General features: G+C 56.0%; 123 protein-coding genes, 8 tRNA genes and 1 pseudogene (1 of these 132 cut by a window edge). 86 read left to right on the forward strand and 46 right to left on the reverse strand.

Features of this window, described 5'->3' with window-relative positions; genetic code table 11:
• Positions 1-25: 25 nt before the first annotated feature.
• The 5 genes from ACJ8PN_RS04425 (at position 26) to ACJ8PN_RS04445 (ending at position 5,579) form a co-directional block, all read left to right on the forward strand.
• Positions 26-721, forward strand: coding sequence for a fimbrial biogenesis chaperone (locus ACJ8PN_RS04425; protein ID WP_442534634.1), 696 nt, complete (start codon positions 26-28; stop codon positions 719-721).
• Between the two features lie 14 nt (positions 722-735).
• Positions 736-3,231 (forward strand): fimbria/pilus outer membrane usher protein, encoded by a 2,496-nt coding sequence (locus ACJ8PN_RS04430; protein WP_171453730.1) that lies wholly within the window; start codon positions 736-738, stop codon positions 3,229-3,231.
• Positions 3,232-3,246: 15 nt separating this feature from the next.
• A complete protein-coding gene (locus ACJ8PN_RS04435; RefSeq protein ID WP_171453731.1) occupies positions 3,247-4,311 on the forward strand; it encodes a fimbrial protein in 1,065 nt (354 codons plus the stop codon).
• 136 nt (positions 4,312-4,447) lie between these two features.
• Entirely contained in the window at positions 4,448-4,972 is a 525-nt protein-coding gene (locus tag ACJ8PN_RS04440) for a hypothetical protein (protein ID WP_049866670.1), read from the forward strand.
• Between the two features lie 85 nt (positions 4,973-5,057).
• Complete coding sequence (locus ACJ8PN_RS04445) at positions 5,058-5,579, forward strand: response regulator transcription factor (protein WP_442534635.1); 522 nt, start codon at positions 5,058-5,060, stop codon at positions 5,577-5,579.
• 73 nt (positions 5,580-5,652) lie between these two features.
• Here the strand turns inward: ACJ8PN_RS04445 and ACJ8PN_RS04450 are convergent, their stop codons facing one another.
• The 4 genes from ACJ8PN_RS04450 to ACJ8PN_RS04465 all read right to left on the reverse strand — a co-directional run bounded on the left by ACJ8PN_RS04450 (position 5,653) and on the right by ACJ8PN_RS04465 (position 8,483).
• Entirely contained in the window at positions 5,653-6,453 is an 801-nt protein-coding gene (locus ACJ8PN_RS04450) for a DNA/RNA non-specific endonuclease (protein WP_015377376.1), read from the reverse strand.
• Between the two features lie 185 nt (positions 6,454-6,638).
• The gene (locus ACJ8PN_RS04455; protein ID WP_171453732.1) at positions 6,639-6,953 is read right to left on the reverse strand and encodes a hypothetical protein; all 315 of its coding nucleotides are present in this window, start codon (positions 6,951-6,953) and stop codon (positions 6,639-6,641) included.
• A gap of 235 nt (positions 6,954-7,188) precedes the next feature.
• Positions 7,189-7,788, reverse strand: coding sequence for an NAD(P)H:quinone oxidoreductase (gene wrbA, locus ACJ8PN_RS04460; RefSeq protein ID WP_049187536.1), 600 nt, complete (start codon positions 7,786-7,788; stop codon positions 7,189-7,191).
• Positions 7,789-7,865: 77 nt separating this feature from the next.
• The gene (locus ACJ8PN_RS04465) at positions 7,866-8,483 is read right to left on the reverse strand and encodes a LysE family translocator (protein WP_131164395.1); all 618 of its coding nucleotides are present in this window, start codon (positions 8,481-8,483) and stop codon (positions 7,866-7,868) included.
• A 68-nt stretch (positions 8,484-8,551) separates the two neighbouring features.
• Between ACJ8PN_RS04465 and ACJ8PN_RS04470 the strand changes: the two genes are divergently transcribed.
• Entirely contained in the window at positions 8,552-9,475 is a 924-nt protein-coding gene (locus ACJ8PN_RS04470; RefSeq protein WP_351106716.1) for a LysR family transcriptional regulator, read from the forward strand.
• Here the strand turns inward: ACJ8PN_RS04470 and ACJ8PN_RS04475 are convergent.
• The gene (locus tag ACJ8PN_RS04475) at positions 9,459-9,929 is read right to left on the reverse strand and encodes a helix-turn-helix domain-containing protein (protein ID WP_442534636.1); all 471 of its coding nucleotides are present in this window, start codon (positions 9,927-9,929) and stop codon (positions 9,459-9,461) included. The genes ACJ8PN_RS04470 and ACJ8PN_RS04475 overlap by 17 nt on opposite strands.
• Positions 9,930-10,046: 117 nt before the next feature.
• Positions 10,047-10,622: a helix-turn-helix domain-containing protein gene (locus tag ACJ8PN_RS04480; protein WP_015377381.1), complete on the reverse strand. Its 576-nt coding sequence runs from the start codon at positions 10,620-10,622 to the stop codon at positions 10,047-10,049.
• 67 nt (positions 10,623-10,689) lie between these two features.
• Here ACJ8PN_RS04480 and ACJ8PN_RS04485 point away from each other — a divergent pair, with 67 nt between their 5' ends.
• Positions 10,690-11,613: a DMT family transporter gene (locus ACJ8PN_RS04485; protein ID WP_351106720.1), complete on the forward strand. Its 924-nt coding sequence runs from the start codon at positions 10,690-10,692 to the stop codon at positions 11,611-11,613.
• A 48-nt stretch (positions 11,614-11,661) separates the two neighbouring features.
• On the opposite strand, the gene cycA is transcribed toward ACJ8PN_RS04485, so the two are convergent.
• On the reverse strand, positions 11,662-13,062 hold the full coding sequence (gene cycA, locus ACJ8PN_RS04490) for a D-serine/D-alanine/glycine transporter (protein WP_028128006.1): 1,401 nt from the start codon (positions 13,060-13,062) through the stop codon (positions 11,662-11,664).
• A gap of 349 nt (positions 13,063-13,411) precedes the next feature.
• Between cycA and ACJ8PN_RS04495 the strand changes: the two genes are divergently transcribed.
• Positions 13,412-13,487: transfer RNA gene (locus ACJ8PN_RS04495), tRNA-Lys, on the forward strand.
• 220 nt (positions 13,488-13,707) lie between these two features.
• Here ACJ8PN_RS04495 and ACJ8PN_RS04500 read toward each other — a convergent pair.
• On the reverse strand, positions 13,708-14,211 hold the full coding sequence (locus tag ACJ8PN_RS04500) for a DedA family protein (protein ID WP_171453737.1): 504 nt from the start codon (positions 14,209-14,211) through the stop codon (positions 13,708-13,710).
• Between the two features lie 74 nt (positions 14,212-14,285).
• A complete protein-coding gene (locus ACJ8PN_RS04505) occupies positions 14,286-15,524 on the reverse strand; it encodes an MFS transporter (protein ID WP_235958052.1) in 1,239 nt (412 codons plus the stop codon).
• A 451-nt stretch (positions 15,525-15,975) separates the two neighbouring features.
• Between ACJ8PN_RS04505 and ACJ8PN_RS04510 the strand changes: the two genes are divergently transcribed.
• Positions 15,976-16,278, forward strand: a complete 303-nt coding sequence (locus tag ACJ8PN_RS04510) for a putative quinol monooxygenase (RefSeq protein WP_046899217.1) — start codon at positions 15,976-15,978, stop codon at positions 16,276-16,278.
• Positions 16,279-16,389: 111 nt separating this feature from the next.
• Here ACJ8PN_RS04510 and ACJ8PN_RS04515 read toward each other — a convergent pair whose 3' ends face one another.
• The 7 genes from ACJ8PN_RS04515 to ACJ8PN_RS04545 all read right to left on the reverse strand — a co-directional run bounded on the left by ACJ8PN_RS04515 (position 16,390) and on the right by ACJ8PN_RS04545 (position 23,482).
• Positions 16,390-16,950 carry a hypothetical protein gene (locus ACJ8PN_RS04515; RefSeq protein WP_171453739.1) on the reverse strand — a complete coding sequence of 187 codons (561 nt, stop codon included), beginning with the start codon at positions 16,948-16,950 and terminating at the stop codon, positions 16,390-16,392.
• Positions 16,934-17,500, reverse strand: coding sequence for a GNAT family N-acetyltransferase (locus tag ACJ8PN_RS04520; RefSeq protein ID WP_171453740.1), 567 nt, complete (start codon positions 17,498-17,500; stop codon positions 16,934-16,936). Before ACJ8PN_RS04520 ends, ACJ8PN_RS04515 begins: the two co-directional genes overlap by 17 nt.
• Before the next feature lie 123 nt (positions 17,501-17,623).
• A complete protein-coding gene (locus ACJ8PN_RS04525) occupies positions 17,624-18,343 on the reverse strand; it encodes an enoyl-CoA hydratase-related protein (protein WP_351106726.1) in 720 nt (239 codons plus the stop codon).
• Positions 18,336-19,508 (reverse strand): MFS transporter, encoded by a 1,173-nt coding sequence (locus ACJ8PN_RS04530; RefSeq protein ID WP_351106729.1) that lies wholly within the window; start codon positions 19,506-19,508, stop codon positions 18,336-18,338. The genes ACJ8PN_RS04525 and ACJ8PN_RS04530 overlap by 8 nt, the downstream gene beginning before the upstream one ends.
• On the reverse strand, positions 19,505-20,716 hold the full coding sequence (hemA, locus tag ACJ8PN_RS04535; RefSeq protein WP_015377390.1) for a 5-aminolevulinate synthase: 1,212 nt from the start codon (positions 20,714-20,716) through the stop codon (positions 19,505-19,507). Before hemA ends, ACJ8PN_RS04530 begins: the two co-directional genes overlap by 4 nt.
• A gap of 15 nt (positions 20,717-20,731) precedes the next feature.
• Entirely contained in the window at positions 20,732-21,943 is a 1,212-nt protein-coding gene (locus ACJ8PN_RS04540; RefSeq protein ID WP_171455049.1) for an acetyl-CoA C-acyltransferase, read from the reverse strand.
• 9 nt (positions 21,944-21,952) lie between these two features.
• Positions 21,953-23,482 carry a 3-hydroxyacyl-CoA dehydrogenase NAD-binding domain-containing protein gene (locus ACJ8PN_RS04545; protein ID WP_044031504.1) on the reverse strand — a complete coding sequence of 510 codons (1,530 nt, stop codon included), beginning with the start codon at positions 23,480-23,482 and terminating at the stop codon, positions 21,953-21,955.
• Positions 23,483-23,817: 335 nt separating this feature from the next.
• On the opposite strand from ACJ8PN_RS04545, the gene ACJ8PN_RS04550 reads away from it, so the two are divergent.
• The 3 genes from ACJ8PN_RS04550 (at position 23,818) to ACJ8PN_RS04560 (ending at position 26,001) form a co-directional block, all read left to right on the forward strand.
• Entirely contained in the window at positions 23,818-24,534 is a 717-nt protein-coding gene (locus tag ACJ8PN_RS04550) for a LuxR family transcriptional regulator (RefSeq protein WP_411261487.1), read from the forward strand.
• Positions 24,535-24,714: 180 nt separating this feature from the next.
• Complete coding sequence (locus ACJ8PN_RS04555; protein ID WP_171453745.1) at positions 24,715-25,143, forward strand: universal stress protein; 429 nt, start codon at positions 24,715-24,717, stop codon at positions 25,141-25,143.
• A gap of 177 nt (positions 25,144-25,320) precedes the next feature.
• Positions 25,321-26,001 carry a hypothetical protein gene (locus tag ACJ8PN_RS04560; protein ID WP_004927990.1) on the forward strand — a complete coding sequence of 227 codons (681 nt, stop codon included), beginning with the start codon at positions 25,321-25,323 and terminating at the stop codon, positions 25,999-26,001.
• Positions 26,002-26,046: 45 nt separating this feature from the next.
• Here the strand turns inward: ACJ8PN_RS04560 and ACJ8PN_RS04565 are convergent, their stop codons facing one another.
• The 5 genes and pseudogenes from ACJ8PN_RS04565 to ACJ8PN_RS04585 form a co-directional block, all read right to left on the reverse strand.
• Positions 26,047-27,060, reverse strand: a complete 1,014-nt coding sequence (locus ACJ8PN_RS04565; RefSeq protein WP_171453746.1) for an Ldh family oxidoreductase — start codon at positions 27,058-27,060, stop codon at positions 26,047-26,049.
• Between the two features lie 19 nt (positions 27,061-27,079).
• Entirely contained in the window at positions 27,080-28,645 is a 1,566-nt protein-coding gene (locus tag ACJ8PN_RS04570; protein WP_171453747.1) for an APC family permease, read from the reverse strand.
• Between the two features lie 44 nt (positions 28,646-28,689).
• Positions 28,690-30,305, reverse strand: a pseudogene (locus ACJ8PN_RS04575) (aldehyde dehydrogenase (NADP(+))).
• Between the two features lie 54 nt (positions 30,306-30,359).
• The gene (locus ACJ8PN_RS04580) at positions 30,360-31,280 is read right to left on the reverse strand and encodes a dihydrodipicolinate synthase family protein (protein ID WP_171453749.1); all 921 of its coding nucleotides are present in this window, start codon (positions 31,278-31,280) and stop codon (positions 30,360-30,362) included.
• A 207-nt stretch (positions 31,281-31,487) separates the two neighbouring features.
• On the reverse strand, positions 31,488-32,342 hold the full coding sequence (locus ACJ8PN_RS04585; RefSeq protein WP_031300114.1) for an AraC family transcriptional regulator: 855 nt from the start codon (positions 32,340-32,342) through the stop codon (positions 31,488-31,490).
• 389 nt (positions 32,343-32,731) lie between these two features.
• On the opposite strand from ACJ8PN_RS04585, the gene ACJ8PN_RS04590 reads away from it, so the two are divergent.
• Genes ACJ8PN_RS04590 through ACJ8PN_RS04605 form a run of 4 tightly spaced genes read left to right on the forward strand, consistent with a single transcriptional unit; the run spans position 32,732 to position 36,321 of the window.
• Positions 32,732-33,679: a 4-hydroxyproline epimerase gene (locus tag ACJ8PN_RS04590; RefSeq protein ID WP_015377398.1), complete on the forward strand. Its 948-nt coding sequence runs from the start codon at positions 32,732-32,734 to the stop codon at positions 33,677-33,679.
• Positions 33,679-34,803, forward strand: coding sequence for an NAD(P)/FAD-dependent oxidoreductase (locus tag ACJ8PN_RS04595; protein WP_442534637.1), 1,125 nt, complete (start codon positions 33,679-33,681; stop codon positions 34,801-34,803). Before ACJ8PN_RS04590 ends, ACJ8PN_RS04595 begins: the two co-directional genes overlap by 1 nt.
• Entirely contained in the window at positions 34,800-35,060 is a 261-nt protein-coding gene (locus tag ACJ8PN_RS04600; RefSeq protein WP_004927966.1) for a (2Fe-2S)-binding protein, read from the forward strand. The genes ACJ8PN_RS04595 and ACJ8PN_RS04600 overlap by 4 nt, the downstream gene beginning before the upstream one ends.
• Complete coding sequence (locus ACJ8PN_RS04605; RefSeq protein WP_442534638.1) at positions 35,053-36,321, forward strand: FAD-dependent oxidoreductase; 1,269 nt, start codon at positions 35,053-35,055, stop codon at positions 36,319-36,321. Before ACJ8PN_RS04600 ends, ACJ8PN_RS04605 begins: the two co-directional genes overlap by 8 nt.
• Before the next feature lie 40 nt (positions 36,322-36,361).
• On the opposite strand, the gene ACJ8PN_RS04610 is transcribed toward ACJ8PN_RS04605, so the two are convergent.
• A complete protein-coding gene (locus ACJ8PN_RS04610) occupies positions 36,362-36,721 on the reverse strand; it encodes a hypothetical protein (protein WP_004927961.1) in 360 nt (119 codons plus the stop codon).
• A 544-nt stretch (positions 36,722-37,265) separates the two neighbouring features.
• Between ACJ8PN_RS04610 and ACJ8PN_RS04615 the strand changes: the two genes are divergently transcribed.
• Both ACJ8PN_RS04615 and ACJ8PN_RS04620 read left to right on the forward strand, forming a co-directional pair.
• Positions 37,266-37,580, forward strand: a complete 315-nt coding sequence (locus ACJ8PN_RS04615; protein ID WP_033633390.1) for a hypothetical protein — start codon at positions 37,266-37,268, stop codon at positions 37,578-37,580.
• 171 nt (positions 37,581-37,751) lie between these two features.
• Positions 37,752-38,183, forward strand: a complete 432-nt coding sequence (locus ACJ8PN_RS04620) for a hypothetical protein (protein WP_028128013.1) — start codon at positions 37,752-37,754, stop codon at positions 38,181-38,183.
• Positions 38,184-38,200: 17 nt separating this feature from the next.
• Here ACJ8PN_RS04620 and ACJ8PN_RS04625 read toward each other — a convergent pair whose 3' ends face one another.
• Both ACJ8PN_RS04625 and ACJ8PN_RS04630 read right to left on the reverse strand, forming a co-directional pair.
• Positions 38,201-38,542 carry a GlpM family protein gene (locus ACJ8PN_RS04625; RefSeq protein WP_016928244.1) on the reverse strand — a complete coding sequence of 114 codons (342 nt, stop codon included), beginning with the start codon at positions 38,540-38,542 and terminating at the stop codon, positions 38,201-38,203.
• A gap of 123 nt (positions 38,543-38,665) precedes the next feature.
• Positions 38,666-38,890 (reverse strand): DUF2594 family protein, encoded by a 225-nt coding sequence (locus tag ACJ8PN_RS04630; RefSeq protein ID WP_004927950.1) that lies wholly within the window; start codon positions 38,888-38,890, stop codon positions 38,666-38,668.
• A 704-nt stretch (positions 38,891-39,594) separates the two neighbouring features.
• Here ACJ8PN_RS04630 and uvrY point away from each other — a divergent pair.
• From uvrY to ACJ8PN_RS04660, 6 genes are all read left to right on the forward strand, one after another.
• On the forward strand, positions 39,595-40,251 hold the full coding sequence (uvrY, locus tag ACJ8PN_RS04635) for a UvrY/SirA/GacA family response regulator transcription factor (protein ID WP_004927947.1): 657 nt from the start codon (positions 39,595-39,597) through the stop codon (positions 40,249-40,251).
• Positions 40,244-42,076, forward strand: a complete 1,833-nt coding sequence (gene uvrC, locus ACJ8PN_RS04640) for an excinuclease ABC subunit UvrC (protein WP_004927940.1) — start codon at positions 40,244-40,246, stop codon at positions 42,074-42,076. Before uvrY ends, uvrC begins: the two co-directional genes overlap by 8 nt.
• Positions 42,077-42,134: 58 nt before the next feature.
• Positions 42,135-42,683, forward strand: a complete 549-nt coding sequence (gene pgsA / locus ACJ8PN_RS04645; protein WP_004927937.1) for a CDP-diacylglycerol--glycerol-3-phosphate 3-phosphatidyltransferase — start codon at positions 42,135-42,137, stop codon at positions 42,681-42,683.
• Positions 42,684-42,827: 144 nt separating this feature from the next.
• A tRNA-Gly gene (locus ACJ8PN_RS04650) sits at positions 42,828-42,903 on the forward strand.
• A 705-nt stretch (positions 42,904-43,608) separates the two neighbouring features.
• Positions 43,609-43,682 (forward strand) — tRNA-Cys (locus tag ACJ8PN_RS04655).
• Between the two features lie 10 nt (positions 43,683-43,692).
• Positions 43,693-43,778, forward strand: a tRNA-Leu gene (locus tag ACJ8PN_RS04660).
• Between the two features lie 144 nt (positions 43,779-43,922).
• Here ACJ8PN_RS04660 and ACJ8PN_RS04665 read toward each other — a convergent pair.
• The 7 genes from ACJ8PN_RS04665 to ACJ8PN_RS04695 form a co-directional block, all read right to left on the reverse strand.
• Positions 43,923-44,939 carry a tyrosine-type recombinase/integrase gene (locus tag ACJ8PN_RS04665; protein ID WP_442534639.1) on the reverse strand — a complete coding sequence of 339 codons (1,017 nt, stop codon included), beginning with the start codon at positions 44,937-44,939 and terminating at the stop codon, positions 43,923-43,925.
• Positions 44,940-45,164 carry a DUF4224 domain-containing protein gene (locus tag ACJ8PN_RS04670; protein ID WP_060424873.1) on the reverse strand — a complete coding sequence of 75 codons (225 nt, stop codon included), beginning with the start codon at positions 45,162-45,164 and terminating at the stop codon, positions 44,940-44,942. It lies immediately after the preceding gene.
• Between the two features lie 391 nt (positions 45,165-45,555).
• The gene (locus tag ACJ8PN_RS04675; RefSeq protein ID WP_060433343.1) at positions 45,556-46,056 is read right to left on the reverse strand and encodes a siphovirus Gp157 family protein; all 501 of its coding nucleotides are present in this window, start codon (positions 46,054-46,056) and stop codon (positions 45,556-45,558) included.
• Positions 46,053-48,248: a hypothetical protein gene (locus ACJ8PN_RS04680; protein WP_442534640.1), complete on the reverse strand. Its 2,196-nt coding sequence runs from the start codon at positions 48,246-48,248 to the stop codon at positions 46,053-46,055. Before ACJ8PN_RS04680 ends, ACJ8PN_RS04675 begins: the two co-directional genes overlap by 4 nt.
• A gap of 51 nt (positions 48,249-48,299) precedes the next feature.
• Positions 48,300-48,578 carry a hypothetical protein gene (locus ACJ8PN_RS04685; protein ID WP_442534641.1) on the reverse strand — a complete coding sequence of 93 codons (279 nt, stop codon included), beginning with the start codon at positions 48,576-48,578 and terminating at the stop codon, positions 48,300-48,302.
• A 10-nt stretch (positions 48,579-48,588) separates the two neighbouring features.
• Positions 48,589-48,906, reverse strand: a complete 318-nt coding sequence (locus ACJ8PN_RS04690) for a hypothetical protein (RefSeq protein WP_442534642.1) — start codon at positions 48,904-48,906, stop codon at positions 48,589-48,591.
• A gap of 862 nt (positions 48,907-49,768) precedes the next feature.
• The gene (locus ACJ8PN_RS04695) at positions 49,769-50,170 is read right to left on the reverse strand and encodes a helix-turn-helix domain-containing protein (protein ID WP_261456198.1); all 402 of its coding nucleotides are present in this window, start codon (positions 50,168-50,170) and stop codon (positions 49,769-49,771) included.
• 79 nt (positions 50,171-50,249) lie between these two features.
• Here ACJ8PN_RS04695 and ACJ8PN_RS04700 point away from each other — a divergent pair, with 79 nt between their 5' ends.
• The 48 genes from ACJ8PN_RS04700 (at position 50,250) to ACJ8PN_RS04935 (ending at position 86,032) form a co-directional block, all read left to right on the forward strand.
• A complete protein-coding gene (locus ACJ8PN_RS04700) occupies positions 50,250-50,453 on the forward strand; it encodes a Cro/CI family transcriptional regulator (RefSeq protein WP_261456199.1) in 204 nt (67 codons plus the stop codon).
• A 61-nt stretch (positions 50,454-50,514) separates the two neighbouring features.
• A complete protein-coding gene (locus ACJ8PN_RS04705; protein WP_060424914.1) occupies positions 50,515-50,967 on the forward strand; it encodes a toxin YdaT family protein in 453 nt (150 codons plus the stop codon).
• 25 nt (positions 50,968-50,992) lie between these two features.
• Positions 50,993-51,211 carry a hypothetical protein gene (locus tag ACJ8PN_RS04710; protein WP_060424860.1) on the forward strand — a complete coding sequence of 73 codons (219 nt, stop codon included), beginning with the start codon at positions 50,993-50,995 and terminating at the stop codon, positions 51,209-51,211.
• Between the two features lie 2 nt (positions 51,212-51,213).
• Positions 51,214-51,573: an HNH endonuclease gene (locus ACJ8PN_RS04715; protein WP_442534643.1), complete on the forward strand. Its 360-nt coding sequence runs from the start codon at positions 51,214-51,216 to the stop codon at positions 51,571-51,573.
• Positions 51,570-52,391 carry a replication protein RepO gene (locus tag ACJ8PN_RS04720; RefSeq protein WP_442534644.1) on the forward strand — a complete coding sequence of 274 codons (822 nt, stop codon included), beginning with the start codon at positions 51,570-51,572 and terminating at the stop codon, positions 52,389-52,391. The genes ACJ8PN_RS04715 and ACJ8PN_RS04720 overlap by 4 nt, the downstream gene beginning before the upstream one ends.
• A complete protein-coding gene (locus ACJ8PN_RS04725) occupies positions 52,381-53,796 on the forward strand; it encodes a DnaB-like helicase C-terminal domain-containing protein (RefSeq protein ID WP_442534645.1) in 1,416 nt (471 codons plus the stop codon). The genes ACJ8PN_RS04720 and ACJ8PN_RS04725 overlap by 11 nt, the downstream gene beginning before the upstream one ends.
• 42 nt (positions 53,797-53,838) lie before the next feature.
• Positions 53,839-54,330: a hypothetical protein gene (locus tag ACJ8PN_RS04730; RefSeq protein ID WP_442534646.1), complete on the forward strand. Its 492-nt coding sequence runs from the start codon at positions 53,839-53,841 to the stop codon at positions 54,328-54,330.
• Between the two features lie 3 nt (positions 54,331-54,333).
• Positions 54,334-54,579, forward strand: a complete 246-nt coding sequence (locus ACJ8PN_RS04735) for a hypothetical protein (protein WP_442534647.1) — start codon at positions 54,334-54,336, stop codon at positions 54,577-54,579.
• A 106-nt stretch (positions 54,580-54,685) separates the two neighbouring features.
• Positions 54,686-55,930: a phosphoadenosine phosphosulfate reductase domain-containing protein gene (locus ACJ8PN_RS04740; protein ID WP_442534648.1), complete on the forward strand. Its 1,245-nt coding sequence runs from the start codon at positions 54,686-54,688 to the stop codon at positions 55,928-55,930.
• A gap of 9 nt (positions 55,931-55,939) precedes the next feature.
• Positions 55,940-58,111, forward strand: a complete 2,172-nt coding sequence (locus tag ACJ8PN_RS04745) for a DNA cytosine methyltransferase (protein WP_442534649.1) — start codon at positions 55,940-55,942, stop codon at positions 58,109-58,111.
• Between the two features lie 242 nt (positions 58,112-58,353).
• Positions 58,354-58,545, forward strand: coding sequence for a hypothetical protein (locus ACJ8PN_RS04750; RefSeq protein ID WP_436331148.1), 192 nt, complete (start codon positions 58,354-58,356; stop codon positions 58,543-58,545).
• Between the two features lie 68 nt (positions 58,546-58,613).
• Positions 58,614-59,207 (forward strand): DUF1367 family protein, encoded by a 594-nt coding sequence (locus ACJ8PN_RS04755; RefSeq protein ID WP_310677627.1) that lies wholly within the window; start codon positions 58,614-58,616, stop codon positions 59,205-59,207.
• Positions 59,204-59,491, forward strand: coding sequence for a DUF1364 domain-containing protein (locus tag ACJ8PN_RS04760; RefSeq protein WP_442534650.1), 288 nt, complete (start codon positions 59,204-59,206; stop codon positions 59,489-59,491). Before ACJ8PN_RS04755 ends, ACJ8PN_RS04760 begins: the two co-directional genes overlap by 4 nt.
• Complete coding sequence (locus ACJ8PN_RS04765) at positions 59,488-60,324, forward strand: antitermination protein Q (protein ID WP_442534651.1); 837 nt, start codon at positions 59,488-59,490, stop codon at positions 60,322-60,324. The genes ACJ8PN_RS04760 and ACJ8PN_RS04765 overlap by 4 nt, the downstream gene beginning before the upstream one ends.
• 197 nt (positions 60,325-60,521) lie before the next feature.
• Positions 60,522-60,598: transfer RNA gene (locus tag ACJ8PN_RS04770), tRNA-Ile, on the forward strand.
• Between the two features lie 2 nt (positions 60,599-60,600).
• Positions 60,601-60,675 (forward strand) — tRNA-OTHER (locus ACJ8PN_RS04775).
• A 2-nt stretch (positions 60,676-60,677) separates the two neighbouring features.
• A tRNA-Gly gene (locus ACJ8PN_RS04780) sits at positions 60,678-60,752 on the forward strand.
• 228 nt (positions 60,753-60,980) lie between these two features.
• A complete protein-coding gene (locus ACJ8PN_RS04785; protein WP_048794968.1) occupies positions 60,981-61,358 on the forward strand; it encodes a putative holin in 378 nt (125 codons plus the stop codon).
• Positions 61,348-61,626, forward strand: a complete 279-nt coding sequence (locus ACJ8PN_RS04790; protein ID WP_442534495.1) for a phage holin family protein — start codon at positions 61,348-61,350, stop codon at positions 61,624-61,626. Before ACJ8PN_RS04785 ends, ACJ8PN_RS04790 begins: the two co-directional genes overlap by 11 nt.
• A gap of 5 nt (positions 61,627-61,631) precedes the next feature.
• A complete protein-coding gene (locus ACJ8PN_RS04795; RefSeq protein ID WP_442534652.1) occupies positions 61,632-62,018 on the forward strand; it encodes a M15 family metallopeptidase in 387 nt (128 codons plus the stop codon).
• Positions 62,015-62,401 carry a DUF2570 family protein gene (locus ACJ8PN_RS04800; protein WP_442534653.1) on the forward strand — a complete coding sequence of 129 codons (387 nt, stop codon included), beginning with the start codon at positions 62,015-62,017 and terminating at the stop codon, positions 62,399-62,401. Before ACJ8PN_RS04795 ends, ACJ8PN_RS04800 begins: the two co-directional genes overlap by 4 nt.
• A complete protein-coding gene (gene lysC, locus ACJ8PN_RS04805) occupies positions 62,322-62,558 on the forward strand; it encodes an Rz1-like lysis system protein LysC (RefSeq protein ID WP_442534654.1) in 237 nt (78 codons plus the stop codon). The genes ACJ8PN_RS04800 and lysC overlap by 80 nt, the downstream gene beginning before the upstream one ends.
• Positions 62,555-62,803: an Acb2/Tad1 domain-containing protein gene (locus ACJ8PN_RS04810; protein WP_055312916.1), complete on the forward strand. Its 249-nt coding sequence runs from the start codon at positions 62,555-62,557 to the stop codon at positions 62,801-62,803. Before lysC ends, ACJ8PN_RS04810 begins: the two co-directional genes overlap by 4 nt.
• 134 nt (positions 62,804-62,937) lie before the next feature.
• On the forward strand, positions 62,938-63,723 hold the full coding sequence (locus tag ACJ8PN_RS04815; RefSeq protein WP_442534655.1) for a hypothetical protein: 786 nt from the start codon (positions 62,938-62,940) through the stop codon (positions 63,721-63,723).
• Entirely contained in the window at positions 63,713-64,984 is a 1,272-nt protein-coding gene (locus ACJ8PN_RS04820; RefSeq protein ID WP_240285334.1) for a hypothetical protein, read from the forward strand. Before ACJ8PN_RS04815 ends, ACJ8PN_RS04820 begins: the two co-directional genes overlap by 11 nt.
• Positions 64,984-66,414: an anti-CBASS protein Acb1 family protein gene (locus tag ACJ8PN_RS04825; RefSeq protein ID WP_442534656.1), complete on the forward strand. Its 1,431-nt coding sequence runs from the start codon at positions 64,984-64,986 to the stop codon at positions 66,412-66,414. The genes ACJ8PN_RS04820 and ACJ8PN_RS04825 overlap by 1 nt, the downstream gene beginning before the upstream one ends.
• A complete protein-coding gene (locus ACJ8PN_RS04830) occupies positions 66,386-67,261 on the forward strand; it encodes a hypothetical protein (RefSeq protein WP_171884881.1) in 876 nt (291 codons plus the stop codon). The genes ACJ8PN_RS04825 and ACJ8PN_RS04830 overlap by 29 nt, the downstream gene beginning before the upstream one ends.
• Positions 67,262-68,815 carry an NUDIX hydrolase gene (locus ACJ8PN_RS04835; protein ID WP_442534657.1) on the forward strand — a complete coding sequence of 518 codons (1,554 nt, stop codon included), beginning with the start codon at positions 67,262-67,264 and terminating at the stop codon, positions 68,813-68,815.
• A gap of 20 nt (positions 68,816-68,835) precedes the next feature.
• Positions 68,836-69,714 (forward strand): hypothetical protein, encoded by an 879-nt coding sequence (locus ACJ8PN_RS04840; RefSeq protein WP_442534658.1) that lies wholly within the window; start codon positions 68,836-68,838, stop codon positions 69,712-69,714.
• 17 nt (positions 69,715-69,731) lie between these two features.
• Entirely contained in the window at positions 69,732-70,763 is a 1,032-nt protein-coding gene (locus ACJ8PN_RS04845) for a major capsid family protein (RefSeq protein ID WP_070914870.1), read from the forward strand.
• Between the two features lie 65 nt (positions 70,764-70,828).
• The gene (locus ACJ8PN_RS04850; RefSeq protein WP_070914871.1) at positions 70,829-71,314 is read left to right on the forward strand and encodes a hypothetical protein; all 486 of its coding nucleotides are present in this window, start codon (positions 70,829-70,831) and stop codon (positions 71,312-71,314) included.
• Positions 71,315-71,326: 12 nt separating this feature from the next.
• Positions 71,327-71,752, forward strand: a complete 426-nt coding sequence (locus tag ACJ8PN_RS04855) for a hypothetical protein (protein ID WP_070914872.1) — start codon at positions 71,327-71,329, stop codon at positions 71,750-71,752.
• The gene (locus ACJ8PN_RS04860) at positions 71,749-72,180 is read left to right on the forward strand and encodes a hypothetical protein (RefSeq protein ID WP_049233128.1); all 432 of its coding nucleotides are present in this window, start codon (positions 71,749-71,751) and stop codon (positions 72,178-72,180) included. Before ACJ8PN_RS04855 ends, ACJ8PN_RS04860 begins: the two co-directional genes overlap by 4 nt.
• A complete protein-coding gene (locus ACJ8PN_RS04865) occupies positions 72,164-73,099 on the forward strand; it encodes a hypothetical protein (protein WP_442534659.1) in 936 nt (311 codons plus the stop codon). The genes ACJ8PN_RS04860 and ACJ8PN_RS04865 overlap by 17 nt, the downstream gene beginning before the upstream one ends.
• A 4-nt stretch (positions 73,100-73,103) precedes the next feature.
• Positions 73,104-74,498, forward strand: a complete 1,395-nt coding sequence (locus ACJ8PN_RS04870; RefSeq protein ID WP_147839207.1) for a hypothetical protein — start codon at positions 73,104-73,106, stop codon at positions 74,496-74,498.
• A 3-nt stretch (positions 74,499-74,501) separates the two neighbouring features.
• Positions 74,502-74,939 (forward strand): hypothetical protein, encoded by a 438-nt coding sequence (locus tag ACJ8PN_RS04875; RefSeq protein ID WP_261464137.1) that lies wholly within the window; start codon positions 74,502-74,504, stop codon positions 74,937-74,939.
• Positions 74,939-75,526, forward strand: coding sequence for a hypothetical protein (locus tag ACJ8PN_RS04880; protein ID WP_080479047.1), 588 nt, complete (start codon positions 74,939-74,941; stop codon positions 75,524-75,526). The genes ACJ8PN_RS04875 and ACJ8PN_RS04880 overlap by 1 nt, the downstream gene beginning before the upstream one ends.
• 123 nt (positions 75,527-75,649) lie before the next feature.
• Positions 75,650-77,659, forward strand: coding sequence for a hypothetical protein (locus tag ACJ8PN_RS04885; RefSeq protein WP_342125337.1), 2,010 nt, complete (start codon positions 75,650-75,652; stop codon positions 77,657-77,659).
• The gene (locus ACJ8PN_RS04890) at positions 77,659-78,375 is read left to right on the forward strand and encodes a hypothetical protein (protein WP_048321458.1); all 717 of its coding nucleotides are present in this window, start codon (positions 77,659-77,661) and stop codon (positions 78,373-78,375) included. Before ACJ8PN_RS04885 ends, ACJ8PN_RS04890 begins: the two co-directional genes overlap by 1 nt.
• Positions 78,372-78,647: a hypothetical protein gene (locus ACJ8PN_RS04895; RefSeq protein ID WP_048321459.1), complete on the forward strand. Its 276-nt coding sequence runs from the start codon at positions 78,372-78,374 to the stop codon at positions 78,645-78,647. The genes ACJ8PN_RS04890 and ACJ8PN_RS04895 overlap by 4 nt, the downstream gene beginning before the upstream one ends.
• The gene (locus ACJ8PN_RS04900) at positions 78,647-79,690 is read left to right on the forward strand and encodes a hypothetical protein (protein ID WP_147839211.1); all 1,044 of its coding nucleotides are present in this window, start codon (positions 78,647-78,649) and stop codon (positions 79,688-79,690) included. Before ACJ8PN_RS04895 ends, ACJ8PN_RS04900 begins: the two co-directional genes overlap by 1 nt.
• A complete protein-coding gene (locus ACJ8PN_RS04905) occupies positions 79,687-80,403 on the forward strand; it encodes a hypothetical protein (protein ID WP_442534660.1) in 717 nt (238 codons plus the stop codon). Before ACJ8PN_RS04900 ends, ACJ8PN_RS04905 begins: the two co-directional genes overlap by 4 nt.
• Positions 80,400-80,732 carry a hypothetical protein gene (locus ACJ8PN_RS04910; RefSeq protein WP_049235278.1) on the forward strand — a complete coding sequence of 111 codons (333 nt, stop codon included), beginning with the start codon at positions 80,400-80,402 and terminating at the stop codon, positions 80,730-80,732. Before ACJ8PN_RS04905 ends, ACJ8PN_RS04910 begins: the two co-directional genes overlap by 4 nt.
• On the forward strand, positions 80,729-81,955 hold the full coding sequence (locus ACJ8PN_RS04915; protein ID WP_274851216.1) for a baseplate J/gp47 family protein: 1,227 nt from the start codon (positions 80,729-80,731) through the stop codon (positions 81,953-81,955). Before ACJ8PN_RS04910 ends, ACJ8PN_RS04915 begins: the two co-directional genes overlap by 4 nt.
• Entirely contained in the window at positions 81,939-82,565 is a 627-nt protein-coding gene (locus ACJ8PN_RS04920) for a hypothetical protein (protein WP_048321463.1), read from the forward strand. Before ACJ8PN_RS04915 ends, ACJ8PN_RS04920 begins: the two co-directional genes overlap by 17 nt.
• Complete coding sequence (locus ACJ8PN_RS04925; protein ID WP_442534661.1) at positions 82,562-84,628, forward strand: tail fiber protein; 2,067 nt, start codon at positions 82,562-82,564, stop codon at positions 84,626-84,628. The genes ACJ8PN_RS04920 and ACJ8PN_RS04925 overlap by 4 nt, the downstream gene beginning before the upstream one ends.
• Positions 84,628-85,257, forward strand: coding sequence for a tail fiber assembly protein (locus ACJ8PN_RS04930; RefSeq protein ID WP_442534662.1), 630 nt, complete (start codon positions 84,628-84,630; stop codon positions 85,255-85,257). Before ACJ8PN_RS04925 ends, ACJ8PN_RS04930 begins: the two co-directional genes overlap by 1 nt.
• A gap of 79 nt (positions 85,258-85,336) precedes the next feature.
• Positions 85,337-86,032, forward strand: coding sequence for a lysozyme inhibitor LprI family protein (locus ACJ8PN_RS04935; RefSeq protein WP_442534663.1), 696 nt, complete (start codon positions 85,337-85,339; stop codon positions 86,030-86,032).
• Positions 86,033-86,081: 49 nt separating this feature from the next.
• Here the strand turns inward: ACJ8PN_RS04935 and ACJ8PN_RS04940 are convergent, their stop codons facing one another.
• Complete coding sequence (locus ACJ8PN_RS04940; protein WP_442534664.1) at positions 86,082-86,408, reverse strand: Arc family DNA-binding protein; 327 nt, start codon at positions 86,406-86,408, stop codon at positions 86,082-86,084.
• 103 nt (positions 86,409-86,511) lie between these two features.
• Here ACJ8PN_RS04940 and ACJ8PN_RS04945 point away from each other — a divergent pair, with 103 nt between their 5' ends.
• The 5 genes from ACJ8PN_RS04945 (at position 86,512) to ACJ8PN_RS04965 (ending at position 88,596) form a co-directional block, all read left to right on the forward strand.
• On the forward strand, positions 86,512-86,679 hold the full coding sequence (locus ACJ8PN_RS04945; RefSeq protein WP_442534665.1) for an Arc family DNA-binding protein: 168 nt from the start codon (positions 86,512-86,514) through the stop codon (positions 86,677-86,679).
• Positions 86,666-86,944: a hypothetical protein gene (locus tag ACJ8PN_RS04950; RefSeq protein ID WP_442534666.1), complete on the forward strand. Its 279-nt coding sequence runs from the start codon at positions 86,666-86,668 to the stop codon at positions 86,942-86,944. The genes ACJ8PN_RS04945 and ACJ8PN_RS04950 overlap by 14 nt, the downstream gene beginning before the upstream one ends.
• Positions 86,937-87,635 (forward strand): phage antirepressor KilAC domain-containing protein, encoded by a 699-nt coding sequence (locus ACJ8PN_RS04955; protein WP_442534667.1) that lies wholly within the window; start codon positions 86,937-86,939, stop codon positions 87,633-87,635. The genes ACJ8PN_RS04950 and ACJ8PN_RS04955 overlap by 8 nt, the downstream gene beginning before the upstream one ends.
• Positions 87,636-88,118: 483 nt before the next feature.
• The gene (locus ACJ8PN_RS04960; protein WP_437189069.1) at positions 88,119-88,349 is read left to right on the forward strand and encodes a hypothetical protein; all 231 of its coding nucleotides are present in this window, start codon (positions 88,119-88,121) and stop codon (positions 88,347-88,349) included.
• Positions 88,282-88,596: a hypothetical protein gene (locus tag ACJ8PN_RS04965; RefSeq protein WP_228009665.1), complete on the forward strand. Its 315-nt coding sequence runs from the start codon at positions 88,282-88,284 to the stop codon at positions 88,594-88,596. The genes ACJ8PN_RS04960 and ACJ8PN_RS04965 overlap by 68 nt, the downstream gene beginning before the upstream one ends.
• Before the next feature lie 109 nt (positions 88,597-88,705).
• Here the strand turns inward: ACJ8PN_RS04965 and ACJ8PN_RS04970 are convergent, their stop codons facing one another.
• The 3 genes from ACJ8PN_RS04970 to ACJ8PN_RS04980 form a co-directional block, all read right to left on the reverse strand.
• Positions 88,706-88,927, reverse strand: a complete 222-nt coding sequence (locus ACJ8PN_RS04970) for a hypothetical protein (RefSeq protein WP_437189068.1) — start codon at positions 88,925-88,927, stop codon at positions 88,706-88,708.
• Between the two features lie 262 nt (positions 88,928-89,189).
• Positions 89,190-90,305, reverse strand: coding sequence for an acyltransferase family protein (locus ACJ8PN_RS04975; RefSeq protein WP_411261495.1), 1,116 nt, complete (start codon positions 90,303-90,305; stop codon positions 89,190-89,192).
• A 130-nt stretch (positions 90,306-90,435) separates the two neighbouring features.
• The gene (locus ACJ8PN_RS04980) at positions 90,436-91,260 is read right to left on the reverse strand and encodes a phytanoyl-CoA dioxygenase family protein (RefSeq protein ID WP_442534668.1); all 825 of its coding nucleotides are present in this window, start codon (positions 91,258-91,260) and stop codon (positions 90,436-90,438) included.
• Positions 91,261-91,483: 223 nt separating this feature from the next.
• Here ACJ8PN_RS04980 and ACJ8PN_RS04985 point away from each other — a divergent pair, with 223 nt between their 5' ends.
• Positions 91,484-91,855, forward strand: a complete 372-nt coding sequence (locus ACJ8PN_RS04985; protein WP_442534669.1) for a S24 family peptidase — start codon at positions 91,484-91,486, stop codon at positions 91,853-91,855.
• Positions 91,856-92,160: 305 nt separating this feature from the next.
• Here the strand turns inward: ACJ8PN_RS04985 and ACJ8PN_RS04990 are convergent, their stop codons facing one another.
• Positions 92,161-93,501, reverse strand: coding sequence for an anaerobic C4-dicarboxylate transporter (locus ACJ8PN_RS04990; protein WP_004927934.1), 1,341 nt, complete (start codon positions 93,499-93,501; stop codon positions 92,161-92,163).
• 236 nt (positions 93,502-93,737) lie between these two features.
• Here ACJ8PN_RS04990 and ACJ8PN_RS04995 point away from each other — a divergent pair, with 236 nt between their 5' ends.
• The 3 genes from ACJ8PN_RS04995 (at position 93,738) to ACJ8PN_RS05005 (ending at position 95,131) form a co-directional block, all read left to right on the forward strand.
• A complete protein-coding gene (locus ACJ8PN_RS04995; RefSeq protein WP_351106762.1) occupies positions 93,738-94,187 on the forward strand; it encodes a PaaI family thioesterase in 450 nt (149 codons plus the stop codon).
• A 145-nt stretch (positions 94,188-94,332) separates the two neighbouring features.
• Complete coding sequence (locus tag ACJ8PN_RS05000; protein WP_351106765.1) at positions 94,333-94,614, forward strand: hypothetical protein; 282 nt, start codon at positions 94,333-94,335, stop codon at positions 94,612-94,614.
• A complete protein-coding gene (locus ACJ8PN_RS05005; protein ID WP_004927924.1) occupies positions 94,580-95,131 on the forward strand; it encodes a hypothetical protein in 552 nt (183 codons plus the stop codon). Before ACJ8PN_RS05000 ends, ACJ8PN_RS05005 begins: the two co-directional genes overlap by 35 nt.
• A 57-nt stretch (positions 95,132-95,188) precedes the next feature.
• On the opposite strand, the gene ACJ8PN_RS05010 is transcribed toward ACJ8PN_RS05005, so the two are convergent.
• The 6 genes from ACJ8PN_RS05010 to ACJ8PN_RS05035 form a co-directional block, all read right to left on the reverse strand.
• Positions 95,189-95,458: a hypothetical protein gene (locus ACJ8PN_RS05010; RefSeq protein ID WP_033633383.1), complete on the reverse strand. Its 270-nt coding sequence runs from the start codon at positions 95,456-95,458 to the stop codon at positions 95,189-95,191.
• Positions 95,459-95,554: 96 nt separating this feature from the next.
• Positions 95,555-95,692: a hypothetical protein gene (locus ACJ8PN_RS05015; protein WP_162138956.1), complete on the reverse strand. Its 138-nt coding sequence runs from the start codon at positions 95,690-95,692 to the stop codon at positions 95,555-95,557.
• A gap of 135 nt (positions 95,693-95,827) precedes the next feature.
• Positions 95,828-97,330: a glycine betaine/L-proline transporter ProP gene (gene proP, locus ACJ8PN_RS05020; RefSeq protein WP_015377406.1), complete on the reverse strand. Its 1,503-nt coding sequence runs from the start codon at positions 97,328-97,330 to the stop codon at positions 95,828-95,830.
• 414 nt (positions 97,331-97,744) lie between these two features.
• A complete protein-coding gene (locus ACJ8PN_RS05025; protein ID WP_411261500.1) occupies positions 97,745-99,112 on the reverse strand; it encodes a TolC family protein in 1,368 nt (455 codons plus the stop codon).
• 3 nt (positions 99,113-99,115) lie between these two features.
• Positions 99,116-101,053 (reverse strand): MacB family efflux pump subunit, encoded by a 1,938-nt coding sequence (locus ACJ8PN_RS05030; protein ID WP_442534670.1) that lies wholly within the window; start codon positions 101,051-101,053, stop codon positions 99,116-99,118.
• Complete coding sequence (locus ACJ8PN_RS05035; RefSeq protein ID WP_171453755.1) at positions 101,050-102,255, reverse strand: efflux RND transporter periplasmic adaptor subunit; 1,206 nt, start codon at positions 102,253-102,255, stop codon at positions 101,050-101,052. The genes ACJ8PN_RS05030 and ACJ8PN_RS05035 overlap by 4 nt, the downstream gene beginning before the upstream one ends.
• Before the next feature lie 216 nt (positions 102,256-102,471).
• Here ACJ8PN_RS05035 and cho point away from each other — a divergent pair, with 216 nt between their 5' ends.
• The 5 genes from cho (at position 102,472) to ACJ8PN_RS05060 (ending at position 104,843) form a co-directional block, all read left to right on the forward strand.
• Positions 102,472-103,320, forward strand: a complete 849-nt coding sequence (cho, locus tag ACJ8PN_RS05040; protein WP_171453756.1) for an excinuclease Cho — start codon at positions 102,472-102,474, stop codon at positions 103,318-103,320.
• Positions 103,321-103,432: 112 nt separating this feature from the next.
• Positions 103,433-103,529: transfer RNA gene (locus ACJ8PN_RS05045), tRNA-OTHER, on the forward strand.
• A 186-nt stretch (positions 103,530-103,715) separates the two neighbouring features.
• On the forward strand, positions 103,716-104,015 hold the full coding sequence (locus tag ACJ8PN_RS05050; RefSeq protein ID WP_442534671.1) for a sigma-S stabilization anti-adapter protein IraP: 300 nt from the start codon (positions 103,716-103,718) through the stop codon (positions 104,013-104,015).
• A 123-nt stretch (positions 104,016-104,138) separates the two neighbouring features.
• On the forward strand, positions 104,139-104,642 hold the full coding sequence (locus ACJ8PN_RS05055; RefSeq protein ID WP_016928229.1) for a YlaC family protein: 504 nt from the start codon (positions 104,139-104,141) through the stop codon (positions 104,640-104,642).
• Positions 104,643-104,711: 69 nt separating this feature from the next.
• Positions 104,712-104,843 carry a hypothetical protein gene (locus tag ACJ8PN_RS05060; protein ID WP_015377413.1) on the forward strand — a complete coding sequence of 44 codons (132 nt, stop codon included), beginning with the start codon at positions 104,712-104,714 and terminating at the stop codon, positions 104,841-104,843.
• A gap of 62 nt (positions 104,844-104,905) precedes the next feature.
• Here the strand turns inward: ACJ8PN_RS05060 and ACJ8PN_RS05065 are convergent, their stop codons facing one another.
• From ACJ8PN_RS05065 to ACJ8PN_RS05080, 4 genes are all read right to left on the reverse strand, one after another.
• On the reverse strand, positions 104,906-105,034 hold the full coding sequence (locus ACJ8PN_RS05065) for a hypothetical protein (RefSeq protein WP_016928228.1): 129 nt from the start codon (positions 105,032-105,034) through the stop codon (positions 104,906-104,908).
• A 247-nt stretch (positions 105,035-105,281) separates the two neighbouring features.
• Positions 105,282-107,003, reverse strand: coding sequence for a potassium/proton antiporter (locus ACJ8PN_RS05070; protein WP_123894579.1), 1,722 nt, complete (start codon positions 107,001-107,003; stop codon positions 105,282-105,284).
• A gap of 280 nt (positions 107,004-107,283) precedes the next feature.
• Positions 107,284-107,508: a hypothetical protein gene (locus ACJ8PN_RS05075; protein WP_004927891.1), complete on the reverse strand. Its 225-nt coding sequence runs from the start codon at positions 107,506-107,508 to the stop codon at positions 107,284-107,286.
• A 302-nt stretch (positions 107,509-107,810) separates the two neighbouring features.
• On the reverse strand, positions 107,811-108,500 hold the 3' portion of the coding sequence (locus ACJ8PN_RS05080) for an acyltransferase family protein (protein ID WP_171453757.1). The gene runs 327 nt beyond the window's last position; only the last 690 of its 1,017 coding nucleotides appear in the window; the start codon falls outside the window, past its right edge — the gene reads right to left on this strand; its stop codon occupies positions 107,811-107,813.

Genomic DNA, 108,500 nt, shown 5'->3' on the forward strand with positions numbered 1-108,500 from the left:
CAAAGGCCTGGCTTCTGGGGTGACTATGAAACAGTGCTTAATCTTTGCTGGATTGTTTCTCAGCAGCTTTTGCGCCGATGCCAATATTGTAATTAATGGAACGCGCGTTATTTATCCGGAAAAAAACAAGGATGTTATCGTTCAGTTAGTCAACAATGGTGACGATCCGGCACTGGTGCAGGCATGGATTGATGACGGTGATATAAACTCGACGCCTGAAATGGCAAACGTGCCGTTCTTGTTATCCCCGCCGGTTGTGAAAGTTGCCGGAAATAATGGCCAGCAATTACGCATACAAAAAATGAGCGCGGCGCTTCCTGGCGATCGTGAGTCGGTATTTTATTTGAATGTGCTGGATATCCCGCCTACGCCGGAGAATTTGCAGGGCGTCAATACGCTGCAATTAGCCATCAAATCACGCATCAAGCTATTTTATCGTCCGGCAGGGCTAACCGGCAGTGTCAATAACATCACCGACTTCATTGAACTCCAGGCGGCGGGGAAGGGATTTAAGATTATCAACAAAGGCCCTTACTATTTTACGTTGGCCAATGTTGATCAGAAAGGCAAAAAGAATCTGTTGGTCGACTCAGTGATGATCGGGCCGTATTCCAGCCTCTTTGCCCCGACCAAAGTTGGCGTGAGCCGGAATATCCCCTACACCCTGCTCTATATCGACGACCTGGGGGCTTATAAATCTAAAGCCATTACAGCCCGCTAACGTGAAGAACGGCCATGAAGCTTAAACTAAAATTGCTTTCGATACTGACCGCATCTGTATTCATACCGTTAAATAAAGCATCGGCGATGAAATTCGACACTTCTCTATTGGCCGGTGCGTCCAGCGAATCCGATCTGTCGCGTTTTTACCTCAATAATGACATGCCGGCAGGCACGCAAACGGTCGACGTGTATGTCAACCAGAGTTGGAAAGGGCGGTTCTCGTTGCAGTTCGGCGAACATAAAGGCGATATTCGCATCGCCCATCGTGACGCCGCCCTGTTGGGCATCGATATGAGTAGTTTGCCCATCGGGGTGGACAAGGGGCCGATCCCCGTCCAAACGTTGGTGCAAGGAGGAAGGGCGGACTTCGATGTGGGGACGTTGAGCCTTAAGCTGACGGTGCCCCAGTCGCGAGTGATTCGCGCAGAGGCCGGCTATGTTGACGCCAAATTTTGGGATCGCGGCGTGCCTGCGTTGCTGCTGGCCTATAACGCCACCTATTACCACGTGCAGTCGTTGCAGGGCGACAAGGCGTCAAACGACGATTTCTATACCGGTTTGGAATCGGGGGTCAATCTGGCGGGTTGGCAATTCAGAGACAGCAGCAATTTCCGCAGCAGTTCGCGGCAAGGCAGCGATTGGCAAAATAATACCCGCTATGTGCAGCGTGGCTTCGCCACCATAAAATCGAACCTGACGATGGGCGATTTCTATTCGCCGGGTGATTTGTTCGACTCGATTCGGGTGCGGGGCGGCGCTTTAGCCTCGGATATCAACATGCGGCCCAATTCGCAGCAGGGCTTTTCGCCGATAGTACGGGGCGTGGCGCAGAGCAATGCCCTGGTGAAAGTATTGCAAAACGGCAACCTCATCTATCAGGAGAACGTGCCGCCGGGCGCCTTTACGCTGGACAATATATTGCCGACCGGTTCTGCGGGTGATCTGTTGGTCGTGGTCAGGGAAGCCGACGGGCGGGAACAATCCTTTACCGTGCCGTTTTCCGCCGTTCCCAACATGTTGAAGCAGGGCGTCAGCAAATATGGCCTGGTTGCCGGTAAGGTCAATCAGGCGGATACCGACTATGCGCCCGCTTTCGTGCAGGGCACGCTGCAGTACGGCTTCAATAATCTGGTCACCGGTTACGCCGGTACGATCCTCAGCGAGGACTATCGCGCCTGGCTGCTGGGCAGTGGCTGGAATCTGCCGTTCGGCGCGGTATCCGTCGATGTGACTCAGGCCTCGACGCATTTGCAGGATCGCAATGAGAATGGGCAAAGTTTTCGGATCGCCTACAGCAAGTTTTTGGACGCTACCGCAACCAACTTCACGCTGGCGGCATACCGTTATTCGACCAAAGGTTATTACAGTTTCAACGATGCCATCTACACCCATCAAGGCTACCGCGAGCGTGACAAGCGCTTTCACGATTATTGGAACGATCGGGATGACGATGAGCTTGCCCCGCTGGATTTGAATACCTGGGACGCCGTTCGCGCCGCTCGTCCGCGCAATACCTTCAATTTGAACCTGAATCAGAGGCTCGCAGACGGGTGGGGCACGCTCTATTTCTCCGGCACCCAGCGCGACTATTGGTCGGATACGAATAAAAGCCGGGAATACCAGCTCGGGTATTCAAACGCCTTCGCGCGTGTCAGTTACAACATTTCCGCGAGTCGCGTGAGAAATTCCGATCGCAAAGAAGAGACGCGGTTTTATCTCTCTCTGAGCGTGCCGTTGTCGATGTTCGACAACAATGCCTATCTCAGCACCAGCTTATCCGCCACCGATTCGCACTATCAGCAAAGCTCGCTGAGCCTGAGCGGCAATGCGCTGGAATCAAACCGTCTGAGTTATGCGCTTGCCGGCAGCAATCAAAGCGGCGGCAACAGCATGGCGAGCGTGAATGCCGCCTATCGCGCCAACGCGACGACCGTTGGCGGCTCCTACAGTGTATCATCAGACTATCGACAGTTGGGCATGAGCGCCCGCGGCAGCCTGGTGGCGATCCCTTGGCATTTGCTGGCGTCCAACGAAATGGGCAACACCATGATGGTGGTGGACGCGCCCAAGGCCAAAGGGCTGATGGTGAACGGCGACGAGAGCATCGTCACTAACGACGAAGGGCTGGCTTTGGTGCCTTACGCCACGCCTTACCGGCAAAACTCCGTGACATTGTCGGATACCGGCAACAGTTCCGGCGCCGAGATTGTCGGCAATATCGCCAACAGCGTGCCCTATGCCGGCGCCGTCAACTATTTGAGATTCGAAACCGATCGGCGTCGGCCCTATACGCTGCGCGCTTTTAAGCGCGGCAATAAGCCCCTGCCATTTGGTGCGGAGGTGGCGGATCAAAGCGGGCATGCCATTGGCTTCGTCGGGCAGGCCAGCGTCCTGTATCTGCGGGTGGAGCAGCAGCCAACGTCGCTGGAGGTCAGGCTGAATGACGGTGTCTGCAAGATTGAACGCCCGAAAATCTCGATGGACAGCGCAGCCAACACATGTCGATAAAAGGATAATTACACCATGCTCAGGATACTCGCACTGACCCTGTCCCTGTTGTTCAGCGGTTACAGTTACGCTTCATGCTACGGCAACGGCATCCAATATGCGCCGCCTATCTACGTCGATTTGTCGGATAAGCTCAGCGATAAAACACCGGTCTGGGAAGGCAGTTTTTATACGCAATACAGCGGTTCATTCAGTTGTTCAACCTCGAGCAGCGAATTCGGCTATACGCGCATCCTGTCAACCGACAGCACAAAGGCGACCATTCTGGGATTCAACAACGGTAAATATTGGATACGCGCGGAAATAACCAACGACATCGCCAACAAAAAACTTAGCGGTTGGGGATCGCACTCCGCTTCGGAATTGAATCAGCCGATGAATATTCGTTTCAGTCTGGTCAGCAAGACGGGAACATCGATACCCGGCGACACGGTTAGCCTTAAGGACGTGATGTTCGTGACCGATCTGAGCGGGATGTCCTTGCTGGAGATCATTTTGTGGCCCGCCAAGCAGTTGGTGAAGATTTTGACCTGGCTGCTCAACGGTTTCAATTGGCCCTACGATCAGCGCGACATGTACGGGCAGCCGATGACCATCAAGTATGCGCCCAAGATGACGACCTGCACTTTCGACAATGCCGGCCTGGCGGTAAAGTTGCCGACGCTGGGGATATCGCAGATTACTCAGGGGGCGCAAAATGGCCTGACGCCCTTTACGCTGAATTTCAGCTGCCAGAATCGGCAAAGCGGCGGCACGGCCGATCGGGATATCAATATGTTTTTATCCAGCAATAATCTGTTGTCTTCGGATAATACGGTTTTGATTGATAAAAGCGCTGAGGCGGCAAAAGGCATTGGCATCCGGCTGGTCAAGACGGCTTCGCCGAATAATCCCGTCACGCTGTCGCTTTCCAGCGTGACGCCAGGCGCGGCGACTTCATTATTTCACGTGGGAACCGGCAATGCCTTGGGTGCGCAATTTTCCATCGGCATGGCGGCCTATTATTATCCTTACAGCCCCACCGCAATGAGCAGCGGGGGAATTAACACATCGGCTACGCTTAACATTATATATAAATAATTCTTTTGTTATTTTTAATAATAAAAAACAGGTTGCCACATATAAGAAAAATCTTAACATGGTAATTGGTGGCGAATATTATTTGCTTGAATAATATTGGTGTTTAATCCGGATCTCTATGTTGAGGATGAATTGTATGACGGAACAAATCCAGATCGGTGTCAAAGTGGAAAAATCGCTAAAAGATGAGGTTGACGTCATTCTTCGCGGTTTGGATATTAAGCCGACGACGGCGATAAATGGGCTTTATCAATATATCTCGCAGCATGGAGAGCTCCCTTTTGTCATATCAACCAGCGTGAAAACACCGAAGGATATCGCCGGCGGGTTGTTCAAGAACCTGTTTTCCTTACAAAGCACGCTCAGCGTTTTCCTGGATAAAGTGCAAATGAAGCGGTGTGTCAGCAGGGAGGAAGTATTGATTGTGCTCGATATATTGCGCGATTTTATCGTTGGTTTTCGCCAAAGCGCGCAATATCTCGGCGCTTCGCCTTTCGGTCGACGCGTAGTTTGGAAGGATGCCGTATGCGCCGTCGAGAGTATTCATGAAATTCTAGATAATAACGTGAAATACAGTGAAGATGGCATTATGAATTTGGATGAAAAATATCTTTCATCGCTGTCCGCATTGCTGATCTCATTATGTTCTTCACTTAAGTAAGTCGAACCAATAAAGTTAATTGACATGACTGTCATGGGGGCGTTGTTAAAAACGCGCCCATGACAAATAGCAATGGGGTGATCCTGTGCGAGTGGCTATATTTTCTGATGATTACTATTTATTCTATGGCATATCGCAGATCTTAATGTCGTTGGAGGGCGTTGAAGTTATGGGACTGCATTCATCTGCACGCCGTGGATTACATGCCATGTATTGTCATGCAGAAGTGGTCATCGTCTCTTTCTCGTCTATCTGTCGGGTTATGAATTTCTTATCGCATATTATCGACAGGCCTGACAATACGATCGTCTTAACCGGCGTGGAAACGCCGCGACTGGCGAATTTTAACTGTCTGAAAAAAAACATCGGTCTTACGACGTTCGTTGAGGCAATAAAAATGTTCACCGCGAGCTGCAAAGGGCAGAGCCTGTCGCCGCGCGAGCTTTCGGTGTTGGGCATGCTGCTGGCGGGAAAACCGAATACCGGCGTCGCTAAGGCGTTGGGCATTTCCGAGAAAACCGTCAGCCAGCATAAAATGAACGCCATGCGTAAATTGGAAATCGAACGTTTTCACCAATTTATTGTTGCGGCGGATGAGCGAGTGTAAGCGTGATGCCGTTGGCGGAGTGAGCGCCGTCTGATGCCCGAGTAAAATAAACCCGCCGAAGCGGGTTTTTCCGTCAGTTTTTGCAGCCCATCAACTCCGGCAGAACGCCCGGTTTGCTCTTCAGCGAAGCCTGCACATCGTCCGGCAGACCGGCCCAGATGATCAGGCCGGTGCGTTTCTCGATCTCGTCCACCGTCACGCGGAATTGGCAGAAATCGGCGCCCTTCGGCGTGTTCTGATCGAACAGGAAGGCGGCATAGTGGTTCACCGCCGGGCTGTTGTTGATGAAAATCACCTTCCAGTAGGCGCTGGGGATGGTGTGCGCTTTCTGGGTGCCCGGCAGTTTGCCCATATCGCGCTCATACAGCGGCCCGGTCACGGTATAGACCGAGGAGATATCGGCGCGATCGATCAGCTTGCGTTCCTGATCTTCCAGCCGCGCCCAGGCGCCTTGGTTCAGGTCGGACTTTTGCGGCGTGATGTTGGACAGGTAGTTCAGCGATTCCCAGTCGGAAACGCCGGCCAACGAGGCTAGCGGCGCCTGATGACCGCGATCGACCTTCAGCGCGGCGTTGGCGCCGGTGTAATCGGCGGGCGCCAGGGTGTCCGCCGGATTGAGCGCCGGATCGGTTTTCCAGTTGCGCGTCTTGCCGCTGGCCGGCGTGTCTTTGGTGATGTGATAGGCCACCCAGTTGGCGAACTTGGTGGTGCTGTTGTTGTTCAACGTATAAGCATGACGCACGATAGACACGTTGCTGCTGCCGCCGGTCGGGCAGCCGACCGCGCAGTTGTCGATGGATTCGAGCGTGTCGGCCGACGCCTGCGCGGCGAACAGCAGGGCGGCCAAGGCCAACATCTTGTTGTTAAAGCGCATATTCATATCCTCAATAAGTTAAAAAATACTGTATATATTTACAGTGAATTAAACTTATCGCAGTGAAACGAATACAACAATGCAACATATTCATGTTGTGAATGTGTCAGTCATGGTACAGCCAAGCCGTACGTGAAATGCGCAGAAATGAAAACGGCGTCCAACAGACGCCGTTTCAGAGGGGGTTATTCCAGCAGGTCGCTGACCGTGCGGCGAACGTAGTGCGTCATCTGCGCCAGATCGCCCGGTGACACCGGGCCGCCGCCGGCGCGCACCACCTGCTGTTCGATCTGGGCGATCTCTTGCTCGACCTTGTTGGCGATCTGCACTTTGACTATCTTGTCCACCGAAGACAGCAGCACCTTCAAGACGACTTTCAGCGCGATGTTTTCGCAGAACGAGTCGTAGTGATGAACCGGCGGCGGCGGGGCCGGAGCCGGCTCGGGCGCGCGCGGAGCCAGAACCTTGAAGCTGTCTACATTTTCAATAATAAGATCCATGTCTCTTATTAGTTCATCAAAATCTTTAGACACTGACTTATTCCCTTCGCTGTGCGCAAAAAACAGAACGCCCGTCCTCGGGCAGAAAGCGGATGAGCGACGGGCAGAACGAATTCGGGCCTGGCCTTCAGACGCTGAATGGCCGGGGGAGAGGCATTCTAACCTTGCGGCGGGTCGGCAACAAGATGGGGCCGTGCGAATGCGCGGCCCTTTGGATCACGAGGCTGGAGGGCGCTTAACTTTTCAGCTTGGCGGTGATTTTGGCCACGTGTTCGCCCTGATAACGGGCAATGGTCAGCTCTTCGTTGCTCGGCTGCCGCGAACCGTCGGCGCCGGCGATGGTGGTGGCGCCATACGGGGTGCCGCCGCGCACCTGTGAAACGTCAAACAGCTCCTGCGTCGCATAGCCGATCGGCACGATGATGAAACCGTGGTGTGCCAGCGTGGTCCAGGTCGAACTGATGGTCTGTTCCTGGCCACCGCCGGTGCCGGTGGAGGAGAAGACGCTGCCTACCTTGCCGTACAGCGCGCCGGAAGCCCACAGGCCGCCGGTCTGATCGAGGAAGGTGCGCATTTGCCCGGCCATATTGCCGAAGCGGGTCGGCGTACCGAAGATGATGCCGTCATAGTTCGCCAGCTCTTGCGGGGTGGCGACCGGCGCCTGTTGATGCTGTTTGCCCCCGGCCTTGGCGAAGGCCTCCGGCGTCATGGTTTCCGGCACGCGTTTAATCGTCACGTCTACGTTATCGACCCGATTCGCCCCTTCGGCCACCGCCTGCGCCAGGCGTTCGATGTGGCCGTACATTGAGTAATAAAGCACCAACAGTTTCGTCATGTTCCGTACTCCCGCTCAGATGATTAACAAAACCCCTGATAAGCATAGAAGCGAATGACGAACTTGGCGTTACGGCGTTACTTGATGCCGGCGATCGCCAGCAAGGCGCCAAAGGCGATCAGCAGCCCGCCAAAGGTACGATCGATGCCGCGGCGCAAACGCAAAAAGCGCGCATTGACGCCCGGTGCGGAAAATAGCAGCGCGACGGCGGCAAACCAGAAGATATGGACGGCGGCGATAAAAAGACCATAGCCGATTTGCACGCCGAGCGGGGTGTGCGGAGAAACCACCTGCATGAACAGGCTGACGATGAAGATGGTGGTTTTCGGGTTTAACGCGTTGGTGAAAAAACCGGTTTTCAAGGCGGCGAAATCGCTGATGGCGGCCGGCGCTGTTGTGGGGGCTGCGTCATGGTGCGCCGCGTTGCGCAGTAGCGTAACACCGAGGTAGATCAGGTAGGCGGCGCCGATGGCTTTAAGCAGGTTAAACAGCCAGGGCGACTGTTGAATCAACACGCCGACGCCAATCAGCGTATAGCTGACATGGACCAGCACCCCGGCGCCAATGCCGCAGGCGGTCAAGACGCCGGCGCGGCGCGAAAGCAACAGGCTATTGCGCGAGACCATGGCAAAGTCCGGCCCCGGGCTTATCACGGCGAGTAAAGTAATGGTGACGACAGCGATGAGTTCAGTCATAGTTATCCTTGCGGTGTTTATCAATAGAGTGACTGATTTATAAGAGTAATTTTCCTCGGTGACAAACGATGAATAGTGACAGTATCGGTGAGAAAAACTCACGCAAAACCGGCAGGCCGTTGCCGTTGGGCGGGCTGCGTTGCTTCGAGGCCGCCGCGCGGCTGGAAAGTTTTACGCAGGCGGCGCAGGGGCTGAATTTGACGCACGGCGCCGTCAGCCGGGCGGTGCGGGCGCTGGAAGAGGAACTGGGCGTGGCGTTGTTTGAGCGCCGCCATCGGCGGGTACTGCTCACGGCGGCGGGGCGCAAGCTGTTTCAGGCGACGCAGCAGGCCTTCGGCATTCTGGATCATACCGCGCTGGAACTGCGCCAGCAGGCGCTCGATGCGCCGCTGGTCTTGTCCTGTGAACCGACCTTGTTGATGCGTTGGCTGATCCCGCGTCTGCCGGCTTTTCAGCAGGCGCACCCGGATATCAACTTACAGCTGGTGGCCGGTGGTGGGCCGTTTTCGTTCCATGACGGCATTACGGCGGCGATCCGGCGCAATGACTTCGATTGGGGAAAGCAGGTGCATAGCCTGGCGCTGTTCAGTGAAAAGGTTGGGCCGGTGTGCCAACCCGAGGCGTTGGCAAGGATGACGATCGCCGAGGGCGGCCTGCGGAGTTTGCGGCCCGGCACTAAACTGCTGCATTCCGCCACCCGGCCGGATGCCTGGCGGCACTGGGCGCAGCAGCAGGGGATGACGTTGGCAGGGCATTCGGAGCAGCGCTTTGATCATTTCTATTTCAGCCTGCAGGCGGCGGTCGCCGGTCTTGGCATCGCGATCGGCCCGTGGTTGCAAGTGCGAGACGATCTGGCCGCCGGTTTGTTGAGTGCGCCGTTCGGTTTTACGCCCGACGGCAGCGGCTATTACCTGCTGTCGCCGCAGGCGATCGTGCCGGGCAGCGCGTTGGCCCGGCTGGCCGAGTGGCTAACGCTCACGGCAGACGCCTGAGTTTTTGCGCCAGCCGCTGTTCCTGCCAGCGGCTGAAGACGTTGCGCAGCAGCAGAGTGCGCACCGCCCGCATGACCAGCGCGAGGCTCATGCCGCCGATCGCCCACAGCGACCAGAGATAGTGCGGGTGGGTAAACCAATTAATGGCGAACAACATTACGCCAATCACGGCGAAACGCACCGCCATGCTCAGCAGTTTGCCTTCTGCCGCGACCTGGCGACGAAGGCGCTGCTCTTCATTTACCTCACTTGGTGTTTCCGCCTGCGGCGGTGAGGTGAGATCGCGGACCTGCACGCCCAGCGCGGCGGCGATTGCGGTCAAGGTTTCCAGGCTGGCCTGTTCGCCGTTTTCAATCCGCTGTATGGTGCGGGTGCTGAGGCCGGCGATGGTCGCCAGCTGCTCCTGCGACCAGCCTTTTTCCAGACGTAACGGCCTGATGCGGTACTTTTGCATAATGCACTCCCGAGTTCGCTGTCACTGTCATCCAGTGTAGGAGGCGCGGGGTGGCGGCGCCACGACAGCGGCACGACAGCGACACGACATCCGCCGCCGGCGCGGGCTGGCGGGCAGTCAGAAGGCGACGTTGCGGATAAAGCGCAGCGGGAGATCGCCGTGGTTGGCGTAAGCGTAACGTTGATCGCTGTTGAAGGTTTGCGCAGCGCCGGCGCTGAGCGTCAGCGTGCCTTGTTCCAGTTCCAACGTCAGGGTGCCGGCAATCACGTAGATCATTTCACTCCAGCCTTCGGCGTCCGGCGCCGAGTCATAGCGCTCGCCCGGCATCAGCGTCCATTCCCACAGCTCGGCCCGTTGGCGTGCCGGCACGCTGGCGGCGAACAGCGCCTGGCTGCCCGGCTGTGCGCCTTGCCAGGCCAACTCTCCCACCAGGTGGCTGCCGCGCGCTTCCGGCGCCTGAATCAGATCGGTAAAGGAAATCGCCAGGGCGGCGGCGATCTTGTCGAGCACCGCCAGGCTGACGTTGCGATCGCCGGCCTCGATGCCCGCCAGCATGCGGCGGCTGACGCCGGAAAGCTCGGCCAGCGCCATCTGGCTCAGGCCCGCCTGTTGGCGGTAGCCGCGCAGATTGCTGCTCAGGTACTGCAGCACTTTGGGGGGATCGGTTTTCGCGTTATGCGCCGTATTGCTCATCGCCGGACTTTATCTCATACTGGCAGGATCTGTGCATTATATTGCACTCAGCAGGAAGGGCAAGCCGGTGTCAGCAGCAAAAAAATCCTTTATTTCCGCCGTGGTTCCGCAGATCAGGCTGCCGGAAGCGGTGTTGATTTTCATCACTATGATCTGGGGCGGCACCTTTTTGGCGGTGCACCATGCGATGCAAGTCAGCGGGCCGTTCTTTTTTGTCGGCCTGCGTTTCGCCACCGCCACGCTGGCGTTGACGCTGTTTTCGCTGCGCGTGCTGCGCGGCCTGACCCTGTATGAACTGAAGGCGGGCGTGCTGATCGGGCTGGCGATCATGTTCGGCTACAGCATGCAAACCGTCGGCCTGCAGACCATCACCAGCAGCCAATCGGCGTTCATCACCGCCATGTACGTGCCGATCGTGCCGCTGTTGCAATGGCTGGTGCTGGGGCGGTTCCCCGGCATCATGTCGTGGATCGGTATTCTGCTGGCCTTTACCGGCCTGATGCTGCTGGCGGCGCCGAGCAGCACCGACATGACGCTGAGCCTCGGCGAAATTCTGACGCTGGCCGGCACGCTGGGCATGGCGGCAGAGATCATCCTCATCGGCGCTTTCGCCGGCAAGGTGAATATCCGCCGGGTGACCATCGTGCAGCTGGCGACCGCCTCGCTGGCCTCGTTTTTGATGATGGCGCCGACCGGCGAGTCGCCGCCGCCGTATTCGGATTACCTGCTGTACAGCGCCATAGGGCTGGGGCTGGCCAGCGCGTTGATTCAGCTGACCATGAACTGGGCGCAGCGCAGCGTTTCACCCACGCGCGCTACGGTGATCTACGCCGGTGAACCGGTCTGGGCGGGCATCGTCGGGCGGCTCGCCGGTGAGCGTTTACCGGGCGTGGCGCTATTGGGGGGCGCCTTGATCGTGATTGGGGTGGTGGTCAGCGAGCTGCGCGTACGGCGCAAGGGGAAAGCGGCGGTGGCGACGGAAGCGGATTAGCGCAGAGGCGTAAAAAGAAAGGGGCGGAGAGATCCGCCCCTTTTTGCATCACGCGGTTTTCTTCTTGCGCAGGAACACGTAAGACAGGCCGAGCACGATGAACCACAGCGGGGTGACGATCAGCGCCTGGCGGGTGTCTTCGCGCAGCGACAGCAGCACCAGCACGAACACGAAGAACGCCATGCACACCCAGCACATCAGTTTGCCGGCAGGCATTTTGTAGATCGATTTCTGGTGCAGCGCCGGGCGCCGTTTACGGTAGACCAGGTACGAGCACAGAATGATGGTCCAGACGAACATGAACAGAATCGCCGATACGGTGGTCACCAGAGTGAAGACCGTCATCACGTTCGGGATCAGGTAAATCAGCACCACGCCGCCCAGCAGGCAGATGCAGGAGAAGGTGAGGCCGTTGGCCGGTACCGCGCGTTTGGACAGGTTAGCGAACGATTTCGGCGCGTCGCCTTCCTGCGCCAGCCCGAACAGCATGCGGCTGGTGGAGAACACGCCGCTGTTGGCGGAAGAGGCGGCGGAGGTCAGCACCACGAAGTTGATTACGCTGGCCGCGGCCGGCAGGCCGATCAGCACGAACAGCTCAACGAACGGGCTCTTGTCAGGCACCACGGAGTTCCACGGCGTTACCGACATGATGACGATCAGGGCGAACACGTAGAACATGATGATGCGGATCGGAATCGAGTTGATGGCGCGCGGCAGCGACTTCTCCGGATCCTTGGTTTCCGCGGCGGTGGTGCCCACCAGCTCAATGCCGACGAAGGCGAATACCGCGATCTGGAAGCCGGCGAAGAAGCCGCTGATGCCTTTCGGGAACATGCCGCCGTCATTCCACAGATGGGTGAATGAGGCCACGGTGCCGGTCGGCGACTGGAACTGCATGGCGATCATCACCAGCCCGGCGACAATCAGCCCAACGATGGCGACGATTTTAATCATCGCAAACCAAAACTCCATTTCGCCGAACATTTTCACCGTCGCCAGATTAAGGCCGAGCAGCAACAGCACGCACAGCAGTGAAGCGATCCACTGCGACAGCTCGGGGAACCAGAACTGGGCGTAAGCGGTGATCGCCACGACGTCGGCGATACCGGTGACCACCCAGCAGAACCAGTAGGTCCAGCCGGTGAAGAAGCCGGCCCACGGGCCGAGCAGATCCGCGGCGAAATCGCTGAACGATTTGTATTCCAGGTTGGACAGCAGCAGCTCGCCCATGGCGCGCATCACGAAGAACAGCATAAAGCCGATGATCATGTACACGAAGATGATCGAAGGGCCTGCCAGGCTGATGGTTTTACCGGAGCCCATAAACAGACCGGTGCCGATGGCGCCGCCGATGGCGATCAGTTGAATATGTCGGTTAGTGAGGTTTCGCCGTAGATGATCTTCTGAGGCGGGCGTCGCGTCAGTCGCTATTTTAGAGTGATCTACCATCTGATGATGTCCTGTTTTACCTGTCATTAGTGAAGTCGCGAGCTCTGAAGTGGCTCTTTTTTATACATTTATCCGGTTGGCCCGGCTTTAGTAAGGTAGTGCAATAACGCCACCTTTGTGCAACATGTTTACAACATTTATACGCGGGATAAAAGTCGATCAATCTTTACACGGAGGAGGCAAATCGGACGTTCAGGGAGCGGAAGATTACTCTTCAAAAGAGGGGATTAACAGACCTTATGCGGCTTATCTCGTTGATTAAACAAAGGGTTGCAAAATTCGCATGAGAAAAAGTAATGAGTGTAAGCGTTTGACAGCGCCGCCGACGAGGAGGACAATTTACCGCGTTGGGTCGTTAGCTCAGTCGGTAGAGCAGTTGACTCTTAATCAATGGGTCACAGGTTCGAACCCTGTACGACCCACCAACCAAATCAGCGTGTTACGCTCAGGCTTTTCTCTGCTTGTTTCCTCATTGCGCCGTTTTAAGCGCGCATTCTGCAAAAAAATTCGCATTTTTCGACTGATGTTCAGAAAGGTGATCTGGCGCAAACTGCAATGTTGCACCGGACTTTATACGGCAAGGAAGGCTGTGCGCTGGCGCAACGTCGGCGTCGGGGCGGGCCATTTGCCCAAGAATCTTTCAGGTCAGGAAACGGGGAATAAATGCGCCGCCGACATCAAAAGCAGCGCCCAGACGCCAGCCGAGAGCGCGGTGGTGGCATAGACGTGCCGCGCCGGCAGTTGCAGCATGCCGGCCATCAGCGGCACGGTGTAACGCATCACCGCCAGAAAACGCGAGGCGAACAGCAGCGGTAGCCCGCGTTTTTGCAAGGCGCTTTGCGCTTTGCGCAGCGGAGCGTGAAAGCGCACCGGCAGCCGGCGGCCAAGATCTCGGCGGCATAGCAGCGCGCCGAAGTGGAAAGACAGGATTGAGCCCAACGCCGCGCCGAGGGCGATGGCCGCCCAAACTGCGCCGAAGGGCAGCGCGTGCTTGCCCGCCACGATGCCCATCAGCAGCGTCACCGAGGCGGGCGGCAGGGCGGAAGACACCACGATCACCGATTTTCCCAGCGCGAACAGGAAAATCAGCAGCAGCAACATCTCCGGTTCCGGACTGTATTTGGCGATAATGTGCGTCAATTCATCCATTTAACACCTGCGGGCGAGAGGGCTGAGTGCCAGTGTCCCATCCGCAGGTTCAATAAGGGTTAAATAACGCGCCGCTATCCGGCGATCTCCGCGTCTTGCTTGCTCACGTCGGTGCGCCGGTTTCTGAGCGCCCACAACAGCGTGGCGCACAGCAGCGAAAAGGCGGCCAGCACCAACGGCCCGGCATGCGGGCTGTGAAAACGCTGTTCCGCCTCAGTGCGGATCAGCGGGGCTAAAAAGCTGAATGCGGCGCCAAGCGTGGTGCAAAAACCGATGCCGGCCGCCAGCGCCGGGCCGGTGAGCACCTGGGCGGGAAACGTCCAGAAAATCGGCTGCACCGCCAGGAAACTGACTGCGCAGCAGCTCAGGGCGACGATGGCGAGCAGAGGGCCGGCATAGGAAGACACCACCAACCCCAGCGCCGCCGCGACCATGCACCCGACGGCGATCGGTAATCTTCTGGCGGTGTTTCTGTCGGCATAGCGCGGCAGGAAATAGACGCCCAGCGCGGAGAACGCCCAGGGGATGGCGGCCACCAGCGAGGCCTTGAAGCCGAGATGGGTGCCCATCAGCGAGGCGACCTGCGACGGCAGGAAAAACATCAGGCCGTAGACGCCAATCTGCAGGGTGCCGTAGATCAACGCCAGATGCCAAACGGTGCCGCTGCTCATCGCCGCTTTGACGCTGCTGGTTTCGGTCTGCTGCTGTTCATCGGCCAATTGTGCCACCAGCGCCGTGCGTTCTTCCTCGGTCAGAAAGCGAGCCTGCCGTGGGCTATCGTCGAGATAGAAAAAGGCGAAGACGCCGAGGGCGACGGCCGGCAATCCTTCCAGCACGAACATCCAGAACCAGCCGGGTTTACCCAACACGCCGTGCATCTCCAGCAATGCCCCCGACAGCGGTGAACCGAGCGTTAGCGCCGCCGGCACGCCGAGCACGAAAATGCCAATGACCGAGGCGCGCACCTTATTGGGAAAATAGATCGACGCCAGCAGCAGGATGCCGGGGTAAAAGCCGGCTTCGGCGATCCCCAGCAGAAACCGCAGGACGATAAATTGCTGTTCATTGGTCACCAGCCCGGTGCAGGCCGACAGCGCCCCCCACAGCGCGGTGGTGGCGCTGAGCCAGCGTTTGGCGCCCCAGCGATTCATCAGCAGGTTGGCCGGGATGCCGAACAGCGCATAGGCGGCAAAAAATATCCCGGCACCCAGGGCAAAGGCGGATTGCGACAGCGCGATATCGATGGCCATTGCGTCCTTGGCAAAGCCGACGTTAACCCTGTCGATAAAGGCGATGAAGTACATGGCGAACATCAAGGGCACCAGTCTGCGCCAGGTTTTGCGAATGGCGGCGTTGAGCGCAGGAGCGGCATAGGTGGCGTGATTCACTGGCGGTAACCTCTCTTCTGAGAATGACAAGCGTCGGTCATAAGGACCGTCCTGGCGCCGTTGCCCGCAACACGACGGTAACAGCGAACTTTTTTCGCAAACCTCAAAGGTCTAATGGTCAGGCCTTTGGGGGTGAAAAAAATGCCGCGTATCGGGTCGGCAGATTGATGCAGACATCACCATGGTGAATGGTGTGTTGCTTTTTTGTTAATCAGACGTTCACACAGGGCCAGGGCGCGTTCAAGCGCTTTGATCGAGATCTGTGTGCGCTATCACCGAATTGGCAACCCGGTGTTAGAGCTGGAGTGTGGCGCTTTCATCTCGCGAGGGAGGGCGATAAGGTGAAGCTCGGCACAAAAGAACGCAGGAGCGCAACATGCTGAAGGTCATTGCTGAAGATTTCATTCACCCGGAACACATTGACACCGTTATGCCGTGGTATCGCGAGCTGGTGGAGAAAACGCGGCAGGAGCCGCTGTGCATCAGTTATGAACTGTGCATTGACCAGCAGGATCCCGGGCATTTTATTTTTATCGAAAGCTGGCCGGATCGCGCGGCTCTCGAAGTGCATTGCCAGACCGAGCATTTCACCCGGCTGGTGCCGCAGATCAATCAGTATCAGCGCAAGCCTTGCGCCTTCCTGTTTATGCAGGCGTTCCCTGAAACAGGCGATAAATAGGCGAAAAAATCCCCGCAGGGGGCGGGGTTAATGGCTTCTCAACACTATCTTGTTGTGATTAAAAAATAGGCTGGTAATGATTTTCATTCCCTAGGAATGCTCTTAAATTAATCAATCCGGTGAATGATTCGCCGTCTGCTTTTCGCTGGCGGTTTTAATGGCGCGCAGCATGCGGCGTCTTATCAACCCACTGACCAGGCGAATCGCATACCAGTAGGGGGTAAACCGCCGCCGGCTGGCGCTGTCGGGGCAGAAGATGCGCGTTTCCGTTACCAGGCGGCAGCGCCCACCCTCCAGCGGGCTCGCGGCATACCCCAGCGCCAGTTTGGCGACGCCAGGCTGAGCGAAGGCCTGAAAGTCCGCCCCGTCAGCGACCTTCACCAAACCGTATTCAGCCTGCCAAAACCGGCCGATCAGGCCATAGACCAACGCGGTTTCATCCTGCTCAAGCAGGCAAAAGTTATGCAGGCCAAACGGCGGCGGGCTGGGTTTATCGCGTGGTATCAGGCGCGCGGGCAATTCGCGTAGCGCTATCATGCTGCGGAAAAAGCGATCGTGCCTGGGATCATAAGCGGCCACGGCCTCCAGGATCCGCGCCTGCGGTGCGGCGATGGCGATCGCATGCCGCTCCGAGAACTGGTATTGCCCAAGGTATTTATTCAGTAGCGTCATGCTTTGCATTCTCCCGCCATTCGCTTTGCAGCAGGGCGAAACCGAATTCGTCGCCCCATGCGCCTTTGAAAAACACGTTTTGCCGCCAACAGGCCTCACGGCGAAAGCCCAGCTTACTGAACAGCGCGGCGGCGCGAAGATTACGCGCGTCCACCACGGCGGTAATGCGGTGCTTCGCCAGCGGCCCGAACAGCAGGGCGATGATGGCGCTTAGCGCCTCGCGCGCTTGTCCTTGCCGCTGATGAACCGGATCGAAGGTCACGCCCAGTTCAGCCTGACGCCCTTCATCGAAAAAATGTACCGCGACATCGCCCAGCAACGCGCCGTCCTCGCGGCGCTCGACCGCCAGTTGAAACCAGCTGTCGTCACGGTTGAATTCGAGCCGCTGTTGCTGTGCGAAAAAGGCCTGTGCCTCGGCGGCGCTGTAGTCGCTCCAGCTTTGATAGCGCGCCACGTCAGGGTGGCTGCGGTAGGCGGTAAAGTGGGGCAGATCGTCGGCGGTGAACGGGCGCAGGATCAGTCTGGGGGTCTGTAGAGGCAAATGGCGCATTGTTTTTCCTTATCAGCGCATTAGGGCTACCGGCAGTGTAGCCCAGCGCCGACAGGCAGGCTGTGTAAAATGAGCGGTGGAGGACAAACGGGAAATGCCGGTTCAGGCGAACCGGCAGGGGCATTATCGGCGGGCGGCAGCCTGACGCAAGCGCTCGACCGGGCCTTGTTGAAAATCGAATGAGGGGGCTTCTTGCCGCGCCAACCCCTGACGCACGATGGCCTTAACCGCCTGGCTGGCGGCAAGATCTTTTCCGGCGATCTGTTCGGCGATATGCAACGCTTCTTCCCGGGCCGAACTTGCGCTGATGCGGGAAATGGCGCCGTGTGACAACGCTTCCTGTGCGCCGACGGTTCTGCCGGTCAGCAGCCAGTCGAGCGCGACATAGGGGGAAATACGCGCCGGCAAGCGCGCGCACCCGCCTTGTGCGGCGACTAACCCGAGCCCGGTTTCGGGGAAGCTGAAGCGTGCGTTCTGGCCGGCGACGATCAGATCGCACGCCAGGGCCAGCTCAAATCCGCCCCCGTACGCGATGCCGTCAACGGCGGCGATGATCACCTTGGCGATCTGTGCATGGATCAGCCCGCCAAACCCCTCCGGCGTGACGATGGGCAGTTCACCCTGATGAAAGGCGTTGATATCCATGCCGGCGGAAAATACCGCCGGTTGACCGGCCAGGACGATCGCTCGCACTGAGTCATCGTTATCTGCCTGCCGCAGGTAGGTGCGGATCAGCTCGGCCATCTGCAGGTTGATGGCGTTCTTTTTTTCCGGCCGATTGAGGGTGATGACCGCAACCTGCGCGCCATAACGTTCGTAAAGCACCGGCGGTGATTCACTCATCGCTGGCCTCCCCGCGGAAAAAGATCAGCGTCAGCAATAGGGCGATGGCGCCGAGCGGCAGCGAAAACAGCGGCAGGTAATAGGCCGGCAGCGCATAGAGCGCCAGGCCGCCCAGCATGCCGCCCGCCGCGATGCCGGCGTACAGCACCGAGCTGTTGAGCGATACGGTCAGCGCGCCAAAGCGTTTCGATAGCGACAACAGGTGATGCTGGATCGGCACCAGATACATCCAGCCGGTAATACCCCAGACCAGAAAGATGGCCAGCACCCACCAGGGGGAAGTGACATAGAAGGCCAGCAGAAACAGGGACAGCGTCTGGATCGCCACGGAAAACAGCAGCACGAACTTGCTGCCGAGGGCATCGGTTAACGCGCCGGAGGCAAAATTGCCGATCACCGCGCCAATGCCGAATACCAGCAGCGCGAGGGGCAGGATCGCCTGCGGGCCGAACTGGGTGTTTTTCAGCAACACGCTGACGTAGCTATAGACGATGTGTTCCGAGCAAACGGCAAAAAAGGTGATCAGTAGCGTGGTCAGCACCGCCTTTTGCCGCAGCGGGGCGAGCCGCTCTTTCAGCGAATGCTTGCCCGGTGGCGCAATGGCCCGCAGCGCCAGCGACAGGCCCAGCAGCGCAATGGCCCCCAGCAGGGCGATGAACAGGAAGATTTCACGCCAGCCGATCAGTTTGGCAAGAAAGGTGCCGAACGGAATACCGAGCGCAATAGCCAACGTCATACCCCCATAGACGATGGAAATGGCCAGGCCGCGGCGTTTTTCCGCCACCAGCCCTACCGCGGCGGCGGCGGCCTGCGGCGTGTAACAGGCCGCCCCCAATGCTGCCAGCACTCTGCCGAACGAGATCTGCAGGTAGCTGGTGGCCCAGGCGCAGGCCAGGTTGCCGGCGATGAACAGCACCAGCGCCAACTGCAGGATATGCTTGCGGTTGACGTTGCCCAGCAGCCAGGCGGTGAGAGGGGCGAACAGCATATAAGCCAGCGCGAATACCGATATCAACTGCCCCGCTTGCGCGGGGCTGACGGCAAAGGTATCGGAAATGTCGCTGAGCACGCCGGCGACGATAAAGGCGTCGGTGCCGATGGCGAAGGTGCCGGTCGCCATCAGACAGAGCGTGATCAGATGGCCGTTATAATCCGCAAACTTCATCCCGCCCTCCGCAGATCGTTCGCCGCCCAGACTCGTCCCAGCGCCGCCAGGAAGGTCTCCACGTCGGCATGGGAGTGCGCCGAGGTCGGCGTCACCCGCAGCCGCTCGCTGCCTGCGGGCACCGTCGGTGCATTGACCGGTTGCACGTAAATATCGTGTTCATCGAGCAGCACTTTACTGATGTGTTTGTTGCGGTGCGGATCGCCGACCAGCAGCGGCAGGATATGGCTGTCCGCCGACACCAGCGGGATGCCGGCGGCGCGCAGACCGGTCTTCAGGTGATCGACGATCGCCAGCAGGTGCTTGCGTTGGGTGTCGTGCTCGAGGTTGTATTTAAAGCTGGCCAGCGCGGCGGCCACCACCGGCGCCGGCGACGAGGTGCTGAAGACGAATGCCGGCGCCCAGCTGCGCACGGCTTCCACCACCGAACGGGGCGCGGCGATATAGCCACCCGCCGCACCGTAAGACTTGCCGAACCCGCCCTGGATAATGGTGATTTTATCCAACAGGCCCAGCTGTTCGGCGTAGCCCAGCCCCCGTTCGCCATAGACGCCGGCGGAGTGGATCTCGTCGAGATAGGTCAACGCCTGATACTGCTCTGCCAGCGCCACGATCTGCGCCAGGGGGGCGAAGTCACCGTCCATGGAATACAGCGACTCGAAAGCGATCAGCTTTGGCCGCGCCGGATCGGCGGCCTGCAGCAGCTCGGCGAGGTGTGCCACATCGTTGTGGCGGAAGATTTTTTTCTCCGCTTTGCTGTAGCGGATACCGTAAATCATCGAGGCGTGATTCAGCTCGTCGGAGAACACGATCAGATCGGGAATGGCGTCGCACAGGGTGGATAAGGTGGCGTCGTTGGCGCCGAAACCGGTGGTGAACAGCAGCGCCGATTCTTTGCCATAGGCGCTGGCCAGCAGCGTTTCCAGCTCGCTGTGGTAGACCGAAGTGCCGGAAATGCTGCGGGCGCCGCAGGTGCCCAGCCCGACCCGATTAACCGCATCGGTGGTGGCCAGCAGCACTTTGGGGTGGTGGCTCATCGCCAGATAGTCGTTCGAGCACCAGACGTTGAGACGGCGCTCACCGTGATGGCCGTGGCTGGTGGCCCAGGGTTTGTCCTGCACGCCGCGTTCAAGGTTGAGGAACTCGCGAAAACGCCCCTGCTTTTTGGTTTCCGCCAGCTTTTCTTCAAGAATGTTCAGTACGCTCATCGTATGTTCCTTGTGTTAAACGGCTTTAAGGTTTAATGACAGCCCCTGACCGACGCCGACGCACATCGTCACCAATGCGTTGTTCGCCTGTTGGTCGCGTAATTCCAGCGCTGCCGACAGCACCAGGCGCGCGCCGGACATCCCCAGCGGATGACCGAGTGCGATGGCGCCGCCGTTTGGGTTGACCCGCGCGTCGTTGGCGCCGATACGCCAGTGTTTCAGCGCCGCCAGAACCTGTGAGGCGAACGCTTCGTTAATCTCGATGATGTCGAAGTCGTTCAAGGTGAAGCCGCCGCGCTGCAGCAAGCGCTCGGTGGAGGCGATCGGCCCCAGCCCCATCAGCGCCGGTTCAACGCCGGCGGCCGCGCTGTCGCCGATCTCCGCCAGCGGTTGCCACCCCTGGCGCTTCACGTAGCGACCGGAAGCCAATAGCAGCGCGGCGGCGCCGTCGTTGATGCCGGAAGCGTTGCCCGCCGTGACCGAACCGCCGGCGGAGAACGCCGGTTTCAGCGCCTGTAGCTGTTGCAGCGTGCTGAGCCGGGGAAATTCATCCTGCGCGAATGTGCGGGTCGTTTTACGATCGGCCGGCACGTCCACGGGCGTGATTTCCCGCGCCAGCCGGCCGCTGTCGATCGCCTGGCGGGCCTTCTGCTGCGAGGCCAGCGCGAACAGGTCCTGTTCCTCGCGTGAGATATGTTGCCGTTGGGCTACGTTTTCCGCCGTGATGCCCAGCGGATCGCTGCCGTAGCGCTCCGCCAGGCGCGGGTTAACAAAGCGCCACCCCAGCGTGGTGTCGTACAGCTTCACGCCTTTGTCGAACGGCGTTTCGCCTTTGCTCAGCACATAGGGCGCGCGGCTCATGCTTTCCACACCGCCGGCCAGAATCAGTTCGCTGAGGCCGCTGCGGATTTTCGCCGCGGCGTAGATCACCGCATCCAACCCGGAGGCGCAAAGGCGGTTGAGGGTGATGGCAGGCACCGACGGATCCAACCCGGAAAGCAGAGCCGCCATGCGGGCGACGTTGCGGTTGTCTTCGCCGGACTGGTTGGCGCAGCCCAGGACCACTTCATCCAGATCTGCTTCCGCCGCCGGATGGCGCTGCAGCAGGCCGCGAATGATCGTCGCCGCCATGTCGTCGGGGCGGGTATGCGCCAGGCTGCCGCCATAGGCGCCGATCGCCGTGCGCGTGCCGTCGATCAGATAAACGCCGTCATCTTTAATACTCATCATGGATCCTTAAGGCGTGGTCGTCAGCGCCGGTTGCGCGGCGTGCAGAAGGGTGTAATGCGGCGCATAGCGCGCCGCGTGCAGCAGCTGCGCCAGATTGCTCAGCGTCGTCCTGACGTTTTTCTCCCCCAGTTTGCCGAGCCAGTCGAAAATGCCGCCGGCGTAGTTAACGCCCGCGACGGCGGCGACATCGATGTCTTCCCGGCTGCAGACGCCGCTTTCCACCATGATCACCGACTCATTGATCAGGCTGCTGAGGACGCGGGCGACGATAAGCGCCGGAGAGTCCTTGATAAATTCAACCTGCGGGATTGCCGTGTGCAGCAGGCGTAAAAACAGCGCCTTATTGGCAGCAGAAGCGTGGCGGCTGTGCGCCGCCACCAGATACGTGGTGTCGGCGTAGTTCAGGGCGACATCGACCACAAAGGCATCCGCTGCCGTCTGCTCGGCCAGTTGGCTCGCCGTACGGCCATCGGTGATGCTGACGGTGAAAGCGTCATTGATCTGGACGGCCGCTCCCAGCCCCGGTAATGCCGGCCGTTGTTCCACGCGCAGCTGTGGCCACTGAAGCGCGGCTCGCTGCTGCAACAGGGTAAAAAAAGGGTGCTCGCCGTAAACGCGCAGCGTCTCGACGTCTGCATTGTTGGCGGCCGTCACCGGCGGGGCGGTTTCTTCGGCGGCAAAATAGGAGCGGCCGTTCTTTTTCCCCAGCAGACCGGCATCGACCAGTGAACGCTGCAGATGACCAGGGGTATAGCGCGGGTCGTATTGCATGTCCTGCCAGATTTGCCGGCTGACCTGATAGTTGATGTCTTGGCCGATAAAATCGGTCAGCTCGAGCGGCCCCATGCGGAAACGCCCGCCAGCCTTGAGGGCGCGGTCGATCTGCGCCGCGCGCGCCACATGTTCTTCCAACAGGCGGAACCCTTCCAGGTAGTAGGGGCGGGCCATGCGATTGACGATGAACCCCGGCGTGGCCTGGCAGACGACATCGCGTTTCCCCAACGCCGCCACCAGTTGGCGGCAGCGTTCCGTGGTGGCGTGCGCGGTAAAGTAGGCCGGAATGATTTCAATCAGCTTCATCAGCGGCGCGGGGTTGAAAAAATGCAAACCGATAAAGCGTTCGCTGTGCGTTACCGCAGTTGCCAGCTTGTTAAGCGACAGTGAGGAGGTATTGGTGGCGATCAGCGTGTCGGGCTTGACCACTGCGGCGATGGCCGCCAGCACCTCAAGTTTGGTTTGTTCTTGCTCGGCGATGGTTTCTATCACCAGCTCGCTGTCGGCGATGGCCTCAAACACGGAAGTGAACATCAGATTGGCCAGCACCGCGTCTTTATCCTGCAGCGCGATCTTGCCCTGTTCGACTTTCTTATTCAGGTCTTGCGCGATATATTCGCGAGCTTGATTGAGGGTATTGCCGTTGCGATTATAAAGCATCGTGGGAATGCCTTTTTGCGCGAAAAGATAAGCGATGCCTCTGCCCATCGTTCCCGCGCCGATAATCGCAGCCGATTGAATTGCCGCATTACTTTCTGCCATAGAAAATCCCCGTCACTGTATGCCATGCGAAATTCGCAAATGCTTATTATCTCTTTGGATTTACGGCGGCACTGGGTGCCTGTCTGGAAAGTAATTGGTGGTGTCCTGGCTGTCTAACGGTAGAAATGACAGGTTTACGTGTCGAGGAGATTATGCTATTCGCGTAGTTTTCCTGTTCGGCGCAATAAAAAGGCTTATTTTTAGGGGAATAGCTGTTTTCGTTATAGCGTTGGTATTTTTTATTATATGAAACGGCTACTGGCGCCGGTAGGCGATATTCTATAGTGAATCTGACCTATCGATAAATCGGCATCGCTATCTGGAGAACCTGCGTTATGGATACCCGCACTCAACGGCTCATGGCGGAGGTGATTGGCAGCCTGGCCGATCGCGAATGCTTTCTGACGCAGCTGGGGCCCTGCGCCGAGGCGTTGGGGTTTGATTATTTCTCCTACATCGTGTTTTCCTGTTATCCGGCCAGCAGCCCCAAGATGCTGATCGAAGGGAATATTTCAACGAACTATCTCGAGGATTATCGGCGGCAGCGGGTATATTTGCAGGATCCGGTTATTGAGCGTGCTCACCATTCCACGCTGCAGTTTCAGTGGGACGAAAGCTTTTATCATGAGCGGCCGACGCTTTGGCGGCGTATGGCGCAATTCGGCTTGTGTGCCGGTTGGTCGCAGTCGGTCAAGGATTGCTATGGCAGGTTGGGGATCCTGACGTTTGCCGGTAAAGCGCTACCTGAGCAAACGCCGCAAGCGCGTGCGGCAAATGAACCTTTTTTCCTTTGGCTGGCGCAAACAGCCCATAAAACGCTGCGGGAGGCCTTGATATCGGTGAATGATGACGCGATAAAAGATGTGTTGACGCTGCGCGAAAAAGACATTTTACGCTGGAGCAGCGAAGGGAAAACGGCGGAAGAGATCGCGTTGTTGATGGGGGTGAGCGAGCGCACGATCAATTTCCACATCGGCAACTCGATTAAAAAGCTTTCTGTCGCCAATAAGACCGCCGCTACCGCCAAAGCGGTTTATTTACAGCTAATTTAATCTCGAGTAATAAATAATTAATCGCCTATCCGTTATCGGTGTAATGTTTATATTTTGTTAAATTAAAAACTATCCTTGTCAGTATTTACCCCTCGATCACAAAAGCGTGATAAAGCGATTCACCGCGCCCGTGCGCGGCAGTATTCTGTTGGCACCCGGTTTACATAGAAAGGACGTGATATGTACAAGACTATTTTAGTGCCGATCGATATTGAAGAGGATCTGTTGACCGAGCATGCGCTGAAGCATGTGGAATATTTGGCGAAAATGTCCGGCGCTAAAGTGCATTTCTTCCATGCGCTGCCGGATGCCTCGGCTTTTGTTACTGCCTATTCGTTCGGCCTCAAGGAGTTTGAGAATCAGGCGGAGGTGAGGGCGGTGGATAGACTGAAGAAAATCATGTCGGAAATCGATCTGCCGTTGGATCGCCTCAATTACACCGTCAGCTTCGGTTCTGCACGCGATCAGGTGTTGGAACTGGCGGAAGAGATCGACGCCGATCTGATCATCATCGGTTCGCGTCGCCCGAGCGTGAAAACCTATCTGCTGGGGTCCAACGCCGCCGCTATCGTTCGCCATGCCAATATTTCGGTGATGGTGGTCAGATAATTCATCTTAAACTCACCGTTTTCGGGCACGTTCTGCGGTTACCGGCCGGCTGCAGAGCGTGCTTTGCGTTTTATTGCTATCCCAGTCTGAACTGCTACGATTTTAGCTGACGTTTTTATGCCAACCTGGCCACCGGCCTTGCGCATATTTTTCATTTCAGCCAGAAGAGGGGCAGCTATGCCATTAGAAGTCGATGGGATTATCAGAGGCGATCGGGGCAGTGAACCGAGCCGTTGGCAACATGCGTCAACCAAACCGCTTATCACGCTGACCTGGCATCACACCATTCCCTGGAACTGTTTGCGTAATGTCTGGAATGGTTTGGTGGCGGGGCAGCATTGGAACGCGCTGGACGAGTTTATGAATCTGATCGGTGTGCCAAACCGCGCCGCGGTGCTCAAACAGATCCAGAATAAAAACCTGCAGGATCGCGATGGATTACACACTCTGGTGACCTGGCAAGGATGGAATATCGTCGAGGGGCCAGGTAATGAGTATCGTGCGCAGGGGGACGATCCCGGTGAAAACTTCGACGGTTGGTCGGGTAAGGGGATGAGCACTAATCAGCAAGCGACGCTGCAGCAGGTCAACGTGTTGTATCAGGTGATGGCGCCGCTGGGAAGCCGTGCGCTGGACGCCGCCAGACAGGCGCCGCCCATTACTGCGGAAGAAGCAGACGTCTTGCAACGGACGATTAAACAGACCCGCCCAACGTTGCGAGGAAAGGAACCGATCCGGTGGCAAGAAGACATGTGGCATCAGGTGCAGCCGGGTAAAGAGGCGAAACACTTTGCACGCTGGGACACCAAACCGGTGTGGCGCAAGCGCCTGCACAGCGACATGGCTCAGGCTGGATAAGCCTCTCCCCGCGCCGGGTTGCCGGCGCGGGGCATTAATCCAGCGTTAATCGCACAGCGCCACTATTTCGTCGTACAACGCCTTGGGGATTTCCACGCCGTATTGCTCGCTCTGGCGCCGTTGCCGATAACGGCGTTCGCCGGGGATGCGGGCGCCTTGCGCCTGCATATCGGCAAACATCGCCTCCGCTCCGGCGAAATATTTCGCCTTATCCGCACCGAGAAAACGCTCGGGATCCAACGCGATGACCAGCTCACCACCGTAAGGTGACGAACCGGTGCCATCGTCATAGGCCAGCGATTCCTTGCTGGTCATATCGCCGATCAGCGGCCCTGCCAGCAATTCAACCATTGCCGCCAGCGCCGAGCCCTTATGCCCGCCGAAGGTCAGCATCGCGCCCTCCAACACGCTGGCGGCATCGGTGGACGGATTGCCCGCCTTATCAATGCCCCAGCCTTCAGGCAGCGGGGTGCCGGCGCGGCGGTGTAATTCGATTTCGCCGCGCGCTGCCGCACTGGTGGCCATGTCGAACAAAAACGGCGGCCGATCCGGACGCGGCCAGCCGAAGGCGATGGGATTGGTGCCGAAAAGCGGTCGCGAACCGCCGGCCGGCGTCACCCAGGCGTGGCTGGGCGTGCAGGCCAGGGCCACCAACCCCTGCTCGGTCAGCGGTTCGATATCGGCCCACAGCGCGGAGAAATGCACGCAGCGGTTGATCGCCAGCGCGGCGACACCGTTGGTGCGCACTTTCTCGATAAAGGTCGGCAGAGCGGTGCGGTAGGCCAGCAGGGAAAACGCACCGCCGGCGTCGGCGCGCAAGATGGCCGGCGCCTGGTCGAGCAATCTGGGCATCGCATCGGCAGAAACCTTGCCTGCCCGCAGCGATCGCACGCAGCCCAACAGCCGGTACAGTCCGTGAGAAGCGCAGCCGTCGCGTTCGCCCTGGGTGACATTTTGCGCCACCGCCTCGGCATGCGCCTGATTGAAACCGTTGCTGCGCAGCGTACGCAACGCCAGTTGATAAGCCTGTTCCAGCGACAGCACATGCATGGATGTCATTTCGATGTCCTCCCTGGGTTCATTCTTCTTCATCGCCGATAAAATTGGCCTGGGGTAAACAGGTATAGGCGCCCCAGTAGTAAATCGCCAGCGCAATCACCGCCATGGTGAGGGTGTCCCATGGATGAGCAATAGCGCCGATACCGCCGAAGCTGCTGAGGTAGGAAAGTCCGATCACCAGCGCATAGAAGACGATCAGCCACAGCGAGGACCAAATTTGCTGTCGGAGACTAACGGCGTGGGTCGGCACCTGATTCTTGAACAGGATGTAGATGAAGAACATCAGAATCTGCAAGCCGAGCAGCCAGGAGACGGTGGCCCAGCCGGACCAGAAGACGATCAGCGCCGAAATGATAAACGACAGCGGGCCGAGCACGCAGAAACCGCGGACCCGGAACGGACGCGGCATATCGGGCGCATTGCGCCGCAGCCCGGCGGCGGTGACCGGGGCGATGGCGTAGCTCAGCACCAGTGCGGCGGACACCACGCCGATCAGTTTTTCCCAGGATGGGAACGGCAGCGTCCAGAATACCGAGAGAGCGAAGGTCAGCCACAGCGCCGGGCGAGGAATACCTGACTCGCCATCCACCCGGGTGAACAGTTTGAAGAAGGTGCCGGCGCGCGCCCAACCGTAGATCACGCGAGGCGTGGCGTTCATATAGATATTACCGGTGCCGCTCGGCGAAACGATCGCGTCGCTGACCACCAGAAACGCCAGCCATCCCATGCCCAGCGTGATGGCGATGTCGCGGAACGGCAGGGAGAACTGTTGGCTGATACCGGCCCAGCCGCCGCTCAGCATCTCGCTGGGGATACTGCCGAGAAACGCTATCTGCAGCAGCACATAGATGATGGTGGACAGCACCACCGACAGGATCAGCGCGATGGGAATGGTGCGCTGCGGCCGTTGCACCTCGCTGGCGACCGAAATGATCGGCGTCAGGCCGAGGTAGGCGAAGATGATGCCGCCGGCGGAAATGGCGGCCTCAACGCCGGCGGAACCGAAGGGAGCAAAGCCCTGGCTGTACAGGTTTTCCGGTTTGAAAAAGCTGAACAACACCACGATCACCAACAGCGGCACCAGAAACTTTAGCACGCTGATCAGGTTATTGGATTTGGCGAAGGTTTTGACGCTGTAATAGTTGAGCGCGAAGAAAAAGCACAGCAGCGCCAGCTGCACCAGCCAGCCGATCGCGGTTGGATCGCCGGAACCCGGCTGACTGAGGAACGGGAACCAGGCGGCGGCGTACTGGCGGGCGGCGACGACTTCGATGGCGATCAGGCTGGAGAAGGCGATTAGCGTGATAAACCCCAGCAGATAACCCATCAGTTCGCCGTGCGAGAATACCGGATAGCGAATGATGCCGCCGGCGCGCGGCAGGGCGGCGCCCAGCTCGCAGTAGACGATGCCGAGCAGCAGCACCGCCAGGCCGCCGATCAGCCAGGAATAGATGCCGGCCGGGCCCGCGATGGAGGAGACATGGCTGGCGGCGAACAGCCAACCGGAGCCAAAGATGGCGCCCAGACCGATGAACGTCAGGTCGGTGAGCGTAAGCTGCTTCTTGAATTTGCCTTGGGTTGTCATGGTATTACCCTTTTGTTATTGAGTGGCAGGCAGATGCGGCCGGGCTAATTTGGGGCAGGTGAAACCAGGGGGGCTCGGGTGTAAACGCCGTTCACCAGCCGCAGCAGGTTGAGCGGGTTGGCGTCCTGCAGCGCCGCCGGCAACAGCGCCGCAGGGGTGTTTTGCAAACAGACCGGCCGCAGGAAACGCTCGATGGCCAGCGTGCCTACCGAGGTGCCGCGTGCGTCGCTGGTCGCCGGGTAAGGGCCGCCGTGCACCATGGCGTCGCACACTTCCACCCCGGTCGGATACCCGTTGAACAGCACCCGACCGGCTTTGCGCGCCAACAGTGTCGTCAGACCGGCGGCCACATCGAGATCGTCGTCGTCCGCCAGCAGCGTGGCGGTCAACTGGCCTTGCAATGCCGCCAGCGCCGCATGCAGCTGCGCTTCGTTATCCACCGCCACCAGGATGCTGACCGGGCCGAAGACCTCTTGTTGCAGCAGCGGGTCAGCCTGCAGCAACAGCGCCTCTTCCGCCTGATAAAGCTGCGCCGCCGCCCGAAGCGTGGGCGTTTCGCTTCGGCCTGCGAGACGCCGCATGCCTGGATGGGCATCGAGGGCCGCCGCCCGTGACGGTAGTGCTCCAGCGTGCCGGCATTCAGCATCGGCTGCGGCTCGGCGGCGTTGACCAGGGCGCTCATCGTTTCGGTTAACCGATCGAAGGCGGCGCCGCGCAGCGCGACTATCACGCCGGGCTTGGTGCAGAACTGACCGCAGCCGAGTGTGAAGGAAGAGACCAGTTCCTGCGCAATGCGCTGCCCGCGCCGCGCCAACGCCTTGGGCAGGATCACTACCGGATTGATGCTCGACATTTCTGCGAAGACCGGGATAGGTTGAGGGCGTTGCATTGCCAGATCGAAGAGCGCCCGGCCGCCTTGCAGCGAGCCGGTGAATCCCACTGCCTGAATCGCCGGATGTTGTACCAAATCAGCCCCCACGCGATTGCCGAAGATCATGTTGAAGACGCCGGCGGGCATCCTTGTGCGTTCCCGAGCGCGCTCGATCGCCTGAGCGGTCAGCTCGGCGGTGATCATATGGCCGCTGTGCGCCTTGAACACGACCGGGCAGCCGGCGGCGAGCGCGGCGGCGGTATCACCGCCCGCGGTGGAAAACGCCAGCGGGAAGTTGCTGGCGCCGAAGACCGCCACCGGGCCGAGCGCCGTGCGGTATTGACGCAGATCGGGGCGCGGCAGGGGGGAACGCTGCGGCAGCGCGCAGTCGATACGCACGCCCTCGACGTCGCCGCGCCGCAGCAGCGTGGCGAACAGCCGCATCTGGCCACTGGTTCTGGCGCGTTCGCCGCTCAACCGCGCAGACGGCAAGGCCGTTTCCTGTATGGCGAAGGTGAAGAAAACATCATCCAATGCGTCTAACTCTTCGGCGATGGCGTCGAGAAAGTTCGCGCGTTGGTCTGCACTGAGCTGTGAATAGGGCGCAAAGGCTGCTGCGGCGGCTTCTGCGGCGGCGGCGGTTTCTGCCGCCGTGGCCTGGTGGAAGCGGTAGCCGGTTGGCTGACCGTCGTCGGCGCGCAGGCTACACAGCGACGTTTCCCCTTCGGCGCGGCGTTGGCCGCCGATAAATTGTTTGCCGCTGATAGCGGCGTAGCGATCGTTGGGCATCGGTTCCCCCGGTAGATAAAGCATGACGCCCGGCATGGCCGGGCGATGAAGGCGTCACAGGCCGACGTTCGGCAGCGCAGGGCGGGTGGCCAGCGCTTTATCGATCACGGCGTTGATCTCGGTGAGCGTTTCTCCCTGCAGCGCCAGGCGCGGAGGGCGAGTGACAGCGCTGCCGCGGCCGACCCGCTGTTCGCAGAGTTTGATGCACTGCACCAGATCGGGGCGGGCATCGAGGTGCAGCAGCGGCATGAACCAGCTGTATAGCGCCAACGCTTCCTCATGGCGTTTTTCCTTCGCCAGCCGGAACAGGGTTTCCCCTTCGCGCGGGAAGGCATTGGACATGCCGGAGATCCAGCCTTGCGCGCCGACGGCGATGCTTTCCAGCACCACATCGTCCAATCCGGCGAACAGCACGAAGCGATCGCCGACTTCATTGCGCAGGTCAATAAAGCGGCGGGTATCGCCCGACGAGTCTTTGAAGCACACGATGTTCTCGCAGTCGACCAGCGAGGTCAGAATGTCGGGCGTGACGTCATTTTTGTAAATGGGAGGGTTGTTGTAGACCATTATCGGCAGATCGGTCGCGCCAGCGACGCTGCGGAAGTGCGCGGCGGTTTCGTGCGGTTTGGCGGAGTAGACCAGTGCCGGCATCACCATAATCCCGTCGACGCCGGCCTTTTGCGCTTCACGCGCCATGTTCTGCGCGAAGGCGGTGGTGAACTCGGCGATGCCGGCGATCACCGGCACTTTACCGTCGGCGGCGTCTTTCGCCACTTCGATCACCGCCAGCTTTTCCTGCACTGTCATCGAGGTATTTTCACCGACGGTGCCGCACACCACCAGACCGGAGACGCCGTCGCGCACCAGGTTTTTGATCACCGTATGGGTGGCGTCGAGATCCAGAGAGAAATCGTTGCGAAATTGGGTTGTCACCGCCGGGAATACGCCGCTCCAGCTTAGGGTTTTATGGCTCATCGTGTTTGTCCTGTCGTCCGAAAGTGTTAATGAAAAGTGAATCTTTGGTAAGGTTCACCGACAGATTGACCGGTATTGCGCAGGGAGGCTTGACGCTTTTCGCCGATTGCCGCGACGAAATTGGCACAATAGCGGCGGAAAGAGGGCGTGAAAAATCGGGCGTCGGTACGCCGTGAGAAGAGAGGGTTAACGGGGTAAATCAGCGCGTTAAGCGGAAAGCGTCAGGCGAAAATCGCGCGGCGTGGAGCCGGTCATCGCTTTGAACTGACGGCTGAAGGCGCTGTGATCGGTATAGCCGCACTGCAGCGCGATGTCCGTGATCGGCAGATCGCCGGCCAGGAGTTCCGTGGCCTTTTCCAGCCGCACTTTGTGGATCATCTGGCGCGGGGTGAGGTGGAAGATACGTTTGCAGTAGCGTTCGATCTGCGCCACCGATAACCCGGTCAGCGCCGTCAGCTCTTCAAGCGCGATCGGTCTGGCGTAGTGGCGGCGGATATGCACGTCGATCGCCGCCAGCCGCTGGTAGGCCGGGTGATTAGCTCTGGCCTCCTGCAGATCGTGAGAAATACCCGCCATACCGATGATTTTTCCCTGCGCGTCATACAGCGCCAGCTTTTGCGTCAGGCACCAGCCGGTTTCTCGGCCGTTGTACAGGTGCATTTCCAGCTGATCCTGGATCAGCACGCCGTGGCGCAATACCCGCAGATCCTGCTCGGTATAGCCGGATCCGAGCTGAGCGGGAAAAACGTCGGCGGAGGTTTTGCCCAGCAGCGGCGTGACGGTTTTGAAACCGCAGCGCCTGGCCAGCGTCAGGTTGGCCAGCAGGTAGCGAGCCTGGGCGTCTTTGATAAAGAACACCACGTTGGGGATCGCGTTCAGCAACGGCGCGATCAGCGCCAGCGTATTCAGCAGATCGCGCAGGTTGTTCGGGCGCTGCTGCGCCAGCCCGTCGCACAGGCGCGACAGATGTTCGACGGCAAAAACGTCCTCCTGCTCCGGCAGCCCCACAAGCGAAGGCGGCGAGAGAGAAACCGGAGGCGGGTAGTCTGAAGTGGAACGCATAACAGTCCCTTTTCGGTCGTTAGCCGGAAAAACAGGCGAGCCAGGCTGGCGCTTTCGCATCAATATTAACTTTTTTGTAACGAAGCAAGCGCTATTTCCGGCGGGCTGCCAAATATGCGGATTGCCGCATACTTTTGCCGGAAGGTGTTTGGCGATTGCTTGAAAACTGCGGCGTTTCTCGCTACGCAAGGGTTTAGCATGAAAATAACGACATGATAAATAAGTCATTATTATGACAACCGTTAAACTCATACCCGCGACGCGTCAGGCCTGACGTTTGTCACTGTGCTGATTTCTTCATTCGCTGCGCCGAAACGCATCAAGCCGTCATGCTCACATTCGTTCAGGCTAATGCCATTGGTAACATCTCATTAACCCAGGAGACGCCGATGGCACTTTCTGCGCATATCACCGCTTTGCGGGCGATCGATTCTCATACCGGTGGAGAGCCGACCCGCCTGATCGTGGAAGGTTTTCCCGATCTCGGCGAGGGTAGCATGGCGGAACGGCGGGCGCGTTTCGCACAACATTATGACGATTGGCGCTGCGCGGTGATGCTCGAACCGCGTGGCAATGACGTGCTGGTGGGGGCGTTGCTGTGCCGCCCCTGCTCGCCACAGGCCACCGCCGGGGTGATCTTCTTTAACAACAGCGGCTATCTGGGCATGTGCGGGCACGGCACTATCGGGCTGATCGCCTCGCTGGCTCATCTGGGGCGCATCCACGCCGGGCGCCACCTGATCGAGACCCCGGTCGGCCCGGTAAGCGCCACGCTGCATGATGACGGCAGCGTCACGGTGGAGAACGTGGCGGCTTATCGCTATCGCCGCCAGGTGCGGCTTGAGGTTGCCGGTCACGGGCCGGTGACGGGTGACATCGCCTGGGGGGGCAACTGGTTCTTCCTGATCGGCGAGTCACCGTTGCCCATCGATAAACACAATCTGGAGGCCTTGACCGCGTTCACCTGGGCGGTGCGGCAAACGTTGGAACAGGCGGGCATCCGCGGTGAAGACGGCGGAGCGATAGACCATATCGAACTGTTCGGTGACGATCCGCAGGCCGACAGCCGCAGCTTCGTGCTGTGCCCCGGCAAAGCCTATGATCGTTCTCCGTGCGGTACAGGCACCAGCGCCAAACTGGCGTGTCTGGCGGCGGACGGCAAACTGCCGCCGGACACGCAGTGGCGGCAGGCCAGCGTGATCGGCAGTGAATTCCAGGCCTATTATCGTTGGAACGGCGATCGCATTGCCCCCTTTATTCGCGGGCAGGCCTATGTGTGCGCCGATAGTCAACTGCTGCTCGACGAACGCGATCCCTTCGTCTGGGGGATACGCTGATGGGCGCCGAGCGGGGAGCCGATGTCATCGTGGTCGGTGCCGGTATCATCGGCGCCGCTTGCGCCTGGCGGCTGGCGCGGGAAGGGTATCGTGTCTCGGTGGTGGACGATCGCCGCGCCGGCGCCACCGCCGCCGGTATGGGGCATCTGGTTTGCATGGACGATAATCCTGCCGAGCTGACGTTGAGCGCTTATTCGCTGCGGTTGTGGCGCGAAGTGACGGGGCGCATGCCGGAAGCCTGCGCCTGGCGTGGCTGCGGTACGCTGTGGTTGGCGGATCAAGCGGATGAAATGGCCATCGCCGAGCAAAAGCGGGCGCGGCTGGCGGAGCAGGGCGTGGCCGCGGAACTGCTGACGGCAGAGCAGATCGCCGTCATGGAGCCGATGCTGCGGCACGGCCTGGCCGGCGGACTGCGGGTGCCGGGCGACGGCATTCTGTATGCGCCGCTCGCGGCTCGCTGGCTGTTGGCCGACGGTGGTGCGGCAATTGACGTGGTGCATGGTGAAGCGACAGCGTTGGAAGAGGAAGCCGTGCGGCTGGCGGACGGCAGGCGTCTGGCCGCGCCGGTGGTGGTCCTGGCCTGCGGCCTTAGGGCCAATAGCCTATTACCACCGACTTTGCTTCACGCCAAGAAGGGCCAGCTGGCGATCACCGATCGCTACCCGCCGCGGGTGCGGCATCAACTGGTGGAGCTGGGGTATGGCGCCAGCGCGCATGCCGGTAACGGCACGTCGGTGGCTTTCAATGTGCAGGCGCGGCCCACCGGACAATGGCTGATCGGCTCTTCCCGCCAGTTCGACGCCGTCGATTCGGCGTTGGACATGCCGCTGTTGGCGGCAATGCTTACGCGTGCGCAGCATTTCTTGCCCGCACTGGCGCAGATGAACATCATTCGCTGCTGGACCGGGTTGCGCGCCGCCTCTGCCGACGGGCTGCCGCTGTTGGGCGTGCATCCGCGGCATTCCTGGCTGTGGCTGGCGCTGGGGCATGAGGGATTGGGCGTCACGACTGCGTTCGGCAGCGCTGCGCTGATCACTGCACAGATTGGCCGGCAAACGCCGGAGATTGACGATTCCCCGTATTTGGCTGCGCGGGCGTTTGCCGCCGAGGAGTTGCCTGTATGAATGAAAGACAAAATACGATCGCGTTGAGCATCGATGGAGAACACCGGCGGGTGCCGGTTGGTCTCAGCGTTGCTGCGGCGCTCAGCCTGTGCGGCGACGATCGTTGTCGGTTATCTGTTTCACACCAACCGCGTGCTCCCTTTTGTGGCATGGGAGTTTGTCAGGAGTGCCGGGTGACCATTAACGGCCTGCGTCGCCTGGCGTGCCAAACGCTGTGCCAAGCCGGCATGCGTATAGAGAGGAACGATGATGAGTAACTTCAGTTGTGAGGTGCTGATCGTCGGTGCCGGGCCGGCCGGCATGGCGGCTGCGCTGGCCGCTGCGGAAAGTGGTGGCCAGGTGCGAATGATTGATGATAATCCGCATCCCGGCGGGCAAATCTGGCGCGACGGGATGCAGGTGGCTTTACCTGAAACGGCGAACCGCTATCGGCAGGCGGTGGCGACGCGGGAAAATATTGCGCTGCAGTCTGGCTGCAAGCTGGTGGCGCAGTGTGGTGCTAACCGATTGGCATATGAAGACGCCGAGGGCTGCGGCGTGATTCGCTATCAAAAGCTGATTTTATGCAATGGCGCGCGTGAATTGTTGTTGCCGTTTCCCGGTTGGACGTTGCCGGGGGTGACCGGCGCCGGTGGTCTACAGGCGCAAATCAAGCAGGGGTTGGCGATCCGCGGCGAGCGAGTGGTGATCGCCGGCAGTGGTCCGCTGCTGTTGGCGGTGGCCGACAGCGTGAAACAGGCCGGCGGAGAGGTGGTCATGTTGGCGGAGCAGGCGCCGCTTTGGCGGTTGGCGGCGTTTGCCGGCGGCCTGTGGCGCTGGCCGGCCAAGCTGCGTCAGGCGTTTTCTCTGATGCCGCATCGTTACCGTGCCGGTAGCCGGGTGCAGGCGGCGTTGGGGCAAACACGTTTAACCTCGGTGCGTGTCAATAACGGCGGGCAGGAAAGAACGATCGCCTGTGACAGGTTGGCCTGCGGTTTTGGTCTGGTGGCGAACATTGAGCTGGCGATGCTGTTGGGGTGTCGGATAGAACATGACGCCGTAGCGGTGAATCATTGGCAGCAAACCAGCCAGGTGCAAATTTTTGCTGCCGGGGAGTGTACCGGCATCGGCGGCAGTGAATTGGCGCTCACTGAAGGCGCCATTGCCGGCTATGCTGCCACCGGGCAGCGGGAAAAGGCAGAGCGCCTGGCGGCGCAGCGGCGGCGGTGGCGGCGTTTCGCCACTGCGGCGGCAAGTGCCTTCGCACTCGATGAGCGCTTGAATTCGCTGGCCAATCCGCAAACGTTACTGTGCCGCTGCGAAGACGTTACGTTGGAACAGGTACGCCATCAGCCGGATTGGAACACGGCTAAGATGAGCAGCCGCTGTGGTATGGGTGCATGCCAGGGTAAAGTCTGCGCAACGGCGGCGAGGCAGCTTTTGGGCTGGCCTTTGCCGTCGCCGCGTGTGCCTTTAACACCGGTCAGGACGGAAACGCTGGTTGCGCTGGGGCTGAACCGATGTGATGACGATGGTTGAATGGGTTAGCGGCATCTCGCCCCAGGCAAACGCCGCCACATTACCATTGCGGCCAATAGTAGGTTTTCTCCCGCCAGCCTTTGCCGTACATACAGGCTTCGATGGTGGCGTCTCGGGCGGACTGATTGCGATCGGTCTGCACTGTTTTAATCGACGGCTCCTTGTCGTAGCGGTATCCCGATGGACAGTCTTTCTTATTCTTCTCGCAAGGAATGTATTTGTTTTCGTAGCTGAACTCCACGTCCCGCACCACGTCCGGGGGGAAGCGATCGTATCCACGGCTGCGGCATTCGGCATATTCGGCATTCCGGGTACTCTCAACCGCGCCAGGCCTTTCCCATTGGGTGCAGGCGGTCAACATCAATAACGGCAAAACAATCAAACAACGGCAATTCTTCATGGTGTCCCTAACTCTTTCTCTATCCTGAGGCTCGCAGCCTGGGAATGTTCCTAACTGACGAGGTAGGAAAGTGTAATAAACTGGCGGAATAATTGGAAATGATAATGGTTATTGTTTAGGTGTGATTGAGGAAGTGCCGCGTTGAGAGAGGATGTGGCGCATTGAGGGCAGTCTGTAAGGAGCCGCGACCTCACGGCGAGGGCTGGTCGATGTGGTATTAATTTTATTCATTCTCTTTATGCCGCAATGATCCGATCGCAATTGCATCGTTTTGATAAGGAAAATAATATGCAAGCTAAGTATTTTCTTATCCGGTATGACTATTATTTTTATTTAGGATATTTACCCATGCCAAGGATTTAATGCTCAGTATTAATACCTTATTTTTTTATTTCTGTTTTTTTATTGGGGTTTTATTTTCAGGTTTTTTCTGTGGAAGAATTTTTAGTTACAGGGAATTCATTTGCATTTTAAATTTGGATTTTTTAAATTCATTTTAGAGGAAGGATAACCGTACGCGACAGAGTCAAAAAAGGAGTTTATTTTGTCTGGGATAAAGAAAACGCCTGAAAGTCATGACGGTTTACCTTCACCATCAGAGGATTATGATACTTTTAAGCACCTCTCCGATGTTGGCGCCGTGTTGGGATATGGGCGAACCCGCTTTTATCAGTGGTGCCGTGGGCGCGGATTTCTAACCCCGATGAACGTTCCGTCCCATGAAATGATCAGCCTGGGATATATGGTGGCGGTGTTATCAGAGACCGGTCATACCCGGGTTTATGTCACGCAGGATGGTTTCAGTTACGTCAGTGGTGCTTTTGCAGCAGATATCCAACGTGGCATGATCAAGTTTTAAATCTGCAAGAATCGCCTTTATTTCAATGGCTTTAATGCAGAATCTTCTTATCCCTGCAGGTTCGTGAGAGTAGTGGGAAGTTATCCGATTTTTTCGTCTCTGCGGTATGAAGGCTACTGGAGACAGCTATTCTCTTGCTACGATAAGCATTATTTTCTTCAGGAGCCAAGGATGAAGCATTACGCCGCGTTGTTATTTGCCTCTGCACTGCTGACGGGGTGTGCGACTCAAGCCGTACCGCCGCAACAGGCTGAGTTGCCCCCCCCAAGCCGTCTGATGCTCTATCAGAATATCCCGGATACGCCTTACGCTACGGTGGTCGTGGTGCGCGACAGCGGAATGCTGGCGGGCAGCTGCCGCACTGGCGTCTATGTGAATGGGGAGTTTGCCGCTTCACTCGAGGCAAAAGAAAAAGCAGAGTTTCGCGTGCCGCCAGGCAATATTTCGGTCAGTATCGGGCAAGATATGATCGAGAACTCTCTATGTATTTGGCGTGAAACCAGCGGCAGCGTGCCGATGACGCTGCGCGCCGGTGAAAGCCGCTATCTGCGCATCGCCGGCGATCGGCAGCGAGGCTTCGTGTTGCAGGCAGGGCGGCCGTAACAGCCCAGGCAAGGGCGTTAATGCCCTTGCCACCATCCCCACAGCGTAATTAATAGCCACGCCGCCGCAATCCAGCACAATACCGCCGCACCCAGCGCTAACGACAGCCGCAGACTGTTAATCAGGAAATACAGCGAAATCAAATATACCAGGTAGGGCAATACCGCCCACATGCCGAAAATCAGCGTTGTTTTCAGTGCCGCAATTGAACGTTCGCTGCCGACAATGTAATGCGCAATGAGGGCGAAAGTGGGAAAGAGCGGGACTAAACCGGCGATATAATAGTTGCGCGTTTTGGCCAACAGGCCGATTAGAACCACGACCAGCGCGCCGATCAGCGCTTTGACAAGGATGCCCATAACGGTCTCGGGTGTGGGGGAGAAAGTCAACACACTGCCCGAAAGCACGTGCAAGATCAATGGGGTGTGGCGTAGCGTGGTGAAAAGCAGACCCACAAGAAGTGCGGGTCTGGGGCGCAACGCTTACTGACGGTAAGCGTGCTTGATTTGCTGAATGCTGTTCTTGAAGATTTCTGCCTGAGTCGGATCTTCAATCTGCGCGATGAAACGTTCCATGTTGATGATGACTTTCCCGGCGTCGGCCTGGCCGATCGACTTCAAGATCAGCGTCAGCGTAGCTTTGAGGCAGGCAACCTCGGTCGCCAAGATTTCCGGGTTTGCAGACGTAGTGAAATCAACGTTGCTCATTTTCTCTCCTGATTTTTTGAGGCCGTAGCCTGATACAAGCTGCTTTGGCGCACCGCGCGCGGGCTAAAAAGTAGCCCCGGGCGCGGTGGCGAATTTAACTGGGCGCGGAGTATAGCATAGCATGAGTCTGTCATCTGCACCGGGCTTGCTCAGGTCTCGCGGGTGGGCAACGTTCGCTCATTACCTGTCTGAATCATCTACTCTCGGCAAGTTATTTCGAGGTGGTTAACAAGTATTTTTCCGGTACGTTATTGTTGAACAATCGGGGTTATTATAATTATTGGGGGCGGAGGCGCCGATTTTACCGGCGTTTGCCGGGAATAATAGTTTCGACCGAGGGTTGCCGGACCCACGTTGGCCGCAGATTTTGTTACGCCTTTAAATATCAAATGATTACAAACAGCCAACAGCCGTGTTAATATTATTCATGTCGTGATTGCTTACACAGATTTCTCCCTCGCGGCATGATTGTCGCGCTATCCTGTGTCAGACACAGCGCGACGAAATTATTTTCGTCGCCCGACCTTTTCCGACGTGACGATTTATCGGCGGCATAGACGGCTAAAATTGAAAAATCAGCTCTGCTCCGCAAAGTTATTCGGAAGTATGTATTAATCTGTGTTCATTCTTGTCTGAAAAACAAGTAATATCTCTGGCGAAAACAGAGGCCGATTGCGTTACTCCCTTTTTTTGGAGATTTTTCCTTGATTAGCGTTCTTCTTGTTGATGACCACGAACTGGTGCGCGCAGGGATACGACGCATTCTTGAAGATATCAAAGGTATAAAAGTTGTCGGTGAGGCTCAGTGCGGTGAAGACGCCGTAAAATGGTGCCGTGGCAACGCTGTCGATATCGTGCTGATGGACATGAATATGCCGGGCATTGGCGGGCTGGAAGCCACGCGCAAGATTGTGCGTTATGCACCCGACGTCAAAGTCATCATGTTGACCATCCATACTGAAAACCCTTTGCCCGCGAAGGTGATGCAGGCGGGTGCCGCCGGTTACCTGAGCAAGGGCGCCGCGCCGCAGGAAGTGATTAACGCCTTGCGTTCCGTGCATGCGGGGCAGCGCTATATCGCGTCTGATATCGCACAGCAGATGGCCCTGAGTCAGTTGGAACCGCAGGCTGAAACGCCGTTCAGCTGCTTGTCTGAACGCGAGTTACAGATCATGTTGATGATCACCAAAGGCAAAAAAGTGAATGAGATCTCGGAGCAACTGAGTCTCAGCCCGAAAACGGTGAACAGCTACCGTTACCGCATGTTCAGCAAACTGAATATCAGCGGCGACGTCGAATTGACTCACCTGGCCATCCGACATGGATTGTTCAATGCGGAGACGTTGTTAAGCAGTGAATGACCGTTTTGATGCCAAAGCCTTCCTGAGTACCGTCACCAGCCAGCCCGGCGTCTACCGTATGTATGACGCCACGGGTACGGTGATCTACGTCGGTAAAGCCAAAGACCTGAAAAAGCGTCTCGCCAGCTATTTTCGGCAGCAGGTCAGCAGCCGTAAAACCGAGACGCTGGTTAAAAATATCGCGCAAATAGACGTAACGGTTACCCACACCGAGACAGAAGCGCTGCTGTTGGAACATAACTACATTAAATTGTACCAACCGCGATATAATGTTCTTTTGCGAGACGATAAATCTTACCCGCTGATTTTTCTCAGTGCGGATACCCATCCCCGTTTGGCGGTGCATCGCGGCGCCAAACACGCCAAAGGCGAATATTTCGGGCCTTTCCCCAACTCTTACGCCGTGCGCGAGACGCTGGCGCTGCTGCAGAAGCTGTTCCCAATCCGCCAGTGCGAAAACAGCGTGTATCGCAACCGTTCGCGTCCGTGCCTGCAGTATCAGATCGGCCGCTGTCTGGGGCCTTGTGTTGCCGGGCTGGTGAGCGAAGAAGAGTACCGGCAGCAGGTGGACTACGTGCGGCTGTTTCTTTCTGGCAAAGATCAGCAGGTATTGCACCAGCTGATTGAGCGTATGGAAGAAGCCAGCAAACTGCTTAATTTCGAAGAGGCGGCGCGCATTCGCGATCAAATTCAGGCCGTGCGCCGCGTCACCGAACGGCAGTTCGTGTCGGGCGACAGCGACGATCTGGACGTGATCGGCGTGGCGTTCGATGCCGGTATGGCGTGCCTGCACGTGCTGTTCATCCGTCAGGGCAAGGTGCTGGGCAGCCGCAGCTATTTCCCTAAGGTGCCGGGCGGCACGGATATGGGCGAGGTGGTGCAGACCTTTGTCGGCCAGTTCTATCTGCAAGGCAGCCAGGCGCGTACGCTGCCCGGCGAGATCCTGCTGGATTTCAGCCTGCCGGAAAAAGACCTGCTTGCGGAATCGCTCTCCGAGTTGGCGGGGCGCAAGATCCAAATTCAAAGCAAACCGCGCGGCGATCGCGCCCGTTATCTGAAACTGGCGCGCACCAACGCGGCAACGGCGTTGACCACCAAGCTGTCGCAACAGTCGACGATCCATCAGCGGTTGGCGGAGTTGGCCAAAGTGCTGAACCTGACGGAAATCAACCGTATGGAGTGCTTCGATATCAGCCATACCATGGGTGAGCAGACCGTGGCTTCGTGCGTGGTGTTCGACGGAAACGGCCCCGTGCGAGCGGAGTATCGGCGTTACAATATCAGCGGCATCACTCCTGGCGATGACTACGCGGCGATGACGCAGGTGCTGAAGCGCCGTTACGGCAAAGCGTTGGAAGAGAAAAAGATCCCGGATGTCATCTTCATCGACGGCGGTAAAGGGCAGCTCGGCATGGCGATCGACGTATTCAAATCGCTGAATGTTACCTGGGACAAGAATAAGCCGCTGCTGATCGGCATCGCCAAAGGCGCCGACCGCAAGGCAGGGTTAGAAACGTTGTTCTTCGTGCCGGAAGGTGAAGGGATTTCTCTGCCGCCGGATTCGCCGGCGCTGCATGTGATCCAACACATCCGCGACGATTCGCACAATCATGCCATTACCGGTCACCGGCAGAGAAGGGCGAAAGTCAGGAATACCAGCGCATTGGAGCTGATTGAAGGCGTAGGGCCGAAACGGCGCCAGGTGCTGTTGAAGTATATGGGCGGACTGCAACCTTTGTTGAACGCCAGCGTGGAGGAAATTGCAAAAGTGCCGGGTATTTCACAAGCATTGGCAGAAAAGATCTACAATGCATTGAAACACTGAGGGCAATGTAGCAACATACTCTTAATTTCCACTCTAGCCAGATAGTTACCGTAGCATTATGCAATTGAATATACCGACTTGGCTTACCCTGTTTCGCGTAGTTCTGATCCCATTCTTTGTGCTGGCGTTTTATTTGCCGTTCAACTGGGCTCCGATGGTTTGCGCCGTTATCTTTGTGTTTGCCGCCGTCACCGACTGGTTTGACGGCTTCCTGGCACGTCGCTGGAAACAAACGACGCGCTTTGGGGCGTTTTTGGATCCGGTCGCGGACAAAGTGATGGTGGCGGTGGCGCTGGTGCTGGTGGCTGAGCACTACCACAGCTGGTGGATCACGCTGCCGGCGGCCACCATGATCGCCCGTGAAATCATCATTTCGTCGCTGCGCGAGTGGATGGCGGAAATTGGCAAACGCAGCAGCGTGGCGGTGTCCTGGATCGGCAAAGTGAAAACCATGGCGCAGATGATGTCGCTGGTGGGCTTGCTGTGGCGGCCGGATCGTTCCGTAGAGTATGTGGCGATTGGCTTGTTGTATATCGCGGCGGTGCTGACTTTCTGGTCTATGTTCCAATATTTGAACGCGGCGCGCAACGATTTGCTGGAACCGTGATCGATACGCTGCAAAAATCGGCAAACGATCGTGGTGTGCCAACAATTTTATTGACTCATCACGTCAGGTAAGTAGAATGCATCGCATCAGACGACAACGATGAATTGCCGAAAGATAGCAAAGAAATCAGTCAGTTCTGGTAATGCGGGAATAGCTCAGTTGGTAGAGCGCAACCTTGCCAAGGTTGAGGTCGCGAGTTCGAGCCTCGTTTCCCGCTCCAAACATTAGCCTGTTGAATCTTCGTGATTCGGCAGGTAAGAAAAAGGGGCTTCGGCCCCTTTTCGTTTTCTATTCCTTTGCCGTCCGGCGAAATCTTTCTTCATCTTCCTGCATCGACTATTTTCCCTATATCTCCTGCCATTTCATACCGCAGGATGCCTCCTGAAAACAGGCACATTTGATTGGACATCGTGTCGATGCTCTTGGGGTATTGATGCCGACCCATCGTGCGGCGTACAACCCGATGTGAGTCTCCAGCTCTGCAGTTGCGTTGGTCGTTCAGGGCGGCGGCATTGAAGATTGTGCGATGTCTCCATGATGATGCTTTGCCCGGTACCCCAATAAGCAAATGAAAAGCCGGGGAGGGCACGGGTAAGCGATTCCTGTCGAGAAAAAAGATCCGATTTGCCCGTGAATCCCTAAGCCGATGCATATAAAATCAACATTCCGCTTGCCTTTCCGTTGGCATTGTGAACAGTGCGCCCACAAAATAAGCAGTTGAAAGCGTTAGAGAACTTTTTGCTATTTCGGGGGGTTGCCAAGGTGTGGGGTTTAGTCCATAATGCAGTCCATCGATTCGGCGGTAACGAAATAAATTACTTAAGAATCAGATGATTAAGATGAGCGATTGCAACATCGCGATCGAAAAGAACAAAACGAAGTGGGTGAATCACCGGCTTTGGCCTGAAAAGGCAAACAGAATAAAGGCGCGTTAACAAAGCGGTTATGTAGCGGATTGCAAATCCGTCCAGTCCGGTTCGACTCCGGAACGCGCCTCCAACTTTCCCGAGCCCGGGTGGTGAAATCGGTAGACACAAGGGATTTAAAATCCCTCGGCTTATGGCTGTGCGGGTTCAAGTCCCGCCCCGGGTACCAGGGAATAAAAATACCGAATAATCAAAGCAATAAGTAGTAATGTCGTAGACCGCCGAGAGGCGGTTTTTTTGTGCTTTAAATCACCATTCAGAACATCTTCAGAAGATGCTTTCAGAAGATAAATCCCGAAAGCAGCATACTTATTCATCCTTTCTGATTGCCAACCACTGGCACTATCTTCACTTTGCGATCGTAAATTGCCGTCTGGCTCGCGTTTTTGTGTCCTGAGATCGCCTGTTTATCCGTCAGAGAACCGTCCAGATCAGAAATACCTTTCGCCTTCAGGTCGTGGTATGTGAAGTCGAAATCCATATCGGGATTTGCGGCAATTGCCGCCAGCTTTGCATTGCGCCATTGGGTATTAAATCCATCGCGCGTGTAGCGGTTGCCGTTACGCTGGTGGATCACGTACACGCTGGAAATTCCGTCTTTGATTGGCAACGTGTCGGCCAACGTTATCGCGGAACGTAGTCGGTCTGACCAGGCTTTGATCTGCTTGGCGCCGGTCTTGCCCTGGCGGATAAAGATCCCAGGCTCTAGGATCTGCGAACGACTTAACGCAAGCACGTCAGCCTGCCGGGCGCAGCACAGATAGGCGATCTCCATTGCAACTTTCACAGTATCAGGGGCGACCGCATAGACCGCATCGTATTCGGCGTCGGTGATATAGCGCTCGCGAGACTTCTCCTTAAATTGCCTCACCCCTTTACAGGGATTTCCTTTCACATATCCGCGCTCGTAGCTCCAACCGAATACCCGCGACATGAAGGTTTTTTCGCGGTTAGCCTGGGTTTTACTTTTAAGCCCTCGCTTATCCATGTATTTTCTTATGTGCTCCGGCTTTATGTTGTTCGGATCCATCTTCCCAAATACAGGCATTACCTTTTTTGCATATTTCTGATAATCCTTCTGGGAGTCGAAGGCTAAATCGGTAAATTCAGCAGAGCTTAGGAACCTATCGGCCAAAGTTTTGAACGTTACCTTATCCTCTTTTTGACTGGTGAATTTTTCGTATGCCACCCAGACGGCGGACTGCGTCGCATCAAGAGGGCAGAGCCTTATAGTCCTGCCGTCCGGGTGCTTGAATTCATAGGCGGACCGGCCGCGCGATACTCTAGACGGCATCCAGTTATCCGCGGGGTTTTTGCGCTTGCCGGCCATTTACATCGCCTCGAAGTCTGGTTCTTCCGCCACAGGTTTCGGCGGTTCGTTACGGTATTTTACGGGGTTAAGGAAATGCCCCCATGTTGTTTTTGGGTGACCGTCAGGGCGTTCAATAAAAAATATCCCGGCCCGGCGGAGAGCGTCACACTGTTTAGACTTATAATGGTGACCGGTCAACTCAATCATCTCTTCTTTCGTGATTATGTCGTGATCGTTTCGCATGGTCTTTCCTCGGTTCAATCATCCGGGCGATTGCCTCGTCGGTCACACGACACGCCAGGATAATATCTTGGTCACTGAGCTGCGTTTTCCTTACGCTGGCCGACAGTCGGCCGATTTTGAGATCGAAGTCAGAAAGTAGGCGTGCGCCTGGTTGCCATCGCTGCATTGTGGTTGCCTTGTTGTGAGGTGTCCCACAATGCTAGCGATGGTGACGGCCTATTTCTGATTAGCCTTAATCAACTTTGGCGGCGGCCTGCTGCTGATCTTCACATCTGGCGGTAGGTCGTAGATAACCTCACACCGTCGATCCGTCATGATGGTTCCTACGCGACCATCGGGCAGTGTGATATAGGCGGGGATGCCGCGCCGTTGTGAACGATTTAGCATCTGGTTACCTCACCTGCAGCGATGGCTCGCCGATTTCTATATGCGCGCCTTTGACTTCCACGCCGTTTTCGATTGCCTCCTTGATGGCTTTCTTGTCCGGCGCCACCACCGTTTGCACCGTCACCAGTTCATCCGGTAGCAGGTCGGCGTTGTCGACCACCACGCTGGCGGAGCCTTTGCGCGCCGTGAACGTATTTGCGGTGGTTTTAATGGAGCCCTGGCCGCTGGCCAGCAGGCACGCCAGCACATACTTACGGATCGACTTGGCGCGGTTCTCGAATGACTTTTTACGGTCGGTCAGGCGTTTGATTTCCGCCGCCAGCGTGTCGGCTTGCCCCTCAATATTGCGAACGTGGATAAAAGCGGCGTCCAGTTTGTCGCCGAGTGCGCCTTCGATGCCTTCCAGCGTGTCGGCGATCATTTCCGGCGTCAGATCATCGGAGGTTTCGATCAGCTCCTGAAACTTTGCGTAATCAGCTGCTAATGCAATGGCGTTAATACTCATGATGCTTTCTCCTCGGTCAGTGCGGCGATGCGTTCATCTTTCAGTGCGGTGAGGCGGCGCAGGCGGCCGGCCAGGTATTGGGCAAACTCTTTATCGCCTTTGCCATCGGCGGCCTTGCGATGGGCTTCAATCTCACGGGCGACAGAACCGTGAACCTTGGTTGCTTCATTCGCCGTAACCGCGCCTTTGAGGGTCTCGGCCACTTTCGCCAGATGCTCGTCCAGCTCTTCGCGCATACGGGTTACACCCTCGGCTTTCTCGCTGGCGTTCTTGAGCGCGAATTCCGCGTCGTTCTCCTGGCGGTAGGTCAGATCGTCGTACAGGCCGAGGAAGATATCGGCGGAGAATCCGAGCTGAGACAGCGCTTTTTTAGTGGCATCGGTGAGGGACTTTTTCGGCGCTTCGCCGTCGCTCAAGTACCGGCCGCCCTGCGCTGCGTAGATGTAAGGCGTGCAGCCATAAGAGAGCACTTCGCCAGTCTTTCCGCCGTGCTTGTACCACAGGCGGATTTTCACGGTGTGGTTTACCTCACACAGATAACCGCCGGCGCCGTTTGAAATTATGGACTTGATAAAGCTCCCATCGGCTTGTTTAACGCTCTGCATGAGCGGTGCGCCATTGTCGAAACGCTCTTCGATGATTTCCACACCCCAGCCAGTGCCCTGTGGCCCGAATACTTTGGTGGCCTGCATCACCATGTAGGTGCCGTTGATTGATGTGCCGCCGCCGTTATTGCTGAATTCCTTGGTAAACTTGGCGTCGGTCTTATAAACGCGGTTCCAAATACCGAGGTTGTCGCCATCCTCTGCCGATTGCTCAGCGATAACTTGCTCAACCTGCGCGGCGCGCTGCTGGAAATCATCGGCTTTAAGCTGCTGCGCCAGCGCTTCGGCTCGGTCGGCGTTTTCTTCCACCTGCTGCAGTTGCGGGGATTTCTCCGTCGGTGCGTTGGCGTAAACGCCATAGCCCATCTGATCCAGTTGCTGCTTGGCCTGCGCCGCCGCGGTGTCGGTAACTTGCTGCTGCGCCACTTCCGTTTTTTCACCCTGATTTGAGGCGGCAGATTGCGCCGTGTCTGGATCCGCATGCTGCTGCTCACCGCTGCCGATCAGGCCTTCGATAGAGAAGCGGCCGCCGCCAAGGTTGGCCACCTCGACCGGCTTCTCGTCGCCCTTGCCATAGTTCGCCAGTTCGGCGCATGCAGGGTGACCAGCAAGACGGGATTTCACAAAGTGCAGGCGTTCTGCGTCGTCGCTGATCAGCTTAAGGTTTTTCAGACCGTCGGAAATGATGCCGTGGCGTACATCGGTTTCGACGTTGAGAATGCCGACGATCACACGCAGTGATTTGTCCCAAGCGCGCCAGGCATTATCGCGGTTGGCGATGATCTCTTTGGCGTTCTTCACATCGGCCGCTTTCGCCTCAGCAGGATTAACACCCATGATCGACAGCGCCGTATGCATGCTCAGGGTGTTGTAGTCGGCCGCGCCGCCGATATTGTCGGTGCTGGTGCTGGTGCTGGTGCTGGTGCTGGTGCTGGTGCTGGTGCTGGTGCTGGTGCTGGTGCTGTTCTGCGTGAGATTTTCGCGATCGTCAGGCTTGTCGACCCAGGCCTGCGCGAATGCGATGGTGGCCTCTTCGGTCGGCATGGCAGTAGTGTTCTGGAACAGTGCTGAAACCAATTTGTAGACGGATGCGGGGTACATGGCGCCGACAGCGGGAACTGATACAAGCCCGTCGATCACCGCGCGCATGCCGGTATCATCTGGCGTTTCCTCGTCATTGAGCAAATCCACAACAAGCGATAACTGGCTATCATCGATCTCGGCATCACCGTACATCACAACGGCGGCGATCCGAACGTTGGCAGGCTGCGCCATCAGGTCGATAGGACCGGCCGGCACTTCCGGCTCTGGCTCTTTTGGCGTCCACGCGCTGCCGTCGAATACGTTCTCAGCGGCAAACTTTTCATCGAACTGACCGACGGCCGGGCGAGGGTGGCCGGTCTGATCTTCGACAGTTTTCGGATTGAAGAAGTTGTCGCCGCCCTCCGGGTAGGCTTCGTACAGTTTGCCGGTGGCGATGCTTTCGGCCGCGCGTTTGTTTGGCGCTTCCAACGCGATCACCAGCGGCACAGCGCCGTTAACCTGGGCCTTTTTCTTAGGCTCAAAAAGTGAAATGTAGATAGGCATTTTGGGTCTTTCCTCTGTTAAAAATCGGCGCTGGTCAGGCGCCGGGTTGGGTTAAAACTTGTCGCGCGCTACGGCTTTCACGTTGTCGCAATACCAGCTATAAAGCTCACGCTGGCGTTGCTGCAGGGTGTCGGGCGTCGCCATCATTGCGGCCATTAACAGGCGGTCGCGGGTGTCGGCAGCGGCGGCGTCGATGTGTGTGAACACCTCGATCGCCTCGTCGGAATAGCCGTGCGTCGCTGCGGCTTCAAATTGGTCGCGCTGCCTAGCCTTATCATGGCGTTGCCACAGCGCCAGCTCAGCGCTCAGATTGTGGTTTTCGATATCCATGGACACACCCTCAGTACGGGAGTTCGTCGGCGTCGGCTGGGCAGTGCTCAATGCATAGCAGCTGCTGAATTTGATCGTCGATCTCGGCAATACGCTTGCTTGTAGAATCGTCCAGCCGTGCTTTTTCCAGCTGCAACGCTTCGACCTGTCTCCCGATGATGTCGATCGGCTCTGGCTGATTAATGTCGACGTGGATTTGGCGAGTTTCAAGCAGCACGTATTCAGGGAACTGCGACATGTCCATGGTGAATACGGAGATTTTTTCTTGTGTGAACTGGCTAACGTTCGCGTGGATGTAGAGCGTGACGGGTATCTGTAGTGCTTTCATAGCAACTCCTGATATACTGGCACTGATCGGTAGTGCCTTGTGGTGGTATCGGTCTTTCCTAACGCCGGGGTGGTTCCCGGCACCCGTTGAAGGTTTGGTCGCCTTCAACCATCTCCCCGGGATGTAAACTCGGGGTAATTGGCCCGCCTAGCGCGGGCTTTTTACTGCCTAAAATTAGGTACCGGTCTTTCCCGGCCGTCAGGACTGGTGAGGCCCGCTGGTCTTTCCTCGGTTAAACACTGGTCAGGTGCTGCAGTCTATTCCTGCTGTCAGATCGTGGCTGGTCAAGCCTATGGTCTTTCCTGATTTATGCGGTGTGAAAAAATTGCCCCGACGCACAGGGCGAAGACTACACACAGCAATGGTTTTTCGGTTGTGGTGGCCAAGAGCAACGCCCCGAAGCCCCCGGCATTCACCACTATCAAAAAGAGCGATCCTCTCCCGCTATTGGCGAACCCTCTCCGGGATTCGGTACTAACGTTCGCCGGATGAGATACAGTTTTGCACGCCCGCGCTCTTTGATAGTGGTGCTCCGTGACGTGGAGCGGACGGGCGATGTTTAAGCCTCACGGGGCATTCTTTAACCGGGATTACGCCGTCAACCGGTTTCACTGCCGTGACAGGGAGGGTTACTTGCCGTTCGCCTTCTCCAAAACACACCGGCTGATGCCGTGCGGCCCGTTTCGAATCAAATTCTTTGCCGTGTATCGCCCGGCCGGCGGAACTGTTTCTGAACAACCGCTGCAGGGTTAGTGCGCTGTTGATGGAATTAGCTTAACCAAAGGTAAGTTATCGGTCAATGCTTTTTACTTGCAAAAAGTTAAGTTGCAAGGCGCATTAATATAACCAACTGAATTATTGACTATTTTTTAGTTGATTTTTTTCTCGTCATTAACAGCTCTTCAAACAGGGCATTAAAGCCATCAACTTTGAGTTCCAAGTCCATTATGTGACGTTCCTTTTCAGATTCAGGAAGAGAATCAAAGAGATCGAGCAGTTTTTTTTGCCTTTCATCAAGCTCTGTTGGCAATTGGTCCGCCGGCAGTGGTGTACTTTCTTTGTCGCCATAGAGTAGCCAGGTAGGCGAGCACCTTAGGACCTTGCTGAGGGTGAATAGGTTTTTTCCTTTCGGTTCAGTATCTCCATTCTCCCACTTAAAAATAGTGACGTGCGAGACCCTCACAGCATCAGCGAGTTTTTGCTGTGACATTTGGAGTTCGGTTCTGCGCGCTCTAATGCGTTCGTTAAGGCTATCGGTTTTCATAGGGGTTAATATAAATTAGATTGACTTAGCATTTGTTAAGTCATAAAGTCCAAATCAAAGTTAATGACAGGAGGTAAGTGTGCACAAAGAAGAAGCTATAAATTTCTTTGGCAGCAAAACCAAGCTAGCCAAAGCCGCGGGAGTCTCCCAAGCATCCGTTTCACGCTGGGGAGACATCATCCCTGAGCGTCGAGCAGCCCGTTTAGCAGAGCTAACCAATGGTGCTCTTAGGTACGACATGACCTTGTACGGTGCTGAGAAGCAATCATCGGAGACAGATTAACCATAACCCCCACCAAAATCTGATTAAGCATAATCAAGTTTTGAGCGACAGGAGACGCGAAGTGGAAAACATCGAGATTCTGAAAGACGAGATTACAGCCTGGGCGGCTGAGCGAGGACAGGAACATGTGGCAATCGAGATCAGCCGGATGTGGTTCCTGTTCGGCGCCGAATCGGAAACGGTTCGCCTTCACCCGATCGAGGATGATTTCGGTCGGGCGGATTGGCGCGCCATCAACAACAACCGTCAGCAGATTTTCCGTTGGCTGCGTGGTGAGTCTAAGGCCGCCCGGGCGAAGGTGCGAGAGCTGGCCGACGCTATGGCCGCGGCGCTGCCGGCTGAACGGCGCGCAAGGTTGGGCGGCGTGTCCGTGCAGTATTTACTGTCGGTGGCCATACGTGAGTTTGCCGCGGCGGTGATCGCCATTTTGCTTGGCGCCTGCGATACCCCTCAACGGATAGCGGGGGCGCTAAACGCTCTGCAAGATACCCAGCGCCTGACCAGCGCGCAGTAACAACCAGATTCTAGGAAAGGCCAATATGCAAACTGATCACATCACATACCGGAATGGCTGGCGTCTTAATGGCGTACCTGCCGACGCCGCAGAGATTAGACCGATTTTCGAAGATCGCCAGGCTGCCGCGCATGCTGTCTGGGAGCAATACGAGCAGCGCAAGGCCGCACTGCGAGAAGAAAACTTATCGCCGGAGCAGTACCAGGACGCGTGCCGCCAGCTTGCAGACTCGCTGGGGATCTGATCATGGTTGCAAAATACTCAGCTATCAAAAAATCGAAGGTTTTAGCAAAGACAGGGGGGCGATGCGCATACTGCGGCGTGTTGCTCAGTAGTGAGTCTTTGACAATCGATCATGTTATCTCAAAGCGTATGGGGGGGGACAATAGCGTTTCAAATCTCCTGGCGTGTTGCCGCCCTTGCAATACAGCCAAGGGAACAAAGACCATGGAACAGTGGCGTCGTTTTTATTCAATCAAATTGGTTACGGGTAAAACTATCTTCGGCCAAGAGCAGGTCGATTATTTATTCAGACATGGGCTTTTCTCTGCCATTGGTGCCTGTGAGTCATTCCAGTTTTATTTCCAAACAGGGGGTGACCAATGAGCCGTTTGCTGATCAACGAAAATCCCTTGCAAGTTTTGCCAACATTAGCATGTGCCATTGGCCTTAATGAGGCCATCGTTTTACAACAGATCCATTACTGGATGAATATCTCCCAAAATATTCATGATGGGCGCCGCTGGGTCTATAACAGTATCCCCAGCTGGCAGGCGCAATTCCCTTTTTGGAGTGGCTCTACAGTTAAACGGGCATTGGCAAATTTAGAAAAAATGCAGATGGTTTACACTGCAAATTACAATAGCGATTCATGGGACAAAACTAAGTGGTATTCAGTTAATTATGAATCACTTGCGGACATGGAAGCAAAGGTATATTCGGTGAGCGATCGATTGGGTCAATTTGAACCGATCGAAGGTATCAAAGTGAGACAAGGAGAAGGTCAAAATGACCCCGACCCTCGGGTCAAAATGGTCTCATCTCCTACAGAGAATACAACAGAGACTACTACAGATATTACTGATGGTGGATCAGCTGGCGCTGATCACTCTAAGCAGCAACAGGCAGATCGGATGGATTATCAAAAAATCCTCAATATCTACCACGCCACGCTACCGGAAATGGCTTCGGTGCAAATCCTGACGGATAGCCGTAAGCGTACGCTGCGCAACTTCTGGAAGAAATTCAAATTCAACGAAACCCGCTGGGAGCTTTACCTGCAGTTCATCGCTGAAAATTGCCGGTGGATGCTGGAAGACCGGCCGAACGGCCGCGGTGGCCAGTGGCGCCGTAAAAACTTTGACTACCTGATCACCGAGCGCTGCTATGTCGCCGTGAAAGAGGGCCGCGCCGATGATCGATAACCTGCCGGCCGCGCCGTACAACATCGACCTGGAGCAGGCCATTCTCGGCAGCCTGATGCACAACACGGAGCACGACAGGGCGGCGGCAGTGTTCGGCTTGCTGAAACCGGAATCGTTCTACCTGGCGGCGCACCGGATAATTTTCACTGAGCTGCGCGCGCTGGTGAACGCCAGCCGACCGACTGACCTGATCACCCTGAGCGACTCGCTCGAGAGCAAGGGTGTGCTGGAACAGGTAGGCGGGTTCGCGTACCTGGCGGAAACCGGCCGTAATACCAGCGTTCCCGCGATGGTCAGCTATGCGCACGCCGTGCGTGAGAAAGCCGTTCTCCGCTACGCGCTGGAGAAGCTTTACGCCTGCGTTGAGCTGGTTGGCGCCAACAACGGCATGGACGCGGCGAACAAGCTGGCCAGCGTGCAGCAGATGATCACCGCCGTATCCGACCATGCGAGAACCGGCAAACGCGGCGGCCTGCGCGCGGCGGGGGAAGTGATCGGCGAATGGGTGGACGAGATGGATCGCCGGTTCCAAGATCCGGACAGCGCCGCCGGCCTGACATTGGGGATCGAGAGTCTCGACCGGCTGATGTACCCGAAACAGGTGCTGCGCGGCGCGCTGGTTGTGGTGGGTGCCCGCCCGAAGATGGGCAAAACCGCACTCTACAACAAAATCAGCGCGCACTTTGCGCTGAACCACCGACTGCCGACGCTCGTTTTCAGCCTGGAAATGACCGACCGGGGGATCATCGAGCGAATGGTCGCACAGGAATCCCGCGTGAAGTCAGAAATTTTCTACGTTGGCGCCCACGACGACAGCGATATGGCGCGCGCCATGGCCAAGGCCACCGAGCTGGCCGAGTCGAATCTGATGATCGACAGCACACCAGGCGTGACGCTGGCGCACATCGTGGCGGAGTGCCGCAAAGTTAAGCGCCAGCGCGGCACGGTGGGGCTGGTGGCGATCGACTATCTGACCCTGATGAAAGCCGAGGAAGCCGAGCGCCGCGATATTGCGTATGGCGATATCACCACAGGCCTGAAGAATCTGGCCAAAGAATTGGATTGCCCGGTGCTGCTGCTGACCCAGCTGAACCGCAAACTCGAAGACCGCGCCGACAAGCGCCCGGTGCCGAGCGACAGTAAAGACACCGGCCAGATCGAGCAGGATTGCGACGTGTGGATCGGCCTGTACCGCGACGCCGTATACACCAAAGGCGCCGACCCGCAGCTGATGGAAGTGATTTTGCGCCTGAACCGCGAGGGCGCTACTGGCACCGCGTATGCGTTGCTGGAAAACGGATATATCCGAGACATAACCGACGAGGAGGCCGCGCGCCGGGCGCAAACCGGGCAAGCGAGAGAGCGGCGTTACGCCGACAAGAACGAAGCGACAAAAAGTTTTTAACCCGCGCCTGACCAGCGTGATATTGACCAAAAGGAAAGACCCATGAGCACTACAGAATTAATTTTCGCGAAAAAACCTGGGGCAGAAGTCATCGATGACGGCTGCGATCACACCGCTCTGATTATCTGGCGCATGAACGCTAATGCCCGGGCACGTACCGGTTCGACATTCGTCTTGCCGCCGGTTCCTGAACAGGTTGTGCCTCCCAAGTATGCCAAAACGGCGACCAAAGCCGATAAGCGTACGGTCGGCAAGAAAAAATCCTTAAAAGTCGATTTTCCCACTCGCAACTTAGCGGCGGTAATGATGGGTAAAACCCTGACTTATCGCGGCATCATGACGGCCTTGGATACGTATTACCCAGAACATGGCCTGACGCAGCGACACCTGCAGACCCGTATCCTGACGATGATCAACTCCCCTCATGTCGAAATCACCCGACACGAAAAACCGGTACCGGAATTTACCCTCACTCACGTTGACGGGCAGTTCTACGTCAACTCTGAGAACCAGCAGCATTTAGCGAGAGGGTGACCTATGGCCGGGCAATCGGATTATCTGCCGCCCGGCTTGCCATTCAATCGAGGCGCCTGGACGCAGGAACAACGCGATTTAGAGCAGTTCGACCTGCGCGCCTGTGGCCTGATCCGCGACTTATTCGCGCGCAAGATCAGCCGCACGAAGGTGCTAGTGGCGATTGAAGAGGCGCCGGAGCAATACCGGGAACATTTCAGAGCGCGCCTGAATTATTGGCGTGATCGTAGAGAGGGGAAGGGGCTATGAGACAACTAAAAGGCTGGGTGGTGTGCAATTTGTGGGCGGCGCTGTTTTTGGCGTGCGCGATCTTCGGTGCAGCAGTAGCGGCGGTCGCCGCTTTGGTGGTGGCTGTATGATCTCGGCACCCAGCATCATCATCCCGACTGATATCTCAGAAAAAATTCGTGAAATTGAGGTGGCGTACGATTCCTACACTTACGACCACCGTATTCCTGACGATCATGTGATTATCGTTAACTACTCAGCCGGCAAAGATTCGACAACCACACTCGCAATTGCACACCACCTTTTCGGCGATAAGGTGCGGTCAGTTATGGCGGATACGGACAACGAGCACGAGTTGACGATCAACTATGCAAGACAAATTCACGAGCAAATTGGCTGCGCGCCTATTGAAGTAGTGAAACGTATTTACACTGAGTCGGACTTTGCCAAACGACGCGCCACGGTAGACAAAAATTGGCGCAAAAAGCAGGCAATCCGCATGGGGGCTTACCGTGGTGTCATCATGCCGTCACTTAGTCGCTCAGATACAAAGTTTGGCCAAGCCTGGCAAAGAACGGCCGAGCGCTGGGGTATTGAATTTGAAACTCCTTTAACTGCCGCAATGTCTGTTCTTCACCCAAGCGGAAACAGCTTTCTCGACGCTGCCCTTTTACACGGTAAATTCCCGATGCTGCGCGATAGGTTTTGCACTGACGAGCTGAAAATACAAATCGCATTCGATGCCGTAATGGCCCCATTGCTGAATGATGGAGAGGTGATAGTGCAATGGTCTGGCGTACGTGCGGATGAATCCAGCAAGCGCGCAGGTTACGCTCGATTTGAGGCAGATAAGCGCGACCCTGACTATCTCTTCAACTTTCTACCAATTCATGCTTGGAGCGCCACTGACGTTTTTGCATTGCAAAAGTACTTTGGCATAAAGCCAAACCCGTTGTACCTGCAGGGTGCCGATCGCGTCGGCTGCATGAACTGCGTGTTATGTAACAAAGAGGAGATCGCCCAGACCGCCGCACGCTGGCCAGAACACATCGAGAAACACAGACAATGGGAAGAAAAAGTGCGGCTGGTTAGTCGTTGGGTTCACTGGATGAGCGTCGGTACATTCCGGCAGACCTGGTTCAAGCAGTTTAAACAACCGTTCGGTTGTGTGCCGCAGATCGGACACCTGCTGCCAGAAGTTCAGATTCTGGATTGGTCATCGTTTTATGGCACACGTGCTGGCATGGGCGCACCTGGCGTTGATGATGTTGTTGCGTGGGCGAAAACAGGCCGTGGCGGCAAAGTGTACGACATAGTGCGAGCCAGTATTGACGCGAGCGTTTGCTCATCACGTTACGGTCTGTGTGAATAGGAGAAAGCGATGAGTATTTGGCCAACAGAGGTTCAACAGTGTGCATCGTCAGTATTGCCGGTTCATGCGTTGAGCGGTGAAGAACAGCAGGGCGTCCTGCAGAAAATTAATCAAATGTTCCTCAACCGCGTAAGCCCACAGGAAATCCAGAAAACTGCGCACGCCTGGGCGCGCCAGAAACAGATCGTTGATTTCCGCCCTGATGTGGAAAATGGGCTTGTGGTAGTCGGGTTTGCCGGCGGCGGCGGCAGCTGCGAGGGCATCAAGCAGGCTTTGGGCTTTGAGCCGCACATAGCGATGAATCACAACCCGGTAGCCATGGCTATGCACGCCGTGAATCACCCGCGTACGCTGCATTATCCCGAGGATATTTTCAGCGTTGATCCGAAAATTTCCACCGGCGGCCTGCCGGTGCTGCTGGGTTGGTTCTCGCCGGACTGCCGCCATTTTTCGAAAGCGAAGGGCGGCACACCAGTGAAGAAAGAGATCCGGGGGCTGGCCTGGGTGGTATTGCGCTGGGCGCTGGCGGTGCGACCGCGTTACCTGATGCTGGAAAACGTCGAAGAATTCCGATCATGGGGGCCGCTTAAAGCCGACAAAAAAGGCAATCTGTTCCCGGATCCGGCATACACCGGGGAAACCTTCAGGGCGTTTATCGGCATGCTGAGCAACGGCGTGTCGCCAGATTGTCCGGCGCTGGCTGAGGCATGCGAATTTCTTCGCATCGATATCGACAGCGACGACGCCCGCCGTCTGGTTGCTGGGCTGGGCTATAACGTCGATCACAAAGAGCTACGCGCATGTGACTATGGCGCCCCAACCATCCGCAAGCGCCTGTTTGTCGTCAGCCGTTGCGATGGTGAGGCCGTTGTATGGCCGGATCCTTCACATGGAGCGCCGGACAGTGCCGAAGTGCTGGCGGGGCAGCTGCAGCCCTACCGCACCGCCGCCGAGTGTATCGACTGGTCAATCCCCACACGCAGCATCATGGGCCGCAAAAAGCCGTTGGCGGACAACACGCTGCGCCGGATCGTGAAAGGGTTAAAACGCTACGTTATCGACTGTCCAGACCCGTACATCGTGCAGATCGGGCAAACAGGGTTCGGCGGCGACGGCCGGCAGTATGCCACCGGTACACCTCTGACGACAGTTACAAGCAAAGCCGAGCACCTGTTGATCGAGCCGTTCGCTGTGAAGTGCAATCACACCTCAAACCGAACCAAATACGATTGTTTTCGGGGCCAGTCCGGCCGCCTGCCGCTGCAGACGGTCACGCAAACCCATGGTTTCGCCGTGGCTGCGCCGGTGGTGGTGCGCCAGTTTGGGAACAGCACCGGCCAGCGTGCTGATGCGCCGGTGGGCACGATCATGCCTGGCGGCGGTGGTAAAACGCAGTTGGCCAGCGCAGTGCTGGTGGGCGCTGGCGGCCCGACATATTCCGGTAAGCCGCGCAGCATCGCCACGCCCATGGCAACTATTCCGACGGAATCGCATACCGCAGTGGCCGCAGCACATTTGATCAAACACTACGGCGGGAACTACACCGGCTCCGGGCTGGGAATGGACGAGCCAATGCACACGGTGACTCAGGTCGATCACCACTCCCTTTGTACGTCGCACCTGGTGCAGCTACGTGGTACATGCAAAGACGGGCGGCCGACGAAGGGGCCAGCGCCAACGCTCACCGCCGGCGGCAATCACATCGGGCATGTAACGGCGTACCTGCAGAAATACTACGGCAACGAGAAAGACGGGATCGACGTCGACGCCCCGATGCACACAGTGCCGACGCATGATCGGTTTGGCCTCACCGAGGTGAAATGCGAGCCAACGCTGATCACCGACGACCAGCGTTATAACGCCTGGTGCTGCGCGCGTTTGATGGACAAATTCAGCGACGAACCGGACGACAGTCACCTGTTCCCGGTGCCGCGCCCGCAGTTTATCCAGGTCGGCGAATACATGGTGGTCGACATTTGCATGCGTATGCTTGAACCGCGCGAGCTGTATAACGCCAACGGCTTCCCGCGCAGCTATATCATCGATCAGGATATCGACGGCACTCGTTGGCCTAAATCGGAGCAGGTGGCACGTTGTGGGAACTCAGTGCCGCCGCCGTTTGCTGAGGCGTTGGTACGGGCGAACATGCCGCAATATTGCGTATGGAAGATGGCCGCATAACACAAGCACACCCCGCCATTGCGCGGGGTTTTGTGTGGTGGATAGGTAATTAATGCTGGTTGGATATACAGTAAAATGGGTGGCATGATATTCACAGGATGAAAAGTTGATCGTTAAAACCGATCGATATGACATTCAACGATCTGCGCTGCCTATTTGACCTGACAAAAAACAAGGACTTAGCTCTAAAGGCATGCAGGGAGATGGAGGGATAACAAGTAAACTCAAAGATTGAGGTGTTTATGATTGATTTGAAAGAACTTAATGACCTTCTCCCTGATGATGGCCTTGTTTTAATTCGCAGAGAAAATGGCAAAACGGTAGGTATGCGTTTGGTCAATAGCGACGAACACATTTCGACCCTTAACGCGATGTTGGAAGTAGCAAAATCGGTGGGTTATTCGATTGTCGCCCCTGATGGAAACAAGCTATAATCAATGAGCTGGATTGAACACCCAGCTCATTCACTTCTGAACAACCGCTGCGCTACTGGAGACCCCCAATGGCGCAGCATTCGTACACAAAGACAGCAGGAAATCTACTGGTGCCGACCACTCGGGAAGCCAGGGACTTTCTGCAATCCAAGAAGATCGGCTCCGTTCTTTACGCCGACTTCAAACAGGCCCGAAACCCAGCCTTTCACCGTAAGTTTTTCTCACTGCTGAATCTCGGCTTTGATTATTGGCAGCCGACCGGCGGTACCATATCGCCTGCAGACAAAGCACTGGTAAACGGATACGTAAAATTCCTCGCGTATTACGCCGGCGGTGAAGATGCGCTTCAAGCCGCCGCCGATGAATACCTTGCGGATGTCGCAGAAAAGCGGGCCGGAAATATCAGCGCCGAAAAATCCTTTGAGGCTTTCCGCGCCTGGGTAACTATTCAGGCTGGATTCTACACTGAATTCATCATGCCTGACGGCACCAAACGCCAAGAGCCCAAATCGATATCGTTCGCAAAAATGGACGATATCGAGTTCGGTGAATTTTACAAGTCTGTCCTCGACGTGCTCTGGAACTACATCCTATTCCGCACCTTTCCAGATCAGCAGTCAGCCGAAAATGCTGCTGCCCAGCTTATGGGGTACACGTCATGAGCAAATTAACCGAAGAGGCCCGCGGCCGCGACTGCCAAATCCGGATCCCCGGTATTTGTAATTTTAATCCAGAAACCACTGTGTTGGCGCATTACCGCCTGGCGGGCACCAGCGGCGGCGGCATGAAACCAGACGACGAGCAGGGCGCCTGGGCCTGCAGTAACTGCCATGATGCGATCGATACTCGTACAAAAACTGAATATGACCGTGAAACCCTGCGCCTTTACCACGCCGAGGGCGTATTCCGTACGCAGGCCATTTTGAGAAAGGAAGGAAAATTATGAATCTCGAGTCGGCAGTAAAATACTTCTCACCGAAATCCCCGATACTGGGGGACTCAACACCTGCAACGGCTTCGGATTCTTTAACGATCAGCGATGTTATGGGGGCGCTGGGTATGTGCCAGGCTCAGGCGCAATTGGGCCTGTCGGCGTTCTTGGGAAAGGTTGGCATCAGCGAGGATGACAAGGTAAAGGCAGTTGTTTTGCTGGCTCGGCATAGTATTACGCGCTGCGACAAGGTTGCAGCCATTCGTAAACTTCCGGGCGAGACCAAAGCTCGGGTGGTACTTACCCTGGCGGCATTCGCCTTCCTGGACTTTTCCCGGAGTGCTGCCAGCGAGGTCCCATGCGACGCATGTGATGATGGCTTTATCGAAGAGCGGAAATTTGTCATGAACAAGCTGGCTAAGGCCCACGACACTGTCGACAGCTTTGTGCGCGGAGATTTGCCGGCATCGATTACGCAGATGGATGGTCGGGAAATGCGGGTGAAGCACGCTTTTTATGAAATCACCCGCAGGGTGTGCCCAAAATGCAACGGCAAGCGGATGATAAAAACGGCCTGCAATGACTGCCGCGGTCGTGGAGTGGCCATCGACAAAGAGGAGTCAGAGCGCCAAGGAGTACCGGTGAGGAAACCCTGCAAACGCTGCTCAGGGCGGGGATACGAACGAATTCCCTCGACCCAGGCTTATAGAGCGATAGCGTGTATCACTGAAAGTATCTCATTAGACACTTGGAAAAAATCGGTGAAGCCATTCTATGACGAGATGATCACCCAGTTGGATATCGAGGAGTCGTGGGCAAACACGGCGTTACGGACAACGACTGGATGACAAAATAGCGGGTTATTTTATCGTGAGCTATTTACTTTTCCCGAAACTGTGGTAGTTTCTCTCTAACGATGGGTGTTTTGCGCCTGACGTTGACAAGCCTGCCTCTGTGCGGGCTTTTTGCTATGTGGAGGTTGATATGTAAAGAAATATCAATGGGTATTGTGTGGTTATGCTGACTGCATTAGTATTCGCGCCTCGGCCCTTTAGCTCAGTTGGTTAGAGCGCGTGACTCATAATCGCTCGGTCGCTGGTTCAAGCCCAGCAAGGGCCACCAAACCGCCATTAGCTCAGCAGGAAGAGCAACGACCATTAAGTTGTAGGTACGGGGTTCGAGGCCTCGATGGCGGACCAACGCGGTCATCGTATAATGGCTATTACCTCAGCCTTCCAAGCTGATGATGCGGGTTCGATTCCCGCTGACCGCTCCAGCGTTGATGCCGTAATGCAGGTTGCATTTTTTGTTCAGATGCCACCACCTGAACAGCGGACAGCAGTGCAACCTATGTTGTGGCATGAATTGACAGCCGGGAAAGACCGGCACCTATTTTGACCCTGGCTTAACTCGCCGGGGTTTTTCTATTTTAGGGCTGCGCTGATGCGTGGCCTTTTTTATGTCTTACGCCCGGCGTTCGCTGAGCGAGCAAAGGAGCAAAAAGATGGCTGAGCCTGTAGGGACTACTGGGGCGGCAACAACTGCGTTGACCGGTGTGACCGTAGTCGGGTTGTTATCAGGCGTGGATTCCGGTGTGCTGATCGGCGCGTTTGCCGGGGCTGTAATTTTTGTGATGTCGGCCAGTGAGTTTTCGTGGCTGAAAAAGATGGCACTCTTTGTGGCTTCGTTGCTGGTGGGGATCCTTGCCGCACCGTTTGCCGCAGCCATTATCACGTGGGCAACGCCTGTCGGCATTGAAGCACATGAGCCGGTTGGTGCGCTGGTGGCTTCTGCTATCGCTGTCAGGCTTTTGATGTCAGCCAGCCAAAACCCAACAGGATTCTTCGACCGATTCCGGCGAGGGGGGAGCGATGCTAAATGATTACCTCTTAATCGTTAATGCCATCACCTGTGCGGTGATAGCCGCCCGCATGATGCTGTATCGCCGAAATGGTGCGACGCATAGGCCTCTCGCAGCCTTCTGTGCCTGGTTGCTGATTGTGGCTAGTGCCTCGGTGACCATTCGCATTCTGACTGGCGACTATCACTATTCGAACTGGTCGGAGACATTGATCAACATGGCGTTCTGCGTGGCGGTGATTGCATCGCGTGGCAATGTCATGACCTTGGCTAAACCCTTTCAACGGTAAATATCATGACTTATACATTTAGCCAACGCAGCGAGAAAAATCTCGTTGGTGTTAACCCTGCATTGGTGGCGGTTACCCGTCGGGCACTTGAACTATCACCCGTTGATTTCGGCATCACGGAAGGTCTTCGTAGTCGTGAGCGTCAAAAACAGATGGTTGAAGCTGGGGCCAGCCAAACGATGAACAGTCGCCATCTGACCGGCCATGCCGTGGACGTGGTGGCATATCTCGGCAGCAATATCAGTTGGGAATGGAAATACTACGAACAGATCGCCGCAGCGTTTAAACAAGCAGGTGAAGAGCTGGGGACTGCGGTTGAGTGGGGCGGTGATTGGAAGACTCTGAAAGATGGTCCGCACTTTCAGCTCACGTTTCGGGATTACCCGGCATGAGTGGATGGCTGCAAAAACTGACAAATGGGGGCTTATTGCTCCTGCTGGTGGTATCGATCTGCCTGGGCGGATATAGCTCGCTTTTGTCACATCGGCTGGAGCTGGCACGACAGCAGGTAGCAGAGCAGAAAAAAACGCTGACGCAGCAGGCCGCACTGATCGCCACCATGCAGGAACAGGACGCCCGTAACCGCAAGCTGATGGCCGAACAGCAACAGAGAGAGCAGCAACTGCGCCAGCGGGGCGAAATTTACCAGAGGAAATACCAGGATGCCATCAAAAACGATGAGTGCAGCCGCCGTGATGCTCCTGGCGGTGTGCTTGACCTCCTGCGCGGAACGGATACCAACGCCGCCAGTGCCAATCATCCTGTTGCCCCCTGAGTCAGTATTCAAGCCTTGCGAGGTGCCAACGCTACAAGGCGATACCTGGGGCGACATTGGCAGTCACGCGCTGGCTCTTCAAACAGCGTTATCAATCTGCGCCGGCCAGGTGGCCACGTTGAACCAATGGCGGGAAGTCGCCGGGAGAAAACAATGAGCGAAGCTAAGCCGCAAGATGGCAGCACTGTAACGGGGTATCGTGAACTGTCATTTGGCGAAATCGGGAAGATGAATCAATTCAAAGATATCAGCCGCCAGTTCATCAAACTTCTGCGCGAGCATGTTGGCGATGTCCGGGCCGATTGGGAAGCAACGGATTGGGCTCGCCAGGCTGAGATGGATATGAAGCGAGCTTGTATGGCCGCTTGCCGGTCCGTGGCGAAGCCGGATGCTGATTGCTAACACCATCTGCATTACAGGTGGCATTCACTGAGTGCCATCGATAATGCGCAAGCAAAATAACCAAAGTCGTCTACCTGCACCCACCGCGCACCCAGCGCACCGGCAGGCTGATGGCTTTTTTTATGGAGAATACTATGTCACAACCGGAAGAAAGCGGCCTCGAGCGCGATTACTGTGCCGGTCAACTTTCTCTCCGCGACTTGGCAGAGATACACGGCATCAGTGAGGGGGCAATCAGGAAGCGCGCCAAAAAGCATGGCTGGGTACGCAAGGGAAAGAGCGGTACGCAAAAAGGTACGCAGGTACGCAAAAGCGGTACGCAAAAATCAAAGGTGCGTACTAAGGAAGCGCCCGCCAATCCTGACTCCGGAGAAAATGACACAGAAGGGGGAAGCCCGTCATCGGCAAATACGAAACCGATACGTGGTGCGCGTACCGACCCACCCATTAACGCATTCCAGCCTCGCAACCAGGCGTCGCTTAAACACGGAGGTTATGCCCGTCGTCTATTGCTGAGCGATGAGGTGATAGAGGATGCCAAAGCGCTGACGCTGGAAGACGAGTTGTTCCGGCTGCGTGCTGGCAATTTGGTTGCATCGGAAAACATAGGGCGCTGGCTGACAAAACTTGAAGATGTTGAAGATCCACAGCAGAGAAAAGCGCTGCTTGAAAATATCAGCGCTGCAGAAAAGGCCATGATGCGCAACACCGTTCGCATCGAATCTATTACCGGAACGCTCGCTACTGTCGGAAAAATCTACGTCGACACTGATTATCGTTATGCGGCAACCGAGAAAGTTAGTCTGGAAGCCGAACGACTACAGCTCGAACTTGCTCGGCAGAAGAAAACCAACGGGGATGACAAGCCGGGCGGCCCGCAGATAATTATCAACTTGGTAAATTCTCCCGATGGCGACTGAACACACGATCACGTTCCTGCCGTTCCATGACGGGCAGAAGAAAATTTATCGCTCGCCGGCCAAAAGGAAAGTGATCCGCGCCGGGCGCCGCTTTGGTAAAACCACCATGCTGGAACAGGCCGGCGGCAATTGGGCGGCAAAACAGATGCGCGTGGGCTGGTTTGCACCGTCCTATAAAATCCTGCTGCCCTCGTTTAAGGCCATTCGGGATCTGCTCAAGCCGATCACCACCAGTTCCAGCAAGACGGATTCGATAATCGAAACGATCGGCGGTGGGCAGGTGGAGTTCTGGACGCTGGACAACCCGGACGCCGGCCGCTCCCGTAAATATCACAAAGTCATCATCGACGAAGGCAGCCTGGTTAAAAAGGGTATGCGTGATATTTGGGAACAGGCGATAGAGCCGACGCTGCTCGACTTTGATGGTGACGCCATCATGGCCGGTACGCCGAAGGGCGTGGACGACGAGAACTTTTTCTATCAGGCCTGCAACGATAAATCGATGGGGTGGGAAGAGCATCATGCGCCCACGTCGGCGAACCCGACCATTAACCCCGAGGCGCTGGCGCGAATAATCGCCGGCCGTCCGCCGATGGTGGTTCAGCAGGAATACAACGCTGATTTCGTCGATTGGCGAGGGCAGAACTTCTTCAAATTGGATTGGCTGCTGGAAAACAACGCCCCAGTCGATTACCCGCTTGCCTGCGATACGGTCTATGGCGTGGTTGACTGCGCGCAGAAAGGTGATCTCCAGCACGATGGTTCGGCGTGTATCTGGTTTGCCCTGGATACGTTGCCAGTCCCGCACCTGGTGATTCTGGATTGGGACATTATCCAAATCGACGGTTATTTCCTGAAAGAAATAATCCCGCAGTGGATCGGGAAAACCAAATCGTTGAGCGAAATCTGCAATGCCCGCATGGGTACCACCGGCCTGTTCATTGAGGACAAAGCCACCGGTATCACGCTATTGCAGCAAGGGGCTAACGAGGGCTGGAACGTTCACCCAATCGACAGCGAGCTCACATCGCTGCCCAAAGAGTCCCGCGCCATCAATATTTCCGGGTATGTGGCGTCGGGGAAAGTACGCATTTCGAAATACGCCTATGACAAGCTGGTGGAATACAAGCAGTCGAAGAAAAATCACCTTTTGACGCAAGTTCTCCAGTTCATCATCGGTGAAGAAAACCAGGACGACGACCTGTTTGATTGCTTCAACTACGGCGTCGCGCTGGGCCTTGGTAACGGAGAGGGGTTCTGATGGACACCAACGATCTTTGCATGGGTAGCAACGCTGGCGTCCTCAGCCAGATCCTTGAGGGTGACAGTATTGAGCCAGGTGCCCAGGCCGGTTATGAGCTGTGCAAACTGATTTACCTGTTTCACCCGCTGGGCGGGAAGATGGTCGACCGCCCGATTAAGCTGGCTATGGCTGAGCCGCGAGTTGTCCGCGTGACGCGTGGCCCGGATAAGCGGTTGAGCGAAGCGTTCGAGCGAGAGTGGAAAGCCCTCAAGGCGGACCGTCTCATTGCCAACGTGGCGCGCCAGTCGCGTATTTATGGCGTTGGCGCTGTCGTGATGCTGATTGATGGTGAACCTACCAACGAAGCGGCCGAATACGACAGCCTGTATAAGAAGGCGCTCACTTTTAACGTTCTGGACCCGATGAATACGGCGGGATCCATCGTGTTGGATCAGGACCCGAACAGCGCGGATTTCCAGAAAGTCGGCAGCGTCACGGCAGCAGGGAGGCCTTATCACCAAAGCCGCTGCTGCGTGATGATGAACGAAGACCCGATTTATCTGGCTTACACGCCGTCGTCCTTCGGCTTCGCAGGCCGCAGCGTTTACCAACGGGCATTGTACCCGCTGAAATCCTTTATCCAGTCGATGCGCGCTGACGACATGGTGACGGTAAAAGCCGGGTTGCTGGTGGCGTTTATCAAACAGGCCAGTTCCATTGTTAACGCCGCGATGCAGAAAATGTCCGGCATCAAGCGCTGGATGCTGAAACGCGGTGGCAATGGCGATGTGCTTCAGGTCGGCGAGAGCGACAAAATCGAATCGCTCGACATGCAGAACTTGGAAAAGCCGCTGGATACAGCCCGCAAGCATATTCTGGAGAATATCGCCGCTGCCGCTGATATGCCGGCGCTTTTGCTTAACAACGAGACGTTTTCCAACGGATTTGGTGAGGGGAAGGAGGACACCAAGTACGTCGCCCAGTACATCGATGATGTGCGTAAGGATCTACAGCCGCTTTACGATTTCTTTGTGCGGATCGTCCAGTACCGCGCCTGGTCGCCGGAATTTTTCGAGGCGCTGAAAAACGATATTCCAGAATACAAAAATGTTACCTGGCAATCGGCATTCAGCTCGTGGGTGGGAAATTTCGATTATGTATGGCCGTCCTCCCTGAAAGAGCCGGAAAGCGAAAAGGTCAAAGTCGATGAAACGCGCTTCAAGGCGATCACCGAGATGCTGACCGTGCTTCTGCCGCAACTTTCCAGCGATCCAGAAAACCGGGCGACGCTGATCAAGTGGGCCTGCGAAAACGCCAACATGAACGAGCATTTATTTGCTGATCGCCTGGAGCTGGATTACGAACTGCTTGAACAGAATCCACCTAAGGTGACAGCGCCACCAGACGGAGAAAACCCCGATGAGCCCCTTTCTCAGAGAGCTGCGTGACGCCATAAAGGACTTTCTGGAGCACGGCTACAGCAGTGAGGAACGCCTGCTTATGTGGACCGAGCGCCTGAGAAACGCCACGGAGGAAAAAATAGGCGGGGAGGATTTTTACCGCTACGCAGCGCGCCGGCTAACGGCGGCTTACGATTTGGAGATTGGGCGTGAAAGAGCGCTTAAACGGCACCTTGGCGTCTCCCGATTCACGTTGAATTACGTTGAACCCAAGCTGCGCGCGGAGCTGGACCGGCGGATTATGGCTTCTGCCGACCTGATAAAGCTGAACCGCACGCAGGCGGTAAATCGGACCATTCAGCGATTTAGCGGATGGGCCACCAGTATCCCGCCGATTAACGCCCTAAGCCCTGGGCTTTCAGCGTCATCGCGTAGTGGTGTGATAGACACCAGCCAGCACATCGCCAAATCGGCCAGGCAGATTGATTTTGAGCAGCGGCGCGTGATGGTGGATCAGACGCACAAGCTGATCGCCAATATCGACAACATCATCGCCACCGAGGGCGGCGCGATTGCTGCCGTTTGGCACAGTCACTGGCGCCAGCCTAATTACGATTACCGGGAGCCACATAAGGACCGTGATTTAAAGGTATACGCCATTCGCGGCAACTGGGCGCTGAAAAAGGGATTTATGCGCGCCGGCACGGCGGGTTATCTCGATGAAGTCACCCAGCCCGGCGAGGAAGTTTTTTGCCGGTGCTATCTCACCTACATCTACAACGTGCGCAGCCTGCCTGACGAGATGAAAACCGATAAGTGGAAGAAATTCACCGAAGGGAATTTGTCTGTTGGCCGGCGTGCGGCGAATTTTGAGGGCATACGCACAGGAGGGTAAGTGGAAACCTACGCTGCCGGGATTTTATTCAAATCCGCCGGAAAGGTTTTTCTGGTTAAGCGTGGGGATGACGGTTCGTGGGCGGTGCCGGGTGGGAAGCTCGAAGAGGGGGAAACACCCGAAGCCGCTGCAAGGCGTGAGGTGCTGGAGGAATGCGGCGTTGACTATGCCGCACCGCTGACGCCGCACGCTCTGATTGATGGCTATGTCACCTATATTGCCGAGGGGGGCGAACAATTCGAGGCGGTTCTGAATGAGGAAAATCAGGCGTATGGCTGGTTTTCGCTGGATGAACTCCCCGAGCCGTTGCACCCCGGCATGGTGGCGATGCTTGAGGCCGAGCCGCTTAATGAAATGGACGTCGCCGGGCTGATCTCCGGCGGCCAACTCACATCCCCGCAGTTTTTCAGAAATATGTATCTGTGGGCGCTGCGTATCACCGGCACGGGTGTTACCTGGCGCTCCAAGTTCAGGCAGTACGCCTATCGCTCACCCGAAAATTATCTCACTGACGAGTTTCTCGCCCGGTGCTCAGGCCTGCCGGTTATCTGGTGGCACCCTGAAAAAAACGTACTGAACAGTGAGGAATTTGCCGCGAGGACAATCGGGGCGATCGCCTTTGCCTGGATCCAGGGTGACGAGGTGTGGGGAATGGCCCGCATCTATGACACTGACGCCGCTGTCAACCTTTCCACGCGGCAATTAAGCACATCCCCCACGGTGACGGGCGGCGACGACGTTTTGATCAACGTCGACGGCGAACCGCTATTGCTGGAAGGAAACCCGGTTTTGCTGGATCACCTGGCTATTTGCGAGCAGGGCGTCTGGGACAAGCTGGGCGATCCCGCTGGGGTTAAATCCGACACATTGAACGAGGTCCAGAAAATGGATGAAGAAAAATTAGTTGAGCTGATTAACAAGGTTTTGGACGCTCGCGATGCTAGCGCCAAGCCCGATGCAGTACCCGAGCCTGAGCCAACTCCGACACCGGAACCAACGCCGGAACCAGTTCCTGAACCGCCAAAGGTAGAGGAGAAAGCAGATACCATCAATCAGCCGGTCACCCCAGCAGAAGAAAACAAAGCTGATGCTGAGGCCGAATTGAAGAAAATTCGTGCAGACATGGAAGAAATGAGAAGCCGTATCCCTCAGGAGATCAGCGACGAGGAGCGCAACGAAATCGCCGACACGCAGTGCAAGGCCGACAGTGTGTTTGCGTCCTTCGGCGAGCGCGCGCCGCAGCCGATGGCCGGCGAACGCGTCATGCCTTACCGCCGCCGCATCATGACCCGCCTGCAAAAATACTCCGCCGATTATAAAGAGGTGGATCTGCATACGATTGCCGACAGCCAGCTGTTGAGCATCGCTGAGAAAAAAATCTATGCGGATGCGCAGGCGTCGGCGGCTTCCAGTCTGGAACCGGGCTCAGGCTTGCGCGAAGTGGTGCGTACCGATGCCACCGGCCGCCGGATCAGCAACTTTATCGGTGAACCATCTGCGTGCTGGGCACCTTTCCAGGCGGTTAGCCGCAAACTCTCTGGTATCAACCAGTAATCACTCGGAGAACATAAAACATGTCGAGCGTTTTGACAGTTAATCCCATGCAGACCACCAACGCCCTCGGAACGTTTTATACGAAATCCGATGGTCTGATTCAGGGTATGGCGCTGGATGATCCGGCGGCGCGTTATGCGCTGGCCTCCGGTACGTTGGCAAATAGCGAAACCCTCCCACTGTGGGGCGGTGTCGCTGTGAATGAGTTGGTTCCGGGCGTCTCTTCTGCACCGCGAGGCACGACCATCAAGCGCGCCACTTCGATTGCCGATCTGGTGGGGATCTCGGTGTTTAACCAGGCCCATAACGGTTTAACCACGCCGCAATCGCCGGTGCCGTTGTACCTGAGCAACATGAGCGTGTCGTTCTATCGCTTTGGCTCGGGTATGCGTGTCCCGGTGAAAGCCTCTGATGCGCTTATCACCCTCGGGAGTAACACTGCGGGCATGTCGGTGAATCAGCCGTTGGTGTGGAATTTCGCGACCGACAGTCTGGATGTGTTCAGCACCGCGGCTGCCGACGTTGAGACCACCGCGATCAACTGGACAGCGCCTGCGGGGAATGCCGCCGGGTTTGCCACGGCGACGACGGCCAGCGCGCATAACCTAGCAGTGGGGGCTTACGTCACCATTACCGGGGCGGAACCGGCAGCCTATAACGGCACGGTTCAAGTGCTCAGTGCGCCAACCGCAACCAGTTTCACCTTCACCCCGGTATCGGTGCCATCTGGCAACGCCACCAAGCAGGGCACCGTTGGCGCAGCAGATAAATCCGCTGTCGCGCTGCCGGTAAAAATCATTGAAATGCAGAAGGGTAACAGCAAAACCGTGGCTTACGATTCGGCTACGGGCTTTGCTACCTGGAACGACAGCGGAAACGCTGCGGTAATTCTGCTGTAACCAGGAGAGGCTAAGAGATGCCAGCTATTACACCGTCCTATCAAATTGTTAACCCGTCGTACATCATGCCGGAAATGATCCTGAGCTATCAGCAGGCATCCGGTGCCTTTTCGGTTATGGCCAGCGGTAATCCGCTGGTTCGTTTGTCGGAGGGGGATCAATACGTCTACATGAAACGCCTGGATATTCGTACCCAGGTGACCAGCAGCCAGTCTGGCAACGCCAACCAGCTCCCTTCGGTGGCGCTGGATGCGCGGATGATTAGCACCCCGACGTATATGTTCCGTGCGCGCGCCATTTACGATCATCACGATATGGCCGCAGCCGGCAACTGGGGCATTGCTCTCCCAGAAGCGCAACGTCTTGGCACCCGCCAGGCAATTTTCCAGCAGCTGCGCGGCGCTTTGCTGTACGGCATGAACCCGGCAGGCGGCGAGGGCGTACTGAACACCAACGGTGCGACCACGATCAGCCTGCCGGCAGATAGCAACGGTAATACCACCGTACTGACCTATGACCACGGGCAGATGGCGGTATTCCTGCTGGCGCAGATCCAGGCGATTCGCACGCGTACCATGCAAATGGGGCGCCCGTCTCGCATGGTTATTCTGGGTCCGCAGCGCACCCTCGGCACGATGGAGATGCAACAAATCGTCCAACTGACCAGCTATCAGCGGCCGGGTGGCGGTACGTCGACGGTGAAAGGCACTGTGGCGAACGTGGCCGATGAAGCCGATTGCGGCATCGACTGGGTATATGACGACACGCTGATCGGTGCCGGTGCTAATGGTACCGACGCGATCATTATCGCGATGCCTGAAGTTGAGCGGCCGGAGGTGAATGCGAAAATCAACACCAACGAATTCGCCAAACTGAGCCCGTCACTGGAGGCCACGTCGTTGATGCTGTGCGACATGGCCGCGCCGCGTGAAATTCCAACCCCGATCGCCGGTGGCGCTATCGATGTGCTGTCGGAAATGCGATCCACCTCAGGTTGGGTGCTGCGTCCTGAGGCATTGACCGTCATTTCAATGAAATACAGCGACTAATACCGCCGCGTCAGTTTCCCTGCGCGCCTTCTGGTGCGTAGGGATTTTTTTATCCGGGAGTGAAGATGAAACTTTATATCGCCAATACCACCAAGCAACGCCACGACTTCGCCTATCGCCAGCCTGAAACAGGCCGACTGATTTACCACCCAATCAATGCCGGCGCGCAATCCGTCGTGTTGGACGGCACCCGGGGGGAAATTGATTTGGTGATCCAGCAGCATGGCGTTTATGGCCTGATCGACGCCACGAAAATCGACCAGAACCGCGTTTATATCGGCCTGTGCTACAGCATCGACAAGCCGGTGCAGTCGCGCATCATCGAAAAAGCGATGCGTGATAACGACGATCACCTAAACCGCGCCGCACATGAACGCCGTCAGGCGTCAGTGATCGCCACCAACAACGCGCTGAGCGAACAGGAAAGCGGTTATCGCGGTGAATTGGAGGTGAGCGCAGAACAGCGAATGAACGCCAACGAGGACAAGGACGAAACCCAATTCGTTGACGAAACACTGGCCGTTAGCACGGGCAAAGGAAAGAAAAAATAAGCGGGGTGTGTCATGCCTGAACTGGCCGGTTTTATCCTGTTTATCCGAAACACGATGGGCGTTAGCGCTGACGTGTTACCCGACGATGATCCGAGCGTTAACCTTGCCTGGTCAATGTCAATGGACTGGGTGAACGGGCAGCTCGCTTGTATTAGCCCCGTTCTGTATTCGCAGGCCGTATACAACCTCGCGGCGTCATTTCTCATCAATTTTGGCCCCGAGGCGGTATTCGGTGAACTCAGAAAAACGCTGGGAACCAATAATTTCACTGCCGGGGTGATCAGCGCCTCAGCGGATGAATCGACCAGTCAGACCCGGGTCGTCAGTGATGCCTTTAAAAATCTTTCGCTCGCGGATCTGCAACAGCTTAAAGATCCGTATGGTCGTTGGTATCTGGCTATTGCGCAGCAGTACGGGGATTTGTGGGGGCTGTCATGAAACTCCATCTTGGCGTCCTTGATCTTCCCTATGAGAACGAGGCCACGACGACCGGCGACGTGGCCGACATTCTCGAAGGGAAATATCACATCATGCAGACGTTCTTCGATCGGTACGGCGAGGATATTGCGCGGATGATGAGTGATGACCTGGCCGCCGGGCTGGAAAATCTGCTGGCGGGCGCGCCGTTGCCTTCGGATCCGTTCGCGGAATCCATGTCGCAGGTGCATCACCTCTTTGTGGCGTTTCTGGACAATGCCGAGATGAACGGCACGGAAGGCGTACCCACGAAACGCGCGCTGGACGGTATCAGCAAGCGTTTCAAAGGGAAAAAGGGTGAGGTGCGGCCTTCATTTATCGATACCGGTATGTTCCAGGCCTCAATGCGCGCCTGGATAAGCGGGGTGCTGAATGCCTTCCCTCAATGAATTATCCCAGGCTAAAACGGAGCTTAACGCATCGTTGGTGCAGGGGCTGGAGGATATCAGCCGATCGGCTTCGGTGACGTTCACCAAATACGTCCGCAAGGTGCTTCCGCTGGATGGCTTTGTGTTTTGGGTAAAGGCGTCGATTGCCGATGATCCGGGCAGTGAACCGGATACCAAGGACGTAAAAGGCTACTTGCACCTGACAACGGAAAGCATTCAGGACGAGGAGCAGCTCTACGACAAAAACGTGGTGACGTTTACCGCGCAGGCCGATATCGACCCATTCAATGATATTGGCTCCGAGGTGCTCTACATCGGCGAGTTCTACGGCATCCGGTTTGCATTTTCTCGCCGTTCCGGGTTGAACGAACCGGCCAATATTTACCACTACACCGGGCACGCCATTTACCCGCACATGATGTCGCAGATCATCAACTCACCGGCCGACATCGATCTGGCGGATGTGGTGGTCTCCAGTTCGCTGCCGATCTGGCTTTCATTGAACCAGTACATGCCAATGTTTCCGGCCATGCTGTCAATGCAGAACCTGGCGCCACCGTATGCCACGGTGAAATGCAGTGACCCGGTACCGGTCGCCGGCGCTTTTTACCTGGATGAAAAATCCAACCAGTACCAGCTGGTTTCCGAGGATGTGACGATTTCGGTAACCGGTCTGCGCAATGCATCCGTAGAGGACTTTCTCCGCTACGTCCAGCAATACACGCTCAGCGATGATGCCGAGATGGGCGTGATGAATATTCCCGTGGTGCAGGATGAGCGCGTGACCCAAAACGAGCTCAACATCATCGCCATGCGGAAGAAGATTAAATTTCGCGTCAATTACTATCAGCAGCGGATGAGGAATGTCGCCCGCCAGCTGATCACGTCCGCCATCCCGTCCATTTATGTGGAGAAATAATTAAATGGCCATAGTGAATATTAATGTATCGGTCACCAACCCACCGAAGCCGAGCCAACTGCTGAAATCCGGCGCGCTGGTCTCTGTCGGTGGGACGACGCTGGCACCGGGCAGTTACGAGCTGCTGACGTCAAAAGACGACCTGAAAACGATTGTCGCGCCGGCTAAAACGATCACGGCAATCGCCTGGGCAACGAATACCGTCACGGTGACGCTATCTGAAGCGCATGGTTGGGCCAACGGAGACAAAGTGCCGGTCGTGATCTCCGGTGTGGAGCCTGAGGGGTACAACGGCGCGTATACCGCAACGGTGACCGGCGACAAGGCGTTTACCTATACGTTAAGCACCAATCCGGGTAACGCAACAAAGATGGGATCCGCGCTATCCGTCGCAGCCGGTGAAATCCAACAGATGAATACCACCTACTGGGCGCAGGGGAGCAGCCGTGCGGTTTACGTGCTTGAACTGGGTGAGTTGAGTGTGAAGGCTGCGGTCGAGGCACTAAGCAAATTTATCGACGAAGATATTTCGCTGGGCAACACCTATCAAAAATTCTTCTCCTACCTGATTCCCCGCGAATGGGATGAAGAAGCCACATTCAAGACACTGGCGAACAACTACACCTCGCCGGGATCGCTGGTGAAGTTTTTTGTCACCACCACCATTGCCACCTATGAAGCCTGGGCGACGGGTAAATACCCGAATGTGTTCGCCGGCGTAGAGGCTCCGGGGATTGGCGCCACTGAGTTTTCTATGGCGGCTCCGTTCCAGTCGTCGCTGGCCAACGATCCGAGCTCGTCGAATATGGTGCCGCCGATGGCGTTCCGCTTCATGTATGGCGTGACGGATTATCCGCCTGCCGGGAACGGCAAGCTGCTCAAATCCCTGCAGGACAGCAACATCAACTACATCGGCACGGCGGCCGAGGGTGGTTTAAGCAACAAGATGCTGGTCGCCGGCCATATGCTGGACGGCATGCCGTTCAACTATTGGTATGCAGTGGCCTGGTGCGCCATCAATCTGGAGATGGATCTGGCGAATGAGGTGATTAACGGCTCCAACACCACCGTTAACCCGCTTTACTACGAGCAGAACGGCATCGACCGCTTGCAGCGCCGCGGGTTAAAAACGCTGCGTTCAGGCATCAGCTATGGGCTGATCCTCGGCCAGGTGATCGACACAAAACTCAGCCAGGACGTCTTCAACGAAGAGTACGAGAAAGGCACCTATGCCGGCAGCGCGGTGATTAACGCCGTGCCGTTCGCCAACTACACCAGCCTGAATCCGTCCGATTACGCCGATGGGAAATACAGCGGCCTGAGTGCGGTTGTTACACCGAAGCGTGGTTTCGAGTCCATCACCTTCAACCTCAACGTAACCAACTTTGTGGGGGCGTAATAAATGCCAAATCCATTAGTACCGCAGGGATTCCTTAACCGCGTCCGGGGCGCGGTGAGCATTACCGACAAGCCGGCGTTAAACGTCACGGCGTCATTCCTGGGCAAAGAGGGGATCAGCATGCGGCCGGATACCGCCGCCACTGACATTATCCCCACGATGACCGGCACTGTGGGCAGCCAGGCACCTTACCAGCAAGTGACCTTGACGGTGCATTTGCTGAAAACGCAGGGGCTGGCCGCCAGCTATCAACGGCAGTTTGCAACTGATACCGCATTGGGGGAGGTGGTGGTTACCCCGGATGCGACGACCTTCGGCAACTACACCATTCTGAACTGCTATCTGGTGAATTTTAACGAAATCACCCTCAACGGTACGGATGCCGGCTTTGTTGCGACAATTTCCGGCTACCTGACCACCAATGACAAGATGTGGGATTGATGGGTATGAAAATTGACAGAAAACTGAATTTCGTCAGCACGATCACGCGCGAGGACGGATCGCTGGTGTACCTGCACGTTGTGCCGTTCCCGTATGAGGTGGTGCAGGAGAACTGTGTGTTGTTGGGGAACATGTTCCACAACTTCTTCACGTCAGTAGGGACAACCGCCGCGCCGCGCGTGGCCGCGATGATGCTGAGAAACATCCTGAAAGCACAGCAGGATGCCGGGGATCTTCCTGCGGGTACCCCGACGCTTGTCGATGATATTCAGCGCCTGACCACCGTGATCTTCAACGATAACGGCGTATGGCGCCCTGTGCCGCTGGAGGTGGCATTTAAGCAGGAAATCATCGATCCGGATGAATACCGCGAGGTTGAGGGTGAAGTGGTGTTTTTTATGGTCTCCTCTGCTATTCAGAAAGCCAACCTGATCGCCCCGACGGTGGGGAAAACGCTCGAAATGTACAGTGGGCAACTCGTCTCATTGAACGCTACGGCGTTTCGCGATTCTTTACCGACGTTGAAGACGGCTACCGATACCCCGACCCCGCCAGCCCCGCAGGAACTGTCGTACATTCCCTCCTGACCTGGGCCTACTGTGAGGGGTTCCGGGAACTCTGCCGGGAACTGGATTTTGGCGACTACAAAAGCCCGCTCCATTTCCGGCAGCGGTTCATTCTGGAAGAAATAAGACAGAAGGGCTATTTCAATGGCAGCTAAATCCGTTGTTGAAATTGATGTTCAGGACGAGAAATTTCAGGCGTTCCTGGAAAAATTCAATGAATACCAGAAGGCGCTCGAAGAACTTCCGGAGCAATGGCGAGGCGCGGCGCAGGGGATCGGTGATTCAGCCAAGCAGACGGAAAAGGTGCTGGGCAGCACGGAGGCGATAGCTCAGGCCTTCAACGAAGGGATCGCCGCCGTCGCGTCCATTAACGAGGGGCTCGACCGCCTGAATGGCAATCTCGAAAAGGCCAATAAAACGCAGTCCGAGTTCAACAAGAAAAGCAGCGGCGCGCGCAAATTCCTGAGTAAGGCCAGCAAGGACGCGAAGAGTCTGGCCGGCCACATGAAGGACGCCACGACGAGCCTGCTTTCATGGGGGGCGGTGCTGGGGCTGTTTTCTGGTCTGGCCGGTGCGGGTGGGCTGTGGGGTATCAACCGCCTGGCGGGTTCTGCTGCTTCGCAGCGGTTCACGGCTATGGGATTGGGAACCACTGCCGGCGGTCTTAATGCCAGCGCGGTGAACTATCAGAAGGTGCTCGGTAACCCCGTCGGCACGCTGGGCGCCATTCGGGACAGCCAACTGGACCTGAGCAAACGCTGGCAGTTTAAGGCGATGGGGATTGATAACCCCAATCAGGATCCGGCGACCCTGTTGCCGCAGATGATAAAAAGCGCGCGCGATATCTTCGTGCGTAACGGCAGCACCCAGCAAGGCGCGGAAGCCTACGGGCTGACCAACTACTTCACCCTCGATGATCTCAATCGCTTCAAAAAAATGAGCGACGCTGAGATCGATGCGATGACCAAGCAGGCGCAAAAGGATACGCAGCGCCTGCAACTGACGGACCAGCAGTTGAAGCAGTGGCAGGATTTCAACATTCAGCTGGATCGAAGCAAAGTCGGCATAGAAAACACCTTCATTCGCGGATTGGCACCACTGACGCCTGAGCTGGGGAAACTCTCCGATGCTTTCTCCGGCGCGGTGGATACCGTCCTTAAATCCCCTGAGCTGGGGAAATGGCTGGATGGGCTGGCAGATGGCATCCGGCGGTTCGGTAATTACCTGGCCTCGCCCGAGTTTAAAAGCGACGTGGAATCGTTCATGACCGGTGTTGAGCGGTTAGGGCGGCTGATCGGCAAGGTGATTGACTGGGTAACGGGAAAAACCGATATCACGCTGGACGATGTGAAATCTCATTCTTCCATGCTCAGCGACCAAAAGCGGACGGATCCGCAGAGCGGTCAGACATACACGCCGGGTACTGACGACGATCCGCATGTTTGGGGATGGCTGAAAGGCGTCAAACACTTTTTCTCCAGTGGCAAAGTTGAGCCTGTCGATGCGCGTCCGGCGGACGTGAGCGCCAAGGGCAGGACCATTGCCGATCGCTTCAATAACCCGGCCAATCTGCGCGCGGCGGCCGGGTATCAAACGGCGAACACCAAGAGCGGAAAATTCGCAGTGTTCCCCACGCTGGATGAGGGCGTGCTGGCGGCGGCCAAACAGCTCCAAATTTATGGCACCAGAGGCGTCGACAACATCCACGATATTGTCGGCAAATGGGCGCCACCGAAGGAGAACAACACGCGGGCGTACATTGATCATGTCACCAAGGCAACCGGCCGCTCCGAGTTTGAAAAGCTGAACCTCAACGATCCGAAAGTGTTGGCCCAGCTGATTTCTTCAATGTCGGTCAAGGAGGGGATGGGGAATCGCCTCAGTGAGGAAAAAGTCACCCGTATAATCAATAACGCCGGCGGTGCGGTCGGCAGCGTGAAAGAGCAGTATGCGGCTGTTTATGGGGAGGGACGTCCCGGAACCCGTCAAAACCTCCCCGCGCCAGCCCCTCAACAGGCATCGGGTAAAACCGATCAGATATTGCAGCAGATCCTGGACAACCAGAGGCGAAACAGCAGCGCCGGCGTGGTGGTGTACAACAACACCGGCGGCAGCGCGATTGTCTCGAGCACGCAACTCGGAGGATTCGGTTAATGGCATTTACGCGCGAGCTCTACAAATTGGGGTTTGAAATCTCCCCGGTGATCCTTTGCGACGGCGTGGCGCAGAGTATCCCTGGGGGGATGTTGCCGATCGTGGCGCTGACGCAGAGCGCCAGTTATGTCAGCAACCTGCTGGGCGGCGCGGCTAATCTGACAGACCTGGATAAATATTTCTGCCACTGGCGCGCCGCGCAGGGCGCAAGCATGGTGGATTACGATATCGGCCGCTATCCCTTCGCTAACCAGGCGGTCGCCGCGAATGCGCTGCTGGCGCAGCCGCTGCGCATTCCCATGCTGATGGATGCGCCAGTGAATGAAAATACCGGCGCGCTGACAAAGCTGGTCACGCTCAGCGCATTGCAGGCCGTCCTGCAGGCGCACGCCAACCTTGGCGGCACGTTTGTTGTGGCCACGCCGTCGCTGATTTATAGCGGCTGCATCCTGCGCACCGTTCGGGACGTAACTGGCTCGAATGATCCGCTGCCGCAGCGTCAATGGTTGTGGGACTTTGAACAGCCGCTGATCACTGAAACCGGTGCTGAACAGGCGATCAACAGTTATTTGAGCAAGATTGATAACGGCGATAAAACTACGGAAAGCGCCTGGACCAATACGGTTTCCGCACTCGGGAATACCTCCCTGGGTAGCAGTGTTTCGGATGCAGTGACCGGGCTTATCGGTAAATTGAGCGGGGCGTTTAATTTATGAGCACAACACTTTATCCGTTTTCTGGTAATGAGCAGAAAAGCATGATTTTTACGCCGATGCTCGATGGCGAGGTGTATAACTGCCAGACCAAATGGAATATTGCTGCGCAGCGCTGGTATCTCAATATTACTGACAACTCAGGAAATCGCCTGCTAACCACCCCCATGATCGACTCGCCGGTGGGCTACGACATTAATTTGCTTATCGGGGCATTTACGAATACGAAAATGGTGTGGCGATCTTCATCGGGACAAATAGAGGTAATCAACTGATGCGGTATTACGATATTCAGATTTTTACCCCACCTGATAAAGACGGCAATCCCGGAAAACTCTTCAAGCAATATTCCAGCCTCAAAAATGGGGTTTTCAATCCCGGCAATTTAATGATTGAGTTTGATATCCAGCGATTTGGCGAGTCTACACCCAAAGGGCAAAGTTGCATCACGATTTGGGGGATCGGCCCGAAAGATATGCAGCAGGCCAGACAAAACATGTTTGGCATGACGATAAAAATGTGGGTGGGTATGTCGAAAGGGTTGCCGTTGGCAAAACCTGCACAGCAAGGGCTGGTCTTGGAGGGAACGGTGTGGCAGGTGCTGGGAAACTGGCAGGGCACTGAGCTACGGACTGACCTGATTGTAACGGCGGGGGCAGTCTCTGCGGTGAATCCCGCGCCGTTGGCACCCATCAACTTAACGCTGCCGTGGAATAAGGGAATAAAACTGTCTGTCGCATTGACGCAATGTTTCCAGAACATGGGCGGTGATTATCGTTACTCGATAAGTATCAGCGACCGGCTGGTGAATAACTACGACAGCAACATGTTTTGCGGCAGTCTGTCCGAGCTGGCAGCGAAACTAAAAGCGCTGAGCAGAAATATTATCAGGGATGATAAATATTCTGGCGTAGAAATAACGGTGGTGAATGGTAAGGAGATCCGCGTCTTCGATAATGATTTTGACAACCATATCGACAAGGATTCGAAAAAAAGCGCCAGTTACCGCAACCAAAATCCAATCCAGATAGCGTTTACCGATTTGGTCGGTCAACCGACGTGGGTGCAATTTGGCACGGTCAGTATTCCCTGCGTCATGCGCAGCGACATTCAGGTGGGGGATTATATTCGGATGCCTGAAAAATTGCGGCCGATGATACAAGCCTCCTCCTATTCCCAATTCCGAGATGATGCCGCCTTTACCGGTGACTTTCTGGTTTCTTCTGTGCGGCTCCTTGGCAACAGTCGGCAGCCGGACGCTAACAGTTGGGTGACGGTGCTTGAGGCCCATCCGACAGGGGGAATGGCTGCAACATGAGCATTGAAAAAAAACAGAGTTTCGCTGGAAACATGCATCGGTTCGCCGAACAAAAAATCGCGGATGCCATGCAGATGGCCGGTAAGGTGCTACCGGCCTCGGTAGTGAGCCGATCGGGCAATATGGTCACGGTGTCTTTCCTGCTGCGCGATATTCCTTTCATGTTGCCGCAGGTCACCCTCCCATTGTTTGGGCCGCAGTATATCCGCTATCCCATGCAGCCGGGGGATCGGGGGATCGTCCTCCCGGCGGATACGTATCTGGGCGGTGCCAGCGGACAGGGCGGCGGTACAGCCGACCTCACGCCGCCGGCCAATCTCAGCGCGCTGGTGTTTTTGCCGATCAGTCACACGGAATGGGAGAGCGTCGACGGCCAAGTTCTCACGTTGTATGGCCCGGAAGGCGTCACGATACGCGATGCCGGCAGCAAGACGACGTTTCTGCTGACTCCGGAGAGCATCACGATTGCCACGCCTGAGCAGTTCAAGGTCACGGTGGGCAGTACCGTGTTGACGCTGACAAATGGCTCATGGTCGTTGATCGGCCAGAGCGGAACCCTGGCGGATGGGCAGGCCAGCACCAGTCCGGCCATTATGCATGAGGGCTGGCAGCAGCTGCTTACCTGGGTGAATTCCCATCAGCACAGTAACGGCAACGGTGGGCAAAACACCGGCGGGCCGACAACGAGTTTCGACGGGAGCATTACCGAATGAGAACGTACGGGCAAGACGAATCCGGCAAGTGGGTCACGATCGCCACTGATGCGAACGGCTTCAACGATGCCGTCTATCTCACCACGCTGGTGCAGAATCTCAAGCTGGCACCGCAGGAGTCCCCTTTTTTCGCGAATCACGGCATTCCCGCCAATGGTTCGGTGATCCAGCAGATTATCCCCACCTTTTACGTGAACCGGCTGCAACAGCAATTCAGCGGCCATTTTTCTTCACTTCAGATTGCACTGACCGAAGTTGATCCGCCGGTGTACGACATTTCGGTTATCACCAACTCGGGCTCGAAAATAGTGGCGAAGGTGTATGTATGAGCGATTTACCCGTTATTTATGATATTACCGGCCCCGTCGCCAAAACGGCGGAAGAGCTGCGCCAGCAGGTTATAGAAACGGCGACGCGGCTTTCACCTGGGATCACGACCGATTTACCGGGTTCATTGATTGAGGACATGACCAGCACCAGCGTCGGCGCGCTGCTGGTTTGCGACCAGGCGCGCGTTGATCTGATCAATTCTTGCAGCCCTTATGGTGCGAACGTTCACCTGCTGAAACAGCTGGGAGCTATCTACGGCGTGCAGCAGGGGGAAGGGACGAACACCTCGGTGTATGTCGTATTCTCGGGACCGCCCGGCTTTGGTATTCAAAAGGGGTTTACCGTTGGGGATGGCACCTATTTGTATACCGTGAGACGGGACACGGTGATCCCCGACAGCGGGCAAACCGAGCCGGTGTATTGTCTGGCCACCACGACGGGAATATGGGCGGTGCCGGCAGGCACGGTTAACCAGGTGAAAACCTCCGTGCCGGAGTCGTACCAGGTAACTTGCACCAACCTGACGGCGGGTCTGCCGGGGACGGACGAACAAAGCCCCGCGTCGTATCGTGCTCAGGTGATGCAGGCCGGGATGTTTGGTGTGCAAGGCACGCCCGACTGCTACCGCTCCGCGCTGAAAAAAGTGAACGGCGTACAGGAAAACCTGATTTCGTTCCGCCAGGCGACGCTCGGAAAATGGGTGGCCGTCGTTGGTGGCGGAGATCCTTATGAAGTCGCCTATGCCATTTATAAAGCCGTGCCGGATATTTCCATTTTGACCAACGATGTCTCGAATCCATCGGGGGCGGAGGTGGAAAAGAAAACAATCCCGATCACGGTCTATCCCGACGTCTACCAGGTGCCTTTCGTGGTCCCATCGTCGCAAAACGTGGTGGTGCTGATCACCTGGAACTCAGCGTCGACGACCTACATCGATCCGGCCGGCGTTGCAAAAGCAGTGCAGCAGAACATCGCCGATTACGTGAACGCTATCGCCGTTGGCCAGCCGATAAATATTTTCCAGATACAGGACATTTTTCTGAAATCGGTTGAGGGGCTCGTTGCCGCGTCGCTGCTGTCAATGATCCAGGTGCAAATCGGGATCAACGGCGCAATTAAACCACCGGCACCGGAGTCAAGCCTGGTTTATGGCGACACCTACGCCTATTTCTCCACCTCGGCGGCACAGATACAGGTGAAGCAATATGCAAGCTCTAATTGAGAAAATCATTCCTGCTTACCCGTATACGCAATATAACGCCGATCCCAACATCGTCGCGTTCTTCACCGCCTATAACACGTTGGCGCAGGGGTATCTCGACTACCTCAATGCGCTTAATTTGCCGTGCTGGACTTCTCCCTCCATCACGGGGGAGTTGCTGGATTGGATCGCGCTCGGCATTTACGGGGAAGGGCGGCCATTACTGCAAATATCTGAGGATGCGATCGCCCGCGGTGCTTATAACACCATCGAGTACAACGCCATTCCTTATGCCGGCCTGAAAAATTACGTGCCGGGTTCGGCGTCATACGTACCCGATGATTATTTTAAACGGATCCTGACCTGGAATTTTTATAAAGGTGACGGCTCGCACTTTTGTATCGACTGGCTCAAGCGCCGCCTGGCGCGATTTATTCATGGCACGAATGGCATCGATCCGCCGTTGCAAAGCACCTTCGATATCAGCGTGACGGTCAATAACGGCGTGTTCACCATCACGATCCCCGATTATGGCGATGGCGTCGGCTATTTCTTGAAAGATGCGATCAGCCAGTCTCTGGTCAAGCTCCCCTTTGTTTATACCTACTCTGTAACGGTGGTTGCACAATGATTATTGGATTTGGAAACAACGTCGTGTCGTCGTTGGCAGCTGATATTACGGCGACTCAGACCACAATACAGGTGATGCCAGGCGCGGGCGCGCTGTTCGCCGGTCTGCTCACTTACGATTACGCCAACGACTCAAACCCCCTCAAGGTCTACGCGAAAATTACGCTCACGGATGCGAAAGAAACCGTGTTCGAAGTTTGCCACCTTACCGCAGTCAACAACGATATGCTGACGGTTGTGCGCGGTCAGGAAGGCACCGCGGCTAAGGGCTGGTCCCTGAACGATGTGATCGCCAACTTCGCGACACGCGGTTCAGAAAATCAGTTCGTGCAAATCGAACAACTGCAAAGCGGACATTACACGTCGGCGGTGGCAGGCGGTACGGCAAACGGGTTAACGCTGGCGCTGCCGGCAACCTATTTCCTGAACGGCTCGACGGACTGGGCATTAAAAACGCCTATCCTCATTTACCCCACCCTGAACAATACCGGCGCCAGCACGCTGCAGTTAACGATGGGTGGCCGTGTGATGGGAACTTACCCGCTGGTGAAGGGGAGCAACACGGCATTACGCGCGGGGGATATCGTTGCCAAAAATCCTTTCCTCGCGGTGTTCAATGCGGATCAGGGGCGGTTCATCGTTTTGAACCCGACCACGGATGTTGGCTCCGTGCGGACGGTAAATTCAATCGGCCCAGATGTCGGCGGTAATGTTACGTTGAAGGCACTTGATGTTGGTGCATTACCGGTGTATCCCAGCGCCCTAACAGTAGACCTGAACACCATCGGCGCACCGTCCCAGGCGGGTGTTTACTGTCAAACGGAGAATGCCGGAGCAACGACGGCCAAACACTACCCGTTAAATCTGGCGGGCACGCTGCTGGTCACTCCCAGCGCTTATGGTTGTCAGCAGGAATACACGACTTACAGCACGCGGCAAAAGTTCGTGAGGGGGCTGACAGGCCCCTGGAACGGCAAAGATGGCCCGTGGTCGGATTGGGCATCTCCTCCGGCGTACGGCTGGGGTATGGGTCCACAGCATCGCGATGATGCCTACAATAACGTGGCCATGATTTACCGCGTTAACGGCACATCGGCCAATGCACCGGGTTCTAACGTCTATGGCGTAATAAGCCTGCCGTGCGACGGTGGTCCCTCAACGAGTTATCTGGCGGTACAGAATAGCGGTCGGGCGTTTTTCGGGTATTCAAATTTACCGGCAAATGGTGTGATTTGGACAGAGGCTTATACCGTCAAAAACCCGCCTACTGCTGACGTCATCGGTGCGGTGAAAAAAATCGGCGACACCATGACCGGCCAGCTGATTACCCCAGCCGTTGCCACTACGCCAGGAGCAATACCGTGGGGTGCAGGGGCGTATGCCGACCAGTTAAGTTCACAAGCACCATTCTTCCAGCCTAACTGGCAGTGGGAGCCGAGTACTGGAGGCATTTTCGTTCCGATAGCTAAAGGCACTTCAACGCGTAAAGGTCAGGGCTACCCTACGGCAGTCACCTACGGTTACCTTATGCCGGGTACTAATGAATTTGCTCATCCCACCATACACGTACGTGGTGATAACAATTTTGAATGTGTCTGGGACTTCAACCCACAATCCGGTGCTATCAGCAGTAAAGCTGGCACAGTTGCCGTACTCGACCTCGATATACCGCCGGGGATTATCCATGCATGGCCTGGTGAAACGCCACCTGCAGGGTGGTTAATGTGTAATGGCTCCGGGTTCAATACGAGTCAGTGCCCGCGTCTGGCATGGGCTTTCCCCGGAGGGCAGTTGCCTGACCTTCGCGGCGCATTCCTGCGCGGTAAGGATAACGGCAAGGGCGTTGACCCCAACCGTGGGTTGTTATCCATACAGCCTGGTCAAGCGCCGGCATCCGCCATTGGCGGCGGTGAATGGGGTAACTATGCAGGGCGAGACACCGGCCATACCGTCGGCACCGGGACAGATAACACCGGCACTTACCGTGTCATGCAGGAAACCGAACAGCAGCGCGAGACCCGCCCCTACAACGTCGCAATCAACTACATCGTGAGAGCAGCATAATGATCACACCAAAATACAACCTCGATTTTGAACAAGCCGTTTTAGGCCCCGAAGGCTGGTCGACAACTGCGGGCTGGATATTGACGTATCAGTGCGCCTATAGCACCACGCGTGAGTATACGTCCTGCTACTGGCAATATTGCCCGCAGGGTGTTGGCATCGCGGCTGGTTCCTATACCGACAAGCCAACGCTGCCCACTGAAGGCAACAAAGCCATCCGGCGCACGGAGGATGGCACAGCCTGGGAAATAGTCGATGATTTCCGTGGACAACCCGCATATAGCACTGAAACTGGTGAGGCCCGAGAAGTTGATTATCTGGGGCCGGTTCTTGCCGGCTGGACGCTGCTCGCTCCGCAAACACCGTATGACAAGTGGGATGGCAATAAGTGGGTGACCGACAAAGAAGCCCAGCACGCTGCCCAGGTTAAGGAAGCGGACGAAAAGAAAACTCAACTGATGAGCGAGGCCACCACAGCTATCGCACCGCTGCAAGATGCTGTTGATACAGGTATTGCCACGGAGGACGAAACGCGCCAGCTCACAGCCTGGAAAACCTACCGAGCGCTGTTGAGCCGCATTAATCCAGAGGGGGCACCAGATATTAAGTGGCCTGAGGTGCCAGCTTAAGTACTCCGCGGTGTTGAGTATTTTAAGCGCAGTGTTGATCGTGTACACTGCGCTTGACTCTCAATGTTAGGTATAAAGAATGAAAATCACTGGCACTTCAATTTTATCGCTAATAGTTCTTGGTATTTCATATCAGGCAGGCGCGGCATCGTTTGACTGCGCAAAAGCTAAAAGCTTTGCGGAAAAAACAATTTGTAATGATGCGAAGCTATCTAAAGATGATGATGATTTAAAGTATACGTATGGGAAAGCTAAAGCATCAGCCCAAGATCGGAAAGCATTTTCTGAAATAACAAAAACCTTATGGAATTCAAGAGAGAGATGTCAAGATTACGCTTGTGTTAACTCATGGTATGATACAGCTTTTGGGATTTATTCTTCCATTGTGAAAACTGGTATTCCAGCAACGAATGGAAAAAATGAATTCATAGGAAGGGAAGGGCGACGTGATAAAAAACCACCTGAAGCCAGCATTGAAACTAATGCGGGCAATTCAAGCAATAAGGGAAGTAAGGATTTTAGTCTGTATGACTCTAATGAAAGGGCTGCGCCAGTTGAACATGATGCTGTTTTGTTCAGCAACACACCAGAAGCATTTTCCTTTATAGATAAACTTGTTTTGTTTACCAGGAGTAGCTCCTACAAGTGCGACTCGGTCAGTGCCTTCAGGCCTCTAATGATGTCAAATGGATACTCTTTGATTTGTAATAAATACAGTTATAAATATGAAATAAAAGACAATGGTGGGAATGTTTCTGTCAGTGTTGATAATTAACAATGAAATTTCTGGTGAATGCCAGTGTGTTTATAGATTAAAAGCCCGATCACCTGGGCTTTTTATTTTTATCATCAACATATTTTTCTGCAACTTCGTCAATAACTTTTTTAAACTTATCCTTGTTGTTTTCAACGAAACTAGAAACCATCATATTCATAAACAGTTGATACATCTCATCTTTATTCTGGCCCGCAGTATAATCTGAAAAGTTAACTGGTTTGGATTTTATTATTCCCTTGGCAATCAGCGCATTAGAAAGTAGTTCGATAATTTCTGAATTTAAAGATCTATTACTTAATGATGCACTTTCCAGTAGGTATTCTTTTAGTTCGGTTGTCATCCGTATGTTGACCTGAACATCTTTTTTCGCCATATCCACACCCCCACAAAAATCCATGTTGACATGTTAGCATTACGCTACTACAGTAGCAAATGATAGCATTTAGCTATCAAAAAGATAGCAGCTAGGGGTGACTATGAAGGTAGTGAGGGGAAGGCGGCAAAAAAATATACGTATGCCCGAGGAGCTTAACTGGAGGCTTAAAGAGGCAGCAGTAAAGAATCGACGTTCGGAAAATGATGAGATTCTTTATCGACTCGAGCAATCCTTCGTTCAGGAAGGAGGGGGGAATGGACAGCAATGAGATCATCGCTATGTTTGATAAAAGCACGCTACCGCTGAGTAAGGCCCGTTCGTTACTCAGGGTTCTTGCTGTAGCAATCAACTCTAAGGACCCAATACACAATGAGCATTTGATCAGCGGTATTGAGGTGATTGAAAATTTGATTGAAGAAGGACTGAAGGGCTTGGGTGTAGGTTTTAGTCAGTGTAGTGATGCCCAGGCGGCGGCAACCGCCAAGGCATCCAGTGCAATTCCCGCGACCAACGAGGAAAAAGACCATGCTTAGTTTAGCAAATGACGAAGCGATAAACAAAGCCGCCACCATGTCCAGCCGAGAGATCGCAGAACTGACGGGGAAACGGCATGATCACGTTTTGGCCGACTGTCGTAAAATGTTCGAATCGCTCAATATTCAATCTACCGAATTTTCGGGAGATTACCAAGATGCCCGTGGACGCACCTATCAGGAGTTTTTGTTAGACCAAGATCTGACCATGACGCTGGTGATGGGTTATAGCATCCCACTGCGCCATAAAGTGGCGAAGCGGTGGCGGGAATTGGAGTCGGCTGCGCCAGCGCTTCCCCAAAACCTGCCCGAGGCATTACGCCTTGCGGCCGATCTCGCTGAGGAGAAACAGCGGCTCCAGTCTCACGTCAACCAACTCGAGCATCAAGTGTTTGAAGATGCGCCAAAGGTAGAGTTTCATGACAAGGTTGCCGTTGCTCCTGGGGCAATGAGCGTTGCGCAGGCTGCCAAAATCTTGGGAACTGGCCGTACCAGGCTGTTTCAATTTCTGCGACAGATTGCGTGGGTTACGCGCTATAACGAACCCTATCAGGAAAAAATCGAAGCTGGCTATTTGGATGTGAAACTTGGCAGTTGGGATCACCCTGATCATGGAGTGCAGCAATCGGTAACAGCCATGATTACCGGTAAAGGTTTAACGAAACTTCAAAAATTGTGGGATGAAAGATAGTTAGGAACCCGACTAATTACACTCAACACAATGGCCCTATGTCGTTCTTAGGGCTTTTTTATGCACCCTGTATATCAGAAGATAGGCCTAGAGCATGTGGTAACATCATGAATTTACAGTGCCTGTTTATTGATCCATGTTCTGATAATTTTCTCAATTTGTTGTTTTTAAAAATGTTAACGCTGAATTTAAAATCCCTCGGCTTATGGCTGTGCGGGTTCAAGTCCCGCCCCGGGTACCAGGGAATAAAAATACCGAATAATCAAAGCAATAAGTAGTAATGTCGTAACCGCCGAGAGGCGGTTTTTTTGTTTTTACGCTCCCATTCCTAACATCATTCCTAACATCGATGATCCGCGCGCAAGCTGGACGAGTCCTACATGCACCTTGAAAAGCAGTGCGGCACCGAAAACCGTAGACGAGTATGCACCGACTGTTGAGGTTGAGGGGGGCAAATGGGACGAGTTCAAGGCTGACCCTGAGATGCAAGGATTCCTCAAGGCGGCGCACGCCAAGGGTATCACCAACGATCAGATGGGGTTTATCCTCGGCGAGTACATGAGCCGCGCTCCGGCGATGGTGGGCGACACCGCTGAGCTTGATCAAGAGGCGGCGGCTACCGAGCTGTGCGGCGCGTGGAAAACCGATGCTGAGTTCCAGAAAAATCTCGGGCTGGCGCACCGCGCGTTTATGTCTCTGGCTGACCCCTGCTGACCAAGGCAAGATGGACGAGATCGGCAACAACCCGATGGTGATCCGCATGCTGGCTAAAATCGGTGCGGAGATGGGTGAGGATACGCCTGTAGGCAATGGCCAAATCAATCTCGAAGAACAGCAGTGCATCCGCGGCCTGATGAAGTACGAGGCATACTCCAACCCAAAATATGCCGTCCACGAACGTGTATCTGCCCAAGTGTGCGCGTTCTATCAGAAAATCTATGGGGATCAAACAATCGCTTAAGAGAGCTGAGAACATTCGGCTATTACATTGAATTATTGGTCGCTTAACAGGTCCATTTGAAATAAATAGTCACTGCTAATGCGAATAGCCCTATAGAAAATTTCATCCTTTACTGGGCCAATGGGCGTTTGATAAAACGCCCAGTACCCAACCTCGCTACCACTCGGCCTGTTGTAGTAACTGATTCTTTTTTTTTATTCAGAATGGAAGGAAAAGCCAATTTATCATCTAGATTACCTTTTAACTGATGCTGGTCGATTATCCAAAATTCATCGATTCCTAAAGTATTAAGCTCATCGCCAAGACCCGCTGGACTGAATCTATTCTTCATTGTGATCCTACTTTTCAAATTGTATTTGGTTGGGATGCTTACACGCCCTCGACGCCGTCATATGTAGAGGTAAAAGTTCCGATAGCTGCGCCATGCAAAACCGCCGACGTGGTGTGGCTGGCGTTTGCTGTTGACCCGTTGCCTATCGGTGACTTGATCGATGCGCAGATGAGAGCGCTGCGCGCTGAGAGTCACCAGCGTATTGGATATGAACGTGAACTACTGGCAGCATCCAACTCCTGCCAGTAGTGCAGTTTTATGGTTACTTGACGAGATTATGAGCGTGGATCTCATCTCTTTTTAACCAAGAGGCTATGTTTGCTCCTACGCGCATCATTGGCTTCTCTACGAGATAAAAGGTAATGAAACCGACGACGATGACGCATAAGAATGATGCTACATATCCTAAACCTATTGGCATCCCAACTTTCTTTGCGATAAATGTGACCGGAATGGCTACAATGGGGTGCATTAAGTAAATTGAATATGATATCTCGCCTAACTTACCTAATGCGTTAGTTAGCATGTTGTCATAGTTTGGATTCAATTTATACAATGAGAAAACAAAAACTAAGCATAACGATGAAATTAATATTCTATTGTATCCGGATACAAGGTTTATCTTATCGCCATGTACTGGATAAAATATGAAAGCTAAAATTGTCAGTAAACCAATAACAATTAGCAATATTTTATTTATTTTTATTGCTGGTGCGTATTTCCCAACGGCAGCACCACACATGAAAAGAAATAGCTGGTTGAATGGGTTTATGTAGTTCGCCCACTGGTCTGAAAGTGGCAACGAAGAGTCAAGAGTATCGAAAGAAAAGTATATGCCCGCCGCGATACTTAATAACACAACCGCGGGGAATACATGCCTATATGACGAAGATACTAGATAGGTTAAACATAGAATTGAATAGAAAACGAGCTCATTACCAATAGACCATGCACCGGTTGATAGGTAAGCTGTTGGATCTATAAAACCAAACAATAGTGTGTAATTCAAAAATGCTTTGTAGTATGGAAAGTCAAAAGCCTGGCCATTAACCGTTGCCAATAGCCAGCTAAATATTATCATCCCAGTCACTGCAATCCAGAACAATGGAAATATCCGAAATACGCGTTTAACAGCAAATGCTGCTACGTGGCGAGTTGATGTTATCTTTCCATCATAGATATATGCCAAACTTATCCCACTAAGGATATAAAAAACAGAAACGGCATATATTCCTAACTTTCCTAAAAGGAATTCACTGCCAATAACATCAACTGATGATCCAGTAGACATAGACCACGATGTGTAATGATAAATCACAACTGACAACGCCATTAGACCACGGAGATAATCTAATGATTCAACACGGTTACTTTTCATTTTATCGCTCTTTTAGTATGCGCAATTCAGAACAACTCAGAAGTGTAAAGATTGTATAATGAAAAGTAACCACATGCTACAAAATATTTTTGGTAGGAGCCAAAAGCGACCGGTAGAACCGGCAGACAGACTACAAACCGTCTTCATAACTTAGGGTTTTCACCCCTTTTTTATGAAGTTCATTTGATAGGTTTTCAGATAAAACGTATTCGCTGCCGCCAGATTGTTCTATCTGTCTACGCATGTTTGTGCGTGCGAAGTCATAGGTAAAGATATTGGGAGCCCCAAATGTAAAAAAGAAACTACGCTTTGGTTTTCCTGCTTTAAATCCGCAATAGATATCACGAATCCTCCTCCCTATTAGTGACTTACCAGTTGGATCACCCAATGTACGGCCCAACTTCAGCAAGCCACGCTCAAATAAATCATACTCTTTACCTGCGTGTGTAATTCTTACGTCAAAAATAACTACATCCCCAGGTTTTGTAGCCAGTGACACCGCTTCGCCGTCGGTTAAGTTATCTTTCAAATGTGAGCCAACTCGTACGGACATTCCGTTGCCATCAGTAGAGTGGTCATTCATATAGATGCCCATCTTATAAACTCGGCAATCATGAGTGAAATATGGCTCGGAAAAATATGCACCTTTGGCATCGTCTTTATGCCAACCGAATCCCATATTGTGATGAATGTCAGCATGAGAAGTGAACACAAAATCATTACTGCCAAAAACCTCTCGATAAGCATCGATAACTTTTGGGTGATGGAAAACCCAAGAAAATTCCTGCTCCTCGACAGCAATATTCGGCTGGGTCAATCCGTATCGATACGTAACGCCCTTATTGGCGAAAAACTTATCAATCGAATTATTCATCTTGGACATCTCGTCTTCAGTAAACATCCCGCGGATAACGACAAATCCATCGCGTTCTATCTTTTCCTTCATGTTGTTCATTATTCACCCTGCAATCAAATCTGAGTCTATGACGCATGTTATATATTGTTACATAAATTTGGTGTTTGTAAACAGATGAGCATTAAATTTATAAATAAGAAATTTTATATTTTTCATTAAATTATTAGCTTGCACTTCATTTTGCGAACAGCCTCCCCAAGCAGAAGTGATTCCCATAAACTGTTTTTTTGACAGATGTTTTTGCGAGGTAAACATCGTAGGAATGATGCCAAAATTTGCCAGCCCGGCAGCAGACTACGTTGAGCGCCGCTTGAGCCTTGATGAGATCTGCATTTCAAAACCGAGTGCCACTTATCTGCTACGCGCTGCCGGCCAGGCGCTGGCAGTCGGTATCCATGCTGACGCGTTGCTCGTTGTCGATTCGTCGGCGACGCCGGTACATGGCAGCATTATCGTTGCTGCGGAAGAAGGCGCTCATGTACTGCGGCGCCTGCGCCTCTATTCGTATCGCGTGCTCGAGTTTTTGGACTGTTCAAGACGAGAAACTGAACTCGGCAACGAAGACTCGGAAGAAAGGAGCGAAGTGTTTGGCGCGGTGGTGTATTGCGTGAACGACATGCGAACCTGCGAATAGGACGATCTGCATGTTATCTGGTAGTCCGCCGTGCATAACTATCTATTGATATATAAGATTAACAAGGTGAATTTAAAATCCCTCGGCTTATGGCTGTGCGGGTTCAAGTCCCGCCCCGGGTACCAGGGAATAAAAATACCGAATAATCAAAGCAATAAGTAGTAATGTCGTAGACCGCCGAGAGGCGGTTTTTTTGTTTCTGTAATTCGCATTACCCCCCCGCATTCCTTCCTGTCTTGTCATGCCTTATACCCATGGATTGTCATCAAGCTTGCAGGGAGCCCCGCAGGGCTCCGAAGTACAACTCATAAGAAACCGAACGCCGCAGCGAGGATCCAGCCGAAGACGCAGGAGACGCTGACGCCAATCAGGCCGGGCAGAATAAAGCTGTGGTTGATCACGAAGCGGCCGATGCGGGTGGTGCCGGAGCGATCGAACTGGATTGCCGCCAGATCGCTGGGGTAGGTTGGCAGAATGTAATAGCCGTAACAGGCCGGCGCCGAAGCGACGATATAGGCGGGGTTAACCCCGATCGCCAGCGCCACCGGCACCAGCGCCGCCAGTGCGGCGGCCTGCGAGTTGACGAATTTCGACACCAGCAGCAGGATCAGCGCATAGGCCCAAGGGTACTCTTTCACCAACACACCCAGTGTGGCCTCGATCTGCGCCAGGTGCGCGCCGAACATGGTTTCCGCCATCCAGGCAACACCATACACCGCCACGATGGCGATCATGCCGGAACGGAACACCTCGTTTTTAGAGATAGACGCCGGGTTGGTGCGGGTGATGATAACGATCAACGCCCCGGCCATCAGCATGCACATCTGGATCACCAGAACCATGGAGAGCGGCTTGCCACCGAAGCTGGGCCGCAGGCCGGAAAAGGCACCCAGCACCGCCACCAGGGCGATGGTGGCGAGGAAAATCCACATGGCGATCCAGTTGCTGCGCGGCAATACCCGGTCCAGCAGGGTAGCGGCGTCGCCGTAGACATAGCGATGGTTCTCCGGCACCGAGATGAACTTCTGGAACTCCGGGTCTTTGTCCAGGTCTTTGCCGCGGAACCAGCTGAAGATGCCGATCGCCAGAATGCCGCACAGCGTCGAAGGGATGGTGATAGAAAGCAGATCGAGGAATTCCAGATGGCGGCCATTGAAGGTGTAGCTGCTGAGCATTGCCACCAGTGACACCACCGCCACCGAGACCGGGCTGGCGATAATGCCCATCTGCGCGCCGATCGAACTGGCCGCCATCGGCCGTTCCGGGCGGATATTATTTTTGATCGCCACGTCATAGATGATTGGCAAGATGGTGTACACCACATGGCCGGTGCCGCACAGGATAGTGAGAATGCAGGTGACGAAGGGGGCGATGATCGAGACATAACGCGGGTTGCGCCGCAGCATCCGCTCGGCGATCTGCAGCATGACGTCCAACCCGCCTGAGGCCTGCAGGGTGGCGGAGGCCGCCACCACCGCGATGATCACCAGCATCACGTCTACCGGCGGTTTGCCGGGCTGCAGGTGAAAACCAAACACCAGGATCATCAAACCGATACCGCCCAGTAACCCCAGCGCAATGCCGCCCTTACGCGCCCCATACAGCAGGCATGCCAATATAACCGCTAATTGCAGAAAGAAATCCATGATAGATACGCCTTAAAATGTTGAACTTAACTGCGTTCAGTTTCCGGCGGTGTTTACAGTAGAAAGTTGTTTTAAATCTAAAGACGCTAAAAAATTGTGGTTATTAGCTCTAAAGAGTGATGACGGTCACGTTCAGAGGATCTGAAGAGCAGGCGGCTGACGACATCAGCACGAAAAAGCAAGTTAAGAGGTCAGACCTCTCCTATATAACCGGTTTACCACCAGAGGAGAGAGTAATGGATCCCACAAAAATGACCGGGTTGGCGTTATTACAGGCTGCGATGGCTGGCAAGATCCCACCGGCCTCGATCGCTGAAACCGTGCCCATGAAACCGGTCGCGGTGGAAGAGGGGTATATTCGCATCGCGGCGCGGGCCGACGGGCGCCATCTGAATCCACTGGGGGGCGTACATGGCGGTTTCGCCGCCACGGTTTTGGACTCGGTGACCGGTTGCGCGGTGCACAGTACGCTGGGCGCGGGGATTGGCTATGGCACGGTCGATCTGCAGGTTAAAATGTTGCGCCCTGTGCCGAAGGAAACTGATCTTATCGCCGAGGGGCGTCTGGTCTATGCGGCGAAGAATGTCGCTTTTGCTGAAGGCACGCTAAAAACGGCGGAAGGGAAGCTGCTGGCTTCGGCAACCGCCACTTGCTTTATTATTCGCCCCACCGAACAAGCACCGTAATAACCTGCTTTTTTATCGGGCTTCGGGTTATCAACCCGGAGCCGGATGCTCTTATCTTCGGCTGCATACCTTGCTGCGCTACGATGGCAGGCGCGATACGCCATTGTGGTCTAGTATTCTTGGGTGAAAATTTATCGGGGTGATTATGCAGCCGTATAAAGAGGTTGAGTTTGATCATGAGCTTTGTCTGGCGATCGGCAAAGCCGTATTAGACGTGGTAGCGCAGGGGGAAGAAACCAGCGCTCCGGCGGTGATGAACGCGATTGAGCGGTCGGTGGCGCAGGGGCTGAATGACGACGAAATTGCCATCGCCGACGACGCCCTGGATGTGATGGCTCGTCTCATCCACGGTTTCAGATTCATTAATCTCGCGGGTGAAGAGGATACTCCCCATGCATTGGTTGAATTTCAAGCGCTACAAGAGTGACGTTGCCAAACAGGCCGTGCCGCCGCATTTGAATGCGGCTGAGTTTGCGCGGCATTACGCCGACAAGCCACAAGCCGATACGGAAGAGTACCTTTCGTTGAGCGGGGAGATGTGCTGGGATGCGGTGGTGCTTTGCGCTCACCGTTCAGGCGCGCTCAGCAAGGCGAAATACAAGCAGCTGTGGCTGACGGTGTTCGATAAGCAATATAAACATTTCGTCAGCCCTGATGATACCGAGATCCGCACCATGGCGGATATGCTGCGCGCGCCGCAGGGATGTTTTATCGGTATATTTTCCATGCGCGACGCGGCGGCGCCCCGATTGCTGCATGCCATGATCGGCACCGGTGCGGGATTTGCCGCGGGCAATAAAAATCTTTGCATCGGCGTGGGCGGCGCGGTCGGTTGGGAAAATCTCAATCTGGCGCGCGATCTGCGCTGGCAGCCGGAAGGCGGTTTTTTACGCCAGGGCGACAACGAAGTGCTGCGCATTTTTTATCGGCCTTTCCCCGCCTGAACCACCGTCTGCAGGCTTTTTAGGATAAAAAACCGCCGCCCGGCGGTTTTTTGTTGCTTACTTAAACCCGCCGTTGCGTATGAACTCGAGACCGGCGGTGGTGATCCGCGTTTGGTGTGGATCGATATCATAGTTGTTCTCGTCGATGTCGCTCATCACATAGGCTTGTATCAGCCCCTTGGTTTTAAGATAGGCGAAGGGATCGGCGAAGGCGTGCGGGCTGGTGGCGTCCTGCTTCCACAGTTCGTAGGTTTTTTCATCCAGCGTGCCGGGGTGATTGGCGGCCAGGCGGGTCAGGATCTGATTGTAGAACTCATAGTCGGTCATGATGCGGTCCTCTTTATCGCGAGCGACAGTCTCGGAAAATGGCGTAACGTCTATCAATCATAGCCGAAGTTTCCCACCGCCTGCGGCGGCGTCGGGTTAGCCGCGTTGGCTTTCAATCCAGTGAAACAGACGTGAAATGCTGAAGGTGATATCGCCAATGTTGAAAAGCGCGCCGAGCCACAGGGTCAGCATCACCAGGATGCCGATAATGATGGGAAGGTCCATTTTGCTCATGATCATGTTCTTCATCAATAAAGAGTGTGCGGCAAAGCGTACCACCAATCCTGATTGTCATAAAAATGCGCTGCGCATTATTTCTTTTGAAATCAAAGTAAAAAAGCCACCCAAACGGGTGGCTTTCAGCGGCGATCAGTCCAGCTTGGGGTGCTGGTCTATCAGGATCTGCTTTTTCTTTTCCAGCTCGGCGATCTGCGCGTTGATGTCCTCGACTTTCTGTTCGATGTTGTCGTAGGTCTCCTGCAGCAGTTCTTTCGCTTCGGTACGGTCAGAAGCGGCCGGCGTCGCGCCGCGCAGCGGCTTGTTGGCGGTCTCTTTCATGTACAGACCGGTGATAAGACCGATTACCGCCACAACCATCAGGTAGTAGGCCGGCATGTACAGGTTGCCGGTCGCTTCCACCAGCCAGGCGGCAACGGTCGGTGTCGCACCGGCGATCAGTACCGAAATGTTGAACGAAATCGCCAGCGCGCTGTAGCGGATGTGCGTCGGGAACATTGCCGGCAGAATCGAGGCCATTACCCCGGTGAAGGAGTTGAGCAGGACCGCCAGCACCAGCAGACCGACGAAGATCAGGCCGATGACGTTGCTGTTGATCAAAATGAAGCACGGGATCGCCAGCGCCAACAGGCCGATGCTGCCGCCGATGATGAACGGCTTACGACCAATACGGTCGCTGGTCAGGCCGATCACCGGCTGCACGAACAGCATGCCGATCATGATGGCGATGATGATCAGAACGCCGTGATCCTCCGAGTAGTGCAGGTTATGCGACAGGTAACTCGGCATGTAGGTCAACAGCATGTAATAGGTCACGTTGGTGGAAATCACGATACCGACGCACACCAGCAAACTTTTCCAGTGTTTGGCCGCGATCTCTTTGAACGAGGTTTTCGGCGGATTTTCGATGGCGTTGCGATCCTCTTTCTCCATCTTATCCACGTGCTGCTGGAACGCCGGGGTTTCTTCCAGCGCATGGCGCAGATAGAGACCGATCAGGCCCAGCGGCGCGGCGATGAAGAACGGAATGCGCCATCCCCAGTCGAGGAAGTTGGCTTCGCCGACGATGCTGGAGATCAGCACCACTACGCCTGCGCCCATCACAAAGCCGGCGATGGAGCCGAAATCCAGCCAGCTCCCCATAAACCCGCGTTTGCGGTCCGGCGAGTATTCGGCGACGAAGATCGCCGCGCCGGAATATTCACCGCCGACGGAGAAGCCCTGCGCCAGTTTGGCCAGCAGCAGCAGGATCGGGGCCCAGATGCCGATCGACGCATAGGACGGGATCAGGCCGATACAGAAGGTGCTGACCGCCATGATGATAATGGTGACCGAGAGAACTTTTTGCCGGCCGAACTTGTCGCCCATAGCGCCGAAGAACAGGCCGCCGAGCGGACGCACCAGGAAGGGCACGGAGAAGGTCGCCAGCGCGGCGATCATTTGCACGCCGGGAGAGGCGCCGGGGAAGAAGACCTGGCCAAGCGCATAGGCGACAAAGCCGTATACGCCGAAGTCGAACCACTCCATCGCGTTGCCCAGGGCCGCCGCGGTGATCGCCTTCTTGAGTTTGCTGTCATCGATGATGGTGATGTCGTTAATGTGCATCGGTTTATGTCGTTTTTTTCTTAACTTCATATAATCATCCCTTAATGAATTATTCGTTGTTCGTGAAAGCGTCATCTCCGTTCACTGTTGTTTTCGAGTTATCAAATCGGCTAATCGAATCGCGATTCAAAACGATTCATTATCCACATTTAAGTTGGGATGTGGATCACAAAATATCGTCGTTTATGCCAAGGTTATGTCATTTAGGTGACTAATTATTTTGCATCTATAGCTTAACGTTATATCTTGCGGCGATCAAATCCAGCAGTTTAACTTAAGTATTTGCACCGATTTGGTGCGAGAATAGTCTAATGATTGTGCTATTTGACGGTTTTTCGTCTGATTGATGATGTTTCAAGTATAGAGAGTACGGGAGATAAAACAGGAAAAATTGATGTGTTCGTCGCTAAAAAAACGCCTGACCAACTGGCCAGGCAGTTTGGATTAGGGCGCCGACGAACCGCCGAACTCCAGATAGATTTTCGCCAGGTTCTGGTACTGCGCGAAGCGGTTTTCGTCTACCGCCAGTTCCGCCTGACGGCGTTGCTCCTGAGCGTTTAGCCAGTCGGTAATGGTGACGGCGCCCTGCCGGTAGCGCACCTCGTTCAGCCGCTCCGATTTGCGCGCCAGCGCCAATGAAGCACGCAACTGCGTCTCCTGCGCCAGCAGCTGCGTACGCAATGACAGGGCGTTGTTCACATCGCCCATCGCCTTGTACAGCGCCTGTTTGAACGCCAGCACCTGCTGTTCATAATCGTTGCGGGCGATCTTGATCTCCACGCCCATTTGCCGCCACTGCAGGAACGGCAGCGTCAGGCCGGCGCCGAGGCTGCCCGTCGGGTTGCGCAGGAATTCCAGCAGTGCGCTGCTGCTGGCGCCCAGCGAGCCGGTCAGGCTGAACGCGGGATAGTATTGCAGCCGTTTCTCGTCGACGTTGGCCAGGGCGGCGCGCAACCGCAGTTCTTTAGCGCTGAGATCCGGGCGGCGGCTCAAGACGCTGGCGGGAATGCCGGTGTTGATCTGCGGCATCGCCGCCGTCGGCAGGCGTGCGGGCGCTATGGTGGCCTGGCCCGAAGGCGCACCCAGCAGCACCGCCTGTTCGTTCAGCGCCTGTTGGCGTTCGTGCTGCAACGCCAGCAGTCGGCTTTCCTGCGTCAGCAAGCTTTGCTCCGCGTTCACCACGTCCAGCGCCGAGATGCTGCCGGCCTGATAACGGGCGTTGGCCAGCCGTAGCGTCGTTTTGGCATAGGCGATGCTCGCCCGGCTGACGTCGATCTGCTGATTGAGGAAGCCGATGCGCCAGTAATTCGTGGCGGCGTCGGCCAGCAGCGTCAGGCGCGCCGTTTGCAGATCCTGCTCGGAAGCCTGGCTGGCCCACTCGGCGGCGTCGCGCTGGCGCGCCAGTTTACCCCACAGATCGACTTCATAGCTCGTAGAGAGCGTCGCGCCGCTGGTTTTATTCCAGGCGGAGGATGCCGACAGCGGGCGATTGATGCCGCTGTTCAACGAGGCGCTGACGTCAGGCGCGGTGCTGATGCCGACGCGTTCCGCCTCGAGCCGCGCGCGGTAGACGCGCAGCACGGCGGCGGCCAGATCGTTGTTGCTGGCCATCACCTGTTGCAGCCAGCGCTCGAGTTCAGGATCGTGGAAATCACGCCAGTCGAACGGCGTCGGCGTGGCGTTTTCGGCGGCGTGCTGCCACCCCGCAGGATAGTTGACCTGCGGCGCCCGGTAGTCGCTTTTCAGGGCGTTGCCGCAGCCGGCGGTGAGCAGGGCGGCGAGGCTTAACGCCAGGGGAGAGAGAATTTTCATGGGTTACTCGCTGGCCAATGAAACGACCGGATCCATCCTTGCCGCTTTACGGGCGGGGAGATAACCGAAGATCATGCCGATTAAGGTTGAACAGAAAAACGCCGTCGCGGCGGCTTGCCAGGAATAGATGGCGGTGAACATGCCGCCCGCCAGCGTGGTGAACAGCGAACCGGCGGCGAACGACAGCGCGATGCCCAAAATGCCGCCGATCAGACAGACCAGCACCGCCTCGATCATGAACTGTTGCATGATATCGCCGCGCCGCGCGCCGACCGCCATGCGCACGCCGATCTCGTGGGTGCGCTCGGTTACCGAGACCAGCATGATGTTCATCACGCCCAGGCTGCCGATCACCAGCGAGATCGAGGCCACCATCAGGATCAGCAGGCTAAGCGTCATCGAGGTGCGCTCGATCGATTTACGGAACTGATCGCGGTTGAACGTCATGAAATCCTTGACGCCATGGCGTTGGGTCAGCAACTGCGTGATGGCGCTGACGGCGGCTTCGCTGGCGACATCGTCCTTCAGGCGCACGGTGATGCCGCCGAGCGTGGTCTTGCCGACCATACGGTACATCACCGTGCTGTAGGGCATCCAGACGCTGATGCGGTTAGGCGCATAGTTGCGTTCGCTTTTGGCGACGCCGACCACCCGCGCCGGCACCGAGCCGAGAAACACGATCTGGCCGAGCGGCTCGACGCCAAAATCGCCGAACAGCGCCTGGCGTGCGTTATCGTCGATGATCACTTCCTGCAGCGCGTTGCGATCGTCGCGGAAGGTGGCGCCTTGCACCAGCGTGATGCCGTTGACGCGGAAATAGTCGCGCCCGACGCCGGTGATCGAGGCGGTGGCGGATTTGCTGCGAAAACGGATGCTGTCGGACGCGCTGACTTCCGGGCTGACGCTGTCGACGAAGCTTTGTTGCGCCAGCGCGTCGGCGTCGGCCGGCACCAGGGTGCGGATGCTGTCGATGGCGTCGTCGAAGAAGTCGCGCCCTGGATAGATGCTCACTACGTTGGTGCCGAGCCCCTTGATATTCTCCAGCGTGCGCTGCTTGGCGCCTTCGCCCAGCGCCACCACCGTAACCACGGCGGCGATGCCGAAGATAATGCCGGTCATGGTCAGCGCGGTGCGCAGGCGATGGGCGTTCATCGCTTTTAGCGCCATGTGCAGCGATTCGCGGGTGCGGTCAATCAGGCTTTGCCAGCTGCTTTGCCGACTGCGGTTCGGCGGCGGCAGCGCGGCGGCGGGCGCCGATTGGCGGCCGCTGTCAGCGATGATCTCGCCGTCTCGCAGCTCGATGACGCGGTGCGCATGCTGCGCCACGTTCATATCGTGGGTCACGATCACCACGGTGTGGCCGCGCTGATTCAGCTCGCTCAGGATCGCCAGCACTTCCTGGCCGGATTGGGTGTCCAGCGCGCCGGTCGGTTCGTCCGCCAGGATAATTTCGCCGCCGTTGATCAGTGAGCGGGCGATGCTGACGCGCTGCTGCTGGCCGCCGGAAAGCTGGCCGGGCTTGTGGTCTTCGCGACCCTCCAGGCCTAACCGCGCCAGCAGTTGCGCCGCCCGCAGCCGCCGCTGATCGCGCCGGGCGTTGGCGTAGATGGCCGGAATTTCGACGTTGCCCAGCGCGCTGAGATCGGGCATCAGGTGGTAACGCTGGAAGATAAAGCCGATATGCTCGCGGCGCAGGCGGGCCAGTTCGTCCGGCGACAGGTGGGCGGCGTTCTGGCCGCTGATGTAGTAGTCGCCGCGATCCGGCACGTCGAGGCAGCCCATGATGTTCATCAGCGTCGATTTGCCGGAACCCGAGGCGCCGATGATCGCCACCAGCTCGCCGGCGGCGATGGTCAAATCGATGTCTTTCAACACCGTCAGCGCCTGACCGCCGTTGGTGTAGGTTCGACTGATGCCTTTTAGCTCGATGATCGCGTTCACAGGAAGATGCCATCCTCAGCCGACTTGGCGGCGGGCTGCGACAGCACCACGGTTTCACCGGCTTTCAGGCCGCTGAGGATCTGAATATCGACGTTGTTGGTGATGCCGGTGGTCACTTCGCGCGTTTCCAGCCGCTGATCCTGAGTCAGCACCTGCACCTGCTGCACTTTTCCTTCGGTTTTATGCACCGCCTGGATCGGCACCAGCAGGGTGTTCTTCGCGTCGCCGAGCAGTAAGGAAACCTGCGCGGTCATGGCGATGCGCAGGCGGTTCTCCGGGTTGGGTACGTCCAGCAGCGCGTTGTAATAGACTGAGGCGTTCGAGGTGCCGGAACCGGATGCGGAGCTGGTGCCGGCGAGCGAATCGTCTTTCATCACCGATTCCGGCGCCAGCTCGATGGTGCGCAGCGTGGCGTCGTACCGTTTATCCGGATCGGAGAAAATAGTGAAGTACGCCTTTTGCCCCGGTGAAATGCGGGTGATGTCGGCTTCGGAGATCTGCGCCTTGATGGTCATCATATCCAACCGCGCCAGCTTGACGATGGTCGGCGCGCTTTGGCTGGAGTTGACCGTTTGCCCCTGCTGCGTGACCACGGCGATAACGATGCCGTCCATCGGCGCAACCACGCGGGTATAGCCCAGATCGATTTTTTTCTTCTCGACTTCGATCTGCGATTGCACCAACTGCGCATTGAGCGCCTGCAGATCGGCGCGAGTGGTGGAGAGCGAGGCTTCGGCGGTTTCGAAGTCTTCACGCGAGCTGGCTTCGTCGTTCAGCATGCGGCGCTGGCGTTTGAAACGCGACTCCGCCTGTTTCAGCAAGGCCTGTTTGGCTAACATATTGGCTTTGACTACGTTCAGCGCCGCCTCGGCGTTGCGCAGATCGTTGCGCTGTTGCAGATCGTCGATGTCGGCGATCGGTTGCCCTTTGGTGACGCGATCGCCCAGCTTGACCTTCAGCGATTTGACTTCGCCGGAGACGCGGGCGCCGACGTTGACGCGTTCGATGGCATCCAGCCGCCCGGTGGCCAGCACGGCGTTTTCGATATCGCCTAGGCGGGCCGGCGCGGTAACGTAATCCTGCTGCGGCGGGCGTTGCCAAAAGATGGCCAGCGCGACGGCGACGGCGATGAAAACGATGGCGGCGAGCAACGCCAGACGGCGGGAGGGGAGTTTCAGTGATGACATACCCAGGTTTTCCATAACGATAAAAGCGGCGGTTCCAGTCTGCCATCATGGCAGCGCCAGCTTGAACTGGCGCTAAACGTGAGGCGCTTTCCCGCTGGAAAGGGGATAGTAAAGGCTTTCCCGCTAAAGATCACGGTGAGTTATTATCCGCCGGGTGTGCAACCGGCTGCAGGGCGCGTTATACTGGCTAAAAAACCAGTATTCATTCATCAGCAGGATAATGCCACCGCCATGATGCCAAACCGCCTCGAGCCGGAACTCGACATTTATCAATACCCGGAGCACCTGCGCGCCTGCCTGGCGCCGTTGCCCAAAGGGCCGGGCGTGTATGTGTTTCACGGTCAAAGCGAGAGCCTGCCGCTTTACATCGGCAAAAGCGTCAACGTACGCAGCCGGGTGATGGCGCACTTCCGTGCGCAGGAGGAGGCAAAAATGCTGCGCCAAACCCGGCGCATCAGCTTTATCGAGACCGCCGGTGAGTTGGGCGCATTGCTGCTGGAGGCGCAGTTGATCAAACAACAACAGCCGCTGTTCAACAAACGTCTGCGGCGCTCGAAACAGCTTTGCGCGCTGCGCTTGCAGGCAGATGTGGTGACGATTGCTCACGCCAAAGAGATCGACTTCGCCGTCACGCCCGATCTCTACGGGCTGTTTGCCAATCGCCACGCCGCGCTGGAAAAGCTGCGCGCCATCGCCGACGAGCATCGTTTATGTTACGGCAAGCTGGGGATCGACAAGCTGCCGGCGGGGCGAGCCTGTTTCCGCTACAGCCTGCGCAAGTGCGCGGGCGCCTGCTGCGGCCTGGAGTCGGCGCAGGAACATGCGCTGCGGCTCAGCGCGGCGCTTGAACAGCTACGCATCGCCTGTTGGCCGTTCGCCGGGCGAGTGGCGTTGGAAGAACAGGGCGAGACGCTGCGTCAGTACCATGTGATCCACAATTGGTTTTATCTGGGATCGGTCAACAGCCTGGCGCAGGCGCAGCGGCTCCAGAGTGCGGCCAGCCATTTTGACAGCGATGGCTACAAGATTTTGTGCAAGCCGCTCATGGCCGGTGATTATCGGATTATTGCGCTGCCTTAATGCCGGAACGCTATCGATTACCTAAGACTTATCCGTAAATGCATGACATTATGCTAAAAAAGCTTGAGTCCATAATGTTGTTATGGATAATGGCGCCCCGAAGCGAAGGAACGCGCTATTAACTCAGTTGGCAGAGTGATTGGTTTTATAATGGCTTGTTTTGGCTTGAAAATTGATAGACGCGGGTTCGAGTCCTGCATAGCGCGCCAGCTTTCTTTCCCTTCACCTCACCGCGTTTACCGTAAAGCGCACCCGGGTTGATTTGCACTATCGGCTCCTCGTTGGGATTTTCGGGTGTGCTTTACCGTAACCGCTGGCTTTCCTTCCTCTTTCTCTTTCGATCCTTTGCTAAACTGTAATCAGGCAGGCTTGCTGCCCGGCAACAGGAGGTCGATATGTCTCACTCCGAGCAACTGCAGGAGCTCTTGCAACGCGTCGCCGCCCTTGAGGCGAGGGAGAAAGCGCTGAGCGCCGCGTCCAACGCTTACCAGGCGATTATCACCACCATGTTGGGCAATATGGAGAAGACCGAGCGTAACCGGATCATCGCGATGATCGATCATGCCCATGAAATCGCTTACGCCCGCGCCATTCAACGCAGCAACGAACCGCAAAAGCAAAAAATCAAACAGGCCGACGATGTGGCCCAGCGTATGTTCATGTTTGCACAAGGCAAGGCCGCCCAGCCGCGCTGAAGCCGAACTATAACAGTTGCCGCCATTAAGTTGGCTAACTGATCTACCCGGCAAAACTGTACTTGTGTTACTTTTAGCGGTGAGATTTGATGGCAATGCTGTTTCCAGCATAAGGTTGTAACGATGGACGCGATAAAAAGCATCTTGGTTAAAGAGATTGAACAGATCAATCGGCGCGAAGGGCGGGACGGCAAGCCGCGCTTCAACAGCGAATTCGCCCGCACTCACCGCTATCTGTGCCTTGCCATGTTCGCCGGTTATTTCGCGGTGATCGCCGTGATGTATCAGGTGCCGTACATGGGGATATATGCCTTCCTGGGCTTCACCGCTTTCGTGCTGTTCATGTTCGCCATGCTGCTGATCGAGATCCGGCCGGTGTACCGCTTCGAGGACATCGGGGTGCTGGATCTGCGAGTTTGCTACAACGGCGAGTGGTACTTCACCCGTGCGCTGTCGCCTTATGCGGTGCAGCAACTGCTGGATGAGCCCTCTATCGGTGCCGCGCTGAAACAGAAGATGCGGGTTATCATCGGTAACAAGGGCGAAATCGACTTCTACGACGTGTACGACATGGCCTACGGAAAAAAGCCGCAGGATGAGACACCTCAGTTGGCGGCGGCGAACTGAAAGGTTTCCGGCCGGCGGCTTGTCGATTATACTCAGCGTTTGAACGCGAAGCAGAATGAGGATCAAGCGATGAGTGATGATATTTTCGATTTTGATATCGATGCCGAACTGGCGAAAGCCGAAGAAAAAGCGGCGCAGAAGGTAAAAGAGGTCCCCGAGTTCCTCGAAGACGAAGCGGACTGCGAAGGTTGCAAGATCTGATTGCCTGACCCATAAAAAAAACCGCCGCGGCGGTTTTTTTTATGTCTGAGCGTCGCGCGGCGTCAATCCAGCACGAATCCCCAGATCAGGAACGCCGCCACCAGAATCAGGCAAAGCGCGGACACCGTCACCAGTATTTTCCCCAGAATGTCTTTTTCTTGTTCCTGCTGCGTCACGTTGAAATTATCCAATTAAAAGTCTATGGACCAAACCGGCGATGCTGAGATCGGCTGCCGCTACGCCCAGCGCCATGAGCATCATCACCGAAAGAAATCGAGTCTTGCCGTTCACATCCTTAATCCCTGTGGACGCCGCTGTTAGGTTTTTATATCAAAGGGATATCGTTCAGCGACGCGCTATTTCATGCATCATGATAGTGATTAAGAACGTTCTTAAGGCCAGAAGTTCCCTCATCGTGTAAAGCCGCCCGCGGTTGCGTCAGTCGGTTACGATTCGGACGCCTATCTTGCTGACTTGATTGCCGTCCATTTCGGCAATGGTCCAGGTCAGGCCGTCCCATTCCACCTGGTCGCCGATCACCGGTTCACCGCCGATCAGCTGAATGACGAACTGCCCCAGCGTCTGCTGCTCGTCGACGTCGTCTTGCAGATTGAGGCCATAAACCTGCGAGATGTCGCTTAAACGGGCGTCGGATTGCAGGATAAAGTCGCCGAAGAAGCGTTCGTCGAGCGTCACGGCCGGCGCCTGGCTGAACAGCTTGCCGAGGATCGGCAGATCGTGCTCATGGCCGATGACGCACAGAATATCGTTCTCCCGCAGCCGGGTACTGCCGCTAGGATGCAGCAGCTCTTTGCCACGGAACAGGGCGGCGATGCGGGTATTGGGCGGCATTTTCAGCTCACGCAGCGCCGCGCCGACGCACCAGTTTTCCGCCGAAAGCTGATACACGAACTGTTCCCACTGGTTTTCCGGGTGCACGTCCAGCCCAACGCGGGAGATCGGCGTCAGCGCCGGCGGCACGATCACCTTGGCTTTTTTGGCGGCAAACGACAGCGTGGTGCCCTGCAGCAGCAGGGAGACCAGCACCACGAAGAACGCCACGTTGAAGAACAGCTGGGCGTTGGGCAGCCCGGCCATCATCGGGAACACCGCCAGGATCACCGGCACCGCGCCGCGCAGGCCGACCCAGGAAATAAAGCCGCGCTCGCGCAGGGTAAAGCTGCGGAACGGCAGCAGGCCGATAAACACCGACAGCGGGCGGGCGAACAGGATCATCCACAGCGACAGCAGCAGGGCAGGGATGGCGATCGGCAGCAGCTCGTGCGGGTTGAGCAGCAGTCCGAGCACCAGGAACATGCCGATCTGGCTGAGCCAGGCGAGGCCATCGAAGGTTTGTACGATGCCGTGACGGTTGCGGATCGGCCGGTTGCCCAGCAGCAGGCCGCACAGATACACCGCCAGAATGCCGCTGCCGTCCAGCGCGGTGGTCAGCGCAAAAATAAGAATACCGCCGCTTACCGCCAGCAGCGGATAGAGGCCGTCCGCCAGTTTGATGTGGTTGATCAGCGTCAGCAGCAGCCAGCCGCCGCCCAGACCGAAGACGATGCCCATGCCGAACTGCTGCATCAGATGCAGCGGGAAGGTCCAGCTCAGTGCGGTTTCCCCGGCGGCGATCATCGCAATCAGCGTGATGGTGAGAAATACCGCCATCGGATCGTTGCTGCCGGATTCGATCTCCAGCGTGGCGCTGACGCGTTCGTTCAAACCTTTGCCCCCCAAAAGAGAGAAGACCGCGGCGGCGTCGGTGGAACCGATGATGGCGCCGATCAGCAGCCCCTGCAGCAGATCGAGATTGAACAGCCAGGCGGCGGCCATGCCGGTCAGGCCGGCGGTGATCACTACGCCGATGGTGGCGAGAGAGAGTGCCGGCCACAGGGCGACGCGGAAAGAGCTGACCCGGGTACGCATGCCGCCGTCGAGCAGGATCACCGCCAACGCGAGGTTGCTGACCAGATAAGCGACCGGGTAATTGCTGAAGACGATGCCGCCGGGGCCATCGACGCCGGCCAGCATGCCGATCGCCAGGAAGATCACCAGGATCGGAATGCCGAGCCGGGAAGAAAATGAGCTGAGCAGAATGCTTGCCCCCACCAGCACGGCACCGATGACGAACAAACTGTTAATGGTGCTGGCATCCAAAATATTGCTCTCCTGAGGCTGGGAATAGGGGGCACTGCGCGTGTGCCGATGATAACGTGTTTAGTGGGTAAAACGCCAAGGCTGATTGTGAAAACAATCGATCAATTATTGCCCGTTGGTACGTTTGAACTAAGAAAGTGAGGGTAAGAGGGGAAATTCTGCCTTTTATCCAACATTATCAGGCTACTGTATTTCTGTTTTGGCAACAATGCCCCCTCCGGCGGAGGAAAAACCATTAAGCCCGCGCAGGCAGGCTTAATGGTTTGCAGGCGCGGTAGGATTAATGATCGAGCGATTCCAGCGCCCGTTTGATCAGCTCGGTGGCCAGCTTGCTTTCCGCTTCAGAAATGCCGTCGAGATTGAAGTTGGAAAGCTCAGCGACCAAAACGCTGCGTTCTTTGCCGCTGATCGAAGCGTCCAGCGCGGACAGCAACCTGCCGAGGATCTTCAGCAGGGTGGCGTTTTCCGCTATGGCTTCTTGAGCCGGGGTGTTCTTATCGGTCATTCAAAATCCTCTCTGTCGTGACGGAAGGGAGATGCAGCTAACGCCATCGAATAAATTAAACGATCGCGCAGCCCTTCGGGGGTGTTGAGCCCAATCACTACCGTAAGGCAGGGATCCGGATTTCTACTTATGCATTGCAGTTATAACGGCTAGGTTATCTATGCAGCCGTATCACTTTGCCCTAACGGGCGACGCCAGGCTGAGCAATGTGTGCTCTGCATGGCAAGAGAGATGACGCAACCGATAGGTTGCGCCATCAAGTATAGCGACGGGGAGAAAATGTGGAGGCGGTGGAACCGCCTTCAGGAGATTTTTTCTTTTCGCAGACGGTTATTGAAGCGGGGACGCTCCAACAGGAAAGTAAGATGGAGGCGTTGTATCAGCAGATAGGCGATAACAGGGGCGATTAGCCCGAATAGCGTGCCGGCGATCGCTTGTGTTGGCCAATGGCTGATATGCATAAACTTGGTCAGTACGATGCGTAAGCCGCTGGCCGCGAGGATATGCATCAAATAGATGACCATGCTCAATTCGCCGAGTCGGCGCAACCAGGAGAGATTCGTTTTGGCCAACAGAACCGACAGGTTGACGATGAAGAAGATGGCTTCAATCGCCAGTAACAGTGAGAAACTTCCGGTATCGGTATACAGCAAGCCTGAATAGCCGTGGAATCCCCACTGCAACGCGATAAACGCGATCAGGGAGGCCAGCAGCGAACCGAAACCCAGATTGGCGATGAGCGAAGCGTAGCGAATGGCAAAAACGCCCAGCAGGAAGAAGATCAAGAATCGGGTAATGTAATCAAAATGGAAGGCTTTGGTGAGGCTGTCTTGGTAGACATACAGCCCCGCGCTGATAACGATCAATACCGGCAGGAGATAGCGGTATGTTTCTTTGCTATACAGCAAGGTGGCCAAAACAAAGACCATGAACAAGGCATACAGGAACCAAAACTGCGCGCGCGGATGCGTAAACAGCGACAGGACATCACC

Origin of the sequence: Serratia sp. CY76391, from assembly GCF_052166695.1 — a bacterium.
Taxonomy (GTDB): Bacteria; Pseudomonadota; Gammaproteobacteria; order Enterobacterales; family Enterobacteriaceae; genus Serratia; species Serratia nematodiphila.

Excerpts from the sequence above, each read along its gene's own strand:
- ACJ8PN_RS04605 (WP_442534638.1), top strand. The coding sequence starts at position 35,053 with ATGAGTAACTTCAGTTGTGAGGTGCTGATCGTCGGTGCCGGGCCGGCC.
- ACJ8PN_RS04435 (WP_171453731.1), top strand. The coding sequence starts at position 3,247 with ATGCTCAGGATACTCGCACTGACCCTGTCCCTGTTGTTCAGCGGTTAC.
- ACJ8PN_RS04760 (WP_442534650.1), top strand. The coding sequence starts at position 59,204 with ATGAGCAAATTAACCGAAGAGGCCCGCGGCCGCGACTGCCAAATCCGG.
- ACJ8PN_RS04965 (WP_228009665.1), top strand. The coding sequence starts at position 88,282 with ATGCTGAGTTCCAGAAAAATCTCGGGCTGGCGCACCGCGCGTTTATGT.
- ACJ8PN_RS04425 (WP_442534634.1), top strand. The coding sequence starts at position 26 with ATGAAACAGTGCTTAATCTTTGCTGGATTGTTTCTCAGCAGCTTTTGC.
- ACJ8PN_RS04935 (WP_442534663.1), top strand. The coding sequence starts at position 85,337 with ATGAAAATCACTGGCACTTCAATTTTATCGCTAATAGTTCTTGGTATT.
- ACJ8PN_RS04555 (WP_171453745.1), top strand. The coding sequence starts at position 24,715 with ATGTACAAGACTATTTTAGTGCCGATCGATATTGAAGAGGATCTGTTG.
- cycA (WP_028128006.1), bottom strand. The coding sequence starts at position 13,062 with ATGGTAGATCACTCTAAAATAGCGACTGACGCGACGCCCGCCTCAGAA.
- ACJ8PN_RS04750 (WP_436331148.1), top strand. The coding sequence starts at position 58,354 with ATGATTGATTTGAAAGAACTTAATGACCTTCTCCCTGATGATGGCCTT.
- ACJ8PN_RS04585 (WP_031300114.1), bottom strand. The coding sequence starts at position 32,342 with ATGCGTTCCACTTCAGACTACCCGCCTCCGGTTTCTCTCTCGCCGCCT.
- ACJ8PN_RS04710 (WP_060424860.1), top strand. The coding sequence starts at position 50,993 with ATGCAAACTGATCACATCACATACCGGAATGGCTGGCGTCTTAATGGC.
- ACJ8PN_RS04980 (WP_442534668.1), bottom strand. The coding sequence starts at position 91,260 with ATGAACAACATGAAGGAAAAGATAGAACGCGATGGATTTGTCGTTATC.
- ACJ8PN_RS04815 (WP_442534655.1), top strand. The coding sequence starts at position 62,938 with ATGTCACAACCGGAAGAAAGCGGCCTCGAGCGCGATTACTGTGCCGGT.
- ACJ8PN_RS04865 (WP_442534659.1), top strand. The coding sequence starts at position 72,164 with ATGCCTTCCCTCAATGAATTATCCCAGGCTAAAACGGAGCTTAACGCA.
- ACJ8PN_RS04730 (WP_442534646.1), top strand. The coding sequence starts at position 53,839 with ATGAGCACTACAGAATTAATTTTCGCGAAAAAACCTGGGGCAGAAGTC.
- ACJ8PN_RS04595 (WP_442534637.1), top strand. The coding sequence starts at position 33,679 with ATGGGCGCCGAGCGGGGAGCCGATGTCATCGTGGTCGGTGCCGGTATC.
- ACJ8PN_RS04450 (WP_015377376.1), bottom strand. The coding sequence starts at position 6,453 with ATGCGCTTTAACAACAAGATGTTGGCCTTGGCCGCCCTGCTGTTCGCC.
- ACJ8PN_RS04620 (WP_028128013.1), top strand. The coding sequence starts at position 37,752 with ATGAAGCATTACGCCGCGTTGTTATTTGCCTCTGCACTGCTGACGGGG.
- ACJ8PN_RS04840 (WP_442534658.1), top strand. The coding sequence starts at position 68,836 with ATGTCGAGCGTTTTGACAGTTAATCCCATGCAGACCACCAACGCCCTC.
- ACJ8PN_RS04455 (WP_171453732.1), bottom strand. The coding sequence starts at position 6,953 with ATGGATCTTATTATTGAAAATGTAGACAGCTTCAAGGTTCTGGCTCCG.
- ACJ8PN_RS04725 (WP_442534645.1), top strand. The coding sequence starts at position 52,381 with ATGATCGATAACCTGCCGGCCGCGCCGTACAACATCGACCTGGAGCAG.
- ACJ8PN_RS04670 (WP_060424873.1), bottom strand. The coding sequence starts at position 45,164 with ATGCGAAACGATCACGACATAATCACGAAAGAAGAGATGATTGAGTTG.
- ACJ8PN_RS05000 (WP_351106765.1), top strand. The coding sequence starts at position 94,333 with ATGCAGCCGTATAAAGAGGTTGAGTTTGATCATGAGCTTTGTCTGGCG.
- ACJ8PN_RS04755 (WP_310677627.1), top strand. The coding sequence starts at position 58,614 with ATGGCGCAGCATTCGTACACAAAGACAGCAGGAAATCTACTGGTGCCG.
- ACJ8PN_RS04540 (WP_171455049.1), bottom strand. The coding sequence starts at position 21,943 with ATGAGTATTAAAGATGACGGCGTTTATCTGATCGACGGCACGCGCACG.
- ACJ8PN_RS05035 (WP_171453755.1), bottom strand. The coding sequence starts at position 102,255 with ATGGAAAACCTGGGTATGTCATCACTGAAACTCCCCTCCCGCCGTCTG.
- ACJ8PN_RS04520 (WP_171453740.1), bottom strand. The coding sequence starts at position 17,500 with ATGCGCCATTTGCCTCTACAGACCCCCAGACTGATCCTGCGCCCGTTC.
- ACJ8PN_RS04970 (WP_437189068.1), bottom strand. The coding sequence starts at position 88,927 with ATGAAGAATAGATTCAGTCCAGCGGGTCTTGGCGATGAGCTTAATACT.
- ACJ8PN_RS04475 (WP_442534636.1), bottom strand. The coding sequence starts at position 9,929 with ATGCAAAAGTACCGCATCAGGCCGTTACGTCTGGAAAAAGGCTGGTCG.
- pgsA (WP_004927937.1), top strand. The coding sequence starts at position 42,135 with ATGCAATTGAATATACCGACTTGGCTTACCCTGTTTCGCGTAGTTCTG.
- ACJ8PN_RS04580 (WP_171453749.1), bottom strand. The coding sequence starts at position 31,280 with ATGAGCCATAAAACCCTAAGCTGGAGCGGCGTATTCCCGGCGGTGACA.
- ACJ8PN_RS04600 (WP_004927966.1), top strand. The coding sequence starts at position 34,800 with ATGAATGAAAGACAAAATACGATCGCGTTGAGCATCGATGGAGAACAC.
- ACJ8PN_RS04695 (WP_261456198.1), bottom strand. The coding sequence starts at position 50,170 with ATGAAAACCGATAGCCTTAACGAACGCATTAGAGCGCGCAGAACCGAA.
- ACJ8PN_RS04860 (WP_049233128.1), top strand. The coding sequence starts at position 71,749 with ATGAAACTCCATCTTGGCGTCCTTGATCTTCCCTATGAGAACGAGGCC.
- ACJ8PN_RS05025 (WP_411261500.1), bottom strand. The coding sequence starts at position 99,112 with ATGAAAATTCTCTCTCCCCTGGCGTTAAGCCTCGCCGCCCTGCTCACC.
- ACJ8PN_RS04720 (WP_442534644.1), top strand. The coding sequence starts at position 51,570 with ATGAGCCGTTTGCTGATCAACGAAAATCCCTTGCAAGTTTTGCCAACA.
- ACJ8PN_RS04940 (WP_442534664.1), bottom strand. The coding sequence starts at position 86,408 with ATGGCGAAAAAAGATGTTCAGGTCAACATACGGATGACAACCGAACTA.
- ACJ8PN_RS05005 (WP_004927924.1), top strand. The coding sequence starts at position 94,580 with ATGCATTGGTTGAATTTCAAGCGCTACAAGAGTGACGTTGCCAAACAG.
- ACJ8PN_RS04500 (WP_171453737.1), bottom strand. The coding sequence starts at position 14,211 with ATGGATGAATTGACGCACATTATCGCCAAATACAGTCCGGAACCGGAG.
- ACJ8PN_RS04480 (WP_015377381.1), bottom strand. The coding sequence starts at position 10,622 with ATGAGCAATACGGCGCATAACGCGAAAACCGATCCCCCCAAAGTGCTG.
- ACJ8PN_RS04890 (WP_048321458.1), top strand. The coding sequence starts at position 77,659 with ATGGCATTTACGCGCGAGCTCTACAAATTGGGGTTTGAAATCTCCCCG.
- ACJ8PN_RS04515 (WP_171453739.1), bottom strand. The coding sequence starts at position 16,950 with ATGACGCTACTGAATAAATACCTTGGGCAATACCAGTTCTCGGAGCGG.
- ACJ8PN_RS04790 (WP_442534495.1), top strand. The coding sequence starts at position 61,348 with ATGCTAAATGATTACCTCTTAATCGTTAATGCCATCACCTGTGCGGTG.
- ACJ8PN_RS04565 (WP_171453746.1), bottom strand. The coding sequence starts at position 27,060 with ATGACATCCATGCATGTGCTGTCGCTGGAACAGGCTTATCAACTGGCG.
- ACJ8PN_RS04825 (WP_442534656.1), top strand. The coding sequence starts at position 64,984 with ATGGACACCAACGATCTTTGCATGGGTAGCAACGCTGGCGTCCTCAGC.
- ACJ8PN_RS04570 (WP_171453747.1), bottom strand. The coding sequence starts at position 28,645 with ATGACAACCCAAGGCAAATTCAAGAAGCAGCTTACGCTCACCGACCTG.
- ACJ8PN_RS04960 (WP_437189069.1), top strand. The coding sequence starts at position 88,119 with ATGCAAGGATTCCTCAAGGCGGCGCACGCCAAGGGTATCACCAACGAT.
- ACJ8PN_RS04470 (WP_351106716.1), top strand. The coding sequence starts at position 8,552 with ATGAATAGTGACAGTATCGGTGAGAAAAACTCACGCAAAACCGGCAGG.
- wrbA (WP_049187536.1), bottom strand. The coding sequence starts at position 7,788 with ATGACGAAACTGTTGGTGCTTTATTACTCAATGTACGGCCACATCGAA.
- ACJ8PN_RS04870 (WP_147839207.1), top strand. The coding sequence starts at position 73,104 with ATGGCCATAGTGAATATTAATGTATCGGTCACCAACCCACCGAAGCCG.
- ACJ8PN_RS04545 (WP_044031504.1), bottom strand. The coding sequence starts at position 23,482 with ATGGCAGAAAGTAATGCGGCAATTCAATCGGCTGCGATTATCGGCGCG.
- ACJ8PN_RS04590 (WP_015377398.1), top strand. The coding sequence starts at position 32,732 with ATGGCACTTTCTGCGCATATCACCGCTTTGCGGGCGATCGATTCTCAT.
- ACJ8PN_RS04525 (WP_351106726.1), bottom strand. The coding sequence starts at position 18,343 with ATGAGTGAATCACCGCCGGTGCTTTACGAACGTTATGGCGCGCAGGTT.
- ACJ8PN_RS04430 (WP_171453730.1), top strand. The coding sequence starts at position 736 with ATGAAGCTTAAACTAAAATTGCTTTCGATACTGACCGCATCTGTATTC.
- ACJ8PN_RS04820 (WP_240285334.1), top strand. The coding sequence starts at position 63,713 with ATGGCGACTGAACACACGATCACGTTCCTGCCGTTCCATGACGGGCAG.
- ACJ8PN_RS04560 (WP_004927990.1), top strand. The coding sequence starts at position 25,321 with ATGCCATTAGAAGTCGATGGGATTATCAGAGGCGATCGGGGCAGTGAA.
- proP (WP_015377406.1), bottom strand. The coding sequence starts at position 97,330 with ATGAAGTTAAGAAAAAAACGACATAAACCGATGCACATTAACGACATC.
- ACJ8PN_RS04855 (WP_070914872.1), top strand. The coding sequence starts at position 71,327 with ATGCCTGAACTGGCCGGTTTTATCCTGTTTATCCGAAACACGATGGGC.
- ACJ8PN_RS04510 (WP_046899217.1), top strand. The coding sequence starts at position 15,976 with ATGCTGAAGGTCATTGCTGAAGATTTCATTCACCCGGAACACATTGAC.
- ACJ8PN_RS04530 (WP_351106729.1), bottom strand. The coding sequence starts at position 19,508 with ATGAAGTTTGCGGATTATAACGGCCATCTGATCACGCTCTGTCTGATG.
- cho (WP_171453756.1), top strand. The coding sequence starts at position 102,472 with ATGATGCCAAACCGCCTCGAGCCGGAACTCGACATTTATCAATACCCG.
- ACJ8PN_RS04675 (WP_060433343.1), bottom strand. The coding sequence starts at position 46,056 with ATGAGTATTAACGCCATTGCATTAGCAGCTGATTACGCAAAGTTTCAG.
- ACJ8PN_RS05050 (WP_442534671.1), top strand. The coding sequence starts at position 103,716 with ATGTCTCACTCCGAGCAACTGCAGGAGCTCTTGCAACGCGTCGCCGCC.
- ACJ8PN_RS04900 (WP_147839211.1), top strand. The coding sequence starts at position 78,647 with ATGCGGTATTACGATATTCAGATTTTTACCCCACCTGATAAAGACGGC.
- ACJ8PN_RS04930 (WP_442534662.1), top strand. The coding sequence starts at position 84,628 with ATGATCACACCAAAATACAACCTCGATTTTGAACAAGCCGTTTTAGGC.
- ACJ8PN_RS04925 (WP_442534661.1), top strand. The coding sequence starts at position 82,562 with ATGATTATTGGATTTGGAAACAACGTCGTGTCGTCGTTGGCAGCTGAT.
- ACJ8PN_RS05015 (WP_162138956.1), bottom strand. The coding sequence starts at position 95,692 with ATGAGCAAAATGGACCTTCCCATCATTATCGGCATCCTGGTGATGCTG.
- ACJ8PN_RS04915 (WP_274851216.1), top strand. The coding sequence starts at position 80,729 with ATGAGCGATTTACCCGTTATTTATGATATTACCGGCCCCGTCGCCAAA.
- ACJ8PN_RS04975 (WP_411261495.1), bottom strand. The coding sequence starts at position 90,305 with ATGAAAAGTAACCGTGTTGAATCATTAGATTATCTCCGTGGTCTAATG.
- ACJ8PN_RS04740 (WP_442534648.1), top strand. The coding sequence starts at position 54,686 with ATGATCTCGGCACCCAGCATCATCATCCCGACTGATATCTCAGAAAAA.
- ACJ8PN_RS04995 (WP_351106762.1), top strand. The coding sequence starts at position 93,738 with ATGGATCCCACAAAAATGACCGGGTTGGCGTTATTACAGGCTGCGATG.
- ACJ8PN_RS05060 (WP_015377413.1), top strand. The coding sequence starts at position 104,712 with ATGAGTGATGATATTTTCGATTTTGATATCGATGCCGAACTGGCGAAA.
- ACJ8PN_RS04735 (WP_442534647.1), top strand. The coding sequence starts at position 54,334 with ATGGCCGGGCAATCGGATTATCTGCCGCCCGGCTTGCCATTCAATCGA.
- ACJ8PN_RS04955 (WP_442534667.1), top strand. The coding sequence starts at position 86,937 with ATGCTTAGTTTAGCAAATGACGAAGCGATAAACAAAGCCGCCACCATG.
- ACJ8PN_RS05010 (WP_033633383.1), bottom strand. The coding sequence starts at position 95,458 with ATGACCGACTATGAGTTCTACAATCAGATCCTGACCCGCCTGGCCGCC.
- ACJ8PN_RS04895 (WP_048321459.1), top strand. The coding sequence starts at position 78,372 with ATGAGCACAACACTTTATCCGTTTTCTGGTAATGAGCAGAAAAGCATG.
- ACJ8PN_RS05055 (WP_016928229.1), top strand. The coding sequence starts at position 104,139 with ATGGACGCGATAAAAAGCATCTTGGTTAAAGAGATTGAACAGATCAAT.
- ACJ8PN_RS04910 (WP_049235278.1), top strand. The coding sequence starts at position 80,400 with ATGAGAACGTACGGGCAAGACGAATCCGGCAAGTGGGTCACGATCGCC.
- ACJ8PN_RS04990 (WP_004927934.1), bottom strand. The coding sequence starts at position 93,501 with ATGGATTTCTTTCTGCAATTAGCGGTTATATTGGCATGCCTGCTGTAT.
- lysC (WP_442534654.1), top strand. The coding sequence starts at position 62,322 with ATGCTCCTGGCGGTGTGCTTGACCTCCTGCGCGGAACGGATACCAACG.
- ACJ8PN_RS04845 (WP_070914870.1), top strand. The coding sequence starts at position 69,732 with ATGCCAGCTATTACACCGTCCTATCAAATTGTTAACCCGTCGTACATC.
- ACJ8PN_RS04630 (WP_004927950.1), bottom strand. The coding sequence starts at position 38,890 with ATGAGCAACGTTGATTTCACTACGTCTGCAAACCCGGAAATCTTGGCG.
- ACJ8PN_RS04800 (WP_442534653.1), top strand. The coding sequence starts at position 62,015 with ATGAGTGGATGGCTGCAAAAACTGACAAATGGGGGCTTATTGCTCCTG.
- ACJ8PN_RS04440 (WP_049866670.1), top strand. The coding sequence starts at position 4,448 with ATGACGGAACAAATCCAGATCGGTGTCAAAGTGGAAAAATCGCTAAAA.
- ACJ8PN_RS04920 (WP_048321463.1), top strand. The coding sequence starts at position 81,939 with ATGCAAGCTCTAATTGAGAAAATCATTCCTGCTTACCCGTATACGCAA.
- ACJ8PN_RS04950 (WP_442534666.1), top strand. The coding sequence starts at position 86,666 with ATGGACAGCAATGAGATCATCGCTATGTTTGATAAAAGCACGCTACCG.
- ACJ8PN_RS04680 (WP_442534640.1), bottom strand. The coding sequence starts at position 48,248 with ATGCCTATCTACATTTCACTTTTTGAGCCTAAGAAAAAGGCCCAGGTT.
- ACJ8PN_RS04875 (WP_261464137.1), top strand. The coding sequence starts at position 74,502 with ATGCCAAATCCATTAGTACCGCAGGGATTCCTTAACCGCGTCCGGGGC.
- ACJ8PN_RS04880 (WP_080479047.1), top strand. The coding sequence starts at position 74,939 with ATGGGTATGAAAATTGACAGAAAACTGAATTTCGTCAGCACGATCACG.
- ACJ8PN_RS04785 (WP_048794968.1), top strand. The coding sequence starts at position 60,981 with ATGGCTGAGCCTGTAGGGACTACTGGGGCGGCAACAACTGCGTTGACC.
- ACJ8PN_RS04685 (WP_442534641.1), bottom strand. The coding sequence starts at position 48,578 with ATGGATATCGAAAACCACAATCTGAGCGCTGAGCTGGCGCTGTGGCAA.
- hemA (WP_015377390.1), bottom strand. The coding sequence starts at position 20,716 with ATGAGCGTACTGAACATTCTTGAAGAAAAGCTGGCGGAAACCAAAAAG.
- ACJ8PN_RS04765 (WP_442534651.1), top strand. The coding sequence starts at position 59,488 with ATGAATCTCGAGTCGGCAGTAAAATACTTCTCACCGAAATCCCCGATA.
- ACJ8PN_RS04945 (WP_442534665.1), top strand. The coding sequence starts at position 86,512 with ATGAAGGTAGTGAGGGGAAGGCGGCAAAAAAATATACGTATGCCCGAG.
- ACJ8PN_RS04505 (WP_235958052.1), bottom strand. The coding sequence starts at position 15,524 with ATGTTCGCCATGTACTTCATCGCCTTTATCGACAGGGTTAACGTCGGC.
- ACJ8PN_RS04885 (WP_342125337.1), top strand. The coding sequence starts at position 75,650 with ATGGCAGCTAAATCCGTTGTTGAAATTGATGTTCAGGACGAGAAATTT.
- ACJ8PN_RS04985 (WP_442534669.1), top strand. The coding sequence starts at position 91,484 with ATGATGCCAAAATTTGCCAGCCCGGCAGCAGACTACGTTGAGCGCCGC.
- ACJ8PN_RS04795 (WP_442534652.1), top strand. The coding sequence starts at position 61,632 with ATGACTTATACATTTAGCCAACGCAGCGAGAAAAATCTCGTTGGTGTT.
- ACJ8PN_RS04830 (WP_171884881.1), top strand. The coding sequence starts at position 66,386 with ATGAGCCCCTTTCTCAGAGAGCTGCGTGACGCCATAAAGGACTTTCTG.
- ACJ8PN_RS04550 (WP_411261487.1), top strand. The coding sequence starts at position 23,818 with ATGGATACCCGCACTCAACGGCTCATGGCGGAGGTGATTGGCAGCCTG.
- ACJ8PN_RS05075 (WP_004927891.1), bottom strand. The coding sequence starts at position 107,508 with ATGACCGATAAGAACACCCCGGCTCAAGAAGCCATAGCGGAAAACGCC.
- ACJ8PN_RS04625 (WP_016928244.1), bottom strand. The coding sequence starts at position 38,542 with ATGGGCATCCTTGTCAAAGCGCTGATCGGCGCGCTGGTCGTGGTTCTA.
- ACJ8PN_RS04810 (WP_055312916.1), top strand. The coding sequence starts at position 62,555 with ATGAGCGAAGCTAAGCCGCAAGATGGCAGCACTGTAACGGGGTATCGT.
- ACJ8PN_RS04905 (WP_442534660.1), top strand. The coding sequence starts at position 79,687 with ATGAGCATTGAAAAAAAACAGAGTTTCGCTGGAAACATGCATCGGTTC.
- ACJ8PN_RS04665 (WP_442534639.1), bottom strand. The coding sequence starts at position 44,939 with ATGGCCGGCAAGCGCAAAAACCCCGCGGATAACTGGATGCCGTCTAGA.
- ACJ8PN_RS04715 (WP_442534643.1), top strand. The coding sequence starts at position 51,214 with ATGGTTGCAAAATACTCAGCTATCAAAAAATCGAAGGTTTTAGCAAAG.
- ACJ8PN_RS04610 (WP_004927961.1), bottom strand. The coding sequence starts at position 36,721 with ATGAAGAATTGCCGTTGTTTGATTGTTTTGCCGTTATTGATGTTGACC.
- ACJ8PN_RS04690 (WP_442534642.1), bottom strand. The coding sequence starts at position 48,906 with ATGAAAGCACTACAGATACCCGTCACGCTCTACATCCACGCGAACGTT.
- ACJ8PN_RS04850 (WP_070914871.1), top strand. The coding sequence starts at position 70,829 with ATGAAACTTTATATCGCCAATACCACCAAGCAACGCCACGACTTCGCC.
- ACJ8PN_RS04745 (WP_442534649.1), top strand. The coding sequence starts at position 55,940 with ATGAGTATTTGGCCAACAGAGGTTCAACAGTGTGCATCGTCAGTATTG.
- ACJ8PN_RS04465 (WP_131164395.1), bottom strand. The coding sequence starts at position 8,483 with ATGACTGAACTCATCGCTGTCGTCACCATTACTTTACTCGCCGTGATA.